Origin of the sequence: Escherichia sp. MOD1-EC4550 (assembly GCF_963876935.1) — a bacterium.
Lineage (GTDB): Bacteria > Pseudomonadota > Gammaproteobacteria > Enterobacterales > Enterobacteriaceae > Escherichia > Escherichia coli_F.
Genome location: NZ_CAWNSE010000016.1, coordinates 1 through 115,343, shown reverse-complemented (window position 1 = coordinate 115,343; position 115,343 = coordinate 1). Strand labels below are relative to the sequence as shown.

Genomic DNA, 115,343 nt, shown 5'->3' with positions numbered 1-115,343 from the left:
CCAGGCGTCTTCAAAAACGTGCCATTTGGCGAAGGCGTAGTGGATTTCGAACGTTGCTTTGAAACGCTCAAACAGAGTGGCTATTGCGGGCCGTACCTGATTGAGATGTGGAGCGAAACGGCGGAAGACCCGGCGGCAGAAGTGGCGAAAGCGCGTGATTGGGTGAAAGCGCGCATGGCTAAAGCAGGCATGGTGGAGGCGGCATAATGCAAAAGCTGAAACAGCAGGTATTTGAAGCCAACATGGATCTGCCGCGTTACGGGCTGGTGACCTTTACCTGGGGTAACGTCAGCGCCATTGACCGCGAACGCGGGCTGGTGGTGATCAAGCCCAGCGGTGTCGCCTACGAAACCATGAAAGCAGACGATATGGTGGTGGTTGATATTAGCGGCAAGGTGGTGGAAGGGGAGTATCGTCCGTCTTCCGACACTGCGACGCATCTTGAACTCTACCGCCGTTATCCGTCGCTTGGCGGCATTGTCCATACCCACTCCACGCATGCCACCGCATGGGCGCAGGCGGGGCTGGCGATCCCGGCATTAGGCACCACGCACGCTGACTACTTCTTTGGCGATATCCCGTGTACGCGTGGGTTAAGTGAAGAAGAAGTGCAGGGGGAATACGAGCTAAACACTGGCAAAGTGATTATCGAAACGCTGGGTGACGCCGAGCCGCTGCATACGCCGGGAATTGTGGTGTATCAGCACGGGCCATTCGCCTGGGGGCAAGATGCTCACGATGCGGTGCATAACGCGGTGGTGATGGAAGAAGTGGCGAAAATGGCGTGGATTGCCCGCGGCATTAACCCACAACTGAATCACATCGACAGCTATCTCATGAATAAACATTTCATGCGGAAGCACGGTCCTAACGCCTATTACGGGCAGAAGTAAAACACGCGCTGCGGAAATTTCCTTCTTCGGGAGATAACTGGTCTAAGTCCGCAGCCGTTTTTCAAAAAAAGCCCCCTGAGAAGGGGGCAAAGCAAACTATGGCAATGTTTCGTTGGTTATACCTGGTGCTAGCGATAAATATCCGCGCTGGCGTGCATGTTGCCGTTACTCCCCGGTTCCCGCATCAGAATCACGTGGTAGTACGTTGCGCCCTGCGCATTTGTCTCTTCATTTAATGCCTGACGCGCTTCGCTTTCAGTGGCGAAATTATGATTGATATAAATCACGCCTAAGCTTTGCACATCGTCCATATTTCTGGCCTGGTGGTTATTAATTTCAATGGCTGCCCATGTATTTGCACTTAGCAAAAGCACAGCCAGAAGTGCTAAAACACGGCTGAACATAGATACCTCCTCGACGGCTGACTTTGTGTGCTCTCCTCTTGTGGTGATCTTCTGATTTAATTTTAATCAATGATAAAGAAGTTGATGGTGACCATTTCTGATGCAGTTGTTCAAAAAAACACCATGATGAAGTGTGATGAACTTCAAATCAGCGTGTTAGTACGATTTGGTGAAAGATGAGATTTATTTGTCGGCTGGCCTTGAGTTTAACGGGGTATGTCAGTACTATAACGCGTCATTTTTCAGCCGACCTTTAACACGTTCCTTGCCTCCCCGGGATTCGGCTGACCCAGACAGGAGGCTGAATAATCCGTAAGGAGCAATTCGATGCGTCATTACGAAATCGTTTTTATGGTCCATCCTGACCAGAGCGAACAGGTTCCGGGCATGATCGAGCGCTACACTGCTGCCATCACTGGTGCAGAAGGCAAGATCCACCGTCTGGAAGACTGGGGCCGCCGTCAGCTGGCTTACCCGATCAACAAACTGCACAAAGCACACTACGTTCTGATGAACGTTGAAGCTCCGCAGGAAGTGATCGATGAGCTGGAAACTACCTTCCGCTTCAACGATGCCGTTATCCGCAGCATGGTTATGCGTACCAAGCACGCTGTTACCGAAGCATCTCCGATGGTTAAAGCGAAAGACGAGCGCCGTGAGCGTCGCGATGATTTCGCAAACGAAACCGCTGATGATGCTGAAGCTGGGGATTCTGAAGAGTAATTTCTGATGACCAACCGTCTGGTGTTGTCCGGCACCGTGTGCAGGACTCCCCTTCGAAAGGTCAGTCCATCAGGAATTCCTCACTGCCAGTTCGTGCTTGAGCATCGTTCTGTGCAGGAGGAAGCCGGCTTTCACCGGCAGGCGTGGTGTCAAATGCCCGTTATTGTTAGCGGACACGAAAACCAGGCCATTACTCACAGTATAACGGTCGGCAGTCGCATAACCGTTCAGGGGTTCATTTCATGCCACAAGGCAAAGAACGGTCTGAGCAAAATGGTTTTGCATGCCGAGCAGATTGAATTGATAGATTCTGGAGACTAGCCATATGGCACGTTATTTCCGTCGTCGCAAGTTCTGCCGTTTCACCGCGGAAGGCGTTCAAGAGATCGACTATAAAGATATCGCTACGCTGAAAAACTACATCACCGAAAGCGGTAAGATTGTCCCAAGCCGTATCACCGGTACCCGTGCAAAATACCAGCGTCAGCTGGCTCGCGCTATCAAACGCGCTCGCTACCTGTCCCTGCTGCCGTACACTGATCGCCATCAGTAATCGGTCACGGTCCATTAATACGACTTTGAGAGGATAAGGTAATGCAAGTTATTCTGCTTGATAAAGTAGCAAACCTGGGTAGCCTGGGTGATCAGGTAAACGTTAAAGCGGGCTATGCTCGTAACTTCCTGGTACCGCAGGGTAAAGCTGTTCCAGCTACCAAGAAAAACATTGAATTCTTCGAAGCACGTCGCGCTGAACTGGAAGCTAAACTGGCTGAAGTTCTGGCAGCTGCTAATGCTCGTGCTGAGAAAATCAATGCACTGGAAACTGTTACCATCGCGTCTAAAGCTGGCGACGAAGGTAAACTGTTCGGTTCCATCGGTACTCGCGACATCGCTGACGCTGTAACTGCAGCTGGCGTTGAAGTGGCTAAGAGCGAAGTTCGTCTGCCGAACGGCGTTCTGCGTACCACTGGCGAACACGAAGTGAGCTTCCAGGTTCACAGCGAAGTATTCGCGAAAGTGATCGTAAACGTAGTAGCTGAATAATTCGTTATTCAACGAGACGTAAAAACGCCGACCTTGTGTCGGCGTTTTGCTTTTATAGCGAGCGCTTGTAGATATTGCTAAGGGCCACAATAAGCAGCCCTATTAAGATAATTACTTAGTCTCCTGAATATCAGTTAGCATTGGGGCGAGAGCAGGGTTTTCCTTAGCAAAGGCTGCATACATCGGCTGCACTTTCTCGATAAACGGTGCTTTATCAACCTTGTAGACTTTCACGCCCATTTGATCCAGTTTAGCGAATTCTTTTTTCTCTTCCTCGCTCCACAAGTCTTTCATGTAGCTCATTGATTCTTTAGCTGCTTTTAATATAGCTGCCTGATTTTCCGGGCTAAGCTTATCAAACGAAGCATTGCTCATTAGAACCACATCAGGAACCATAGTGTGTTCGTCAAGGCTGAAGGATTTTGCTACTTCACCGTGGCGCATGGTGGTCAGCGCCATCACACTGTTTTCCGCCATATCAACCACACCTTGCTGCAATGCTGTGTACAACTCTCCATAATCCAGCGGTGTTGGGTTACCTCCCATGACTTTGATCATCTCAACTGCCCCTGGGCTTGGCTGGACACGAACTTTCATTCCTTTGAGATCGTCTGGTTTCAGCACCGGTTTATTGCCGTAGAAGCTGCGGGCGCCTCCATCATAGAAAGTCAGACCGAAATAACCTTTGTTTTTCGTTGAGTCGAGGATTTTCCTTCCGATATCGCCTTGCATGACCTGATAATAATGATCACGATCGCGGAACAAATAAGGCAGGCTAAATATTTTATACGAACTCTCGAAGGCTTCCATCTCCGCCGCATTGGTTTTTACCAGCGGAATAGCACCAGAACGAATCAGCTCCATTGTTTCTCGTTGAGTACCCAATGTTCCATTTGGATAAATACGAATAGTAATATCACCGTTAGAGTACTCTTTACTTTTTTTTGCAAAGAACTCCATCGCTTTATGAACAGGATGCGACTTATCCTGATTATGGCTAAGTTTTAATGTTACTGCCCAGGACTGGCCTGCAGATAACATAAGAACAGCACCGATAATGCCAGCGGATACTTTTATTTTCATAGATGTTCCTTTTCTAATAAATATGGCGGCAGGAGCCGCCAGTGAATGCGCATCAGTAGCCCAGTGCTCTTGGCAATGCCATACTGATTTGCGGAATATAGGTCACCATAGCCAGCACCAATACCATCACGGCATAGAAGGGCAGCATAGGTTTGATAATTTTATTAATCGGTAATTTAGATACACTACAACCGACAAATAACACACTGCCTACAGGCGGAGTACAAATACCGATACACATGTTCAGTACCATGACAATACCAAAGTGAATCGGGTCCATGCCCAGTTCGGTGACAACGGGTAAAAATATCGGCGTAAAAATCAGTACTGCCGGTGTCATATCCATAAATGTGCCGATAATCAACAGAATAATATTGATAATAAGCAGGATTATTATTGGATTATCAGAAATAGTGTTAAGCAAATCGAGAATCAGGAAGGGAACGTCAGCGTTTGACATTGCCCATGACATTCCCATTGAAGAACCAATTAACAACAAAACAATTGCTGTGGTAATGACGGATTCCAGAAATATCTTAGGCAAATCTTTAACTGATATTTCACGATAAAGAACCAGTGCAAGGAAAAGGGTATAAATTACCGCAATTGCAGATGCTTCTGTCGGGGTAAAAATACCGCTTAGTACACCACCCATAATTAATACAATCAGGAAAATACTGGGGATCGCCATCCATATTGCCACTCCAGCCTGGCGCAAAGTCGGACGTTCTGGTTTTGGATAACCCCGGCGTACCGCGATAATACCAGCCACAGTCATCAGCGCCAGGCCCAATAAAATTCCCGGGACATATCCTGCCAGGAACAGTGCGGCAATAGAAGTACCACCACTGACCAGTGAAAAGACAATTAACGTATTACTGGGTGGAATAAGTAAACCTGTCGGTGCAGAGGCAACGTTAACAGCGGTACTGAATGCCGGGTCGTAACCCTCTTTAACCTGCTGTGGATGCATGACGCCGCCCATCGCAGCCGCCGAAGCAACAGCTGAACCAGAAATTGCCCCGAACAGCATATTGGCAAGAATATTACAGTGAGCAAGTGAGCCTGGCAGACGACCGCCGAGAATACGGGCAAAGTTGATTAATCGTCGCGCTATTCCTCCATGATTCATAATGTTGCCAGACAAGATAAAAAATGGGATTGCCAACAACGTAAAACTATCTAACCCGGAGGCTAACTTTTGTGAAACCACACTCAATGCTGAGTTGAAATCGAGTTGTGTAGTAATTGATGCCAGTGTTGATAAACCAATAGCATAGACAATAGGAACACCTAATGCCAACATAAAAAAGAAAGAACCAAATAACACAATGATCGGTAACCAGTAATCCATGTTTTCTCCATCCCTACTTATTTTAGAGTGGTTGTTTAAGTTCGGTTAAAACTGTATCTATGGTGTATATAATAATAAGGATGCCACTTATTGGAATGCTCATGTAAATATATCCCATCTGCCAGCCTAAAGCCGGAGAAGTTTGCCCTGAATCAAATGTGTCCAGTGTTAATAACCCGCCACCATAAACCATAATGATAGAGGCAAAAAGAATAACAATGGCCTGAATACATAAGAATAAATAACGTCGGGATTTTCCTTTTAGCATCATTGGCAGAAGATCAATGGCCAGATGTCGGTTTTGTCCGGCAGTATAAGCACCACCAAAAAGTCCAAGGCAAATAAATAGTAAACGACTAAGTTCATCTGTAAAAATGCTGGGACTTTTAAAGATAAATCGTGCTACTACTTGCCATGTAACGCACATCACAATAATTGCCAAAATGGTAATGTTCAACGTGGAAAGCAATGAATTAATAGATCTGATTATATTTCGCATAGTGATTAACCTTTGCAATATTATTCATGCCGTGTCTGATAAATTGTTCCGTTAAGAAAATCAGGCCAATTCTTCTCAAAGTAAATACCTTTAATATGCGGTAAGTTTCTCAAGAACTTAATTTCATTAATAAATAAACCTTGTGAAAAGGAGAGAGTTAGTCTGTGATTTTTATCTTCAGCTTGTTCAGAGCGAAAACGCCAATCTTCGATTGCGCCGCGACGAGTTTGTGGAAGATATTCTCCTTGTGGATCAATAATCATCCGCGCTCCACGACTACCACCGCCAGCATCAATATAATGTGATAGCTGGCTTAACACCGCAGCGGATGTTAATGCCATATGCCGCCACATAAATAGCTCGGCAATTTCACCGGCGTGGTTGATAGTTAGACCATGTTGCTGCGCAAATTCATTTAACAGCATGGCGTCACGGGCGGCGTGACGAACTTTATCAGCATGGCAAATAAATCCCGCGTAATCAGACATTCGCGCCTGGATTTTTTCTTTCACCGTTGCCAGCGTCATTCCGTTCTCGTTTGCCAGTGCCTGAGCGATAACTTCTCTGATTGTATGCAGAGGTGAGGCTACCAGCTGCGCGATATCATCCTCAACGGACCGCTTTTGCGTGCAACCAATAAAACGTGCCAGACGAACAGCAAAAACCTGCCCGGCATTCAATGCCGCACCACCAGGGCGAGTGACGCCGTGTGTGCCAGCAACTTCCCCCACGGCGAAACAGCCGGACAGGGAGGTTTGCCCCCAGATATCCACTTCAATGCCGCCATTCATATGCTGATTATTCATGGCAAACTGCAATGGCTGCGTGGTGAGATCGTAACCGAGCATCTTATACAGCGAGATAGACAGCGGATTCATTCGTTGCAGTCGTTCGATGGGCGATGGTGCCAGAGCGTCGTTATTTTCCAGATACGCGCGAACGTCGTCGTCCAGTCGATCTAATGAGAACGGCAGGTCACCCGGCACAGGTTCAGGATTGCGATTGAAATCCATAAATACCTGACGCCCTGATTGCTGCTCTTGCGCTACTGCCATATCTAACAAGCTGGAGCCAAAATCCATCACTCGTGTGGCGTGAAACGGCCACTGATAGCCTTTACGGAAGATGTTTGAAGCCAGTTCCTGGGTAGTTCGATAGTAATCCGTGAGGAAGTTATACTCGTTGCCCTCAGCATCTACGGAATAGATATATGGGATCACCTGTACATAGGTGCCGGACAAATTCCACGGAAAGGTGTTGCGTGGCGTGCCAATACCAAACTGGCTTTCTGTCAGATTGGTTAGCGTCAAACCTTCTTCCAGTGCCAGTCCCAGCGAGCCGAAGCATTTATGTGGATAAACACTGTCGCGATAAAGCTCGCCCGGTCCGCCCGTTGCCAGTACCACATTGGGCGCCGTCACAATAGCCAGCCCCCAAGGGTTATGGGCGCGATGACCGGTCGCGAGGATTGCTCCCGCCACGCGGTCTTCGCCGTTTTCGTCACGCTGATGCAGCAGTTTAATCACTGTTGCACTGGTCAACACTGGAATGGCGAGGCGCTGTACTTCTTCCAGCAGCACTTTCACCATTAACCTTGAGGTACGCGGCCCACACGAGGTTGCACGCCCGGCTTCGTCATGGTCGGTTTGATAACGAAGAATCGCGCCATAGCGATCTTCCGGTAATTCCAGACCAAGATATTGCAACCCGCCAAGAGTGTGCAGAGAACCTACCGCTTCGACATAAGCGGTGTCGTGATCCATCGCTCCACCGCTCGCCAGTGCCTCTGCCAGTTTGGTGAAGTTGTCGCCATTGCCCGCGGTAGCGGCGGTAAACAGCGTCTGTTTATCGGAACCAGAACATGCCGATGTCCCCATATATAACCCGGCGGTGGCGATCAGCACATTTTGCTGGCGGCGCTTAAGTTCAACCGCTGCGCGAAGTCCTGCCGCGCCGCTACCAACAACTAGCGCATCAACTTGCCAGATCGGGTAATCGACATCTTCAACCGTGACAATTGACGCTGGCTCTGCTGACACAAAACCCTTTGGAAAAGTGACGTGTGTGAGCGCATCAAGGAGGGTGTCATCAAGCTGGCTCATGCATCCTCCATCGGCGTAAAGAGGCTACTTTCCATCAGGCGTGGCTGATTGATAATTGGACGGAAGGCCATATACGGCAGAATGTCGCGTTCAATCTCCACACCCGGCGCGATTTCAATTAATTCAACGCCTTCTGCCGTTAACTGGAATACTGCACGTTCAGTGATATACAACACTTCCTGACCGCTTTGCTGTGCGTAGGCGGCGCTAAAAGTGATTTTTTCCACCTGGGTAACCAGTTTAGGGATTTGACCTGACTGGGCGATATGCAAGCCATCTGGCGTTACATCAATCTTGCTACCTTTGGCGTCAAACGTACCGCAGAACACCACTTTACGGGCGTTTTGCGCAATTTCGAGAAATCCGCCGGGGCCAATGAGATTGCCATTGAGATGGGAGACGTTGACGTTACCGTACTGATCCATCTCTCCCATGCCGAGGAAGGTGATATCGATCCCTCCGCCACTGTAGAATTCGAATTGATCGAGTGATGGAATAATGGCATCGGCGTTACGGGCGCAGCCGAACAGAGCATCATCCAGCATCATACCGTTATGCACGCCTTGCTCGACGCTCAGCCATAAACTTTGATAAGGCACGCCTTCGCGCAGTGCAACCCCAGGAATGCCGCCGGGAATGCCAAAGCCAAAGTTGGTTGAAGCGCCAGCTACCAGTTCGCGTGCTGCCCGACGGGCAATCAGGCGGCGCACCGGATGACTAACCAGTTCAATTGCGTCGTTAGAACTTAGACGGCGATGCTGACCGCTAATGGTCAGATCGTAACCGCCAAGATAGGTTTGTGGTTGTTCGCGGTGTTCAACGATGCCATCAACCAGAATGCCCGGTAATTTGACCCGGCGTGGTTCAATGGCACCAGCTTCCAGCACATCGCGCACCTGTACGAACACTTTGCCGCCGCTGTTGTGTGCTGCCAGCGCCATGGAATAGCTATCCATATCAATCGCCTCTTCTTCGAGGCTGACGTTGCCACGCGGATCAGCATAAGTGCCACGCAAAATCGCGTAATCCACTTTGAAAGGGCGATAACGAAGTTTGGTTTCACCGTCGATTTCAATCAGTTCTACCAGATCCTCAGTGGTGCTGGCGTTCGACTTACCGCCGCCGTTGCGCGGATCAACAAACGATCCCAGTCCAACGTGGGTAAAAAGCCCTGGACGTCCGGCACCGATCTCCCGCAGCAGTGCCTGAATTACGCCACCAGGGAAGCAGTAGGCTTCAATAGCATTGTTTTTCACCAGATCCTGCATCTTGGGCGACCAGGTAAAATGTCCGGCAATGATGCGTTTGAGCATATCTGCATGAGCGAAGCGGTTAGTGCCTTTGCAGTCGCGATCGCCAATGCCCAGCGAGTGGATTAATGTCAGATCGCGCGGGTGTCCGGTTTGCAGGAAACGCGCTTCAATAGCAGCCAGAATATGGTCCGCTTCCACCATGCCGCCGCCATTACCGCTAATGGCAATGGTTGCGCCGTCCTGAATTTGCGCCGCCAGTGTCTCGGCGGTTGTTATCTTACGCATACAATTTCCTTATTGATTTTGGAAGCTCACGCTACTTTTTTCGGCAAATGCGCGCGTCGCCTGCTGGCAATCCTGAGTGGCGGACATTAATCCAGCCAGTAACTGGTGCGGGTAATCAGCATGTTTATTTTCTAGAGCCAGAATCAGTTGCTTGATATGTGCGAGCGCCACCGGACCGCATTTTTCCAGCTGCGCTAACTGATTCGCCATCCAGCTTTCCACCTGTTCTTTTTCTACCACTTCATCAATTAAATTCGCCGCCTGAGCTTCCTGCGCCGTCAGGCGTTTACCCAGCATCAGCATCTGGCGACCGACCACCGGACCGACCTGATTAAGCACGCGTTCAATGCCCATCCAGCCAGGCACCATGCCGAGCATTACTTCCGGATTAGAGAATTTCGCACTGGGGCGGGCAATACGAATATCGCAGCACAAGGCAAGTTCAATACCACCGCCGATAGTATGACCGTTGAGATTCGCAACCGTTAATTGAGGTAAATTGCGCAGGCGATTAAAAACGTCATTGCCGCGTTTAATCCATTTTCTGCCCATATCTAATGGCGAATAGGCTGACCACGATTTAATATCGCCGCCCGCACAAAAGAATTTATCGCCGGTTGCCGTTAATTCGACTAATCGTAATGTGGTGTCGTTTTCAATTTCATTTAAATAATGGTCGAGAGATTCGATCATTTCTTCATTAATAGCATGACATTTATCTTCACGGTTCAATGTCAGGCGGCAGGAAGCCGCCGCTCTGCTGAACAGAACGGGTTGGTCACTCATGATCATTCCTTAGCAATAATGCGCGATGCGATCGACGCTAATATCCAACGTGCTGTTAATATCTTGCTGCCACCAGTACGGTGAGAAAATTTCCAGTTCCACAGCACCGTTAAATCCGGCATTTTCTACCTGGCGACGAATAGACGGAATATTGATTACGCCATCTCCCGGCATTCCCCGGTCATTGACTAAATCGGTGGTTGGCACCAGCCAGTCGGAAACATGAAACGCGAGGATGCGTTTTCCGGCACGCAGGATCTGACTGGTGAGATCCGGATCCCACCAAACGTGGTAGACATCTACCGCCACGCCGAGGCCAAACTCCCCATCGGGATCGAGTTCATCACACCAGTCCAGCGCCTGACGTAACGTGCACAGGCAAGAGCGATCGGCAGCTGTCATCGGGTGCAGCGGCTCCAGCGCAATTGGCACGCCGACATCTTTCGAATGTGGCAGCAACTGGCGAATCCCTTGTTTCACCTGTTCCCGCGCTTCGTACAGATCTTTTGTTCCCATTGGCAGACCGCCAACCACCTGCATATAACAGGCGGCGTTTAGTACAGCGGCGTCGTCCAGCGCCCGGCGGTTATCATCAATCGCCAGTTTGCGTTCCGTCAGCGTCGGCGCGGTGTAATAGGTGCTACGGCACAAACCGGAAACGCTCATGTTACTGGCAGCAAGCTGGCGGGCGATTTGCTGGAGATCTTCACCCTGTAACTCCCTGCGCCAGGGGGCAATCGCGCCAATACCGCGTGCGGCGCAGGCATCAATAATGGCAGGTAGCGGCGTTTTATAGCCCAGTGTCGCAGTATTGATACTGAATAAATCCGGGCGTTGTAACAGATCTCTCATGATTCAGCCTCAGAAGCGCGGTATACTTAAGCCGCCGTCGATGGCGACCGCCTGACCACAGGTGTAAATCAGTTTGCCTTCCGCCATCGCGCGGACCGTTGAGGCAATATCAGCCGGATAACCCCAACGTCCCCACGGCACTAACCCCTTAGCAATCAGTTCGTCGTAATAAGCCGTTGCCGGAATGGTCATATCGGTTTTGATTAGGCCAGGGCGCACTTCATAAACGCCAATTTGTTCATTGCAAAGGCGAGCGGCAAACAGACGAGCTGCGGCGGAGACGGCAGTTTTTGCAATGGTATATTCGCCGCGATTCATCGCCAGCATGATGGCGTTTATGGAACTGACAAAAATAATCGAGCGGTGCGGCAGTTCTGCTTCCGGTTTCGGCTGTGCCAGTAATCGCTTACTGAATGCCTGAGCAAGGAAGAACGGCGCACGGGTGTTAATGGCAATGTTTTGGTCGAAGCTGTCTGGTTCGAGGTCGAGGAGGTCACCGCGTTTTTTCACTGAAATGCCTGCGTTGTTGAGTAGACAGTCCAGACGTCCCCACTGGTTTTGCGCCGCGTCGAGCATCTCTTCATGAAGGGAGAGATCGCCAACATCAGCAGGGAAGCAAATCACTTCCACGCCTTCCGCCAGACATTCTTGTTGTGTGGCATGTAATTTTTCTACGCTGTCGGCATCCGGACGATCATTAATCAGCAGATTAAATCCGCCACGCGCAAGTTCCAGTGCACAGCCCTTTCCAATACCACGTGCGGCTCCAGTGATGACAGCAACAGGACGTGTTGACTTCATACAATAACCCTCTTTTTGAATATTATTTCCTTAAGTGACGATTAGCTTGCAATGTGTGGCAAGAAAGATCAACCATCTAGTTGGTTGATATGCGATAATGATCACAGAGCATTTGATAACCCGATGAAATTGCGAGTTTTTAGCCATTTTAGTGGAGCTTCTAACAAATCGGGTTAAGATAGTCATCACGAAGAAGACGTGGGGAAGCGGAATGTATCTTGATACCAGCAACGTACAAAGCCTGAAGGAAAAGCTGTTGTTATGTGCGGTTAATGAATTTGCCGAATATGGTTACGAAGGGGCCAGAGTCGATAATATCGTCAAGGCCGCGGAGTGCAGTAAACAGACGGTTTATCATCACTTTGGTAATAAAGAAAATTTATTTATCGAAGTGCTGGAATATACCTGGAATGATATTCGGCAAAAAGAAAAATCCCTTGATTTCTCAGGTCTTCCGCCACAAAAAGCCATTGAGAAAATTATCGATTTCACCTGGGATTATTACATTGCTAACCCCTGGTTTTTAAAAATTGTGCATAGTGAAAACCAGAGTAAAGGGGTGCATTATGCAAAATCACAGCGCCTTTTAGAAATTAACCACGCACACTTACAGTTAATGGAGTCATTATTAGCTGAAGGCAAACGGCGCAATATTTTTAAGCCAGATATCGACCCGTTGCAGGTGAATATTAATATTGCTGCTCTTGGAGGATATTATTTGATCAACCAACATACGCTTGGCCTGGTTTATCACATCAGTATGGTTTCACCGCAGGCACTGGAAGCCAGGCGTAAGGTCATCAAAGAGACGATCCTTAGCTGGCTTCTGGTTGACCCTTCATCTACCGCGCGCGAATAAAACTGCCATCCGGCTGGCGGGTAAACAGAACCTGTTGATTATTTCCCGTATCAATGGTTAAGCCCGTCACCACGCCGCTGGCGTTCTGGCGGATTTTCACCATCTGCCCATTTTGCAAATTACTCAGTGGCTTATCCGCGCCTTCTACCTGCGCCATTGCATAGACATCGGTAGCGGGCAGTCCGTGGTCGCGGAACAGCTGCGCCATTGTTTTACCGGGTTCGACACGATAAGAGCGCCATTGATTGTCAATTCCGCTATCTGGCTGGAAAGGTTGCACTTGCGAGGTTTGCGGCTGCTCTTCCGGTTGGCCTTCCTGTATCGGTTCTGGAGCGACCGGAGCCACCTGATCAGGATCATTTTGTGGTGTGACTAATTGCGCCCGCAGCTGTTCTTCTGTCGGCGGTTGTGATTGCGACTGAATATCTAACTGTGCTTCACGCGTCACCACCGGCGCGTTTGGCGTATCATCAGACGGGAGTAGAAATCCGACCACCAATACAATAGCGGCAATAATGATCCCCCGACGATGCATCGGCGGTAGCGGGTCCATGAAGCGAAAATTGTCCGGCGCGTGCCAGACTTTCTCCAGGGTTGGTTTTAGTTCAAAGCGCCCGGGCATGGTTTCCTCCTGCTCCGCGTCTTGTTCCTCAATCATAGCCTATGAATAAGCTAACGCTATGATGTCCGTGGTAAACCCGCCTTTATTATATTCATACGGGATATTGCTATTGTTTCTTTTTCCCCGGGATTTGTCATCATTCCCGCGACAAAGTTTTACCCAAAGAAGTGTGGCTGATATGCTGCCCGCTACTTTATACCCTAAGAAAGGAAATACGATGACCACCCCAACTTTTGACACCATCGAAGCGCAAGCAAGCTACGGCATTGGTTTGCAGGTAGGGCAACAACTGAGTGAATCAGGCCTGGAAGGGCTGCTGCCAGAAGCTCTGGTCGCAGGCATTGCTGATGCGCTGGAAGGCAAACATCCGGCTGTTCCGGTTGATGTGGTGCACCGCGCGCTGCGTGAAATCCACGAACGCGCCGATGCCGTTCGTCGCCAACGTTTCCAGGCGATGGCTGCCGAAGGTGTGAAATATCTTGAAGAAAACGCCAAAAAAGAGGGCGTGAATAGCACCGAATCTGGCCTGCAATTCCGCGTGATCAATCAGGGGGAAGGCGCAATTCCGGCACGCACTGACCGCGTTCGTGTTCATTACACCGGAAAACTGATCGACGGCACCGTGTTTGACAGCTCCGTCGCTCGCGGCGAGCCAGCTGAATTCCCGGTTAACGGCGTGATCCCTGGCTGGATTGAAGCACTGACTCTGATGCCGGTAGGTTCTAAATGGGAACTGACTATCCCGCAGGAACTGGCCTATGGCGAGCGTGGCGCAGGCGCGTCCATCCCTCCGTTCAGCACCCTGGTGTTTGAAGTCGAACTGCTGGAAATCCTCTAAGCAGCGCATTCTGTTCCCCTCGAGCCAGAGGGGAGCAGGCATTCAGCAATAACCCCTTCAGTTTGCCAAATGGCGCTATTTTGTGTTGCAAAGACCACGTAAGCGTGTATTTTTGTGAGCTGTTTCGCGTTATCACCGTGATATGACACTCACTTTAAACATAAAATTAACATTAGATCTAAATCTTAGTATTCATCCCGCGTATTGTTACCTAATATCGATGAGTCCCGATACAGATTCGTCGTATCATAGACTGACTAAAGGCCGCAGAGCCTGAACAACACAGACAGGTACAGGAAGAAAAAAACATGGTAGATCAGGTAAAAGTCGTTGCCGATGATCAGGCTCCGGCTGAACAGTCGCTACGGCGCAATCTCACAAACCGACATATTCAGCTTATTGCCATTGGTGGGGCCATTGGTACGGGGTTGTTTATGGGTTCCGGTAAAACAATCAGCCTTGCCGGACCGTCGATCATCTTCGTTTATATGATCATCGGTTTTATGCTCTTTTTCGTGATGCGGGCAATGGGGGAATTGCTGCTTTCGAATCTGGAATACAAATCTTTTAGTGACTTCGCTTCCGATTTACTGGGGCCATGGGCGGGATATTTCACTGGCTGGACCTACTGGTTCTGCTGGGTGGTTACCGGTATGGCGGACGTGGTGGCCATCACTGCCTATGCTCAGTTCTGGTTCCCCGATCTCTCCGACTGGGTCGCCTCGCTGGCGGTGATAGTGCTGCTGCTGACGCTCAACCTCGCTACTGTGAAAATGTTCGGTGAGATGGAGTTCTGGTTTGCGATGATCAAAATTGTCGCCATCGTGTCGCTGATTGTCGTTGGTCTGATCATGGTCATGATGCACTTCCAGTCACCGACCGGTGTGGAAGCGTCGTTTGCGCATTTGTGGAATGACGGCGGCTGGTTCCCGAAAGGTTTAAGTGGCTTCTTTGCCGGATTCCAGATAGCGGTTTTCGCTTTCGTGGGGATTGAGCTGGTCGGTACAACCGCTGCGGAAACGAAAGATCCGGAGAAATCACTGCCACGCGCGATTAACTCCATTCCGATCCGTATCATTATGTTCTACGTCTTCGCGCTGATTGTGATTATGTCCGTGACGCCGTGGAGTTCAGTAGTCCCGGAGAAAAGCCCGTTTGTTGAATTGTTTGTGTTGGTGGGTTTGCCTGCGGCTGCCAGCGTAATCAACTTTGTGGTGCTGACCTCTGCGGCGTCTTCCGCTAACAGCGGCGTCTTCTCTACCAGCCGTATGCTGTTTGGTCTGGCCCAGGAAGGTGTTGCGCCGAAAGCGTTCGCTAAACTTTCTAAGCGCGCCGTGCCCGCGAAAGGGCTGACCTTCTCTTGTATCTGTCTGCTCGGCGGCGTGGTGATGTTGTATGTGAATCCAAGTGTAATTGGCGCGTTCACGATGATCACGACTGTTTCCGCGATTCTGTTTATGTTCGTCTGGACGATTATCCTTTGCTCATACCTGGTGTATCGCAAACAGCGTCCGCACCTGCATGAGAAGTCTATCTACAAGATGCCGCTCGGCAAGCTGATGTGCTGGGTATGTATGGCGTTCTTTGTGTTCGTGGTCGTGCTGCTGACACTGGAAGATGACACTCGCCAGGCGCTGCTGGTTACCCCGCTGTGGTTTATCGCGCTGGGGCTGGGCTGGTTGTTTATTGGTAAGAAGCGGACTGCTGAACTGCGGAAGTAACGGCTTTATCATGCTGGATGGCGCAATGCCATCCAGCTTTTAGATCACTCACCCGCCAGCGCGCGTGGGAACAGTACATTGTTTTCCAGGCTGATGTGATCCATCAGGTCATCAATCAATTCATTAATACCGTTATACATCGCTTTCCAGGTGGTGCAGGCTTCCGGCGGCGGTGTGACGTTATTGGTGGTGTGTTTAATCACTTCCAGCAGTTCGCCCGCTTCATCGTGCTCGCTTTCCATTACGCTAATTGGCCCCATCGCCTGGCTACCCATGCCTTGTTTGATCATCGGGAAGAGGATCTGCTCTTCTTTCATCATGTGGCTGGAAAGCTCTTCATGCAGCATAGTCAGGTATTTTGTCAGCCCTTTTGGCACGCTCGGTTTGTCGGCGTGAACGCGCTCGACTTTGGTCGCTTGCAGGATCAGCTCCGGCAACTGCTCGCGGTGACGATCGTGGTAGCGCACGATGATATGGTCGATGATTTCTGCCAGTGGGGCGCTACGCCAGTCTTTCTCAATCGGTTGTTCAGCAAGCTTTGCCAGTTCGGCTTCAATGACCTCAACATCCAGTTCTTTACGTGCCGCCGCGCGCGCCAGCGTTTGCTTACCGCCGCAGCAGTAATCCATATCATATTTACGAAACAGAGCCGAAGCGCGAGGAATAGAGAGCGCCAGTTCACCTAAAGGTTGGTCGCGATAAGCCATAGCTGATACCTCATTCTTAATAATATAAGATGTATTTTAAATGCATCTTTAAGGCAAATGCTATAACCCTTACGTAGCAGAGGCTTATTTAACTCACTGCCAGCGTGTCAACTTTCTGAGACAGATTCAGTTAAGGGTTTTTCCGGTTTGGCTCTGACCGCAATGACCACGCCAATCACTAACAGCGCGATACCGCTCAGCGTCATTAGCGGCGGCATTTGCTGGCGGAGTAAAAAGGTGTACAGCAAACCTGCCAGCGTTTCGAAAACAATCAACGGTCCGAGGATAACCGTCGGTAATCGCTGGCTGGCGACGTTCCAGCAGAGTGCGCCAACCCATGAGCAAAGCACGGCTATCGCAATCATCAGACTAATAAACACCAGCGGACGGGGGCCAAAAGGTAGGGAGAAGCCCGGCGTTTGCATATTCAGCCAGTAACAGGCGACGAGATAGCCGATGAGAGAAACCGGCAGCGTGACCAGCGCCTGCGCCGTCGCCCACATCATCGGATGTTTGTCTGGGTTTTCCCGCAGCCAACGGGCGTTGCGCAAGGCATACCACGCCCAGCAGACCACGGAGACTAGCGCCAGTACGATGCCTGAGGCATAACGTGCCCAGTCAAAATCGGGGAGTCCGTGGTTTAACTCAGCAATATTCACACACGCCAGGCCAATGCCAATACAAACCAGTGCCGGGGCGAGTTTTCCCCACGCGAGTTTGCCGTCGCGCTGGCTATAAAGCAGATTGGCGAAGACAGGAATCACCACCGGCAGGGTGCCGATAATCATCGTGGAAACAGGCGCGCCAGTACGTTGAATGGCACTGGCAAGGCAGAAGTAATAGATGAGGTTGCCCATCATGGTGAGCATCAAGGCGGTAAGCCAGTCGCGACGCGCCAACTGACGCAGACGCACGCGCCCCAGCCAGGCAATGGGGAGCGCAATTAACCCTAACGCCAGATAACGGCCCATCGACTGCAACATCGCCGGGTATTCCGGCACGATCAACGGCCCGACAAATATAAGCCCCCACATCAACCCTGCTAACAGGGCGTACAGCACGCCGCTAATCATTACTGGCATCCATTGGTCTGTCAGAAGAAAGTTCAGGAAGCAGACATGATTGCTCCCGGCATCCCGTCATTATCAGAGAGGATGCGGGAGGATGCCACTTTAATTAACTAGTTATTAACATTAAAAAGATGGCTTACGCTCTCGGCTAATGTTGTCGTTGGGCGGCCAATCAATTTGCTAAGCGTTTTGCTGTCATCAAACAGGCCGCCTTTCGATGCGCCAACGTCAGAATCTGCCAGCATATCCGCCAGCCCGTCAGGCAGACCGACGCTTTTCAACGCCGCGGCGAAATCGGCTTCGCTCAGGTTTTGATAGGTAACCTGTTTGCCGCTCTGTTTGGTGAGTTCCGCCGCTAACTGTGTCAGTGTCCAGGCGCTATCACCTGCCAGTTCATAAACCTTGCCTTCGTGACCTGCTTCGCTAATTACGCGCGCCGCAGCTACCGCATAATCAGCTCGCGTAGCTGAGGCAATTTTGCCATCGCCCGCGGCACCGATAAATACGCCGTGCTCCAGTGCTGCCGGGGCGCTGGCGAGATAGTTTTCGGTGTACCAGCCGTTGCGCAGCAAGGTGTAAGCGATGCCAGAAGCAGCCAGCATTTTCTCCGTCTCGATGTGCTCATCGGCGAGGCCGAGCGGGGAGGTATCAGCATGTAGCAGGCTGGTATAAGCGATAAATTTCACGCCCGCCGCCTTAGCGGCATTAATAACATTTCGATGCTGCGTGGCACGTTGACCCACTTCGCTGGAAGAGATCAGCAGCAGTTTTTCCACTCCCTGAAGCGCAGATGTCAGTGCGGCCTCATCGCCGTATTCAGCCTGACGTACAGTAATGCCTTGCGCGCTCAATGCCTGCGCTTTTGCCGGGTTACGTGCGATAGCCACTATTTGGCTGGCAGGAACGGTTTTCAGTAAGGAGTTAATAACATGGTGACCAAGTTGGCCGGTTGCGCCGGTAATTGCGATCATGGGAAGCCTCCATCGGTTTGTCTTGTGTTTAAATACGCTACCACCTAAACTTACTTTTAGTAAGTACGTACAAAAAGGTAAGTATGAATGAGCCAGGCTAGCCTGTCGCAACAACTGAAAGAGGGTAACCTCTTCGCCGAACAGTGCCCGTCGCGCGAGGTGTTGAAACACGTCACCAGCCGTTGGGGGGTATTGATTCTGGTCGCGCTTCGCGAAGGTACGCACCGTTTTAGCGACCTGCGCCGCAAGATGGGTGGGGTGAGTGAAAAGATGCTTGCGCAGTCGTTACAGGCGCTAGAGCAGGATGGTTTTCTTAACCGTATCGCGTATCCGGTGGTGCCGCCGCATGTGGAATACAGCCTCACGCCGCTGGGCGAGCAGGTGAGCGAAAAGGTTGCTGCACTGGCGGACTGGATTGAGTTGAATTTGCCTGAGGTGTTGGCAGTGCGGGATGAACGTGCAGAATAACAGCCGGATGCGCTTATCCGACCTACGGTGCATGACTTGTAGGGCGGATAAGATGCGACAGCATCGCATCCGCCAATAAATGCCGGATGCGGTTGATGATTTGTAGGTCGAAAAAGAAGTGTTTTACTTACTCAAATCCACCTGATAAATCGCAAAGCCGATATCATCGGTCGCGACTTTCTTCATCGGATATTGTCCTTTCTCTTTAATAAACGCTGCGGCTTTATCTGACGGAGAGGTTTCGAAACGGATATCCAGTTTCTTATCGCCGGGAATCGGTGCTAAACGCCAGTTGTTATCTGCCGCCGGGTGAATTTCCCCCGCACGCTTCGACTCATCTGCAACCCACGCTGCCAGCACCGAGCGGTTCTCATCCGGTGAAGCAAAAGCGATATGGCTATCGCCCGTACCTGCAAATTTGCCGCCGTAAGCGCGATAGTTATTGGTGGCAACGAGGAACATCGCGTTCGGATCAATCGGCTTGCCGTTAAAGGTCAGGTTCTTAATCCTTTCCGCATTGGCATTAACCACCTGGCACTCGCCGTCATAGCGAGCGGGCTGAGTAACATCAATCTGATAATTCACACCATCAATGACGTCAAAGTTATAGGTGCGGAAACCATCCCAGTTGATCAGTGACTGTGGTTTCGTGCTGTTGGGATCAATCTGGTTAAACTGTCCGGCGGAGCATTCCAGCCACTCTTTCACCTCTTTACCGCTGGCTTTCACCACAATCAGCGTATTGGGATAGAGGTAAAGATCGGCGGCGTTACGGAAGGTTAATTGGCCTTTTTCCACCTCCACATAGCTTGCCGGATCATTTTTGCGACCACCGACTTTAAACGGTGCGGCAGCTGAAAGCACCGGCAGTTTTGCAAGATCGGGATCGCCCTGAATGTAATGTTCGACATACGCTTTTTGTGCATTATTCACCACCTGCACGGTCGGATCGTCCTGCACCAGCGCCAAATAGCTATACATATTGTCGGCAGATTTACCGATTGGTTTGCTGACAAACTGGCGTGTGGCCTCGTGATCGGCCTTAAGTGTTTCTACCAACTTGCTGTCTTCCGCCGCGAGGGATTTTTTATTGGCGATATCGTAAATTGGCCGTGCTTCCGCTTTCGCCTGCGTCACCTGCCATTTTCCGCTGTCATTATTGAGTTGCAGATCGACCACGCCGAGATGATCGCCCCACATGCCCGGCATTACCGCCGGAACGCCGTTCAGCGTGCCTTTGGCGATATCAGCCCCTTTGATATTCGCAAAATCTTTACTCGGGAAGACGGCGTGAGCATGGCCAAACATAATGGCGTCAACGCCCGGAATTTCACTGAGATAATAAACTGAGTTTTCTGCCATCACTTTATACGGATCGGCAGACAGACCAGAATGCGCCAAAACGACAACGAGATCGGCACCTTTCTCGCGCATTTCAGGTACGTACTTGCGCACAGTTTCCGTTATATCGTTAACGGTGACTTTGCCAGATAAATTAGCTTTATCCCATCCCATAATCTGCGGCGGTACGACGCCAATATAGCCAATCTTCAGCGTCTGTTTTTTTCCGTCTTTATCGATCACTTCGGTGTCTTTAATCAAATACGGTGTAAACATGGGCTGTTTGGTTTTAGCGTCAATGACGTTGGCGTTTACATAAGGGAATTTCGCTCCTGCCAGTGCATTTTTCAGGTAATCCAAACCGTAGTTAAACTCGTGGTTGCCAAGCGTGCCGACGGTATAGTCCAGCGTATTTAATGCTTTATAGACAGGGTGAATATCACCTGCTTTTAAGCCTTTCGCCGACATGTAATCGGCCAGCGGACTCCCCTGAATCAAATCGCCATTATCGACCAGTACGCTGTTTTTCACTTCATTGCGGGCATCGTTAATCAGGCTTGCCGTACGTACCAGTCCGAATTTTTCCGTGGCGGTGTCTTTGTAATAATCGAAATCCATCATGTTGCTATGCAAATCAGTGGTTTCCATGATACGCAGATCGACCGTCGCTGCATTCACACTGGCGGCAATCAGCGTGGCCAGGAGCGTTGCGCTAAACTTAATCATCAGGGACATCCTTTTATCATCGGGAATTCGAAAGAAAAGGGAGAATAAACCTCTTACTTTTAGAACAGTGAAGAATGCCACAACTTAACGCTTTGAAAATGATGACACTATCACAGTTGGCGCATTCTTTAACGATAGGGTATAAGTAAAACAACAAGTTAACACCGCTCACAGAGACGAGGTGGAGAAATGTTAGATCAAGTATGCCAGCTTGCACGGAATGCAGGCGATGCCATTATGCAGGTCTACGACGGGACGAAACCGATGGACGTCGTCAGCAAAGCGGACAATTCTCCGGTAACGGCAGCGGATATTGCCGCACACACCGTTATCATGGACGGTTTACGTACGCTGACACCGGATATTCCGGTCCTTTCTGAAGAAGATCCTCCCGGTTGGGAAGTCCGTCAACACTGGCAGCGTTACTGGCTGGTAGACCCGCTGGATGGTACTAAAGAGTTTATTAAACGTAATGGTGAATTCACCGTTAATATTGCGCTCATCGACCACGGCAAACCGATTTTAGGTGTGGTGTATGCGCCGGTAATGAACGTAATGTACAGCGCGGCAGACGGCAAAGCCTGGAAAGAAGAGTGCGGTGTACGCAAGCAGATTCAGGTCCGCGATGCGCGCCCGCCGCTGGTGGTGATCAGCCGTTCCCATGCGGATGCGGAGCTGAAAGAGTATCTGCAACAGCTTGGCGAACATCAAACCACGTCTATCGGCTCTTCGCTGAAATTCTGCCTGGTGGCGGAAGGGCAGGCGCAGCTTTACCCGCGTTTCGGGCCAACCAATATTTGGGACACCGCCGCCGGTCATGCCGTGGCTGCCGCTGCCGGAGCACATGTTCACGACTGGCAGGGTAAACCGCTGGATTACACCCCGCGCGAATCGTTCCTGAATCCTGGGTTCAGAGTGTCTATTTATTAAATACAGATGGCAGAAACAGTGTATTTCCTGATTCTGCCATCCTGATTTGCTCCCAACCTAAAAAATTATAGATATAAAGGGATTGTATTTAAAGTGTAAATATTCCAACGCTAATAAGTTATGTTTTAATAATGAGCGTTTTTTGATAGTTTATTTCTTTAACAAGATATTTAATGGCGACATAGAATAACCAAATATAATAAGGTTGTCATATGTTACCCAAGATCAGACACAATAATTTTTTTGGTGCAGTGGAGTTATTTGTAAAGTCATCGCATACAAAAATACATTCAAATAATTTCTTTAATAATATTCAGCATGCATTTAAGAAAAGGGATTGGATTTCGAATTATGATAGTCTGTTAATTTTAAGGGAGTTCTTTCTTAGAGCAACACAGATCGATAAAAATAGTTATCAGGTGCTTTCATTAAAAGATGAAACCGTTCACTCCATGGATAATTTTCTTATCAGCTTCCGCCTTAAAGATAACGGTGCCGAATATACAATGACATTGCGAGGCACTGGATTTGAATACGAAGAAATCCCTATAACAATAAATGAGTATAACTCATTTATAGACTTTAAAAACCGTGAATTTCCACTAGCACAAAATAGAAGATTGTATGCCTATGATATTTTGCAGAAAAAACAGTCTGACATACCTGAAAGGATTAACGGTTATTTTCGGAAGGCGGCGGGTAACTTATCTTACGATTCTGCTTATTTGGAGAATGTAGTAAGCAAATTAAAACGGGGTAAATTTGAACTTGAAGGGCCAGAAGGTAGCATTAAAGAATGTGAAGGATGGTATTTTTGCGAGGAAATAAATAATAGAAATTATGCCATGGTCATAGAATCTTTGGGCTTTGCTCTTAAAATCTATGGAGGGGATGAGGAACTTCGAACTGGCTCTTATATTTTTTTGCAGGGTGAAGATTACTCTCTTATTTATAATTTTCTGGTTAATGCAGGTTACCAACAAGTGGAAATAACCGAGCAAGTGGAAGCGATTGTAAGTGCAAATCTGGCCGCAAACGGTAATTATACCGCAGAAAAGATTCACAAGAAATATAAATCTACCATTGAAGCGTTTAAAAAAGAGGTAAAACCGTTAAACGCGAATAAGGGTTATTGATACTAGTATGAGTTCGGCGTAAAAACTCAGAGACTTAATTCCCCTATCCCATATATATCGATAGGGGAAATTTATTTTCCAGAATTTATGTTATTAACATTATTTGAGCAACTTTTGCAGCAGGTTCATCACTTGCTGCACCTCTTCCTGAGTGAGCGCACCGTCTTTGGCCCATTGCACTCGACCGTCTTTATCCAGCACCGCTACAGCGGAACTTTCTTCATCTAGCTGCCAGGCACCGCGCGCGATGCCATTGCTATCGACAATAAACTGCGACCAGGGATAAAGCTTTTTATTACTCTCCAGACTGCTGCGCACAAACATGCCAGAACCCGGAATCGCGTCGTCGGTGTTCACAATGGTGGTGGTCTGGTAACGATCGTGCGGTAACTTTGCTGATTTAATCGCTTCAATCAGCGTCGCGTTTTTCTCTTTTGCAGAGGTGCGACCAGCAATATGTTGCAGTACTCGCACTTTTCCCACTAACTGCGCGCTGTTCCAGGTTTTGTAGCTAAACTGATCTTTATCAAGCACCAACTCGCCCCGATCGGTAATGCCTATCGGTGGCACTCGTTGACCGGTTTCAAACTGATGTGCGGAAGCCATCATCGGCAACAGCAGGCAGGTGAGTGCCAGAATCTTACGTAGGGTCATGGTGTATCCTTCTTATGATATGCAGGTGATCCGACCACTTGGGGTCTGACTTTTAATCATATGTGCTATTTATCGAATTTCCCGCAAGTGTGATGCCAGTTTGCGGTCAAGCGCACAAATCATATGAAAAATGAATGCTTATACTGAAGACCGCGCTTCGGTAAAAAGATAATTCTGAATAATTGTAACCTTTAGGTAAAAAAAGTTATACGCGGTGGAAACATTACCCGGATAGTCTATAGTCACTAAGCATTAAAATTTGCGCCTCATAATAGTTGGGCCGATTGTGGCACCGCAAAGGCGTAATACTCAGCAGGAGATAACAATGAAAATTTTCCAACGGTACAACCCACTGCAGGTGGCGAAGTACGTAAAGATCCTGTTCCGTGGACGGTTATACATCAAGGACGTTGGCGCTTTTGAATTTGATAAGGGTAAGATTCTTATCCCAAAAGTGAAGGATAAGCTGCATTTGTCAGTGATGTCCGAAGTTAACCGTCAGGTTATGCGTCTGCAAACAGAGATGGCTTAACCAAAGTGCTATGCAGTAAATAAGACGGCTCCTGATTCAGGAGCCGTTGATGTTTCTTGGGGTTACGCGACGTTTTCTTCTTTATCTTTAACGTCAGGCAGTTTGGGCGAAAGGGCGGTGGCCTTGCTGTCGATCCGCGTTACCAGCAACTGGTCGATGCGGTAGTTATCGATATCCACCACTTCAAATTTGTAGCCGGCGAATTTCACCGAGTCGGTGCGTTTCGGGATTTTACGCAGCATAAACATCATAAAGCCGCCGATGGTTTCGTAGTTGCCTGACTGCGGGAACTCATCAATATCCAGCACACGCATTACGTCGTCAATCGGGGTGCCGCCATCAATCAACCATGAGTTCTCATCACGGGCGACAATCTGCTCTTCCAGTCCCTGACCGACCAGATCGCCCATTAGTGTGGTCATTACGTCGTTGAGGGTGATGATCCCAACGACCAGCGCGTACTCGTTCATGATCACCGCGAAGTCTTCACCTGCAGTTTTAAAACTTTCCAATGCCTCTGAAAGGGTTAATGTATCCGGCACAATCAGTGTGTTGCGAATTTGTACGCCGCTGTTCAGTGCCAGGCTTTGGTTAGCCAGCACGCGGTTCAGCAGGTCTTTAGAATCGACATAGCCGATGATGTGGTCAATATCTTCATTACAGACGAGAAATTTCGAGTGCGGATGTTCCGCCACCTTATTCTTCAGACTTTGCTCATCTTCGTGGAGATCAAACCAAATCACGTTTTCACGCGGTGTCATTGACGACGGAACGGTACGGGATTCCAGCTCAAAGACGTTTTCTATCAGCTCGTGTTCCTGTTTACGTAACACGCCCGCCAGTGCACCTGCTTCCACAACTGCATAGATGTCATCAGAAGTGATGTCATCTTTACGTACCATTGGCAGTTTAAAGATACGGAAGATCATGTTCGCCAGGCCGTTGAAGAACCACACCAACGGGGTGCAAACGTACAGGCAGAAGCGCATCGGGTTGATGATACGCAAAGCCACCGCTTCTGGCGCAATCATACCGATGCGTTTCGGAGTTAAATCCGCAAACAGGATAAACATGCCAGTTACTAACGAGAAAGAGAGAATAAAGCTCAGTTGCTCAGAGAGTTCCGCCGACATATAGCGGGAGAACAGGCTGTGAAAAGCTGGAGAAAACGCCGCATCACCGACAATACCGCCGAGAATCGCCACTGCGTTAAGACCGATTTGTACCACGGTAAAGAACATGCCAGGATTTTCTTGCATATTCAGAACGCGTTGGGCATTTATATTGCCTTCATCAGCCAGCAGTTTTAGTTTGATTTTGCGTGAAGCGGCAAGTGAGATCTCGGACATCGAGAAGAACGCACTTACAGCGATCAAGCAGAGTATGACAAAAATACTGTTTAACATATCTTATCCGACCTTTCAGGCCAGATCCTCGGAAGGGGAAGTTGATTAATTTGTGTGAAATACACATTGAAAGCCGATTCGAAGAAAGTGAACCGGCATTTTCAGTGGCTAGTATAGCGTAAGGTACTGTAAAGTCGCCAGAGGGTTAAAATTCAGACGACTGATAAATGCAAAACTGCCTGATGCGCTATGCTGTTCAGGCCTACGAAGTCTCTGCAATGCATTGAATTTTGAGGGTTTTGTAGGCCTGGCAAGGCGTTTACGCCGCATCCGGCATAAACAAAGCTCACTTTATCAACAATCTGAGTTTGTAACCGTAACGCTATGCTTCCGGCGGCAGACAGACGCCAATTCCGCCAATTCCACAGTAACCATATGGGTTTTTATGCAGATATTGCTGGTGGTCATCTTCGGCATAATAAAATGGTGAGGCGTTAGCGATTTCCGTGGTGATGTGACGATCGTCATCGGCGGCAAGCATCGCCGCCTGAAAACGCTTCAGACTGGCACGAGCGGCGGCATCCTGTTCTGGGGTCAGCGGATAAATCGCTGAACGATACTGCGTGCCGTGGTCATTGCCCTGACGCATTCCCTGGGCGGGATCGTGATTCTCCCAAAATACTTGTAGCAACTGCTCATAGCTGATGACGGAAGGATCGTAAACAATGCGCACCGCTTCGGCATGACCAGTATCACCGGAGCACACTTCCCGATAAGTGGGGTTTGGCGTATATCCGCCGGTGTAACCTGCGGCGGTGCTGTAAACGCCGGGTAACTGCCAGAACAGACGCTCCACACCCCAGAAACAACCCATCGCAAAAATGGCAATCTCCATTCCGTCAGGTACATTGGTCATTGAGTGACCATTGACCGCATGCAGCGTGGCTACGGGCATCGGGGTGTTACGTCCAGGCAGGGCATCGGCGGGGGAAACCAGATGCTTTTTATCAAATAAACTCATGGTGTCGCTCTCCCGAAAATCGGTCATTGGGGTTAAGGTTGTAACAAGAGACGTATTTGCACACAATAACCACCGTGAATAGGTCTAAAGTAAAACATAAGAAATATTTGGGGTTTAGTCTGCTTTTTAATCCATATTACTGGATTTTTGTTAAGCCGTTTAACGGCGTTCCAGGGGCAGGAATAAAGGATATTCAGGAGAAAATGTGCGCTATATCCGACAGTTATGCTGTGTAAGCTTACTCTGCTTAAGCGGATCTGCCGTCGCCGCGAACGTCCGTCTACAGGTCGAAGGGTTATCGGGACAACTGGAAAAGAACGTTCGTGCACAGCTTTCAACAATTGAAAGTGATGAAGTGACGCCAGACCGTCGCTTTCGCGCACGCGTCGATGATGCCATCCGCGAAGGTCTGAAAGCGCTGGGTTATTACCAGCCGACCATTGAATTTGATCTCCGTCCACCGCCAAAGAAAGGGCGGCAGGTATTGATCGCCAAAGTCACGCCAGGCGTGCCGGTGTTAATTGGCGGCACCGATGTGGTATTGCGCGGCGGCGCGCGGACCGATAAAGACTATTTGAAATTGCTCGATACTCGCCCGGCGATTGGCACTGTGCTGAACCAGGGCGATTATGAAAATTTCAAAAAGTCCTTAACCAGCATTGCGTTGCGTAAAGGTTATTTCGATAGCGAATTTACCAAAGCGCAGCTGGGCATTGCGCTTGGCCTGCATAAAGCCTTCTGGGATATTGATTATAACAGTGGCGAACGTTATCGCTTTGGGCATGTGACCTTTGAAGGATCACAAATCCGCGATGAATACTTGCAAAATCTGGTGCCGTTTAAAGAGGGCGATGAGTACGAGTCGAAAGATCTCGCGGAACTGAACCGCCGACTTTCTGCTACCGGCTGGTTTAACTCGGTGGTGGTGGCACCACAATTTGATAAAGCGCGCGAAACGAAAGTATTACCGTTGACGGGCGTGGTTTCGCCGCGCACAGAAAACACCATCGAAACCGGTGTCGGTTACTCTACGGACGTGGGACCGCGCGTGAAAGCGACGTGGAAAAAGCCGTGGATGAACTCATACGGTCACAGTTTGACCACCAGTACCAGTATTTCCGCGCCGGAACAGATCCTCGACTTCAGCTATAAAATGCCGCTGCTGAAGAACCCGCTGGAACAATATTATTTGGTGCAGGGCGGTTTTAAGCGCACTGACCTGAACGATACCGAGTCTGACTCCACGACGCTGGTGGCTTCTCGCTACTGGGATCTTTCCAGCGGCTGGCAGCGTGCCATTAACCTGCGCTGGAGTCTCGACCACTTTACCCAGGGTGAAATTACCAACACCACGATGCTGTTTTATCCGGGGGTGATGATTAGCCGCACGCGTTCTCGTGGTGGCCTGATGCCAACCTGGGGCGACTCGCAACGCTACTCTATCGACTACTCCAACACGGCCTGGGGCTCAGATGTCGATTTCTCCGTTTTCCAGGCGCAAAACGTCTGGATCCGTACACTGTACGATCGCCATCGTTTTGTTACGCGCGGTACGTTGGGCTGGATTGAAACGGGTGACTTCGACAAAGTACCGCCGGATCTGCGTTTCTTCGCCGGGGGCGACCGCAGTATTCGTGGCTATAAATACAAATCTATCGCCCCGAAATACCCGGACGGCGACCTGAAAGGGGCCTCGAAGTTGATAACCGGCTCGCTGGAGTACCAGTACAACGTCACCGGAAAATGGTGGGGCGCGGTGTTTGTCGATAGCGGCGAAGCGGTGAGCGATATCCGTCGTAGTAACTTTAAAACTGGCACCGGGGTTGGCGTGCGCTGGGAATCGCCAGTCGGGCCAATCAAACTCGATTTTGCCGTACCGGTCGCGGATAAAGACGAACACGGGTTACAGTTTTACATCGGTCTGGGGCCAGAATTATGAGTTTATGGAAAAAAATCAGCCTCGGCGTGGTTATCGTTATCTTACTGTTGCTGGGATCGGTGGCGTTTCTGGTGGGCACCACCAGCGGCCTGCATCTGGTATTTAAAGCGGCAGATCGCTGGGTGCCGGGGCTGGATATTGGCAAGGTCAGCGGCGGCTGGCGCGATCTCACCTTGTCTGATGTTCGTTATGAGCAGCCAGGCGTGGCGGTAAAAGCGGGCAATCTCCATCTGGCGGTCGGGCTTGAGTGCCTGTGGAACAGTAGCGTTTGTATTAATGACCTGGCGCTGAAAGACATTCAGGTCAACGTCGACAGTAAAAAAATGCCCCCTTCTGAACAGGTTGAAGAAGAAGACAGTGGGCCGCTGGATCTCTCCACGCCGTATCCCATCACCCTGACGCGGGTGGCGCTGGATAACGTCAACATCAAGATTGATGACACCACGGTATCGGTGATGGACTTCACCTCCGGCCTGAACTGGCAGGAGAAAACCCTGATCCTGAAACCGACGTCGCTGAAAGGCCTGTTGATTGCTTTGCCGAAAGTGGCGGAAGTGGCGCAGGAAGAAGTGGTCGAACCGAAGATTGAAAATCCGCAGCCGGATGAAAAACCGCTCGGCGAAACGCTGAAAGATCTCTTTTCTCGCCCGGTATTGCCGGAAATGACCGACGTGCATTTGCCGCTCAACCTGAATATTGAAGAGTTTAAGGGCGAGCAGCTGCGCGTGACGGGCGACACGGACATCACCGTGCGCACCATGCTGCTGAAAGTGAGCAGCATTGACGGCAATACCAAACTGGACGCCCTGGATATCGACTCCAGTCAAGGGATCGTCAACGCCAGCGGCACGGCGCAGCTATCAGACAACTGGCCGGTGGATATCACCCTCAACAGCACACTGAACGTGGAGCCGTTGAAAGGTGAAAAGGTGAAGCTGAAAGTGGGCGGCGCACTGCGCGAACAGCTGGAGATAGGCGTTAACCTTTCCGGTCCGGTGGATATGGATTTACGCGCCCAGACGCGACTGGCAGAAGCCGGATTGCCACTCAACGTGGAAGTGAACAGCAAACAGCTTTACTGGCCGTTCACTGGTGAGAAACAGTATCAGGCGGATGATCTGAAATTGAAACTCACCGGTAAAATGACCGATTACACGATCTCTATGCGTACGGTAGTGAAGGGGCAGGAGATCCCGCCCGCGACCATTACCCTTGATGCCAAAGGCAATGAACAGCAGGTCAATCTCGACAAACTCACCGTCGCGGCGCTGGAAGGGAAAACTGAACTCAAGGCGCTACTCGACTGGCAGCAGGCAATTAGCTGGCGCGGTGAGTTAACACTTAATGGCATTAACACCGCGAAAGAGTTCCCTGAGTGGCCGTCGAAACTCAATGGTTTGATTAAAACGCGCGGTAGTCTGTATGGCGGCACCTGGCAGATGGACGTGCCGGAGTTGAAGCTGACCGGTAACGTCAAACAGAACAAAGTGAACGTTGACGGCACGCTGAAAGGCAACAGTTACATGCAGTGGACAATCCCTGGGTTGCATCTGGAACTGGGGCCAAACAGTGCCGAAGTGAAAGGTGAACTGGGGGTAAAAGATCTCAATCTTGATGCCTCCATCAACGCGCCGGGGCTGGATAATGCGCTACCAGGACTGGGTGGTACAGCGAAAGGGTTGGTGAAAGTACGCGGCACGGTGGAAGCGCCACAACTACTGGCAGATATCACCGCGCGCGGTCTGCGCTGGCAGGAACTTTCCGTGGCGCAGGTTCGCGTAGAAGGTGATATCAAATCCACCGACCAGATTGCGGGTAAACTCGACGTGCGCGTTGAGCAAATCTCGCAGCCGGATGTGAATATCAACCTCGTCACCCTGAATGCGAAAGGTAGTGAAAAGCAGCATGAGTTACAGTTGCGGATTCAGGGCGAACCGGTTTCCGGGCAGCTTAATCTGGCAGGCAGTTTTGATCGCAAAGAAGAACGCTGGAAGGGAACACTTAGCAATACCCGCTTCCAGACACCAGTCGGTCCGTGGACGCTGACCCGTGATATTGCGCTGGACTACCGCAATCAGGAGCAAAAAATCAGCATCGGGCCACACTGCTGGCTTAACCCGAATGCAGAACTGTGCGTGCCGCAAACCATTGATGCCGGGGCTGAAGGGCGTGCGGTGGTGAATCTCAACCGCTTCGACCTGGCCATGCTGAAACCGTTTATGCCAGAAACCACTCAGGCCAGCGGTATCTTCACGGGTAAAGCGGATGTCGCATGGGACACCACGAAAGAAGGGCTGCCACAGGGGAGTATCACCCTTTCGGGGCGTAACGTGCAGGTAACGCAAACCGTCAACGATGCGGCGCTGCCCGTGGCGTTTCAGACGCTGAATCTGACAGCGGAGTTGCGTAACAACCGTGCCGAACTGGGCTGGACCATCCGCCTGACCAATAACGGCCAGTTTGATGGTCAGGTGCAGGTGACCGATCCGCAAGGCCGCCGTAATCTTGGTGGCAACGTTAATATCCGTAACTTCAACCTTGCGATGATAAACCCCATCTTTACCCGTGGGGAAAAAGCAGCGGGGATGGTGAGTGCTAACTTACGTCTGGGTGGTGATGTGCAAAGCCCGCAGTTGTTTGGTCAGCTCCAGGTTACGGGTGTGGATATCGACGGCAACTTTATGCCGTTTGATATGCAGCCGAGCCAGCTTGCGGTTAATTTTAACGGTATGCGCTCGACGCTTGCCGGTACTGTGCGGACCCAACAGGGAGAAATCTACCTGAGTGGTGACGCCGACTGGAGCCAGATTGAAAACTGGCGGGCGAGGGTAACCGCGAAAGGCAGTAAGGTACGGATCACCGTGCCGCCGATGGTACGAATGGATGTATCCCCAGATGTTGTATTCGAGGCTACACCAAACCTGTTTACCCTTGATGGTCGCGTGGATGTCCCGTGGGCGCGCATCGTAGTGCACGATCTGCCGGAAAGCGCGGTGGGCGTCTCCAGCGATGTGGTGATGCTTAACGATAACCTGCAACCGGAAGAGCCGAAAACGGCGTCGATTCCGATTAACAGCAACCTGATTGTCCACGTTGGCAACAATGTGCGCATTGACGCCTTTGGCCTGAAAGCGCGGCTGACGGGCGATCTTAACGTCGTACAGGATAAACAAGGGCTGGGCCTGAACGGGCAGATCAACATCCCTGAAGGGCGCTTCCATGCCTATGGTCAGGATCTGATTGTGCGTAAGGGTGAGTTACTGTTCTCTGGTCCGCCGGATCAACCGTATCTTAATATCGAAGCTATTCGTAACCCGGATGCTACAGAAGACGACGTAATCGCCGGAGTTCGCGTTACTGGTCTGGCGGACGAACCGAAAGCGGAGATCTTCTCTGACCCGGCCATGTCGCAACAGGCCGCGCTTTCCTACCTGCTACGTGGACAAGGGTTGGAGAGCGATCAGAGTGACAGTGCGGCGATGACCTCAATGCTGATTGGTCTGGGGGTTGCACAAAGTGGTCAGATTGTGGGTAAAATCGGCGAGACGTTTGGCGTAAGCAATTTAGCGCTCGACACAGAGGGAGTAGGCGACTCCTCCCAGGTGGTGGTCAGCGGCTATGTATTGCCAGGTCTGCAAGTGAAATACGGCGTGGGTATATTTGACTCAATAGCAACACTCACGTTACGTTATCGCCTGATGCCTAAGCTATATCTGGAAGCCGTGTCTGGTGTAGACCAGGCACTGGATTTGCTCTATCAGTTCGAGTTTTAGCAATGCGAATATTTGTCTACGGCAGTTTACGCCACAAACAAGGCAACAGTCACTGGATGACCAATGCCCAGTTACTGGGCGATTTCAGTATCGATAACTACCAGTTGTATAGCCTGGGCCACTATCCAGGCGCAGTTCCGGGGAACGGAACAGTACACGGTGAAGTTTATCGTATTGACAACGCCACGCTGGCCGAACTTGATGCCTTGCGCACCAGGGGCGGTGAATACGCGCGCCAGTTGATTCAGACGCCGTACGGGAGTGCATGGATGTACGTTTATCAACGACCCGTCGATGGATTAAAGCTAATTGAAAGCGGCGACTGGTTAGACAGGGATAAGTAATAATAAAAGCACGCCACCTTCGGGTGGCGTTGTTTTATGCGATGTATCTCGCGATTTTTTTTGTAACTTCCCCATCTTTAGCTTTTCTCTCCGAGCCGCTTTCCATATCCGTAAACGCATAAAAAACTCTGCTGGCGTTCACAATTATGCAGGGGTAAAACGGGTGCACGCTTTGAACGGTGAGAATGAGTGAGGTCGGCTAATTTCCAGCAAGCGGCTATGAACAGCAAAATGGTGGTCGAATTTAGTTTGTTCTTACCGTTCAAGCCTTGCAATCGCTGAGAATAATGATGGTGGAATAGAGAGTTTATATATTGCGGGCATAAAAAACCCTTACTAACCGAAGCCCGGCGTTCAGGGTTATGGCACTAGAAGAACTTATTTATTCTTGGCGCGCTCGAAGGAGGCAACGATTTCAGCTTTAGCGGCTTCTGCGTTTTCCCAGCCTTCAACTTTCACCCACTTGCCTTTTTCGAGGTCTTTGTAGTGCTCGAAGAAGTGAGCGATCTGTGCTTTCAGCAGTTCAGGCAGATCGTTAACGTCTTTAATGTGATCGTATTCTTTGCTCAGCTTGCTGTGCGGAACCGCAACCAGTTTCGCATCTTCACCGGCTTCGTCGGTCATTTTCAGAACGCCAACCGGACGGCAACGGATCACAGAACCCGGCTGCAGCGGGTACGGAGTCGGGACCAGTACGTCAACCGGGTCACCGTCCAGAGACAGGGTGTGGTTGATGTAACCGTAGTTGCACGGATAGAACATCGCGGTGGACATGAAGCGGTCAACGAACAGTGCGCCGCTCTCTTTGTCGATTTCGTATTTGATCGGATCTGCGTTAGCCGGGATCTCAATAACAACGTAGATGTCTTCCGGCAGATCTTTACCCGCAGGGACGTTGAGTAAGCTCATGTCTGTTTCCTTTAAAAATATGTGGCAAACAAGTGCCGAGTATTATAGCCAACTCGCGCCGAATGTCTTCGCTTGTTTTCGTCTTCATTTTCCTTTTTAGCCAGTTTTAAGGTGGTTTAAAGAGCAGGAAAATCCATAACCGTAGCCGCATTTTTCATAGTGAGATGAAAGCGATTACAAACTTGTGATTAACGTTTTATTTACTTTTTTGAAGTGTGATGTAACGCAATCCGTTACATAACGAATTGTCTATAGTTTTTTCGCGAACATCTTTTCACCAATAATAATTACCCCGACGAGGACAACCCTATGTGGAAACGCTTACTTGTAGTCTCTGCAGTCTCGGCAGCCATGTCGTCTATGGCGTTGGCTGCTCCATTAACCGTAGGATTTTCGCAGGTCGGATCGGAATCCGGCTGGCGTGCCGCTGAAACCAACGTGGCGAAAAGTGAGGCCGAAAAACGCGGTATCACGTTGAAAATTGCCGATGGTCAGCAAAAGCAGGAAAACCAGATTAAAGCGGTACGTTCCTTCGTTGCACAAGGGGTGGATGCGATCTTTATCGCTCCGGTGGTAGCGACGGGTTGGGAACCGGTATTAAAAGAGGCGAAAGATGCCGAAATCCCGGTCTTCTTGCTTGACCGTTCCATCGATGTGAAAGACAAATCTCTCTATATGACCACCGTCACTGCCGACAACATCCTCGAAGGCAAATTGATCGGTGACTGGCTGGTAAAAGAAGTGAATGGCAAACCATGCAACGTGGTGGAGTTGCAGGGCACCGTTGGGGCCAGCGTCGCCATTGACCGTAAGAAAGGCTTTGCCGAAGCCATTAAGAATGCGCCAAATATCAAAATTATCCGCTCGCAGTCAGGTGACTTCACCCGCAGCAAAGGCAAAGAAGTGATGGAGAGCTTTATCAAAGCGGAAAACAACGGCAAAAACATCTGCATGGTTTACGCCCATAACGATGACATGGTGATTGGTGCAATTCAGGCAATTAAAGAAGCGGGCCTGAAACCGGGCAAAGATATCCTGACAGGCTCTATCGACGGCGTGCCGGACATCTACAAAGCGATGATTGATGGCGAAGCGAACGCCAGCGTTGAACTGACGCCGAACATGGCAGGCCCCGCTTTTGATGCGCTGGAGAAATATAAAAAAGACGGCACCATGCCTGAAAAGCTGACCCTGACCAAGTCCACCCTTTACCTGCCTGATACTGCAAAAGAAGAGTTAGAGAAGAAGAAAAACATGGGGTATTGAGGGACATCAATACCTGATGCCGACTTGTGGGCCGCCGGATAAGGCATTCACGCCGCATCCGGCGGTTGTGCGAGATGCCTGATGCGACGCTGTTGTGTCTTATCTGGCGCACGCTTTACAACGGGGGAAACTATGAATACTAACCAACACCAGGAAATCCTCCGCACCGAAGGATTAAGTAAATTTTTCCCCGGCGTCAAAGCGTTAGACAACGTTGATTTCAGCCTGCGCCGTGGTGAAATCATGGCGCTGCTCGGTGAAAACGGGGCGGGAAAATCAACGCTAATCAAAGCATTAACCGGTGTCTACCACGCCGATCGTGGCACCATCTGGCTGGAAGGCCAGACTATCTCACCGAAAAATACCGCCCACGCACAACAACTCGGCATCGGCACCGTCTATCAGGAAGTCAACCTGCTACCCAATATGTCGGTTGCTGATAATCTATTCATAGGTCGCGAACCCAAACGTTTCGGCCTTCTACGCCGTAAAGAGATGGAAAAGCGCGCCACCGAACTGATGGCATCTTACGGTTTCTCCCTCGACGTGCGGGAACCGCTCAACCGCTTTTCGGTGGCGATGCAGCAAATCGTCGCCATTTGTCGGGCCATTGATCTCTCCGCCAAAGTGCTGATCCTCGATGAACCTACCGCCAGCCTCGACACTCAGGAAGTAGAGTTACTGTTTGGCCTGATGTGTCAGTTGCGTGATCGCGGCGTCAGCCTGATCTTCGTTACTCACTTTCTCGATCAGGTCTATCAGGTCAGCGATCGGATCACCGTCTTACGCAACGGCAGTTTCGTAGGCTGTCGGGAAACCCGCGAGCTACCGCAGATCGAACTGGTAAAAATGATGCTGGGGCGCGAGCTGGACACCCACGCGCTACAGCGTGCCGGACGAACATTGTTAAGCGACAAACCCGTTGCCGCGTTCAAAAATTACGGCAAAAAAGGAACGATCGCACCGTTTGATCTCGAAGTACGCCCCGGCGAGATCGTTGGCCTGGCAGGCTTGCTGGGATCAGGACGTACCGAAACCGCCGAAGTGATCTTCGGGATCAAACCTGCTGACAGCGGCACGGCGTTGATCAAAGGCAAACAGCAAACCCTGCGATCGCCACATCAGGCTTCGGTACTGGGTATCGGCTTCTGCCCGGAAGACAGGAAAACCGATGGCATCATCGCCGCCGCCTCGGTGCGGGAAAATATCATCCTCGCTCTCCAGGCCCAGCGCGGCTGGCTACGACCGATTTCCCGCAAAGAACAGCAAGAGATTGCCGAACGCTTTATCCGCCAGCTTGGCATTCGCACACCTTCCACTGAACAACCGATTGAATTTCTCTCCGGCGGCAATCAGCAAAAAGTGTTGCTTTCACGTTGGCTACTGACCCGACCGCAATTTCTGATCCTCGATGAGCCAACGCGCGGCATTGACGTTGGTGCGCATGCCGAGATCATCCGCCTGATTGAAACGCTGTGCGCTGATGGTCTGGCGCTGCTGGTGATCTCCTCTGAACTGGAAGAGCTGGTGGGCTATGCCGATCGGGTGATTATCATGCGCGATCGCAAACAGGTGGCGGAGATCCCGCTGGCAGAGCTTTCCGTTCCGGCGATCATGAACGCCATTGCGGCGTAAGGAGAACAGTGTGATGCCTCAATCTCTCCCTGACACTACGCCGCCGAAAAGGCGCTTTCGCTGGCCAACAGGAATGCCGCAGCTGGCGGCGCTATTGCTGGTGTTGCTGGTCGATAGCCTAGTGGCCCCGCATTTCTGGCAGGTGGTGCTTCAGGATGGGCGTTTGTTCGGTAGTCCTATCGACATTCTTAATCGCGCCGCCCCCGTTGCGCTACTGGCGATTGGTATGACGCTGGTGATCGCCACCGGTGGGATTGATCTCTCCGTGGGGGCGGTGATGGCTATCGCCGGAGCCACAACAGCTGCGATGACGGTCGCGGGATTCAGCCTGCCGATTGTTTTGTTAAGCACCCTGGGCACTGGCATCCTGGCGGGATTGTGGAACGGCATACTGGTAGCGATCCTCAAAATTCAGCCGTTTGTTGCCACCCTGATCCTGATGGTCGCCGGGCGCGGCGTGGCGCAACTGATCACCTCCGGACAGATCGTCACGTTTAACTCGCCGGATCTCTCATGGTTTGGCAGCGGATCGCTGGTGTTCCTGCCAACACCAGTCATTATTGCGGTACTGACGCTTCTCCTCTTCTGGCTGTTGACCCGCAAAACGGCACTGGGGATGTTTATCGAAGCTGTTGGTATCAACATTCGGGCGGCAAAAAATGCCGGAGTCAACACGCGGATCATCGTCATGCTCACCTACGTGTTGAGCGGGCTATGTGCGGCGATTGCGGGCATTATCGTGGCGGCGGATATTCGCGGTGCCGATGCCAATAACGCCGGGTTATGGCTGGAACTGGACGCCATTCTTGCGGTGGTGATTGGCGGTGGATCGCTGATGGGCGGGCGCTTTAACCTGCTGCTCTCAGTGGTAGGGGCGCTGATTATTCAGGGGATGAACACCGGGATCTTGCTTTCTGGCTTTCCGCCGGAGATGAACCAGGTGGTGAAAGCGGTGGTGGTGCTTTGCGTGCTGATTGTTCAGTCGCAACGCTTTATCAGTCTGATTAAAGGAGTGCGTAGCCGTGATAAAACGTAACTTGCCACTGATGATCACCATCGGCGTCTTTGTGTTGGGCTATCTCTACTGCCTGACGCAGTTCCCCGGTTTTGCTTCCACAAGAGTGATCTGCAATATCCTGACCGATAACGCCTTTCTGGGGATTATTGCCGTCGGCATGACCTTTGTGATCCTCTCCGGAGGGATCGATCTCTCCGTCGGTTCGGTGATCGCCTTTACCGGCGTGTTTCTGGCAAAAGTGATTGGCGATTTCGGCCTCTCGCCGCTGCTGGCGTTTCCACTGGTGCTGGTGATGGGCTGTGCCTTTGGCGCATTTATGGGGCTTTTGATCGACGCCCTGAAGATCCCGGCGTTTATCATTACTCTGGCAGGAATGTTCTTTTTGCGTGGCGTCAGCTATCTCGTTTCGGAAGAGTCGATCCCGATAAATCATCCTGTTTATGACACGCTCTCAAGCCTTGCATGGAAAATCCCTGGCGGCGGTCGCTTAAGTGCGATGGGGCTGCTGATGCTTGCGGTGGTGGTTATCGGCATATTCCTCGCGCATCGTACCCGTTTTGGTAATCAGGTATACGCCATTGGCGGCAACGCAACGTCGGCGAACCTGATGGGGGTTTCCACTCGCAGCACCACTATTCGCATTTATATGCTCTCCACCGGGCTGGCAACACTGGCGGGGATAGTCTTCTCGATTTATACCCAGGCCGGATATGCGCTGGCGGGCGTAGGTGTGGAACTGGACGCTATCGCCTCAGTAGTGATTGGCGGTACGTTGTTAAGTGGTGGGGTAGGAACGGTGCTGGGAACGCTTTTTGGCGTGGCGATTCAGGGGCTCATTCAGACTTATATCAACTTTGATGGCACGCTAAGCTCCTGGTGGACGAAAATCGCCATCGGCATTTTGCTGTTCATTTTTATTGCCTTACAGCGTGGATTAACGGTGCTGTGGGAGAATCGCCAGAGTTCGCCAGTGACAAGAGTCAATATTCCGCAGCGATAAAAACGCCTCTCCGTATGGAGAGGCGCAGGAGATTACGCGTCCGGGAACTCACGGATAAAGCGTTCGACATCTTCAACCATATGGTCATTGCCGACAAAGAACGAACGGCGCTGGTGCAGGGTTTCCGGGATGATATCCAGAATACGCTCTTTGCCATCACTCGCTTTACCGCCCGCTTGTTCCGCCAGGAATGCCATCGGGTTGCACTCATACAGCAAACGCAGTTTGCCGTCCGGGTGGCTGGCGGTGCTTGGGTAGAGATAAATCCCACCTTTCAGCAGGTTACGGTGGAAATCCGCGACCAGTGAACCGATATAACGTGAGGTATATGGACGGTTGGTGGACTTATCTTCTTCCTGGCAGAATTTAATGTACTTCTTCACCCCGTTTGGAAACTTAATGTAGTTCCCTTCGTTGATGGAGTAAGTTTTGCCTTTCTCCGGGAAGCGCATCCGTTCCTGGCACAAGCAGAAAACGCCAAGCGAAGGATCGTAAGTAAAGGCGTGAACACCGCATCCGGTGGTGTAAACCAACATGGTAGAGGAGCCGTATACCACGTAACCTGCCGCAACCTGTTTGTTACCAGGCTGGAGGAAGTCTTCTTCCGTTACCGGCGTACCGACAGGGGTAACACGGCGGTAAATGGAGAAAATGGTACCGACAGAGACGTTAACATCGATGTTGGACGAGCCATCCAGTGGGTCCATCAGCACCACGTATTTTGCGTGTTCACAGCCTTCAAAGACGACAATCTCATCTTCTTCTTCAGAGGCAATGCCCGCAACGATATCGCGTGCTTTAAGTGCGGCTTTCAGTTTTTCATTAGCGAACAAGTCGAGTTTCTGCTGAACCTCGCCCTGCACGTTCTCAGCACCGCTGGCACCCAGGATATCAACCAGTCCTGCTTTGTTGATATCGCGATGGATAATCTTGGCGCCCAGTTTTATTGCCGACAGCAAAGCAGTGAGCTCACCGGTAGCATGAGAAAACTCGTGCTGCTTTTCGACAATAAATTCACCTAACGTTTTCATAAAACTTTCCCTGCAATGTTTATGGAGTAAAGCGACCGCAACAATCTTAACAAATAATCTCAATGTCGCGCTCAGGTGAATCGCGCCAGCAAATTACGGATTATCCTGAAATGCGTTTCTCACTTGCCCGACATATGCGTAAAATGAGCGGCAGATTAAAAAAGGATAGTGACGTATGCGCATTCATATTTTAGGAATTTGTGGCACATTTATGGGCGGTCTGGCGATGCTGGCGCGCCAGTTAGGCCATGAAGTAACGGGTTCGGACGCCAATGTGTATCCGCCGATGAGCACCTTACTTGAGAAGCAAGGCATTGAACTGATTCAGGGTTACGATGCCAGCCAGCTCGACCCGCAGCCGGATCTGGTGATCATTGGCAACGCCATGACCCGTGGAAATCCGTGTGTGGAAGCGGTACTGGAAAAAAACATCCCTTATATGTCTGGCCCGCAGTGGCTGCACGATTTTGTGCTGCGTGACCGCTGGGTGTTGGCCGTTGCCGGTACACACGGCAAAACCACCACGGCGGGAATGGCGACCTGGATTCTGGAACAGTGTGGCTATAAACCGGGTTTTGTGATCGGCGGTGTTCCGGGGAACTTTGACGTTTCGGCACGTTTAGGCGAAAGCAACTTCTTTGTTATCGAAGCGGATGAGTATGACTGCGCCTTCTTCGACAAACGCTCTAAATTTCTCCATTACTGCCCGCGTACGCTGATCCTCAACAACCTTGAGTTCGATCATGCCGATATCTTTGACGACCTGAAAGCGATCCAGAAACAGTTCCACCATCTGGTGCGTATCGTTCCGGGGCAGGGGCGTATTATCTGGCCGGAAAACGACATCAACCTGAAACAAACCATGGCGATGGGCTGCTGGAGCGAGCAGGAGCTGGTGGGCGAGCAGGGGCACTGGCAGGCGAAAAAGCTAACCACTGACGTTTCCGAATGGGAAGTCTTGCTGGATGGCGAAAAAGTGGGCGAAGTGAAATGGTCGCTGGTGGGCGAACATAATATGCATAACGGCCTGATGGCGATTGCGGCGGCCCGTCATGTTGGCGTAGCGCCGGCAGATGCTGCTAACGCGCTGGGTTCGTTTATTAACGCTCGTCGTCGTCTGGAGTTGCGCGGTGAAGCAAATGGCGTGACGGTGTATGACGATTTTGCCCATCACCCGACGGCGATTCTGGCAACGCTGGCGGCGCTGCGCGGCAAAGTTGGCGGTACGGCGCGCATTATTGCCGTGCTGGAACCGCGCTCAAACACCATGAAAATGGGGATCTGCAAAGACGATTTGGCACCTTCATTAGGTCGTGCCGATGAAGTCTTCCTGCTGCAACCGGCGCATATTCCGTGGCAGGTCGCAGAAGTGGCAGAAGCCTGCGTTCAGCCTGCACACTGGAGTGGCGATGTTGATACGCTGGCAGATATGGTGGTGAAAACCGCTCAGCCTGGCGACCATATTCTGGTGATGAGCAACGGCGGTTTTGGTGGAATTCATCAGAAACTGCTGGATGGGCTAGCGAAGAAAGCGGAAGCCGCGCAGTAATTCTGCCTCAGCCTGATATAGTGTGTGTAGGCCGGATAAGGCGTTCACGCCGCATCCGGCATTTGAGCATAGTGCCTGATGCGACGCTTGATGCGTCTTATCAGGCCTACAGGTGCACCGCATCCGGCAAACCATACTCACATCAACAACGAAAATTACCCTTCGTTTTCCGCTAACTCACGCAGATACTGGAAAATCTGGCGCGCGGATTTCGGCGGCTTATTCCCTTCTTTCTCTTTCTTCGCGTTGCGGATCAGAGTACGCAGTTGCTGACGATCGGCATCGGGCCACAGATTTAATACTTCAGCGATGGCGTCATCACCCTGGTCGATCAGACGATCGCGCAGGTTTTCCAGTTTATGGAACAACACCACCTGCTGGTTGTGGCGATTTTTCAGCTTATCCAGCGCCTGACGGATCGGTTCTACGTCGCGCTGGCGCAGCATCTTACCGATGAGCTGCAACTGGCGGCGGCGACCTTCCATCTTAATACGCTGGGCGAGCTCAATAGCCGCGCGCAGATCCGCGTCTAACGGGATCTTATCCAGCGCGTTTTTCCCCAGATCAACAATTTCTGCGCCAAGGCGTTTTAGCTCCTCGGCATCACGTTTAATTTCACTTTTACTGACCCAGATAATTTCATCGTCTTCGTCTTCGATGTCATCACCGGGAACGTCGTCGAGCCAGTCTTCGGGCTGCTTAGTCATCTCAGGCTCCTTAAAAAAAGAGGCTAATGTTACCAGTTAAGATGCGCACTGAAAAACGGTTCTCTGTTAGACTTCAGAGAAACTCTCTACATTATGGCACTTGCAATGAAAGTAATCTCTCAAGTTGAAGCGCAGCGCAAGATTCTGGAAGAAGCAGTTTCCACTGCGCTGGAGTTGGCCTCAGGCAAATCGGACGGTGCGGAAGTTGCCGTCAGCAAGACCACCGGCATTAGCGTTAGCACGCGATATGGCGAAGTGGAGAATGTCGAATTCAATAGCGATGGCGCGCTGGGGATCACTGTTTATCACCAGAACCGTAAAGGTAGCGCATCGTCTACCGATTTAAGCCCGCAGGCCATTGCCCGCACCGTACAGGCAGCGCTGGATATTGCTCGTTACACTTCGCCAGATCCCTGTGCCGGCGTGGCAGACAAAGAGCTGCTGGCCTTTGATGCGCCGGATCTCGACTTGTTTCACCCTGCGGAAGTTTCCCCGGATGAAGCTATTGAACTGGCGGCTCGCGCAGAACAGGCAGCATTACAGGCGGATAAACGCATCACCAATACCGAAGGCGGCAGTTTTAACAGCCACTACGGCGTAAAAGTTTTCGGCAACAGCCACGGCATGTTGCAGGGTTACTGCTCAACGCGTCATTCGCTCTCCAGTTGTGTAATCGCCGAAGAAAATGGCGATATGGAGCGTGATTACGCCTACACCATTGGGCGTGCGATGAGCGATCTGCAGACGCCAGAGTGGGTTGGGGCCGACTGTGCGCGCCGTACTTTATCGCGCCTGTCACCGCGTAAACTTTCTACCATGAAAGCGCCGGTGATTTTTGCCAATGAAGTGGCAACAGGGTTGTTTGGTCATTTGGTGGGGGCGATAGCGGGTGGATCGGTTTACCGTAAATCCACCTTTCTGCTGGATTCGCTGGGTAAACAAATTCTGCCAGATTGGCTGACTATTGAAGAGCATCCGCATTTGCTGAAAGGGCTGGCATCGACGCCATTCGACAGCGAAGGTGTGCGCACCGAGCGCCGCGATATTATTAAAGATGGCATTCTGACCCAGTGGCTGCTGACCAGCTATTCGGCGCGGAAACTGGGGCTGAAAAGCACCGGACATGCGGGCGGTATTCACAACTGGCGGATTGCCGGGCAAGGGCTAAGCTTCGAACAAATGCTCAAAGAGATGGGCACCGGGCTGGTGGTGACGGAGCTGATGGGCCAGGGCGTGAGTGCCATTACCGGTGATTATTCCCGTGGTGCTGCGGGCTTCTGGGTAGAGAATGGCGAAATTCAGTATCCGGTTAGCGAAATCACCATCGCAGGTAATTTAAAAGATATGTGGCGCAATATTGTCACCGTCGGTAACGATATTGAAACACGCAGCAATATACAGTGTGGTTCTGTGCTGTTGCCGGAGATGAAAATCGCCGGGCAGTAAAAAAAGGCGCGACCTGCCGCGCCATAAACTAAAAAATTACACAAAATCATTCGCGCTGCATCGAGACGGAAAGTGAATGAGAGCCGGGGAGCGTACTCGTAGTACGTGACCCGGTCGAATGAGCGTAGCCGTCGATGAGGCAGTGTGAAGGATGAAGTGTAAATAAAAAAGGAAGTGAGCAATGCGTAAAAGCCTGTTAGCTATTCTTGCAGTCTCCTCGTTGGTATTCAGTTCGGCGTCGTTTGCCGCTGATCTTGAAGACAATATGGAAACCCTCAACGACAATTTAAAAGTGGTCGAAAAAGCCGATAACGCGGCGCAAGTCAAAGACGCGTTAACCAAAATGCGCGCAGCGGCGCTGGATGCGCAAAAAGCAACGCCGCCGAAGCTCGAAGGCAAATCGCCAGACAGCCCGGAAATGAAAGACTTCCGCCACGGTTTCGATATTCTGGTCGGTCAGATTGACGACGCGCTGAAGCTGGCAAATGAAGGTAAAGTAAAAGAAGCGCAGGCTGCCGCAGAGCAACTGAAAACGACCCGCAACGCCTATCACCAGAAGTATCGTTAATTCCTTATTTCCCTGTTGCCTGCACTCAGGTAACAGGGAACTTATCATCGCAAATGATGCACCACCTGATTGCTGCTGCCGCGCCAGATCAGGGAAGGGTCTTTTAGATCCTGCATAAATTTGCCGTCGACCAGCACGTTAATCAAATCAACAACCTGCATTTGCGCAGCGTTGAGTTCGTCGAGTTTATAGCCTGTCCACACCCAGATGTCTTTACCCGGACATTCGGCGCGGATGCGTTGTACCAGTTTCAGAATATCCGGCACGTTTTGCGGATGCAGCGGATCGCCGCCGGAGAGGGAAATACCCTGGCGTTTGATGCGGGTGTCATTCAGATCGTTAATGATCTGGTCTTCCATTGCTTTGGTAAATGGCTGACCGGAATTTACCCGCCAGGTGCTTTTGTTATAGCAACCGGGGCATTCATGAACACACCCGGAGACAAACAGGGTGCAGCGAGTGCCGGGGCCGTTGACGATGTCGACAGGATAGTACTGATGATAATTCATTATTTCGCCTGGCTTATCAGTCCGCGTGTAGGCGGTATCAGGCAATCAACGCCTGATGCGACGCTGTTGCGTCTTATCAGGCCTACAGCCGTTGCCAAATGTAGGCCGGATAAGGCGTTTACGCCACATCCGGCATTTGCTTAGCGCAGAGTGAAGATTAACCGATCTGCCCATTTCCCAAATGTTTAACGCGGCGCTTAACTTCTTCCTGCTTACCAGCGTTAAACGGACGCGCATCCGGGCTACCTAAATATCCGCACACGCGGCGAGTCACCGACACACGGGAGGCGTCATGGTTACCACATTTCGGGCAGGTGAAGCCTTTACTGGTGCACTCAAACTCACCGGTAAAACCACACTCGTAACACTCATCAATCGGCGTATTGGTGCCGTAATACGGTACATGCTGATAGCTGTAATCCCAGACATCTTCCAGCGCCTTCAGGTTGTGCTGAATGTTTGGATATTCGCCGTAGCAAATGAAGCCACCGTTCGCCAGCGGCGGGTAAGGCGCTTCAAAGTCGATCTTGTCGTACGGGTTCACCTTCTTCTCCACATCGAGGTGGAAACTGTTGGTGTAGTAACCTTTATCAGTCACGCCCGGCACCACGCCAAACTCCGCGGTATCGAGACGGCAGAAGCGGTCGCACAGGTTTTCACTTGGCGTGCTGTAGAGACTGAAACCGTAACCCGTTTCTTCTTTCCACTGATCCACCGCCTGACGCAGACGTTCAACAATGGCGATACCTTTCGCGCGCAGCTGCTCGTTATCATACACATGCTCGCCGCCAAACAGCGCGTTAATGGTTTCGTGGATGCCGATGTAACCCAGCGAAATAGACGCACGACCGTTTTTGAAGATTTCAGAAACGTCGTCGTCAGCATTCAGACGAACGCCACAAGCACCTTCCATATAGAGGATCGGGGCCACGCGCGCTTTAACGCCTTCGAGACGAGCGATACGGGTCATCAGCGCCTTACGTGCCAGCACCAGACGTTCATCCAGCAGCTTCCAGAAGGTGGCTTCATCGCCTTTCGCTTCCAGCGCAATGCGCGGCAGGTTCAGGCTGATCACGCCGAGGTTGTTACGACCATCGTGGATCTGTTCGCCGTTTTCATTTTCCCACACGCCGAGGAAGCTACGGCAGCCCATCGGGGTTTTAAACGAACCGGTGACTTTCACTACCTGATCGTAGTTCAGGATATCCGGATACATGCGCTTGCTTGCGCACTCCAGCGCCAGCTGTTTGATGTCGTAGTTCGGATCGCCTTTTTTATGGTTCAGGCCATCGCGAATCGCAAACACCAGTTTCGGGAACACCGCAGTTTTGCGGTTTTTACCGAGGCCCGCGATACGGTTACGCAGGATAGACTCCTGAATCAGGCGAGACTCCCAGCTGGTGCCCAGACCAAAACCAAAGGTCACAAACGGTGTTTGACCGTTGGCGGTGTGCAGGGTGTTTACTTCGTACTCCAGCGACTGGAAGGCATCGTAGCACTCTTTGATGGTACGAGAGTTAGCGTAACCTTCGGCGTCCGGGATGTTCCACTCTTCTGCGGTCTTGCGGTGTTTGTTGTAGCTGGCGGTGACAAACGGTGCCAGCACTTCATCGATACGGTTAATGGTGGTGCCGCCATAAATATGACTGGCGACCTGAGCAATAATCTGCGCTGTTACCGCGGTTGCCGTAGAGATCGACTTCGGTGGTTCAATCTCGGCGTTACCCATCTTAAAGCCCTGGGTCAGCATACCTTTCAGGTCGATCAACATGCAGTTGAACATCGGGAAGAACGGCGAGTAATCGAGATCGTGATAGTGAATATCGCCACGCTCATGCGCCTGCACCACGTCACGCGGCAGCAGGTGCTGACGCGCATAGTGTTTAGCCACAATCCCGGCCAGCAGGTCGCGCTGGGTTGGAATTACCTTGCTGTCTTTGTTGGCGTTTTCGTTGAGCAACGAGGCGTTGGTCTGCTCGACCAGACCACGGATCTCCTGATTCAGGCGACCGCGTTTTTCACGTTCAATGTCGCGATCGTGACGGTACTCGATGTAAGCACGAGCCAGTTGTTTGTATGGACCCGACATCAGCTGGTTTTCAACGGCGGTCTGGATCTCGTTGATATCCACCTGGCTGCGGCCCTGCATCTGCTCGCTGACAACCGCGGCAACAGTGGCGCAATAATCTGCATCATCGACTTCCGCTGCTTTAGCTGCACGCAGAATCGCTTCTTTGATGCGCTCTGATTTAAACGGCACTTTGCAGCCGTCTCGTTTCATCACATGCGGTGTCATGATCGCTCCATATTTTTAAGAACAGGTTATCCACAGAAATTGGGAAAGGTGTTTTCCGGTTTTTTCGTTTCGTTTTCCGGCGCTTTCCGCAATCGCCATCCGCTTATCCACAACGCCGCACCTTTTTCGTGGGGAGCTGTAGTAGCAATTATAGTCGATTAATACAACATATTGGGTCGGGACGCATTTTAAAGTCTATATATAGTGCTTTGCATCAAGGATGTTTGAACTTTTTTTGATGTAGCTCAAAGTAAAAAGCAGAGCGTACGGATGACGGGCGCTACAGCGTTATGTAAATTTTTTAATGAATTTTTTGATTATAAAATCAACAAAAACAACATACTGAAAGGCAAAACCCCGGAATGACCAGTATTACCGGGGCTTAGCGGATACTTACTTCTGTAACCACCAGACGGCCTCAAAAGGCCGTAAAGTCATGGCACAGGGTTGTGCTGAGGCTTCTTCGTAGTTATGCATCACAAGCTGCCAGTTTCCGCGCATTTGCCCTGGCTGCCAGGGTTGGATCTCACGGCTAAGGTTGGCAATGACCAGCAAGGTTTGCCCTTTCCATTCACGGCGATAGCACCACAATACAGGGCTGTCTGGCAGCAGATCCTGGTAATTGCCCCATGTCAGGACGGCTTCTTGCTTACGCAGTGCGATTAACTTTTGGTAGGTGTAAAACACCGAGGACTCATCGGCCAGCGCAGCTTCTACGTTGATTTCTTGATAGTTATCGCCCAGGCCAATCCACGGTTCACCCGTTGTAAACCCGGCATTATCGCCGTTGCTCCATTGCATTGGCGTGCGACTATTGTCACGGGATTTACTGGCGAGGATTGCCAATAACTCGTCGGCGTCACGCCCATCGTTGCGCAGTTCGGCAAACATATTGAGGCTCTCCACGTCGCGATAGTCAGTAATGCGCGTGAAATGTGGGTTAGTCATGCCAATCTCTTCGCCCTGATAGATATATGGCGTTCCCTGCATGCCATGCAGCACCATCGCCAGCATTTTTGCCGCAGGTTCGCGGTAGTCCCCTTCATCACCAAAACGAGAAACAATGCGCGGCTGATCGTGGTTACACCAGAACAAGGCATTCCATGCCACGTTGTGCATTCCTTGTTGCCAGTGGCGGAACAATGCTTTCAACGCCACAAAGTCAGGTTTAGCCAGCGTCCATTTTTCACCACCGGGATAATCGACCTTCAGGTGATGAAAATTAAAGGTCATCGACAATTCACTGCCTGTTAGTGCCGCGTATCGCTGGCAATGCTCAAGGCTGGTGGAGGACATTTCACCCACGGTCATTAACCCGCGTGGAGTAAACACATCGCGGTTCATCTCGTGCAAAAACTCGTGTGCTCGTGGCCCGTCGGTGTAGAAGCGCCGCCCGTCGCCATCCAGGTCATTAGGAAAACGCGGATCTTTAGAGATCAAATTCACTACATCCAGGCGTAACCCGTCGACCCCGCGATCGGCCCAGAACTCACAGACTTTTTTCAGCTCGGCGCGTACCGCCGAATTCTCCCAGTTGAGATCCGCCTGTTCTGGTGCAAAGAGATGCAAATAGTACTGTTCGCTTTCCGCATGCCAGCGCCACGCACTACCGCCAAATTTTGAACGCCAGTTATTCGGTGGCGTTTCTGGTTCACCATCGCGCCAGATATAAAACTGGCGGTAAGGGCTTTCTTTGCTCAGCGCCTCACGAAACCAGGCATGTTGGGTAGAAGTATGATTAAACACCATATCGAGAATGATACGAATGCCGCGTGATTTCGCCTGCGTCACCATTTCGTCAAAATCGTCCAGCGTACCGTAAGTGGGATCTATCGCCGTATAGTTCGCTACGTCGTATCCGTTATCGACCTGGGGAGAGACATAAAAGGGGGTTAGCCAGATAGCATCGACGCCCAGGTTATGCAGATAGTCCAGGCGTTGGATAACGCCACGTAAATCACCGGTGCCGCTACCCGTGGTGTCCTGAAAACTCTTGGGATAAATCTGGTAGATAACGCCGTTTTGCCACCAGTGGGGAAGATTCGTCATTACGTTATTCCTGCAAATGCGAGGGGGCGCAATTGCGCCCCGAAGAAAATTAAACAATGTCCAGCGTGCCCAGGCGGTATTTCCGCTGGTAGATAAATGAGGTGAGTACAATCGGGATGATGATGGCGATAGCCATTGCCAGCGCAAACACTTGCCAATAGCTCGGTTGAATAGAGAGAATTCCCGGCAGGCCGCCTACGCCGATGCCATTCGCCATAACGCCGTTCAGACCGCATAGCAATCCTGCCAGACCAGAACCAATCATCGCGCACAGCATCGGGAAGCGATATTTCAGGTTGATGCCGTACATTGCAGGCTCAGTGACCCCAAGCCAGGCGGAGATAGCGGCAGGCACGGAGATCTCGCGTTCATTGTTCTTGCGGCTGGAAATGATAATGCCTATCACGGCGGAGCCCTGAGCGATATTCGACAGCGCAATAAGCGGCCACACTGGCGTGCCACCCATGCTTTGAATCATCTGCAAATCTATAGCAAGCGTGGTCTGGTGTACGCCGGTGATCACCAGCGGTGCGTAAAGGAAGCCAAACAATGCCGCACCAATGGGGGCAAAGCTGCCGGTCATCAGGTGACGCACCGCAAAGGCAACGCCATCGCCAATCATGCGACCAAACGGACCAATCAGCGCATGGGCGAGGAACACCGCGAGGATCAGCGAACAGACCGGCACCACCACCAGATAGAGGTAATCCGGCACGATACGCTTAAGGCGAGTTTCTATCACGCCCAGCGCCAGCCCGGCTAACAGTGCCGGAATAACCTGTGCCTGATAGCCCACTTTGGCGATGCTGAACATGCCAAAGTTCCATACTTCCGGCAGCTGCTGCCCGAGCAGATAAGCGTTCATCAACTGTGGGGAAACCAGCGTCACGCCAAGCACGATACCGAGGATCGGCGTGCCGCCCATTTTTTTCACCGCTGACCAGCAAATTCCGACCGGCAGGTAGAAGAAGATCGCTTCACCGATCAACCATAGAAAATCGTAGATCGTTTGCAGGGAAGGGTACATTTGCGCCAGCGCTTGACCGTTGCTCATGGGCAAATCGCCGATCACATTGCGAAAACCGAGGATCAAACCACCACTAATCAACGCGGGCAGCAGCGGGAAGAAGATCTCTGCGAAATGAGAGATCAACTGCTCATGCCATTTCATATTCTGCCGGGCGGCTTTTTTCACCTGCTCTTTATCAACCTGCGCCTGTCCGGTCGTCGCTATCAGCGCTTGATAGTAATCACCCACGTTGGTGCCAATTACCACCTGAAATTGCCCGGCATTGGTGAAACAGCCTTTCACCATGGGGAGTTGCTCAATCTCTTTCGGTCTGGCATTGGCCGGTTGGTTGAGGACAAAGCGCAGGCGAGTAATACAGTGGCTCACCGTCGCAATGTTGCCGCGCCCGCCGACCAGTTCAATCAACCGATCGATATCCGTTTGGTTTATTTTGCTCATCATAAAGCCCCATGGCAGATGACATTTTTGGTTGGCTGCAGAATATAGTGCGCGGAAAAATTTAAAAACGGGAACGTTCCCGAAACGCAGCGAAGATCACAATTTATCGTTCAGGAAACGATCAGGATAGGGTGGCAGGGATGATGATTTGTTGCGGTTCGCTGCGCCCGGTTACCTGCGCAATTAACTGGCTGGCCGCCTGGCGTCCGGCTTCGGCGTAACCTGGGTCAACGGTGACGATCTCCGGATGGAGGAATTTCATTAACGGTGTATTACCGACGCTCGCCAGTTGCAAGGTGTCGATGCGTTGCTCTTGCAAGTATTTACTTGCGCCAAGTGCCAGCGTGTCGGTTGCGCACAGTAACGCGGTGGTTTCAGGGGTAATCACTTTTGCGACATTCTCATAGCCTTGCTTCATCGCAAGGCCTGGCAGGGCGGCGACGGGATGAAGTTTATGCGCTTTGCAGTACGCCAGGTAGGCTTCGTGACGTCGCTTACCGGTCGTCACGTCACTGTGCGGTACGCCGAGATAACTGATATTACGATGCCCCTGGTCATACAGCCGTTGCATCAGGATTTTGATTGCCCCTTCGTCGTCATAACAGACCGAAGCAAAGCCTTTTGCGTCACGCGCCAGCAGAACCAGCGATGACTGCCAGTGGGCTAACATGTCTTCTGTTATGCCGGTAAAACCGAACAGCACTACGCCGTCGATATTACGCCGTTTCAGCACCCCCAAATGTTCGGCAACTAATTGCGGAGAAAACTGACTTTCCATCATGATCGGGTCGTAACCTTGTTCATAGAACGCTGGCAGCATGGTTTGGACGGCGAGATTTTCTGACAACGAATCCAGACGGGTAACAATGATGGCGACCACTTTATCGCTTTGCCCACGCATAGCGCGCGCGGAGCGGGAAGGGGAAAATCCATGCTGATTCATCACTGCTTCCACGCGCTCGCGCGTGCGCTGACTCACGCCGCTTTCGTTATTCAGCACTCGGGAAACCGTAGATTTCCCCACGCCGCTTAAGCGCGCGATGTCTTTGATGGTCAGCCGATTTTGCATCCTGTTGTCCCGTAATTGCGTTTCATTATTTGAGCCTAACTTTACCCGTGCATTCAGCAATGGGTAAAGTCTGGTTTATCGTTGGTTTAGTTGCCAGTAGGTATTATATCGCCATAAATGCCACGAATATTATTGGATTCTCCTTATTATTTGCGGCGCTTTTTTCACTTACCGGAGGTTATATGGAACCTGATCCCACGCCTCTCCCTCGACGGAGATTAAAACTTTTCCGGTAAGCCCGTCTTTTCACGGCGTTACCGGATGCGTAAGGCCGTGACGTTTTAACGTCCCAGCTCAGCTTTATTACCTTCAGGTAAGGCTTCGCCACGCCTGAAGACATTTCTGCACTGTTTCAGTCAGTGCGGAGGGACTCCTTATGTTTAAAGAAATTTTTACCCGGCTCATTCGCCATTTACCTTCCCGTCTGGTTCATCGCGATCCATTGCCTGGCGCGCAGCAGACAGTGAATACGGCGGTCCCGCCGTCCTTAAGTGCGCATTGCCTGAAAATGGCAGTGATGCCAGAACAGGAATTATGGAAAACGTTCAATACCCATCCGGAAGGGTTAAATCAGGCGGAAGTGGAATCTGCCCGCGAACAACATGGTGAAAATAAATTACCCGCGCAACAACCGTCGCCGTGGTGGGTGCATTTATGGGTCTGCTATCGCAACCCCTTTAATATTTTGCTCACCATTCTCGGTGCTATTTCTTACGCCACGGAAGATTTATTTGCCGCAGGTGTTATCGCGCTAATGGTCGCTATTTCTACGTTGCTGAACTTTATTCAGGAAGCTCGTTCCACCAAAGCGGCAGATGCCCTGAAAGCGATGGTCAGCAATACCGCGACGGTGCTGCGCGTAATTAACGACAAAGGCGAAAATGGCTGGCTGGAGATCCCGATCGACCAGCTGGTGCCCGGCGATATTATAAAACTGGCGGCGGGGGATATGATCCCGGCAGATTTACGTATCTTGCAGGCGCGGGATCTGTTTGTCGCTCAGGCGTCGTTAACCGGTGAGTCTCTGCCCGTGGAAAAAGCTGCTACCACTCGCCAGCCGGAGCACAGCAATCCGCTGGAGTGCGACACCCTGTGTTTTATGGGCACCACCGTGGTGAGCGGCACGGCACAAGCAATGGTGATTGCTACAGGAGCCAACACCTGGTTTGGTCAACTGGCGGGGCGTGTTAGTGAGCAGGAAAGCGAGCCGAATGCCTTTCAGCAAGGGATTAGCCGCGTCAGTATGCTGCTGATTCGCTTTATGCTGGTGATGGCTCCGGTGGTGTTGCTGATCAACGGTTACACCAAAGGTGACTGGTGGGAAGCGGCACTGTTCGCACTTTCGGTCGCGGTAGGCTTAACGCCAGAAATGTTGCCGATGATTGTCACTTCGACGCTGGCGCGTGGTGCCGTAAAGCTGTCGAAACAGAAAGTGATCGTCAAACATCTGGATGCCATTCAGAACTTTGGCGCTATGGATATTCTGTGCACTGATAAAACCGGCACCCTGACGCAGGATAAAATTGTGCTGGAGAATCATACCGATATCTCCGGTAAAACCAGCGAACGCGTGCTGCATAGCGCGTGGTTGAACAGTCATTATCAGACCGGACTTAAAAACCTGCTTGATACAGCGGTGCTCGAAGGTACGGATGAAGAGTCAGCGCGCTCGCTGGCCAGTCGTTGGCAAAAAATTGATGAGATTCCGTTTGATTTCGAGCGTCGCCGGATGTCGGTGGTAGTGGCAGAGAATACCGAACATCATCAACTGGTTTGCAAAGGCGCATTGCAGGAAATCCTCAATGTGTGTTCGCAGGTGCGTCACAATGGTGAGATTGTGCCGCTTGATGACATCATACTGCGTAAGATTAAGCGCGTTACTGATACGCTGAATCGTCAGGGGCTGCGCGTGGTTGCGGTGGCGACGAAATACCTGCCAGCACGTGAAGGGGATTACCAGCGGGCGGATGAATCCGACCTGATCCTCGAAGGATATATTGCTTTCCTTGATCCGCCGAAAGAGACAACAGCTCCGGCACTGAAGGCATTAAAAGCGAGTGGCATTACCGTGAAAATCCTTACTGGCGACAGCGAGTTAGTGGCGGCGAAAGTGTGCCATGAAGTGGGACTGGACGCGGGAGAGGTGGTCATTGGTAGTGATATTGAAACGCTATCTGACGACGAACTGGCAAATCTTGCACAGCGCACCACGCTGTTTGCTCGCCTGACGCCGATGCATAAAGAACGCATCGTGACCTTGCTAAAGCGCGAAGGGCATGTGGTTGGCTTTATGGGCGATGGTATTAATGATGCGCCCGCCTTACGCGCTGCGGATATCGGCATTTCTGTGGACGGCGCGGTAGATATTGCCCGTGAAGCGGCTGATATCATCCTGCTGGAAAAAAGCCTGATGGTGCTGGAAGAGGGGGTTATTGAGGGACGTCGCACTTTCGCCAACATGCTGAAATACATCAAAATGACGGCGAGCTCTAACTTCGGTAATGTGTTCAGCGTGCTGGTGGCGAGTGCTTTCTTGCCCTTCCTGCCGATGTTGCCGCTACACTTGCTTATTCAAAATCTGCTGTACGATGTGTCACAGGTGGCGATCCCATTTGATAACGTCGACGACGAGCAAATTCAAAAGCCGCAGCGTTGGAATCCGGCGGATCTGGGGCGCTTTATGATCTTCTTCGGACCGATCAGTTCGATCTTCGATATTCTGACGTTTTGCCTGATGTGGTGGGTATTCCATGCCAACACGCCGGAAACGCAAACGCTGTTCCAGTCGGGCTGGTTTGTGGTGGGATTACTATCGCAAACGCTTATTGTGCATATGATCCGTACCCGTCGTGTACCGTTTATTCAGAGCTGTGCATCGTGGCCGTTAATGATCATGACCGTGATTGTGATGATAGTCGGGATCGCATTGCCGTTTTCGCCGTTGGCCAGTTATCTGCAACTGCAGGCGCTGCCGTTAAGCTATTTCCCGTGGCTGGTTGCGATTCTGGCAGGGTATATGACGTTAACCCAGTTGGTGAAAGGGTTCTATAGCCGTCGTTACGGCTGGCAGTAAGCAAGTGATGAAGCTGGCCTGAAATACTCTTTCAGGTCAGTCTGTTACGAAAACACCTGAATAAAAAAATAGATTACTGCAAAAATAAAAAAACAAATAAACGTCCAGCTCAAATTATAAAGGGCGCTATAGCTGTTATTAACAGAACGAGAGAGAAAAATGTCTTCTTTTTTTATATGTCTGGCGGAGATGTTGCGATACAGGCGGATATAATAAACACAATAGAGTAATAAAGGCGGTATTGCCCATCCACCTGTAGGTTTACCAAATATAAGCGTGAGTATAATGACGATAGCAATGAAAAGCAGAAAGACGATCTGTGCTTTAGATTCTATTTTTTTTAATTCGCTTCTGATGCCGTCAGCGTGCTGTTCTTGCCAGCGCCGCAGCGTGTTAACGCTAAATTGATAGTGTTCACAAAGCTCCTTATTAGATGCCCCCTCTTTTGACCGCTGTAAAATTTCAGCAATTTGCTTATCTGTGAAACGGGATTTAGCCATCTTCAACCCTCCGTGGTTGAATCAGATAATCCAGGCGCGAAACCTGGATTATCTTTTTGAAAGAGATTAGCGACGAACAGCGATCGCTTCGATCTCAATCTTCACGTCTTTCGGCAGACGGGCAACTTCAACGCAAGAACGTGCCGGGAAGGTGGCATTGTGCTCGGTGAAGAACGCTTCGTAGGTAGCGTTTACGGTTGCGAAGTCGTTCAGATCTTTCACAAACACGGTGGTTTTAACGATATCGCCCACTTTCAGGCCAGCGGCTTCGACGATCGCTTTTACGTTATCCAGCGACTGACGTGCCTGTGCAGCGACGTCTGCCGGTACTTCGCCGGTTTTCGGGTTTACTGGGATCTGACCGGAGGTAATGATCATATTGCCCAGATCAACGCCCTGTACGTAAGGACCGATAGCTGCCGGTGCATTTTCCGTCGCGATAGTTTTGCTCATGATTTCTCCTTTATTACAGCGGTAAAAAGTCTGGCTCATTATAGGGAGCCAGACTTTTATTACCAACCGCAATTAATTGGCCAGCACCACATTATGGGAAAACTCTTTTTCACAGTATTTGCATTTGAGCGCGATGTCATTGGCGCGTTTTCGCACGGCAAAGCTGGATGAAACCGGTTCGGCATGGCTGATACAGTTGCTGTTCGGGCAGACCAGCACATTGTCGATGCGCTCTGGCAGACTGGGGCGCGATTTACCCACCACTTCATAGTTGTCGATACGGTTAACCGTGGCTTGCGGTGCATATAACGCCAGTTGATCAACCTGATCCTCACTTAAAAAGGTATTTTCGATTTTGATCAGATCCTTGCGCCCCATCTCGCCAGAAGGCAGGTTCAGACCAATGGTGATGCGCTGATCCGTTTCGGTCAGCTTGAACAGACTCAATAGCTTAAAACCGATCTGGGCGGGGATATGGTCAATTACCGTGCCGCGTTTAATAGCTTCAACCTGCAATTTATTATCGTGTGTCATCTCTATTTCCCCTTACAGTACCAGATCGCGATTCAGAACCAGTGCCAGTAACGCCTGGCGAGCGAAAATCCCGTTGCCTGCTTGCTGGAAGTACCAGGCGTGCGGCGTTTTATCAACATCGGTGGCAATCTCATCAACGCGAGGCAGCGGATGCAGCACTTTCATATTGGCTTTGGCGTTGTGGAGATCGCTGGCGCGAAGAACAAACTGCGCTTTCACGTTGGCGTACTCGGACGGGTCCAGACGCTCTTTTTGCACGCGAGTCATGTACAGGATGTCTACTTCCGCCATCACTTCTTCAATAGAGCTGTGCAGACTCCAGGCGATCCCTTTTTCATCGAGCATATCAAGGATGTATTGCGGCATTGCCAACGCGTCCGGCGCGATGAAGTAAAAACGGTTGCCGTCGAACTTCGCTAACGCCTGAGTCAGGGAGTGAACGGTGCGGCCATATTTCAGGTCACCAACCATTGCGACGTGGAGATTGTCCAGACGCCCCTGGGTTTCCTGAATGGTGAATAAGTCCAGCAAGGTTTGCGTCGGATGTTGGTTGGAGCCATCACCGGCATTCAGTACCGGTACATTGCCGGAAAATTCGGTGGCCAGGCGCGCCGCACCTTCCTGCGGATGACGCATCACTATCGCATCGACGTAAGTGCTGATAACCGAGATGGTATCGGCCAGCGTTTCGCCCTTTTTACCCAGTGATGTATTGGCGCTGTCGGAGAAGCCCACCACGCTGGCACCCAGGCGGTGCATGGAAGTTTCGAAAGAGAGGCGGGTACGGGTAGAGGCTTCGAAGAAACAGCTGGCAATGACTTTGTGCTTCAACAGCTCTGGTTGCGGGTTTGCTTTCAGTTTCGCCGCTGTCGCCAGCACCAGATTAAGGTCATCGCGACTAAGGTCGTTTATGGAAATGATATGTTTCTGATATAGCGGATTAGCCATCTTTTATCTCCTGACGCCTGGGCAAAAAAAAGCCCCTCGATTGAGGGGCTGGGAATGGGTGATCAACGGGAAGAAAAACGGCAGGCCAGCGTCTTTTTTCAGACGCGGTAAGACAAAATGTCGAACACACTGAACCATACATCCTCCCGGCAAATTGTCCGGCATTATACTCATAGCCAGAAGCGGTGCAAGCATTTGATGCAATATTTTGTCAGCGCAAACGGTTTATTTGAATTAAAAGTCAAAGTGTGTGCATTTTTATTTTCTATGGTTCTGGAGGGGAACGGTCGTTCGGTATCAATAATTGCAGACATTTCCTGCTTTTTTCTTTTTCACTTTCACGCAATCAGATATGCATTTTATTCCATTCATCCGACTTATAGGGCGGAGTGTGAAAACTCACGGCTAAAACTATTGCTTACAGCTCAGGGATGCGCGCTATCACTTTAATTTCAAAATCAAAGCCTGCCAGCCAGGTAACGCCCACCGCCGTCCAGTTTGGATAAGGTGGGGCGCTAAATATTTCATTTTTGACTGTCATGATGTCTTCAAATTGTTTTTCCGGATCGGTATGAAAGCTCGTCACATCAATGATATCGTCAAAAGTGCATCCCGCAGCTGCCAGGGTCGCATGCAAATTATCAAATGCCAGTCTGACTTGTTGCTGAAAATCGGGTTCAGGTGTTCCGTCTTCTCGACTTCCTACTTGCCCGGAAACAAACAGCAAATCGCCGGAACGAATGGCCGCAGAATAACGATGTTCAGCATACAGTGAATGTCGGCCAGCAGGGAAAACAGCGATTCTTTCTACCATTTGGTTATCCTCAAGATTTACGACATGAACAGAAGATTTATATTTACCGGGAGCCGCTTTTAGGGGACGACGAGAGTAAACAAAACCCAGACATCATGGATAATGGCTGGGCTTAATTGAGCGTAGTCGGTTATGCGCCAAACGCGCCATCAATGGTATGCATCGCGCCGGTAACAAAACTGGCTTCTGGCCCTGCTAACCATGCGACCATACCAGCGACCTCTTCCGGTTGCCCATGTCTTTTGATAGCCATAAAACCATGCAACATATCGCGCATTGGCCCGTTGGCGGGATTCGCGTCGGTATCAATTGGCCCTGGCTGGACGACGTTGATGGTGATCCCACGCGGTCCAAAATCACGGGCCAGCCCGCGCGCCATACCTTGCAGGGCAGATTTACTGGCGGCATAAGCAGCCATGCCTGCAACAGGCATACGATCGCCATTCACGGAGCCGATGATTAAGATGCGGCCGCCTTCGGGCATCTGCCGGGCGGCTTCAACAGAGGCATGGTAAGGAGCATGAATATTGATTTTGAAAAGGCGATCAATATCGTCGGCATTTAATTCCAGGGCATCGCCAAAGACGCCAATACCTGCATTTACCACCAGGATATCCAATGCGCCGCTCTTACGAACGACATCAATGACAGCGTCTCTGTCAGCACTATCTGTGAATACTGCTGTCGCTCCCGTCTCTTGTGCCAGGCGTTCAGCGGCATCTTTCGACCCCGCATAGGTGAATCGTACATTGGCCCCATCGGTGACGAAACGACGTACGATAGCAGCACCGATTCCACGACTGCCACCGAGGATGAGAACTGTCTTACCTGTAAAAGCGCCCATAAGGACTCCTTGATTTATTATGTAACATGCATTACAAAACTGTTTTAACTTTCTGTCAACAAGTTTTGTAATGGTCACTAAAAAACAATCTCGCGTTCCAGGTCGTCCCAGACGTTTCGCTCCTGAGCAGGCAGTCTCTGCGGCAAAAGTGCTTTTTCACCAAAAAAGTTTCGATGCTGTCAGTGTTGCTGAAATCACTGATTATCTTGGTATTAACCCCCCGAGCCTCTACGCGGCTTTTGGCAGTAAGGCTGGGTTATTTAGCCGTGTACTCAATGAATATGTCGGTACGGAAGCTATTCCGCTTGCCGATATTCTTCGTGATGATCGTCCGGTAGGCGAGTGCCTGGTTGAGGTATTAAAAGAAGCGGCGCGCAGATATAGCCAAAACGGCGGCTGCGCTGGCTGTATGGTTCTTGAAGGTATTCATAGTCATGATCCACAAGCGCGTGATATTGCCGTTCAATATTATCACGCCGCAGAAACAACCATTTATGACTATATCGCCAGGCGGCATCCACAAAGCGCACAATGTGTGACTGATTTTATGAGTACCGTGATGTCAGGGCTTTCTGCGAAGGCACGGGAGGGGCACTCCATCGAACAACTCTGTGCAACAGCTGCACTGGCGGGGGAAGCGATAAAAACTATTCTCGAGGAGTGATGCTGACCTTGACCCGAAAGGCGGGAACGCGCCTGCCGATAAGTTGTGATAAGACAATAATTCACGCGTTAAGGCTAGCGGAATTGATCATCTTTTCGTATAACGATAGAAATGAAACATTGTTTTAATTAAGGAGTGAAAAAGATGATCATCGGAAATATTCATAATCTTCAGCCGTGGCTACCCCAGGAGTTACACCAGGCGATTGAGCATATCAAAGCACACGTTACGGCAGATACGCCAAAAGGTAAGCATGATATCGAAGGCAACCGTCTGTTTTATCTAATCTCGGAAGATATGACCGAGCCGTACGAAGCTCGCCGTGCGGAGTACCATGCCCGCTATCTCGACATTCAGATTGTGTTAAAAGGTCAGGAAGGCATGACCTTCAGCACGCAACCTGCAGGCACCCCGGATACCGACTGGTTAGCAGACAAAGACATCGCATTTTTGCCGGAAGGCGTTGATGAGAAAACAGTTATCCTTAATGAAGGTGATTTTGTTGTGTTTTATCCGGGGGAAGTGCATAAACCGCTGTGCGCAGTGGGCGCGCCAGCCCAGGTTCGCAAAGCAGTAGTGAAGATGCTGATGGCGTGATGACTTTTCGCCGTAAATAACTCCAGGTTTACGGCGAGTTTGTGAAAAGAGCGTTTTTTGATATTTTTTTGTGAGTAAAATTTGTAATGCTTAGACGTTCTTATTAACTCAAGGAGTTCGTCATGAGCAAAATATCAGATTTGAATTATTCTCAACACATTACATTAGCCGACAATTTTAAACAAAAAAGTGAAGTTTTAAATACCTGGCGTGTTGGAATGAATAATTTTGCCCGTAATGCCGAGGGGCAGGATAATACAAGAAATATCCTTGATCCTAAGACATTTTTGGAGTTTTTGGTAAAAATATTTACCCTGGGTTATGTGGATTTTAGCAAACGCTCCAACGAAGCGGGAAGAAATATGATGGCTCATATTGAGTCCTCATCTTATATCAAAAATAATGATGGCAGTGAGATAATGAAGTTTGTTATGAATAATCCTGAAGGGGAACGAGCGGATTTATCTAAGGTGGAAATAGAAATTACACTTTCCACTATCACTACTATGGGGACTCGTCAAGGACATACGGCTATTATATTTCAACAACCTGATGGTTCGACTAATCGTTATGAAGGAAAGTCCTTTGAAAGAAAAGATGAGAGTTCATTACACCTGATTACTAACAAGATTCTGGCGTGTTACCAAAGTGAATCTAACAAGGAAATAGCTCGTCTATTAAATAATCATCAGAAGTTAAATAATCGTCAGAAGTTAAATAATTCGCAGGAGTTAAATAATTCGCAGGAGTTAAATAATCCACAGGAGTTAAATGATTCTCAGGAGTTTAATAACTCTCAGGACTTAAATAACTTGCAGGTGAGTTGTAAAGGTTCAGTTGATTCTACGATTGCGGATTTATTAGAGAAACCATTGAATAATGCATTATTAGCAATAAGGAACGAACATCTGCTATTAATGCCTCATGTATGTAGTGAATCGATTTCATACTTACTGGGCGAAAATGGTATACTTGAAGAAATAGATAAGCTCTACGCATTAAATGATCACGGAATTGATAATGACAAAGTAGGTAACAATGAAATTAATGAAATCAAAGTTAATCTGTCTCATATTCTTATTGATTCCTTAGATGATGCAAAGGTTAACCTTACACCGGTCATCGATTCGATTCTGGAGACTTTTTCAAAATTCCCATATATTAATGATGTAAGAATACTGGATTGGTGTTTTAATAAAAGTATGCAATATTTTGGTGATTCTGAAAAGATAACGCATGCATGCTCCGTGATGAGTCATATTGATTTTGATTGCAATCAATCTAAAATAGCTGAGACCTTATTTTTCAATCTCGATAAAGAACCCTATAAAAATAGCCGTAAATTACAGGAATTGATTTGGGATAAGTTGATTGCATATGTCAATGATTTTAGCTTAAGCAATCAAGAAAAATCACGCTTAATACTAAGGTTATTTGATGATGTTAAGTTACTATTTAATGAAGTGCCTGTCAGCATTTTAGTAAATGATATTTTTTTGAAGGATTTTTTCATGAAGCAACCTGATTTTGCTAAGTGGTACTTCTATCAATTACTTAAGTGTTATGAGGGCGAACAGCTGTATCTTAATGAGTTAGGATATGTTTATGGTGATGAAGAAAAAACAAAAGAAATTGTAAATAAACTTCTGGGTTATGTCGTTAAGATTTTTGAAGAAAAGATGGTTAATGAATTAAAAATTAGAACAAGAATGATGGAAGTCCTCCGGGATGGGAAAATCAATATATATAATTATATTAATGAAAAACAGTTAGAAAAATTAAATCCTCCGGAAAATTTACGAACAGTAATAGAAAAATGGGGGTGGAAGAATAGAACTCACACTGCATAAAATAATATGATGCCGGGATATTTTTTGTATTTCCCGGCATCTTTATAGAGATGTCAATTATTTACTGAGCGTCGCGACCATCACCGCTTTGATGGTATGCATGCGGTTTTCCGCCTGATCAAATACAATGCTGGCGGCAGATTCGAAGACCTCATCAGTCACTTCCATTCCGCCATGTAGGCCAAACTCTTCCGCCATTTTTTTGCCAAGCGTCGTTTGGTCGTCATGAAACGCGGGCAGGCAGTGGAGGAATTTGACCTCCGGGTTACCGGTCAACTGCATCATCTTGCTGTTCACCTGATAATCACGCAGTAATGCAATGCGTTCAGCCCATTTTTCTTTTGCTTCACCCATCGACACCCATACATCGGTATAGATAAAGTCAGCACCTTCAACTCCTTTAGCTACATCTTCCGTCAGCGTAATATTCCCGCCATTTTGTTGTGCCAGGGCGCGGCATTCCGTAACCAGCGCAGCTTCTGGCCAGCACGCCTGTGGCGCGACCAGACGCAAATCCAGACCGGTAAGCGCTGCAGCTTCGAGCATCGAATTGCCCATGTTGTTACGTGCGTCACCTGCATAGACCAGCGTCATTTCGTTGAACGCTTTGCCGGGCAAATGCTCCTGCATGGTGAGGAGATCCGCCAGCAGCTGCGTGGGGTGAAACTCATTGGTCAGGCCGTTCCATACCGGCACGCCAGCGTATTCCGCCAGTGTTTCGACAATCTCCTGACCATAGCCGCGATACTGAATACCGTCATACATGCGACCAAGCACGCGGGCAGTGTCTTTAATCGACTCTTTATGACCAATTTGGCTGCCGCTTGGACCGAGATAAGTAACGCGAGCACCCTGGTCATATGCGGCAACTTCGAAAGAGCATCGGGTACGGGTCGAGTCTTTTTCGAAGATGAGCGCGATGTTTTTACCAGTGAGTTTGGCTTCTTCTTTACCGCTTTTCTTATCGGCTTTCAGCTTCGCGGCTAACTGCAGCAGGCTGTTAAGTTCAGCTGGCGTGAAATCGAGTAATTTCAGGAAATGCTTATGATAAAACCCGGACATAGATCCCTCCTGTGGCTAACGCCTAAATGAATTAAAATTCAATTTATATGTATGGTTATTCATTTGCAAGTCTAAAGCATAAATCTTTATCACAAAGGTGGAGGCAATGTCAGTGGTGTGTGACAATAAGAGTATCGGCAGGACATTAAGAGGAATGAGCCATGGCAAACCCGGAACAACTGGAAGAACAGCGTGAAGAAACACGTTTGATTATTGAAGAATTACTGGAAGATGGCAGCGATCCGGACGCGCTGTACACCATCGAACACCATCTTTCCGCAGACGATCTGGAAACTCTGGAAAAAGCGGCAGTTGAAGCGTTTAAACTCGGTTACGAAGTGACCGATCCAGAAGAGCTGGAAGTTGAAGATGGTGATATCGTGATTTGCTGCGACATCCTCAGCGAGTGCGCGTTGAATGCCGATCTTATCGATGCCCAGGTTGAACAACTGATGACGCTGGCAGAGAAATTTGACGTTGAGTACGACGGTTGGGGCACTTACTTTGAAGATCCTAACGGCGAAGATGGCGACGATGAAGATTTTGTCGATGAAGACGATGACGGAGTTCGCCACTAATTAAGCGTAGCGCATCAGGCCCAGGTAGTTCCTGCAACCTGGTGAATTTGTTGCCCGGATAAGGCATTCATGTCACATCCGGCATAAACAAAACGTACGTTGTTAATGTTCGAATGCCCGCGAGTTGAACACGCGGGCATTTTTTTAGAGTTCGCGCAACATCCGCACTTCACAATCGACATGGCCCGTGCAGCCAAGCGCATAGTCGATATGCTCAAAGCCCAAATGCTCATAAAGCGCAATGGCTTCCTTTAAAAAAGCTGTCGTTTCCAGATAGCAGCGTTTGAAACCCATCTCTCGCGCCTGCTCCATCGCCATTAAGGCCAGTTTTTTTGCCAGCCCTTTGCCGCGGATAGCCGGAAGAAAATACATCTTTTGCAGTTCGCAAATGTCCGACTCACTCCCGGTTAATGGCGCTATCCCACCGCCGCCGACCACTTCACCCTCGTACTCAACTACCCAATATGCATGGCCAGGCTGACTATACACTTGATACAGCTCGTCAAGATTCGGATCGGCGACGGTGTAGCCTTTATCAGCGGTAAGACCGTATTCGGCGGATACCTGACGAATGACGCGGGCGATAGCAGGATTATCCTGCAGCGTCAGGCGACGCATTACAGGTGATTGCGGCGCAATGTTATTCATAGTTTAACCCAATAAAAATAAAGTAATTATACATTTGTTTAATACCACTCTCTTCTTACGTGCGCAAGCGACTTATAAAGTAATAAAGTTTTTGCCAGCCTATTACTGATAAGAGTATTGTAACGTGGCAGAACATTTTACTGTCTGTATATATAAGTTATATCAATGGGTTTTTTAATTCAGGGATTTTTTATGGCTCAAGTTATTAATGAAATGGATGTTCCGTCCCATTCGTTTGTTTTTCATGGTACAGGTGAGAGGTATTTTCTTATTTGTGTGGTGAATGTGTTGTTAACGATTATAACGTTAGGTATCTATTTACCATGGGCATTAATGAAATGTAAGCGTTATCTTTATGCTAATATGGAAGTTAACGGACAACGATTTTCTTATGGAATTACCGGTGGGAATGTTTTTGTTAGTTGTCTTGTTTTTGTTTTTTTCTATTTCGCAATCTTAATGACAGTGTCAGCAGATATGCCGCTTGTTGGTTGTGTTTTGACTTTGTTACTGTTGGTTTTGCTTATATTTATGGCAGCAAAAGGACTGCGTCATCAGGCCTTAATGACCAGTCTCAACGGCGTAAGATTTAGTTTTAATTGCTCTATGAAAGGGTTCTGGTGGGTGACCTTTTTCTTGCCGATTTTAATGGCCGTTGGGATGGGGACTGTTTTCTTTATCTCGACAAAGATGCTACATGCCAATAGTTCAAGTAGTGTTATTATATCTATGGTTCTGATGGCAATAGTTGGTATTGTTTCCATTGGTATTTTTAATGGTACTTTATATAGTCTGGTAATGAGTTTTCTCTGGAGCAATACCAGTTTCGGTATACATCGTTTCAAGGTGAAATTAGATACTACGTATTGTATAAAATATGCCATTCTCGCATTTTTAGCTTTATTGCCTTTTCTCGCTGTTGCTGGTTATATTATCTTCGATCAAATATTAAATGCGTATGATAGTTCTGTTTATGCAAATGATGACATTGAGAATTTACAGCAATTTATGGAAATGCAACGTAAAATGATAATCGCGCAGTTAATCTATTATTTTGGGATTGCTGTTAGCACCAGTTATTTAACGGTGTCGTTGCGAAACCATTTTATGAGCAACCTGTCACTGAATGATGGGCGTATTCGTTTTCGCTCAACTTTAACGTACCACGGTATGCTTTATCGCATGTGTGCGTTGGTGGTGATATCCGGGATTACGGGCGGTCTGGCTTATCCACTGTTGAAAATATGGATGATTGACTGGCAGGCAAAAAATACGTATTTGCTGGGCGATTTGGATGACCTTCCTTTAATCAATAAAGAAGAACAACCAGATAAAGGCTTCTTAGCCAGTATTTCTCGGGGAGTTATGCCTTCTTTACCATTTCTGTAAGAGATAAAAAAGGCCGGAGCATGCTCCGGCCTTCGTTTTCATCACGGTGTTGATTACAGCGCGGCGATAACAGCCTGCTGCTCAATCAGTTTCGCTTTCGCTTCCGCATAGCCTTCCAGCTTCTCACGCTCTTTCGCGATGACCGCTTCCGGTGCGCGGGCGACAAAGCCTTCGTTCGCCAGTTTGTTCTCGATACGGCTGATTTCACCTTCAATCTTCGCCACTTCTTTCGCCAGACGCGCCAGCTCATCTTCTTTGTTGATGAGGCCAGCCATCGGGATCAGCAGCTCTGCACCGTCGATGATCTTCGTAACGGAAACCGGACCTTTGTCATCGGCAGGCAGCACGGTGATACTTTCCAGACGCGCCAGCGTTTGCAGGAAGCCACGGTTTTCATTTACGCGACGTTCTGCATCCGCGCTGCAACCACGCAGCAGCAGCTCCAGCGGTTTACCCGGTGCGATGTTCATTTCTGCACGGATGTTACGTACCGCAACGATCGCCTGCTTCAGCCACTCGGTGTCGGCCAGTGCGGCTTCATCAACCTGAGACGCATCGTACTGCGGGAACGGTTGCAGCATGATGGTGTCGGCAGTGATACCGCAAAGTACTTTCACACGCTGCCAGATGGTTTCGGTGATGAACGGAATGATCGGATGCGCGAGGCGCAGCAGACCTTCCAGTACAGTCACCAGCGTATGGCGAGTACCGCGCAGTTCTGCTTCGGTGCCACCGTTCATTACCGGCTTGGTCAGCTCGAGATACCAGTCACAGAACTGGTTCCAGGTGAACTCATACAGAATGCCTGCGGCGATATCGAAGCGGAAGCTGTCCAGCGCTTCGCGGTACGCTTTGATGGTCTGGTTGAACTCCGCCAGAATCCAGCGGTCCGCCAGCGACAGCGTCATTTCGCCGCCGTTGAAGCCGCAATCCTGACCTTCTGTGTTCATCAGCACAAAGCGGCTGGCGTTCCACAGCTTGTTACAGAAGTTACGGTAGCCTTCCAGACGCTTCATATCCCAGTTGATGTCACGACCGGTAGAAGCCAGCGCCGCCAGGGTGAAGCGCAGCGCGTCAGTACCGTGCGGCTCAATGCCGTTCGGGAACTGCTTCTCGGTGCGCTTACGGATTTTGTCCGCCAGCTGCGGCTGCATCATATTACCGGTACGTTTTTCCAGCAGTTCCGGCAGCGAAATACCGTCAACCATATCCAGCGGGTCAATCACGTTACCCTTGGATTTGGACATCTTTTGACCTTCGTCATCACGAATCAGACCGGTCATGTAAACGGTGTGGAACGGCACCTGCGGTTTGCCATTTTCATCTTTGATGAAGTGCATGGTCATCATGATCATGCGGGCAATCCAGAAGAAGATGATGTCGAAACCAGATACCATCACGCTGGTTGGGTGGAACTGGCGCAGTGCGTCGGTGTTTTCCGGCCAGCCGAGCGTGGAGAAGGTCCACAGCGCGGAGGAGAACCAGGTGTCGAGAACGTCTTCGTCCTGACGCAGGGCAACGTCGGCACCGAGGTTATTTTCTTTACGCACTTCGTCTTCGTTGCGGCCAACATAAACGTTACCCGCTTCGTCGTACCATGCCGGGATACGGTGACCCCACCACAGCTGACGAGAGATACACCAGTCCTGAATATCGCGCATCCAGGAGAAGTACATGTTTTCGTACTGCTTCGGTACGAACTGAATGTCGCCGTTCTCAACCGCTTCAACCGCCGGTTTCGCCAGCACGTCGGCACGTACGTACCACTGGTCGGTCAGCATCGGTTCGATAACCACGCCGCCACGGTCGCCGTAAGGAACGGTTAGATCGTGCGGTTTAATTTCTTCCAGCAGGCCGAGCGCGTCAACCGCAGCAACGACGGCTTTACGTGCCGCAAAACGCTCCAGTTTCTGGAATTCTGCTGGGATATCGCTGGAATAAACGTCAGATTCGTTACCTTTGGTATCGAACACCTGGGCGCTTTCACGGATATCACCGTCAAAGGTCAGGATGTTGATCATCGGCAGGGCGTGACGTTTACCGACTTCATAGTCGTTAAAGTCGTGCGCCGGGGTGATCTTCACGCAGCCAGTGCCTTTTTCCATATCGGCGTGTTCGTCGCCAACAATCGGAATACGACGGTTAACCAGCGGCAGAATGACATATTTGCCAATCAGATCTTTGTAACGCGGATCTTCCGGGTTAACGGCCACGCCGGTATCGCCCAGCAGGGTTTCCGGGCGAGTGGTCGCAACCACCAGATAATCTTTACCGTCTGCGGTTTTCGCGCCGTCAGCCAGCGGATAGCGGATGTGCCACATCGAACCTTTCGATTCGCGGTTTTCCACTTCCAGGTCAGAGATAGCGGTACGCAGTTTCGGGTCCCAGTTTACCAGGCGTTTACCACGGTAAATCAGGTCTTCTTTATACAGACGAACGAAAACTTCTTTCACCGCATTGGACAGGCCTTCGTCCATCGTGAAGCGTTCGCGCTCCCAGTCGACGGAGTTACCGAGACGACGCATCTGACGGGTAATGGTGCCGCCAGATTCCGCTTTCCATTCCCAGATTTTGTCGATGAAAGCTTCGCGGCCGTAGTCGTGACGGGTTTTACCTTCTTCTGCGGCAATCTTGCGCTCAACGACCATCTGGGTAGCGATCCCGGCGTGGTCAGTACCGACCTGCCACAGGGTATTTTTACCCTGCATACGCTGATAGCGGATCATGGTATCCATGATGGTTTGCTGGAAGGCGTGACCCATATGCAAACTGCCGGTGACGTTCGGCGGCGGGATCATGATGCAGAAACTTTCCTGGCTTTCATCGCCATTAGGCTTAAAGTAGCCCTGCTTTTCCCAGTGCTCGTAAAGCGGCTGTTCGATATCTTGTGGGTTATATGTCTTTTCCATTATTTCCAGGTTGCCGTATTCAGGTTGAAACCAGCCACGCGGTAGGCTTTATAGCGTTCGCGCGCCAGTTGTTTCAGAGAATCTTCATAAGGAACGAAGTCTACCACTTCTGTGAAAGCGGTGGCAAAATCTGCAAAGCTTGTTCGCAGACTAATCAATATATCGCGCGGGCTGCTGCTACGCTTTTGTGGCCAGGCGATCTCCACCGGCGCACCGCCGCGCGGTCCTTCTCCCGCTAAATTATGCGGAACAAAGCTTTCTGCCGGACGCGCCCACAGGGCTTCATCCAGCCGGTAAGCCTGCTTTTCATCTTCACAGGCGATGAGTACGCGCTTACCACTGCGCCAACGTTCTGCGGCAATTTCACACACCAGTTGCTCAACGGCGCTTAAGCCATCGACGGTTGTGTCATTGTCCAGAAGGTAGAACGTCGCGTTTTTCATAAATTCGCTTATTTGCAGAAAAGTTGTTGGTGCAATCACGGCTGTGAAAAGCACACGTTGGTTAGTCAGATGGCTTCAATAGAGACTGATTCGGCGATGATGTTAAAAATATCATCATAGGTTGCCAGAAAATAGTGATGGCAACTCGCTGGATCAACATCACTTCGCGGTAGAAATGATGACATCAATCGGGAATCAAATAATTCACCAAAATTTCCGGTGATGCAATTCCAGTCAAACAAATAGCCATTACCTGCCGTGCGCTCAAAACTATCAAGCTCCGCACAACAAGAAAAAAGCATTCCTTTGAAAATTAGACAGAATTTTGTGTCGTCATTTCGTTCCACGATGATTTCAAGACGTGATCCACGCTGTTTTGCTTCAACGAGAAATAAACTGTCCCGCGCAAATCCAGCCTGAAGACACTCATCATGCGCAACAAATCTAGCCATCGGATCCCTGATTTGCAGCCGGATGAACATAGCGCCATCCGGCTATACGATTACTCTTCGCCGTTAAACCCGGCGCGGTTGAGCAGGAACTGTGCCAGCAACGCCACCGGGCGGCCGGTTGCGCCTTTCGCCTTACCAGAACGCCAGGCGGTACCGGCGATATCCAGGTGCGCCCAGTTGTACTTACGGGTAAAGCGCGACAGGAAGCAACCTGCGGTAATCGCCCCGCCAGGACGACCGCCAATGTTCGCCATATCGGCAAAATTGGACTCCAGCTGTTCCTGATACTCGTCACCCAGCGGCAAACGCCATGCGCGGTCACCGGATTGTTCAGACGCGGCAATCAGCTCATGGGCCAGTGGGTTATGGTTCGCCATCAGACCGGTAATGTGATGGCCCAGCGCGATAACGCAGGCACCGGTCAGCGTCGCCACATCAATCACCGCTTCCGGCTCAAAACGCTCAACGTAAGTTAACACATCGCACAGTACCAGGCGGCCTTCGGCGTCGGTATTCAGCACTTCTACGGTTTGACCGGACATGGTGGTTAACACATCGCCCGGACGATAGGCACGTCCGCCAGGCATGTTTTCGCAGCCTGCCAGCACGCCAATAACGTTAATCGGCAGTTGCAGCTCCGCGACCATACGCATCACGCCGTAAACCGCCGCCGCACCGCACATATCGTACTTCATCTCATCCATGCCTTCTGAAGGCTTGATGGAGATACCGCCGGAGTCGAAGGTCAAACCTTTACCCACCAGCACGATTGGGCGTGCATCTTCCGACGCGTTACCTTTGTACTCAATCACCGACATCAGCGATTCGTTTTGCGAACCCTGACCAACCGCCAGATAAGAGTGCATCCCCAGCTCTTTCATCTGCTGTTCGCCGATAACGCGGGTAATGACATTCTTGCTGTAGCTGTCAGCCAGCTGGCGCGCCTGAGAGGCGAGGTAAGCGGCATTACAAATATTCGGCGGCATATTGCCGAGATCTTTCGCTGCTTTAATCCCGGCGGCAATCGCCAGACCGTGCTGGATCGCGCGCTCGCCGCTGGTCAATTCACGGCGGGTCGGCACGTTGAACACCATCTTACGCAGCGGACGACGCGGCTCGCTCTTGTTCGTTTTCAGCTGATCGAAACTGTAGAGCGTCTCTTTTGCCGTCTCGACAGCCTGACGCACTTTCCAGTAGTTGTTACGGCCTTTAACGTGCAGTTCGGTCAGGAAACAGACCGCTTCCATTGAGCCAGTATCATTCAGCGTGTTAATGGTTTTCTGAATGACTTGTTTGTACTGGCGCTCATCGAGTTCACGTTCTTTACCGCAACCGATGAGGAGAATTCGCTCGGAAAGTACATTTGGAACATGGTGCAGCAACAGTGTCTGCCCTGGTTTTCCTTCCAGTTCGCCCCGACGCAGCAGGGCGCTGATGTACCCATCGCTGATTTTATCGAGCTGTTCTGCAATCGGAGAAAGGCGACGTGGTTCGAAGACGCCCACGACGATGCAGGCACTCCGCTGTTTCTCCGGGCTACCGCTTTTTACACTAAACTCCATGCACTACGCTCCTGAATCTTAAAGACAACGGCGGTGGCTACAGATAGAATTGCAAGCTTTCGTAACTCATGTCCGCTGTTGCGATGACTTCGTGTTAATCTTAACGTTATTACGGCATTGGCACGTCAGAACAAAATCTGAGAGGTGAATCCGTTGAGTATAATTATCTTAGCGACGATTTCGACGACTCAAGAGAATAAATGACGTTTAAGCCATGAAACAAGCTAAAATCCTGCAAAAGACGAGTTTTTACGGGCGTATTTAAAGTGATAATCATAAGATATCTGGTGCGGGAGACGCTCAAAAGCCAGCTGGCGATACTCTTCATCTTGCTTTTGATCTTCTTCTGTCAAAAGTTAGTGAGGATCCTCGGCGCAGCGGTTGACGGCGATATTCCGGCGAATCTGGTGCTCTCCCTTCTCGGGTTGGGCGTGCCGGAAATGGCGCAGCTTATCCTGCCATTAAGCCTGTTCCTCGGGCTGCTGATGACGCTGGGCAAACTGTATACCGAAAGTGAAATTACGGTAATGCATGCCTGCGGCTTGAGCAAAGCGGTTCTGGTGAAAGCGGCAATGATCCTTGCGGTATTCACGGCAATCGTCGCGGCGGTTAACGTGATGTGGGCGGGACCGTGGTCATCGCGTCATCAGGATGAAGTGTTAGCAGAAGCGAAAGCGAACCCTGGCATGGCGGCGCTGGCGCAAGGGCAATTCCAGCAAGCGACTAATGGCAGCTCGGTGCTGTTCATCGAAAGCGTTGACGGCAGCGATTTCAAAGATGTGTTCCTCGCGCAAATTCGACCAAAAGGTAATGCACGTCCTTCTGTGGTGGTGGCCGATTCCGGACATTTAACCCAGCTGCGTGACGGCTCCCAGGTCGTCACTCTCAACCAGGGAACGCGCTTCGAAGGCACTGCACTGTTACGCGATTTCCGCATTACGGACTTCCAGGATTATCAGGCGATCATTGGTCACCAGGCGGTGGCGCTCGACCCGAACGATACCGACCAGATGGACATGCGCACATTGTGGAACACTGACACCGATCGTGCCCGCGCAGAACTGAACTGGCGTATCACGCTGGTATTCACCGTGTTTATGATGGCGCTTATGGTCGTTCCGCTGAGCGTGGTTAACCCGCGTCAGGGGCGCGTACTGTCGATGCTGCCAGCCATGCTGCTGTATCTGTTGTTCTTCCTGATCCAGACCTCCCTGAAATCGAACGGCGGTAAAGGTAAGCTGGACCCGACGCTGTGGATGTGGACCGTAAACCTGATTTATCTGGCTTTGGCGATTGTTCTCAACCTTTGGGACACCGTGCCGGTCCGCCGCCTGCGCGCCAGTTTTTCGCGTAAAGGAGCAGTGTGATGCAACCTTTTGGCGTACTTGACCGCTATATCGGTAAAACTATTTTCACCACCATCATGATGACGCTGTTCATGCTGGTGTCGCTGTCGGGCATTATCAAGTTTGTCGATCAGCTGAAAAAAGCCGGGCAGGGGAGTTACGACGCGTTAGGCGCAGGAATGTATACCTTGCTGAGCGTGCCGAAAGATGTGCAAATCTTCTTTCCGATGGCGGCTCTGCTTGGGGCGTTGCTTGGTCTTGGGATGTTGGCGCAGCGCAGCGAACTGGTGGTCATGCAGGCTTCTGGTTTTACCCGTATGCAGGTGGCACTGTCGGTGATGAAAACCGCCATTCCGCTGGTCTTGTTGACGATGGCGATTGGCGAATGGGTCGCACCGCAGGGCGAGCAGATGGCGCGTAACTACCGTGCGCAGGCGATGTACGGTGGCTCGTTGCTCTCTACCCAGCAAGGTTTATGGGCAAAAGATGGCAACAACTTCGTCTACATTGAGCGGGTTAAAGGTGACGAAGAGTTAGGTGGCATCAGTATCTATGCCTTTAATGAGAATCGTCGTCTGCAATCTGTACGCTATGCCGCTACCGCGAAGTTTGACCCGGAACATAAAGTCTGGCGTCTGTCGCAGGTTGATGAATCTGATCTGACCAATCCGAAACAGATCACTGGTTCACAGACGGTGAGCGGTACCTGGAAAACCAACCTCACGCCGGACAAACTGGGCGTGGTGGCGCTGGACCCGGATGCCCTCTCCATCAGTGGTTTGCACAACTACGTGAAGTATCTGAAGTCGAGCGGTCAGGATGCCGGACGTTATCAGCTCAACATGTGGAGCAAAATCTTCCAGCCGTTATCCGTGGCGGTGATGATGCTGATGGCGCTGTCGTTCATCTTCGGCCCACTGCGTAGCGTGCCGATGGGCGTGCGTGTGGTCACCGGTATCAGCTTCGGTTTTGTCTTCTACGTACTGGACCAGATCTTCGGCCCGCTGACGTTGGTTTACGGCATCCCGCCGATCATCGGCGCACTGTTGCCAAGCGCCAGCTTCTTCTTAATCAGCCTGTGGCTGTTAATGAGAAAATCGTAACTAGATGAACGTATAAAGGGAGCGAAAGCTCCCTTTATTATTGTTAGCAAAGTGTGCTTCGTTCATGCCTGAAAATTCAATATATTGCAGTAGTGTAGGCATGATAAGGCGCGCCAGCGTCGCATCAGGCAAAGACAAATCGCACCTGACTTACTTTCTTCTCCCCCCCAGCAAACTCCCCAGCACACCACGCACAATCTGATTCGTCACCTGGCGGGCGGCGCTTTTCGCCATTGTCTGCACCACTCCATCTTTCTTCCCGCCGCGCGGTCCGGTAGTGCCAAACAAAATATCCTTCAATCCACCAAGAATACCGTCATCCACCGCCACCTCTTTCCCTTTCGCGGGAGGATTATTTTGCTGCTCGGTTCTGGCCTGAAAGCCTTTTTGCAACATCTCATAGGCGGATTCCCGGTCCACGTCATCCTCGTACTTGCCATACACCGGGGAGTGATTAATCAGGCCGTTACGCTCATCTTCCGTCACCGGCCCCATTCGCGAACAAGGCGCGATAACCATCGCCCGTTCCACCACTGAAGGACTTCCTTTCGCATCGAGAAACGAGATTAACGCCTCGCCGGTCCCCAGTTCCTGGATTGCCTTTTCGGTATCAAACGCCGGATTGGCCCGCATGGTTTGCGCTGCCGCTTTTACCGCTTTCTGATCTTTGGGCGTAAAAGCCCGCAAAGCGTGTTGAACGCGATTACCGAGCTGCCCGAGCACATTATCCGGAATATCTGACGGGTTTTGCGAAACGAACCAGACGCCCACGCCTTTTGAGCGAATAAGCCTTATCACCTGCTCAATCTTATCCAGCAGTACCTGTGGCGCATCGTTAAACAGCAGATGTGCTTCGTCGAAGAAAAACACCAGTTTTGGTTTCTCCAGATCGCCTACTTCCGGCAATTGTTCATACAACTCTGAAAGCATCCACAGCAGGCTGGCGGCATACAGTTTCGGCATCTGGTAGAGCTTCTCGGCGCTGAGGATATTGATAACCCCTTTACCATTGGCATCGGTACGCATCCAGTCTTTGATATCCAGCATCGGCTCACCAAAAAAGTGTGCTGCGCCTTGCTGTTCCAGCGACAACAGCCCACGCTGGATGGCACCAACCGATGCGCTACTGATATTACCGTACTGATTCTGGAAGGATTTGGCGTTATCGCCGATGTACTGGGTAATCGCCCGCAAATCTTTAAAGTCGAGCAGTAACAGCCCCTGATCATCAGCAATGCGGAAGATAATATTCAGCACGCCAGATTGCACATCGTTGAGATTCAACAGTCGCGCCAGCAACAGCGGCCCCAGGTCTGAAACCGTCGCCCGCACCGGGTGGCCTTTCTCGCCAAAGATATCCCACACCACCACCGGATTAGCATGTGGTTGCCAGTCATTGACGCCGATATTATTAAGCCTTGCGAGCAGTTTTTCCGACGCAGTTCCTGCCTGCGCGACGCCGGTCAGATCGTCTTTTACATCAGCCATAAACACCGGTACACCGATTTCCGACAATGACTCCGCCAGTTTTTGCAGCGTAACGGTCTTACCCGTCCCCGTTGCGCCAGTAATCAGCCCGTGACGGTTAGCCATTCCCGGCAGTAAAAACAGTTCTGTGTCCGGCGTGCGGGCAATTAACAGGGGTTCGCTCATGAGATTTCCTCCAGTTTCCTGCCTGGAGTATAGGCAACGTCCGGCAAAGAGAATACGTGTAATGAAGAGAAAATAACCTAAAGCGTGTTACCGTGATAAATCTGATACCCGAGGTCAACAGTGTTGTGGTTGTGATCGTTATTTTTAATTTTGCTCAGCAACATTTGGGCGGCCATCCGACCAATATCAAAACGGGGAGTAATTACGCTGGCGAGGCTTGGGATCATTTGCCTGCCAATCTCCAGCCCATGAAAACCCGCAATGGAAATTTGTTCTGGCACGGCGAGGTTTCGCTCGCGGCACAGCAGAAGCGCACCCATCGCAATATCGTCATTGGTGCAAAATACACCGTCTAAATCCGGGTTTGCGCTAAGGGCATCACGCATTAATTGCATTCCTAAATGAATGGATGAGATGGCGCGTGGATTCATGCGTAACGGGGAAAGATTATGCAGCATCATCGCATCGCAATACCCCTGATAACGCTGTTCATCGCGGGTGTCATCTTTGGAACCGAGATACAGAATTTTGCGCCTGACTCGCTTATCCAGCATGGTACACACCATGTCAAAAGCGGCCTGCCGATTATCAAAACCGACCTCCATATCCAGCCGTTCTCCCTGTACATCCATCAATTCCACGACCGGAATGGTGGCTGAACGCAGAAATTTCACCGTCCTGATGGTGTGATATTTTTCCGAAAGAATAATCCCGTCAATGTTATAAGAGAGCAGGTTAATCACCGACTCTTCTTCGGAATCGCGATCGTAATTGTAATTAGCAATAAGGGTCTGATAATTATGCTCAGAGGTGACGGATTCTATTCCCGCGAGAATGTCAGCGAAGAGTTGATTTTGAAATGACGGAATCAAGATACCGAGGGTATAACTTTGTGCATTCAACAACATGCCGGGAGCGCGATTAGGGATATAATTGATCTCTTCCATAATTTTGGCGATGCGCTCGCCTGTTTCCTTTGCCACCTTTTTCGGCGAGCGGATATAACGACTCACGGTCATTTTTGTTACGCCAGCCAGCGTAGCGATATCCTGTAAAGAAATTCTGTGATTGCGCATAACTTCTCCCAACGTCGGGGGAATCTTCAATCTTCCCCCGAAACTACATCACAATATTTTATTCTTTCAGTGCAATACGGCGTTAATGGCTAACACGCCCAGCAAACCCATAATAGAAATAAGGGTTTCCATCACCGTCCAGGTACGCAACGTTTCACCAACCGTCAGATTAAAATACCCTTTAAATAGCCAGAAACCAGGGTCGTTTACGTGTGACGCGATCACGCTGCCCGCACCGGTTGCCAGTACCATTAAAGCGGGATCGGCATGGGTAACGTTGATAATCGGCAACACCACACCCGCGGTGGTAATGGCCGCGACGGTGGCAGAGCCCAGAGCGATACGCAACAGCGCCGCAACAGTCCAGCACATCAATAACGGCGAAAGCGTAGTTCCGGTCATTAAGTGTGAAATATACTGCCCGACACCGCTATCTACTAATACCTGCTTAAACGCGCCGCCGCCAGCGATAATAAACACAATCATCGCGATAGCGCCTATAGAATCCCCAATGATATCCATGATTTGCTCGATGGTGCGTCCATTACGTCGGCCCAGTGTGAAAATCGCAATAACAATGGCAATAAACAGCGCAACGGCAGGGTTACCGACAAATTCAAAGAAGAGGCGCACGGTGTTAGTTTTCGGTAACGTAATTTCACAAACGGCGGCGATAGCCATCAGGATGACCGGGATCACGGCAGCGAAAATACTGTTCCAGAAGGAGGGCATCTCCTCTTCGCTAAACAGATGAGGATTAAATAAGCCTTCCGGTGGTGCTTTCTCAAAGCGAGTTAGCAGTTTAGAAAACAGCGGTCCTGCGACAATAACTGTCGGAATGGTAATGATAAATCCATACAGTAGAGTCGTTCCGAGATTAGCCTCAAAGATAGTCGCGATGGCAGTAGGACCAGGATGTGGCGGCAGAAAACAGTGGGTTACAGAGAGCGCTGCTACCATTGGTACGCCAACATACAACAGGGGTAATCCTGATGATGCTACGATGGTAAATACCAACGGCAACAGCAGGACAAAGCCCACTTCAAAAAACATGGCGAGGCCCACAACCAGACCGGTGATCACTAGCGCCCATTGCACGCGTTTTTTACCAAAAGTAGCAATCAGCGTAGTGGCGATACGTTGTGCCGCGCCCGTATCAGAAATCAGCTTGCCTAACATGGCCCCGAAACCGAGGATCATTGCCAGCCCGCCGAGCGTGCTGCCGATACCATTTTGTATAGAGTGCAGGACGGCCTGTGCATCCATCCCTTCGGCAAATCCGACGACGGCAGCTACCAGAACGAGGGCAATAAAGCCGTTAACTTTAAAGCCGATCATCAGGATAAGAAGCAGCGCGACGCCTGCCGCAATAATGATTAATGGCATAGTCTTTATCTCTTATTAGTGCCAGAAAAGCAGCGCTTTCGCGCTGCACGCAGGGTAGTGGCTGTTAAACAGCCACCAACATGCCGCCATCAACAAACAACAGGTGGCCGTTTACGAAATCAGAGGCTTTTGAAGAAAGGAATACCGCAGCACCAATCAGTTCCTGCGGATCGCCCCAGCGTGCGGCGGGGGTCCGTTTGCACAACCAGGCGGTGAAGGCTTCGTCCTCAACCAGTGCTTTAGTCATTTCTGTTTTGAAATAGCCCGGCGCAATACCGTTGACCTGAATATTGTGGCGCGCCAGCTCGACGCACATGCCGCGGGTGAGCATTTTTACCGCTCCTTTCGATGCGGCATAAGGGGTGATGGTGTCACGTCCCAGTTCGCTTTGCATCGAGCAAATATTAATAACTTTACCCGCCTTGCGTTCAACCATGTGACGAGTTACCGCTTGCGACACCAGGAACACGGCGGTCTGGTTTACTGCGATCACATCATTCCACTCTTGTTCAGGGAACTCAGTAAAAGGATGACGGCGCTGGATACCGGCGTTATTCACCAGCACATCAATGGGGCCGATGTCCTTTTCGATATGTTCAACGGCGGTATCAATTTCATGTTTATGGGTAACATTAAAAGGTGCGGCAACGGCCCGAATACCCTCCTGGCGGAGTTTTTCTACAGCAAGTTCTGCGCGTTCGGCAGTAATATCATTAATAATTATTTGTGCGCCATATTTACCCAGGCCGGTTGCCAGTAAAAAGCCAATGCCCTGTGCTGAACCGGTAATCAAGATATTTTTTCCTGCCAGTGAAAATAGATCGTTCATTGTATTATTCCTTTATTTATCTCTTAGAAAACAAGCTGGACTTTTGCTGCCTGGGTTTTATCACCGGCGAAACGTAGCGCCTCTTCCAGGTCAGTGAAGGGATATTCAGCACTCAGTAAAGGCAGTGGATTGATAACGCCATTCGCCAGCCATGACACTGCGGTATTAAATTCGCTGGTAAAACGGAAAGAGCCTTTGAGTGAAATCTCCTTACCAATCAACGTCATCATTGGGAATTCTGCCATCGCGCCTCCCATACCTACCTGCACCATTACGCCGCGTGCACGAGTGACCTCCAGACAGGTATTCACTGATGAAGGATGACCGGACACTTCAAAGCTGACATCGAAATAGCCTTTTTCCGCTTTCCAGTGATCCATGTCGTCGTTTTGTGGGTTTACGAGCACATCCGCCCCCATCTCTTTGGCCAGCAAAAGGGAACGGGGACTCACATCGGCACAGACAATTTCCGAGGCCCCCAGTGTTTTCACAGCACTGACAATCAGGCAGCCAATGGGCCCAACACCGGAAATAAATACTCGCTTGCCCTGTAACTCGCCGGCCTGATGTGCGGCATGAATCGCGACGGCTAAAGGTTCGGCAAAAGCCATAACCTTTTCGTCAGCTTTGGCCGGATAAGGGACACATTGCGACGTTTCGACCATTTTATAACGGGTAAAGCCACCATCAACATGAGGGAAATACATGGCACTGCCAAAAAAACGCATCTCTGTACACTGATTCTCGTTATGTTCAATGCAGTATTTGCAGTGACCGCAAGGTTTAGACGGATTAATGGCTACCGTTTGCCCTTCATGTAATTCTGATGAGTCGCTATGAATAACTTTACCGATAACTTCATGACCTAACACCATCGGTGCCTTTATCATGAAATTACCTACTTTTCCTTCCTGATAATAATGTAAATCGGAACCGCAAATTCCACCTCGGGTTATTTGTACTAATGTTCCATTATTATTCCAATCTATCGTCTGCTCGGTAACGGCAACAGTTTTCTTGCCCGCAACAACGCAGGACTGTGTTTTCACTTGCATAAATTCCTCACTGGTCAGGTAGACACCTCGGAAGCATTTAAGCGGTTTTAATTGTCATTATTTGTGATGAAGATCACGTCAGAAAATTGTTACATTACTATGTTACGCATAACGTGATGTGCCTTGTAATTCTTATCAACAGAAATAAAAAAACGTGAAATTATTATGCCGCCAGGCGTAGTATCGCCGCAGGTAAGATGATTCAGGAGATTTTAAATGGCGGGTGAAAGCTTTATTTTGATGGGCGTATCAGGGAGTGGTAAAACATTAATTGGTAGCAAGGTTGCCGCGTTATTGTCTGCGAAATTTATTGATGGTGACGATCTTCATCCAGCCAAAAATATAGATAAAATGTCGCAAGGCATTCCATTATCTGATGAAGATCGACTTCCCTGGCTGGAACGCTTAAATGATGCTTCATACAGTCTTTATAAAAAGAATGAAACAGGATTTATTGTCTGTTCATCATTAAAAAAACAGTATCGTGATATTTTACGCAAGGGTAGCCCCCATGTTCATTTCCTCTGGTTAGATGGCGATTATGAAACTATTCTCGCGCGAATGCAGCGTCGGGCTGGGCATTTTATGCCGGTAGCGTTACTAAAAAGTCAGTTTGAGGCGCTGGAGCGACCACAAGCAGATGAACAGGATATTGTGCGCATTGATATCAACCATGATATTGCCAATGTCACCGAACAATGTCGGCAGGCTGTGCTGGCGATAAGACAAAACAGAATATGTGCGAAAGAGGGCAGCGCCTCAGATCAGCGCTGCGAATGATTTTCAAAAATCTGCTTTCAACACCACGCGGTAGCGCGCTTTACCATCGCGTACATGCTGAATGGCGTCGTTAATTTTCGACATCGGGAACAGTTCGGTAGTCGGCGCAACCTTGCTGCGGGCGGCAAAGCGCATCAGCTTACGCAGCTCATGAGGTGTACCGGTTGCTGAACCAGAGACGCTGCGGTCGCCCGCAATTAACGTAAAGGCCGGAACAGACAGCGGCGTGAGGACCGCGCCGACTGTATGGAAATTACCGCCATACGTCAGCGCCTCAAAATAAGGCTGCCAGTCGAGGCTGACGTTGACGGTGTTGATAATGAGATCAAACTGCCCCGCCAGAGCCTTCAGTGCCTGCGGATCGCGGCTATTCACCACTTTATCGGCACCCATCGCCAGCACCTCCTGCTCTTTCGCCGGATTCGAACTAAAGGCCGTCACCTCGCATCCCATTGCGTGCAGAAGTTTTATAGCGATATGCCCCAGCCCGCCAATACCAATTACCCCAACGCGGCTGGTGGCAGTGATATGGTGCATCAACAGTGGTTTAAAGACCGTGATACCGCCGCACAACAGTGGCCCGGCAGATTCAATGTCGATATTTTCTGGCAGTGGAATCACCCATTGCCAGTCCGCACGCAACTTCTCAGCAAAGCCGCCACGATTCATAATCGTCGGCACCGCACCTTGCTCACAGTTGATCTGATTACCGCTAATACAGGCGTCGCAGTGACCACAGCTACGCGCCGTCCAGCCAATCCCGACACGCTGACCGACCTGCAAACCTTTATCCTGCGCGGCGCTCCCGAGCGCCACCACGCGCCCAATCACCTCATGCCCGGCAACCAGCGGATACTGTGAAAATCCCCATTCGTTGTCGATCATCGACAGATCGGAATGGCAGATCCCGCAGTAATCCACCTGCACTTCGACATCTTGTGGTTTCAGTTCACCGGGATCGTACTCATAAACTTCCAGTTTGCCGCCAGCCTCTTTTGCGGCATAGCTTTTTATCATCGACATATTTTTGTCCTTCTCTGGTGTTGTCTGGGAAGTGTAGAGCATGGTAGGGCGGGGTGCCTGGAGTGTGACAAAGGTTACACATCACGGTATGCAATGCTGAAAATTTCAGCACTTAGCGAGGTGCGAGCAAGCTGGCGCTTGCATGGTGGCGTGCGACAGGTATAATCCACAACGTTTTCCGCATACCTCTTCAGTGCCGAAGTGGCGAAATCGGTAGACGCAGTTGATTCAAAATCAACCGTAGAAATACGTGCCGGTTCGAGTCCGGCCTTCGGCACCAAAAGTATGTAAATAGACCTCAACTGAGGTCTTTTTTTATGCCTGAAATCCGCGCCACACAAGGCTTTTCCAGCTTTTCTCCTCAACTGAAGTCAACCTGACTCAACCCACATCAACAGGCTTGTGAGTATACTAATGAGTATATTTGCCGATTCGATATTGCTTGTATACTCACGAGATACCAATGGAAGGAAGACCATTATGGCCCTAACGGATACTAAAGTTCGCTCTGCGAAACCTGAGGAGAAAGAGTATTCACTTGTTGACGGCGACGGCATGTCCTTACTTGTAAAACCTGGCGGTTCAAAGTATTGGCGATTTCGTTTCCGTTTTGGTGGTAAACAACATTTGATGGCGTTCGGCGTTTACCCGGAAGTTTCGCTGGCGGATGCCAGGAAGAAAAGGGAAGAGGCCAGAAAGCTGGTAGCTGCTGGTATCGATCCTCGTGAGCATAAGCGTGCTGTGAAAGAAGAGCAGGCGAAAGAGATTATTACTTTCGAGAAGGTTGCCAAAGAGTGGCTCGTAACCAACCAAAAATGGTCGGAAGATCATGCTAATCGTGTAAAAAAGAGCCTGGAGGACAATATCTTCCCGGCAATTGGTGCTCGCAATATTGCTGAACTGGGCACCCGCGATCTGTTAATTCCTATTAAAGCCGTGGAGAAATCCGGGCGTCTTGAAGTGGCTTCCCGCCTTCAACAGCGCACCACGGCCATCATGCGTTATGCAGTGCAAAGCGGGTTAATTGATTACAATCCGGCGCAAGAGATGGCGGGGGCGGTTGCTTCCAGTAATCGACAGCATCGTCCGGCGCTGGAGTTAAAGCGCATCCCTGAGTTACTTGAGAAAATAGACAGCTATACCGGCAGGCCGCTAACTCGCTGGGCAACGGAACTTACTCTGCTTATCTTTATTCGGTCCAGTGAGCTGCGTTTTGCTCGCTGGTCAGAGATCGATTTTGAAACATCAATGTGGACCATCCCTCCTGAGCGAGAACCGATTCCCGGCGTGAAACATTCTCAGCGAGGAACAAAGATGCGTACACCTCATCTGGTGCCGCTTTCAAAGCAGGCGCTAGCGATCCTGAAGCAGATAAAACAGTTCTGTGGCGAACATGAGCTGATTTTTATTGGCGATCACGATCCGCGTAAGCCCATGAGCGAGAACACGGTAAACAGTGCGCTACGGGTGATGGGTTATGACACTAAGGTTGAAGTTTGCGGCCACGGCTTCCGCACAATGGCCTGTAGTTCGTTAATTGAGTCAGGACTATGGTCGAAGGATGCGGTGGAAAGGCAGATGAGCCATATGGAACGCAATTCGGTGAGGGCGGCGTATATCCATAAAGCGGAACATCTGGATGAGCGCAAGCTGATGTTGCAGTGGTGGGCGGATTTTCTGGATGCGAATCGGGAGAGAGCGATTACGCCGTTTGACTATGCGAAGATCAACCGGGGGAATGGCGAGTGAGTTGAATGCTATATCGGTTTAATTAAAGTTAATCGGCTAGCCTTAATGGGATGGCTGGTTGGTCATTTTTCCCAATGGCATTATCACCAAGAGCAATACATTCATTGATTTTATCGGCAAGAGCGATCCACGAATTCTTTTAATAAGTGGATAATTAATAAGATTACTGAGCTCTACGCTCAATTAGTCATGGATGCTATTGTATAAACGGTTGAGTACAAAACACTATTGCCGCTAGTGTGAATCCCCAGGGTAGATTCAGATGTATCATCTAATGTAAACTACAAGGGTACAGGAGAAAGTACCCCTTGCTCTTTATTCATTCAACACAAAAAAAGACCTTCAATTGAGTGTTTGTCACTATTCTATTTAAGTATCATGCTTAATTTTCTTCAATCTTTTGATATAATTGATCGTTGAAAAAAACACTTTCCGAAATAAGATGGCACATCTTATTAATGTACGCACAATAAAACCACATGTTTTTAGAAGGATGAATTTAACTCTATGTTTCTCAGTTATGAGACGATTCTCTACATTACCTATTTTTGTCATTACATTGGCAATTTTCCCACCAATAAAAAAAGACATAGCAATAAACCACATCCATCTATAATGAGGGGCATTTTTACTTAAGGATAAACGAGCTTGTTCTTTTAATAAAACTTGGCGGTACCTTAATAATGATGTGGTTACACACTCATTGGCGACAGCGAAACGGTCTGACATGTCTGTTTTATATTTTCCCTCTTGAATGGCATTGCAGTAAGCTGGGGGTGGGGTCTGACACCATCGAGAAGGTGATGGCAATTGTGTTATTGTTTTGGAAAGAGATTTATTTGGGCATAGTTTTTTATTGAAGTCTTGGAATTCCTGTCTGATTTTATCTGGAGATACTTGATTGCTATAGTACTCAGGAATTCGGTAGAAGGTGTCAAGATTTTCAGGTATTACATATTCAATAACAGATGATTTTGTACTAGCAATATTTTCTAGCGTTTCTTGAATGTACGATGCCCACTGACAAGATGACATATCGGTAAGCCCGTTATTGTCACACATGCGGCTGTAGTCTTTCACCTGAAAAAGAAGGTATTTGGCTGCATCATTAATTTCCGTAATTGTTTTCTCATATGCGGTTTTACCGACAGTCACCTCTCTGTCTGATACCCAGAAAATACCGTTACCAACTGCTGTCAGTATTAGGAAAATATCTGTCCACTGTCTGAATTTCTCTCCTGTAGCAAAAATATCACTAATGATTACTGCCAAAACCCAACCACTCAATAGCCCTATGAAGCTAAGACTTCCGAGTCCAGCTGCGTTACCCGTTGCACCTGTACCTCCTATTTCATAGGTCAATGGCAACCACTGGATAGCAGGAAGAAGGTGACAGAGCGATAACAGGCCAGGGGTTATAAGAAGAACAAAACAAATGATGAGTCCCTTTTTTCTGGCAAGTATCCATGAGCTCAAGAAAACAAAGGGTAATAATAAGATAAAGAGCTCAAGAAAACATCCTCCTAAGACTACAGCAACTTTATTGGGAGACCAGTAACTGCTCAAAAGAGCACCCTGTGCGTTCATTTCTACAAAGTTGGTACTAATCACACCCATCCCATCCAGTGTTTGCAATAAAGCGTATCCAGCGCTATAGCAAAGCATTATGTAGGGATAAAAGAATAGGATCATAATTTACTCTCTTTTCTTGCTTTTTCCATCATTTTTATAGCATATTCAATTCGTTGTTTAATATTGCTAAAGTCGAATGTTGTCAATTTTTCGTCCTATTTAGAACCAATAACAACTAAATCTGCTATCGTTGTTTTCTTGATAAATAAGGCCGTACTGCCAAGTAGCTTAAGGCCTTCTTCATTAATTTTACTTACTCTAAGCCCTGGTTGAACAATAACAACTTGGAATTTAAGAGGTGTGATTCTGGAGCGCTCTTTCATAGCAGCAAGGTCTTTTATAGTGCCTTTCAGAAAGCGAGAATGACCACGCGATCGCCACTGTTCCTCGCGACGCTTAATGTGGTGGTATAAATAGGAAAGATTCAGGTGTTTCCAACGAATGCATCTCTGTGCCTGCCCACATACTTCGTAAAGGTCTTTAAGTCTGGCTCCTGCTTCTTCTGAACCTGAATATTTGCAATGGATTAAGGAGAGAACAATACAGTCATCAACTATTCTCAACCCCACTAAATCTGCTGACTCACCTTTCCCATCATCATTAATAATGACATCGTAATTATCTTTAATTTCACAGTACCAACGCCATTGGATGGATGATGGATCACGAAAATAGCCCATTGATTCCACTCGAACATCAGTTCCATTCCAATCAAAAGCTACAATTTCGTCTTTGTCATAAAGGCCAATATTTTGGCTTACATGAACTATATGAGCGTTGTAAGAAAATGAGCCATCGGAGTAATGAATCATTACTGGATCAATTTCCATATATTCTGATAGTGATACAGGTTCAGATTCACCACGCTGTACAAAGACTTCAGGGCCGGAAATCAACTGATAGACATAACCTTTTGCTGTAGTACTACCTGTAAGACATAATTTATATTCAGATGAAGTTTCATCTGTAGAAAAAATGAGCCGCACATTGCCATCGTCAAACTTTCCAGCAGTCTTCACCTCTACTAAATATAAGTGAGCTGATATAGCATCAAAATGAAAAATAACTTTATCTTCGAACGCAGTAAGCAAATGCTCACCCCATTGAGCTGATATTGGATATTCATGATAGGGTTCAAGTAATGGAACAGGGCGTAAAAAGTTACGCGTAAGATTGTTTGGATCTGGTTCCGAACTAAAAATTTTGTCCCAGGCTTTCTTAACCCAGTTGCACCAATCAGCAATGCTGCCACCTTTTTGTGGTGACCAGACTTTACCTTTGCGTTGCGAGCATCCCCAGATTACACGGTTTCCGGATTCATAACCTAATGCAGCAATATTGCTTAAGCTTGATTGAGACGCTTCAATTAATGATAGCCCCTCAGTGACATTTGGGCCAAAGTATTGGGTAAAGCTGATTGCTCCAATTTGGGATGCGCCTAAATTTCTTGCCAAAGGATATTCAATACCATTAAATACATTAAAGACTTTTTCACCACTGACAACTTCAAATTTATCATCACAAATAGCACTGACTAGATGCTCAACTCGAAATGCATTATAGTCATTTGAGAATACAAACAAGGCGGATCTGTCTTGATCCCAATGAGCAATTAGAATTTTATAATTGGTATCTTTAAGATCTTTGTAGTTTCCCCACCGGACTGAAGTTGCCTGGATAGCTAGCACAACAAGCAAATTCTCATCTTCTGCTATTGCATGCCAGGATTCATCGAATCTGGGCAGCTTTTCCTTGTATCTTTCAGGCTCCCAATTGTCACAGTATGTTTGAAATAACATGACAGAGCAGCTTGGCTCAAGATTCCAGAGCGAAATCTGATCGTGTAAATCACCTTTTCTTTTTAAGGCATCCACGACTTCTTGCAATCTAATCTCTCTCGCAATTCGTCCTTCAGAGAGTCTCCTTAATACATTATCCCAATCGGCATCTGTTGAATATAGATGCTGTAATTCACCTTCAACATTAGGGTCTGCAACATTCATGACTACACTGGCTTGACCGATTTTTTTTGCTTTATTGACACGAGTAAAACGGCCAATGAACTGCAAAGTTACTGCAAGAGACTTATGATGATCATGCAAAGCGGCAATTTTCAGGTTGGGTAGATCATAGCCTTCTCCCAACATGTCTACGCAAATAACGATTCTTGATTGTCTTGATAATAATTTATCAAGACGTTTTTTTATTTCCGTTTTAGGATAATCAGAATGAACAACGATTGGATTAAAGTTCGGTACAGTTTTCTGATAAATAGTCAGTATTTCTTCTGCTCGCTGCTTATTGCTAGTACGGGCCATAAGCAAATGATCAAGGCCATTATTTAAGTCTTTACGCAGTTGACCAATAGCTGTCTCTGCGATTGCATGATCCATAAGATCAGAGTAATACTCTTCTACAGGCAGCAAATTTACATTTGTAAAATAGTCTGCTCGTTGGGCTTCCCCCATAGTGTAATTATAGATAATTTTCCCACCAAGGGACTTCTTATCATTCCTAAAGGGGGTAGCTGTAAACTGCACAACACGTTTGTCTTTAAATCGTTCGCGAATTGTCTGCCATGATGAGGCTGAGATATGATGAGCCTCATCAACAAAAAGATGGCTACATGACTCGCAAAGTGCATTTAATGCTGTTTCGGAGCATGCAGACAAAACACTGGTCGTAGCAACCAAGACATTTGATTCACAAGTTAATTGCTCAGCTTCTTCCGCTACCTGAATTCCCTTCTTAATAATAGCGACATTAGGGAGTGCAATGTTAGGCGGAACGACTGTTAACTCTGGCAAACATCCCAACTCAATGAATTTTTTGGATATTTGTGTTCGGAGAGAGTCAGATGGGACTATGAGCAAAATTCGCTCGCATCGCTGGTATATCATGGTAGCCAGCATTGTTTCCGTTTTTCCCGTTCCAGTGGGCAGTACGACAGTAGCCGGTTCTACCTGCAAATCAGTAGCGAAATAGCCTGCAATTGCATGAAGTGCACCCAGTTGGGGTTTTCTGAGACCAGGAGAATAGCGCTCTGGATCGTCCTCTCTAAACTGAAATTGATGATGCCATTGTTCATTAATTTCATCAGATGAAGTGCTAAATACCTGCTCTGGAAATTGCTCCCAGCTTAACTCAGTATCTTCTCGCCATTTTTCGAATGTAAATGGTTCCTTAGCTTTAAGGGAAGCTACACCATCTGCGCATTTCCCCCTAGAATTTGGATCTTTCAGATAGATACAGTCTAGAGGAGGCTTTAGACCCGTAACAAGTTCAAAATATCCTTGGAAACGTGCATTTCTTACTTGAGCCGATACTGTTGTTGATCGGCAAAGTAATTTATGAACATAATTTCCCCCCACTTTTCTTAAAGGGGCAGCTTTCGCGGGCAAGGTAAATTTAATTGTTAACAGGTCAAATAAGTCCATATGTACTTACCTCTTAAGATGTCCTGAAAAAGCCTGCTGACTTAACTTAGAGAAGAGGGCGTCGCTATCAATATCGCCTGACGCCATTTTATTTAAGCTATTGTTGATTATTGATACAATCGAATGAAAATTAACCATGAGTTCGTCGGGCGGAATTAGAACTTCAAAATTTTTAAGTTCAACAGGAGAGATATGTGGCACCGTTGTTTCTGTTGGGCAGCAATGCTTTTCGAAAGCTGGCGATTTAATACAACTGTAAATATAGTTTGTGTAAGATTCGCAACGAGGTCGTAACCTAGCTACACGCTGAACTAAGTACGTTTCTCGCTGATTTTCAGGGAATATGCATACTTTTAACCCGCTTGATATCCACGGACGGTCCATAGCAAGGATAATATCACCTGCCTTAATTAAATAATTATCTAGTTTTTCCAGTTTGTTTTTTGGCCAGAATTTTGTATCAGCCCAATCTAAATATCCCGTAAGCGTATTTGCCCCTCTGCAAAGCCGTACCGCTTCAGACGAATCACTAATGTACTCATTACTTTTGAATGCAAAACCTGTAATGACATCTGCCAATTCAGTAATGGGGGATTTTTTAAATTTTTTTGGATTTTCAACAGGGTCACCAAACATCTCCAAAAATGTAGCACGCAAAAAATCATCAGCCAGTTTGATAGTTTGTTCTCGTTTTTTGCGTATGGCATCAGATAAATCAAGAACAGAAGCAATTTTCACTTGCTCATTTAAAGAGGGTAAATATATTTTTAGCTTTGCTAAGTCATCCTTATTAAACCCAGCTTGAGCGGCTCGAGTAGAAACATTTTTTATAAATTCTTGAAATACTACACTGTTTAAAAAATGCCATAAAAATCTCTTGTTTATTTTTTTTAAATCAGGGATGGCTTTAACCAAAGCAACGTTATATGCTCCTGATAACCCAGAGAGAATTTTTCCAATAGATGCTCCATATCTACCTATTAGAATATCATCGTCATTACATTTTTTCAGAGTATGCCTATCCTTAATATAAACAGTTTTATCCTCTCTTTTAAAATCTTGGATTTGTAAAAGCCTTATATATCCATCTTTTTTTTCATAAACAAACTCGTCCTTTGGAGGCTGAGTTCCTCCTTGGATATCACATACTTCAATAAAGGAATATTCTTTCCTGCTCACAGCATCCCCTCCAGCTCATCCAAATCCGCCAGAATCTCTTTTTCCAGATCCTTTAACCGTTTCAATATCACCTTAGGATCTTCATACTCCTCCGCCTGATACACCACCTCTTTATAACGATTGATAGAGAGATCGTATTTCTGCGCAGCAATATCCGCTTTCGGCACCACAAACGCCGCCTGCGTGCGATCTTTAAAATCAACGCCAGCATCAATCCCTTCTGGGTACTGCTGTTTCAGCAACGAGGCTAACTTCTCACCCATAAAGTTATCAACCGGTAGCCCGCGTAAAGTACGGTAATGCTTCCAACTTGCCAGCAGATGCGGCAGATCGTTCTCTTTTATCGGGTTACGCTTGTCATCTAGGCTGTAGCCGTCATTTTGTAGATCGTAGAACCAGACCTCATCCGTTTGACCGCCTTTGGTAAAAATCAGGATCGCCGTCGCCACGCCAGCGTAAGGTTTAAATACGCCGGAAGGCAGATTGATCACCGCTTCCAGTTGGTTATCTTCCACCAGCGTTTTGCGAAGTGACTGGTGCGCCTTACTGGAGCCAAACAGCACGCCCTGCGGCACGATAGTGGCACTGCGTCCGCCAACTTTCAGCATTTGCAGAATACGTGCCAGGAACAGCAGCTCAGTTTTCTTGGTTTTCACCATTGCCGACAGCGTGGAGTCGATATCTTCCTCGTCCAGTGAACCGGTAAACGGCGGGTTTGCCAGAATCAGGTTGAAAGCGTTTTTACTGGCCTGCGGGAAGTTTGTGCTAAAACTCTGGCTCATGGTGTCCTGATAGTGGATATCAGGCGCTTCCACACCGTGCATAATCAGGTTCATAGCGGCGATACGCAGCATGGTGGTGTCAAAGTCGTAACCGTGGAACATATTGTTATCTACATGGTTACGCCACGGTGTCAGCAGATCGCCGGTAAAGATTTTTTGTTCTTCCAGCTCGCCACGTTCGTTGGTGCCAATCTCGGTATGAATGGATTCCAGCGAGCTGTACTTCTCCAGCAGATATTCATAGCTGGTTGCCAGAAAACCACCGGTGCCACAGGCTGGATCGCAAATCGTCTCGCCGCGGGCCGGGTTCGGTTCCATCATTTCAACCATTGTGCGGATAATGTGGCGCGGCGTGCGGAACTGGCCGTTGATTCCGGCAGTGGTCAGCTTGCTTAACAGGTATTCGTAAAGGTCGCCTTTGGTATCGCCGCGATCCAATGGCAGGTTTTTGATCACCTCAACCGCTTTGGTAAGCAATGACGGCTTAACAATCTCCAGACGAGCATCTTTCATAAAGTTGCCCAGCAGCGTCACCTTCGATGCATCGGCCTGGCCGAGCTGACGAAAATGCTGGAATACGCCATCGCGCACCACTTCCATCATCTCATCCGAGCCAAGATTGCTATAGTGACTGAAACGGAACTCCTGCTGTTCTGGCGTAAAACGCGGTTTAAAATCAATACCCGCGATTTGTTTACGCTTCTCGTCGCGTTGTTCCTGAGTATCCAGCATCCGGGAATACATTAGATAGGTGATCTGTTCGATTACGGTCAGCGGGTTAGTGATACCACCCACCCAGAAATCTTCCCATAGTCCGTCGATTTTACTTTTTAAGTCACCAGTGATCATTGTTAGCGTTTATATCCTGTTTTAAATACAAAAGCCCCGCTGCCGGGGCTTGTCATGCGTGTATTATACCGTCGCTGCGTCGGTCACAACACCCAGCTCTTCGACTATCTTTTGCAAGCGGGCGATCTGCTCTATATCAGGGAACACACCGGTAACGCCTTCGTTGTGGATATGCGTAAAAGGCTGTTCAAAGAGCTGCCGCATTTCAATGGTGCCGTAATCGCGAATGTGGTTTTTCAGCAATGACAGGAAGCGCAGTTGTTGGCTGGTCAGACTGTTATCAGCGGCGAACTGGGCAAAGCGCACTTCCACCGCGTCGCTGTCCATCCCGATGATGGTACGCAAAAGTTTATCCAGGCTGGCAGTTGCCTGCGGATAGAACTCTTTCAGCGCACGAATATCAACGTTGGGGTTCTGGATCAGCACAAGCTTCGCCAGCTCATCCAGCTCGTTTTGCGTGACTGGCTCGCCGCTGCGGATTTTCTTCAGCACCGGATTTTGCTGGAACAGCGGCTCCAGTGCCCCCTGAACCTGCTGGCGATAGAGTTTGAAATCAATCGAGCGGATATTAGTTTTGCGGGTTTCTGTCTGGATGAGGTTCGCATCTTCGGTAATATCCACCTGTATCGAACCAAATTTTGGCGTCGCGTCTTTTTCCATCAGGTGCATGATCCCACGCAGATGAATGCGAATATCCTCCAGCTCTTCCAGGCTGGCTTGCTTCCACCAGCCTAGATCACGAAGCTGATTGATTCGTTGTCCCTGTTGCTGCACCTGCGCCAAATGCGGCGGCAGGCGCTCCACTTTTTCGACGATGACCGGCCAGAGCACATCCAGCTCTTCCGGGTTGGTATAACGGGCAGTTTGCGCCGCCAGAATATCCATATCGAAACGCATAGCATCGCTTTGCCCGCGCACGTCCAGCCACTGCATCAGCGGGGCCAGAATAGATAGCAGATCCTGCTGTGTTTTCGGAGAAAGCTGGCGCAGCACCTTTTCATCACTGTACTGCGCTTTTTGCTGCCACTTTTCCTGTACGGCAATCGACTTTTCATCCAGTGCGTTGATTTGCTCGCGAAGCTGGTGAGCAACTAAATCCACCGCCTGTTTGTCGAATTTACGCTGCGCAGCGGCCCCCAGCATAACCCACGCTTCGAAGCGTTTTTGCGCAAGCGATTTTGTCGCTGTGACTTCGGCCTCTTCGGTATGCAGTTCGTGATACTCAAAATTGCCCCAGTGATCGAAAATGCGGAATTTCTGTTTATCCAGCGGTTTGCCGTTATCGTCGTAACCGTACAACCCCGGACAGAGGCGCGTACCACGGCCAATCATCTGCCAGAACTTCACTTTTGATTTGACCGGTTTGGCAAAGACCAGATTCACAATTTCCGGGACATCAATACCGGTATCGAGCATGTCAACGGAGATAGCGATGGTTAGCTCTTTGTTAGTGCTTTCATCCAGCCCTTTAAAATCATCAATCAGTTGCTCGGCGCGGGGATCGTAGTTGTCGATGACCTGGCAGAAGCGTCCGGCAAACTGCGGATACATATCGTCGAACAATTCATTCAACAGCAGCGCGTGTTTGTGGTTACGGGCGAAAATGATGGTTTTACCAGGCAACTGGCCGTCCCGATCTTTCAGGCCATTTTCCATCAGGTTACGCAGGATATAGCGGTTGGTGTCTTTGTTGTAGATCGCCTCATCCAGCGCCTTACCATCAAACTCCAGCGTATTGGGATCTATGCCTTGTTCTTCCAGTTCGCGGATTTGTGCGTCGCTTAATTTCTCCCGTTTGATGCCTTCGCGCAGGAATTCTGTGGTGTGCGTGACAACCTCATAGGGAACCAGATTGTTATCGGCGATGGCATCTTCCAGGCTGTAGTTGGCGGTAGGAATACGTCCTTCACAACCAAACAGGCCGAAAGTGGTTTTACTCACCATGTCAATCGGCGTGGCCGTCAGGCCAATCTGGAGGGCATCAAAATACTTAAACAGATCGCCGTAGACGTTGTAGATAGAGCGGTGGGATTCATCGGCGATAATCAAATCGAAATAACCGACATCGAAATGGTCCATGATTTTCATCATACCGGGATAGGTGGCAATGTAGATCCTGGCGTTCTGCCTGTCTGCTTTTTTCGATTTCCCGACCACATACAGCGGCTCATTGGTGAATTGATTAAAGGCATTCGCCGCCTGTTTACGTAGTTCCTTGCGGTCGCAAAGAAACAGGACGCGTTTTACCCAGCGGGCATCAATCATCAGTTTGCTCAGTGCAATAGCCACGCGGGTTTTACCTGTACCGGTAGCCTGAACAATCAACGACTGGCGATACTTGTTGGTGAAACGTTCGCTGACGCGGGCAATGGTTTCAAGCTGATATAGACGTCCGGCAACTGCTTTGCCTTCATTGTCCTTAACGTGCGGCACGCTGTTGAGCGGCAGACGGGTTTCACGCTGCTGAATAAGATATTGCAGGCTTTCCTTGCTGTAGAAGCCAAATACCCGACGCGGCGGATAACCATGAGTTTTATGGTCATCCCACAGCCAGATATCGTAGCCGTTGGTGTAGAAGATGACCGGACGCTGACCATATTCTTTTTCCAGCCAGTCTGCATACAGCCGAGCCTGAATTCGTCCTTGCTCGGCATTGACGCTGGTTTTTTTTGCTTCCACCACCGCCAGCGGTTTGTGTGCCTCATCCCACAAGACATAGTCCGCATAACCGTCACCGGTCGCAGTAGGTTGTTCTTTAACTGGGTGTTCCTGCGTAACCTGATCGGTATTATTAAGTTCTTCGCCTACATTCCAGTCAGCAGCAAGCAGGCGAGAGTCAATCAGGCGACGGCGGGTTTCCGCTTCATCAATAGAGAGAATATCGGCAACATGCTGGTTACGCGCTCTGGCTTCATTCAGGCGTTGAGTGAGGTGTTCGGCCTTTTCCTGTTCTTGTTGTAGTGCGCGTTGTAGCGCCAGTTCGCGCTCACGGCTTTCATCCTGAGCCTTGATTGCATCTTCCAGACGTTTTTCATCTGCACGACCTGAAGATGGTGTTAATGGAGGGAGAGTGAATTTGGGGCAGTCATCAACATTACCGTGGGCGTAGCGAACATACAGCCAAATTCCCAACAAATACGCTTCTTTGAGCAGCCAGTAAGTATCTTTAGCTTTGATACGTCCGCCGTGCGCGGCACGGTTGCCATGGATACGCAGCGCATCCATTTTCATGATGATGGCTTCCGGCATCATGCTGGTAAAGACATCAGCATTCATTAAATCGTAAAGATTAGCCTTAATACCTTCCGGCAACCGCTCCTGACGATACAACCAGCGCACCATCAATTCGGTGTAGTTGCGCAGCTTGACCAGACAGCTTTCCGGATCGGAGTGAACATAGCGTTCCGCCATGCACGCGAGTTCAGCCAGTTCCGGCCACTGGCTGCGCAACATTTCAAAATTGAGAGACTGCTCCATCAATCATCGCCTTATGTTGTGGATACAACAGAAATTCTGAAAAGAATATCACACTAATTTGGCCGACGAAGTGAGTCGGATGGCATATGGTGGTGATGTGTTTAACGACATAATAGCTCTAACGGCCAGAACCTTGGTTTTCGCCCATCAATGGGCGTCTTCAGCCATGGCTACTCAAGGGATACCTTGCTTACTAACGAGGGTATGGCTGATCATCTATGGGATATGTTTTTTGAGCCAATAAAACACCGGGCTCGTTAACATAGCCTGGGCGTTACTCCGTAATACTTGTCTATTTATTGGCTTATAAATATTTTCAGCACTAAATCATTTTAGTAAGTAGCAGATATCTTTTCCCGGCTAACACAAAATACGACAGGTCGTGTCGTATTTTGATGGCGCTTTTACCAAAGATTGTGATTAGTTCATTTTATTTCAATGAATTAATCAACGCTTCGCTTCTTCGCCATTTTTTCTATCCACTCCCCTTTGGTACGACATAATGTGTCGTACCTGTACGGCATAATCTCCCGTATCAATACCATGATATTTGGGAGAACAGGACTGTCCCCACTATGAAAACACAGCATGATCATTATGACCGTCTGTCGGTCAGGCTATCAGTCATTATTACCCGCTTACTGGCTGGCGAATCTCTGGAGCTTAAAGCGTTAGCTGATGAATTTGGTGTCTCAGAACGCACCCTACAGAGGGATTTTCAGCAACGCCTGATCCATCTGGATCTCGAACATTCCAGCGGAAGCTACCGACTTACCCGCCGAACGGGCCGGGAGCACTCACCCAACACATTTGCGTTCATCCGTAATTCCGGGATTTCAGGGATTATTCCGGCTCAGAATCGCAGGTTAATTCGACTGATTACCAGTAACTCCGGAAGCTCACCGTGCCTTATAGGGCATGGAGGGCTGCCATCTCCAGTTACACAAACCGCCTGTTTTCTGAAACTGGCGGAAGCTATCCGCGACTACCGCGCCGTTACATTATTGGTTAACGGTAAAAGCTACGAAGCAGTAGCTCCCCGCCGTCTGATATTTCAGTCCAAAAACTGGTTTCTTGTCGCTACCCGCACCAGAAATTTACAGGTATTTCGGATGGAAGACGTTAACGCCGTAACCGTTCTGGATACCTCTTTTCGCAGAAAGCCTGAACTTGACGCTCTGACTGCCAGTGAAGAGTTTATTTCAGCCCTCCCTCACTTTCGTTTCATAAGTGACGTAATTCAGACCTTCAGAGAGTAACAGACAACGTTCATTTCAAATTAAAAAGGAGACATCGTATGGATGACCCGGTAAAGGGCGAAGGCCGGATGATTACTGATGCCAGTGGCGTCACCAGAAGGGAAGGCGGGATTTTTGGAATGTGGGGCAATATATTTCCAGAACGTAATGGTGACAACGAGCAAAAAGGTGATAGCAAACCGCATATACCCGACATCAGGGATATTCTTGATATTTTCCCTCAGCCACTGCGGGAAAAGCTGTTGAACAAAATCAGTGAAGCCATCGACTATGAACCCGTGATTGGTGTCATGGGAAAAACTGGCGCGGGGAAAAGCAGCGTATGTAATGCGCTGTTTAAAGGGGAGGTTTGTGCAGTTAGCGACGTTGAGGCATGTACTCGCGAAGTTCAGGAATTGCGTATACGCTTCGGCAAACATTCGCTAAAGATCATTGATATACCTGGTGTCGGTGAGAATGCCCGGCGGGATAAGGAGTATGAAGATTTATACCGCAATTTGCTTCCCTCCCTGGATCTTATCCTGTGGGTAATAAAAGGAGACGATCGGGCCTTTTCTGCGGATGAGCATTTCTACAACAATGTTCTGCTCCCTGCTGGTGGGGGTGAGCGCGTTTTATTCGTCCTTAACCAGGTTGATAAAATTGAGCCATTCCGCGAGTGGGATACTCATCTGCATCAGCCATCTCCTGCACAGCGCATCAACATCGAAAAGAAAGAAGCCTACATTACTGAACGATTTGGTTTTACGCACTATCCGGTGACACCTGTCTCCGCCGATGAGGGCTACAACATCCTTCGTCTGGTAGAGACTATTATTCGGGCTTTGCCTGATCGGGCTAAAAGTAGCACGGCTTCGCAGTTTAAGGATGAGTTCAAAACCGAAGAGGTAAAGACGGAAGCAAAAAACGGCTTCGGCAGCGTAATCTCCGGAATACTCGATGACGTGATTGATTCTTTTCCGTTACCAAAGCCTGTCAAAGAGCTTACCCGTAAGGGGAAAGACAAACTTATCGAGTGGGCTGGTAATGCCTGGGACCATTTTTTTGGATAGGGAAGTGCTTAATGAAACTAATCATTATACCTGCATTGTTTGTATCTTTATTTGCATTCCACCCTGCTTATGCAGTCGGGGCCTATGACCTGCAATGTCTGCTGGATAACGGCGAGCAAATGACACTCAGCCACGTCAGCAATACCGTTTATATCAGTTTTGAAACGCCAGGTGGTGACTCCGAAGAAGGAGGTTCCGTTATCAAACTGGATATTCCTTCCGGCGAAGCGAAACAGACTCTGGCGGCTAATCCGGGAGCAGGAACCGCTTCTTTCACATTACGTGGAGAAAATGAAGATATCGAAGGCGCGGTTGCAGTCAATTATTCAGAATATGACGGTACAGGTGATGCTTATTACACTGCCATGAATGCAACGGGGCAGGAAACCAGCACAGTATCATGCAAGCCGGGTACCATTAAGGTTTCCAGGAGCCTCCTTCAGAATGGCATTAATAGCGTTGGTAGCCAGCAGGTTAATAAACCTGCTCCCTCTCAACAACAGCAGGCACAGCAATCTACGACACCACCGTTTAAAGTTCAGTTCGGCAGCTCCGTCAGCAATGAAGGCTGGAATACCAAATATGGTGTTATTCAGCTCACTATCACTGATGACAACGTGGTGCTGAAATCCATTCGGGTAAACAGAGGGAACTGTAAAATGGAGAGCGTCGGTAACAGAACCCTGCCAGCCAAATATAAATTCGGTGATGTGGCTACGTTCAAATATATGAAGTGTGACCGTATCATTGAAGCTGATATTGTGACCGATACGGGTAGCTGGACATTTAATTCCTAATTTTACCTGTAGCAGCATCCGGGGAATTCCTGCTAAATAAGCAGGCTATTCCCCGGTTAATTATTTTTCGACGACGTTAAACGAAACGTATTTCATCCGGGCATAGTGTAGTTACGCGTCGCTAGATGCACCGCAACGGTCCTGTCAGGCGCTCACTGATATAGTGTTATGGGTAAAGCGTGTAGAGATAGTGTCAGGGGGATTAATAGCGGGATTCTGCAATACGTTCCGTCAGCCAGCGTTTAACTTCACTTTCCCGCCAGCGGGAACTACGCCCCAGTTTGATAGGCTTTGGAAACTTGCCTTCACTAATCAGTTTATAGAACCATTTGTCGGTCAGGCCAGTAAACGTGGTAATAAATGCCATCGTCACCAGTTTGTCATTCATCAGGTCAGTATCGGTATTCGGTTGATTGTTCATGACGATTATCCTTCTGTCTTTACGTTGATAAAAGACAGGAGCAGCAACACTAACCCGTTGATTTAAGATGATGTTGCATACTCCGCCATTACAATCACTTCTCCGGTAATAAATTACTTATCCCTGACTACAACCAAAGTTACGTTCACCGTCATCGTGGTTTTTTGTGTACTCCTTCGCCAGATAACTGATGTGGTATATGTAGCTGCGGAAAAAGTCCGTATTTGTGCCATTTCTGCGATCAAGTTCATAAGAGACGCCCGGTAAATGAAAGGGGACTTTATTTGCCATATCTCCGGTACGCCTAAGCGCCACAGCCCATGCACGCGCCACCATTCCCACCAGCAATCCGCGAGGTTGCGCTGAATTCTCCGTATTCAGCATGGTGTTTCTGAATACTTCCCGATTAACCAGCAACAGCATGTGATAATGCTTGTTGCCATTCAGTTCACCAAATTCTCTTACCCATGCATATCGCAGCTTACAGGGATAAACACGTTTACCGTCTCTCCTGCGCCGTTGTAAATATGCGGCTATCTGCGCTTTCAGTGAGGCTATAAAACGGGTAATAACCGCTGAGTCATACCCTTTATGGCTATTATCCACTGGCAGTAATAAATCCACTCTGAAAGCCAGTATTCTGGCGTAATCATCCATCGCATAACGGGTAATCTCTTCCAGACGTTTCATATAGTGTGCATTAGGCTTGCCATATCGTTCATTCAGTTTCATGCTTCAGTTCCTTGTGGTTGGTTACATATCCATAAGTGCTGTAGTAACTTTTCACTGAGCTATGCCGATCTGGATTACTTTTCCCTGTCTCTGGTGTCATCCCTCTATATGCTGAATCTAATGAATGAGTGATAAACATAATATTAATACCGGCAATGTTGATTCATAAAGAAAGGGTGATAAAAAGAGTAGAGGCCCGGTATTTACTGGTGTTCGTAGTTAATTATCTGTTCTTGAAGACAAAGAGATTTACTCTTAAGTTATAATTAATACATTGACCTAATCTATGGTTTGCGGTCATGAATGACATCTTCCAGATGTCAACTCGTTATCCTGGGAGGTTTCACCCGTAAAGCCACCAGGGCTATACGTGGAAAAATTTAAGACTATCCAGCCGTTTTCTACAGGCGGGATCTGTGAGTATGGTAATAAATAAAAAACTACGTTAATGGTACTCTATTACTATGGAATAACACGATATTACTACGTGTTTTCCACTTTTATTGATTTATTGCTACGGTTTTACTTCGAAAACACGTCATAATTACGCTATTGATTTCGACTGATTTAACAAGGATGACGAGGTAGAACAATGGCCGTTAATGTGCGCTCATCAATAGCAGTGAAGGACATCCGAACCAGCAGGTTTCTCTTCTGGTACATCAGGAAAAACATTCAGGGAGCAAATCAATTCGCGTTTGACGGGAACAATCCAGATACATCTCTTTCGGAGAGAATTATTAATACAGCCCTCGAGGCCGGGTATCCCGATCCCATTCAGCGAAGTGATTTTATTCGCTCACTGGAGCTGTCGATTAATACGACGCTTCTGCCGGAGAAATATTTTAGTTGGTTAAAAGAAAATGAAAGAGCGACGTTCTGGCTATGGGGCGTGATGTGTCTTGATTACCGCTGTATGGAGTCAATTAACGAAAAGCTGGGCACAAATTTAAACACTAACTGGTATCAGAAAGCTGGAATAACAGATTCTCCTGCAAGCCATAACGAAAGATACTCAATCATCGTTGCATTACTGGACTATATCAATATTGAGACTAATCAGGCACCGTTGATGAGACAGTGGCTATATGAGAGGCTTGTATTCTGGAGGAGAAATGAACATCAGAGAATAAAATTACGCTGGCTTAATGAGGATAATAACGATGTCTATACATGGGCTTATAATTATATTAATAAATTCCAGAAAGAGCACGGTGGTAATACAGGAAACCATTTAGACCCCTTTCAGATTCCGGAACCACTGAATAGTGTAGAAACCTATCATGCCATTTATGCCATGCTGGATTTATGGTCAGCGGATGATGACCTCCAGCAGAAAGCGGTAAAGAAAATAAATAAAGCGTTTTACCAAAAAAACTTCAGACGTAAACTTTCTGAAAAACGGGAACAGGAGTCTATCAGTGATACGCATAAAGAACGTCTGGATTTTCTGGTTAAATTTTACAAGTCAGATAAAATATCTGTTATTGAAAGGCTAATAGACGAAAGGGTTCAGGGAATAGAAACAAGATTATCCCGTGGTTGAGGTGTTATTTCAAACTTAAATTCTCCCGGTGATAATCACCGGGAGAATTCAGATATGTATTATTTCAGCACTATATCACGCTCATATATGTACTGCCGGAATGTAATTTAATATCTGCTTGCACCTGTTATTTTATCCCACCTATACTACCGTCCGTTTTAATCACGCATTAAATTAGCCGCAATTTTTCAGAAGATGCGGCCTGTTTTTTATATTCTTTATTAAGGAATTTACTATGAAATTAGCCAGCCGCTTTGGTCGCGTAAATCAAATCCGTCGCGATCGCCCATTAACGCATGACGAACTGATGCAGTATGTCCCCAGCGTATTCGGGGAAAATAAGCACGAATCACGCAGCGAACGCTATACCTACATTCCCACCATTACCCTGCTCGATAACCTCCAGCGTGAAGGATTTCATCCTTTCTTTGCCTGCCAGACCCGCGTTCGTGATGTGGGTAAACGTGAGCATACAAAACACATGCTGCGTCTGCGCCGGGAAGACCAGATCAATCACAACCAGGTGCCGGAAATTATTCTGCTCAACAGCCATGACGGTTCCAGTTCTTATCAGATGCTGCCAGGGCTGTTCCGTTCTGTTTGTTGTAACGGGCTGGTCTGCGGCGAGTCGTTTGGTGAAGTACGGGTACCGCATAAAGGCAATGTTGTGGAGAAAGTGATTGAAGGCGCTTATGAAGTCCTCAGTGTTTTTGACCAGGTTGAAGAGAAACGCGATGCCATGCAGTCGCTGATGCTGCCTCCCCCTGCGCAACAGGCGCTGGCAAAGGCGGCGCTGACTTACCGCTTTGGCGAAGAGCACCAGCCGGTGACGGAATCCCAGTTGCTGGCTCCCCGCCGCTGGCAGGATGAATCCGGCGATCTGTGGACGACCTACCAGCGTATTCAGGAGAACCTGATCAAAGGTGGTTTAAACGGGCGCACGGCAAAAGGTGGTCGCACGCACACCCGCGCCATTAAAGGCATCGACGGCGATGTCAGGCTCAACCGCGCCCTGTGGGTGATGGCTGAAAACATGTTGCAACTGGCCTCATAAATAACGCTATTAATGGTAAAGGAAACACGATGTCTGAACTGATGCTAACACCGGTATTTTCGGTGAGTGAACAACGCATTATCCGCCGTGCGATGCGTCTGCTGGAGAAATATCAACGCAATCCTGGCGAATCTTTTCTTTCCTCTGACGCCACAAAAACCTGGCTGCAGCTGCATCTGGCACGACAGGAGCGGGAAATGTTTGTTGTGCTTTACCTCGATAACCAGAACCGACTGCTGGAACACGAAACGCTATTTCTCGGCACGATTAACAGTACAGAAGTACATCCCCGTGAGATTGTGAAATCTGCGCTACGGCACAATGCCGCAGCAGTAATCCTTGCGCATAACCATCCCTCCGGCGTGGCGGAACCCAGTCGGGCCGACAGACTTATTACAACGAATATTGTTAAGACACTGGATTTGGTGAAAGTGAGGGTGCTGGATCATTTCATTATTGGGGCGGGGGATGTCCTCTCTTTTGCCGAACGGGGCTGGCTGTAATGCTGCAAAAGGACAAGGTCATGCAACAAGAATGGGGGCTTCCCTGTACCGTAACACCACGCTTCACTGCTCGACTGGTACAGGAAAGACATAACCTGCATTACCTGGCTGATCGGGCCGCAATCACCGGGAAATTCAGCTCCCCGGATCTGCTGCATATCGACCAGGCTTTTCCGGTGTTGATGAAACAACTGGAGCTGAAACTGGCTGACGGTGAACTCTCCCCCTGCCAACAACGTACCGTCACGCTATACGCCAAAGGACTAACCTGCGAAGCCGATACGCTGGGTTCCTGTGGTTACGTCTATATCGCTATTTATCCCACTCAACGCTGAGTTTTAACCTCCTTAATACGGAACATCGTTATGAAAATTATTCCTGCAACGACGCTGCGGGCGACGACGTCATATCTGTCGCCCGTCGTGGTCTGGCAAACATTACTGGCCCGCCTGCTGGAGCAGCACTACGGACTGAACCTTAATGACACACCATTCAACAATGAAAAGGTGATTCAGGAACACATAGACGCCGGGATCACTCTGGTTGATGCCATCAATTTTCTGGTGGAGAAGTACGAATTGATCCGTATCGACAGGAAAGGATTTAGCTGGCAGGAACAGACGCCTTATCTTCGTGCGGTCGATATTTTGCGGGCGCGGCAGGCTACAGGTCTGCTGCGTCGCTGCCATAACACCACGGCACGGTGAATCTGCGAGTCTCCTTCCCGATTTACATCGCCAAAATTACTTCCCTCATAACTCCCTGCATAATGCGCCTGCTGTTCATGGCTGGCGCATTTGCTTTTATACGGACAAAAGATTATGCAAACAGAAGCTGAAGTCTTAACCGATCATAACGAGCTAATTTGCTCGACCAGTGTTGAGCGTATCGTCACAGGACGTGATAGTGCACTGAACCAGATAGCGACGTTAATCCAAAAACTTCATGATATCTCCAGCCTGACATCCAGTATTGGCGGTGATGTGGCTGGAACCTGGGCAATGCGTAATGGATATGCCTTTGACTGCTGGCTAATGCAACCAACCGACAAAGCGATGCCGGTGATCACCCGCAATATCGATCGCAGCATCTGGCGCGATCTCATGCTGAAGTCCGGGATGTTGACTCTGATGGATGCCGAAGCCCGCAGTCAGTGGGCAAAGAACCTGGAGGAGGGCGATCTCCCGGCGATTAGCGAAGCCAACATCCTGAGTACCTTTGAACAACTCCACCACAATAAGCAGGACGTTTTCGAACGTGGGATTATCAATGTATTTAAGGGATTGAGCTGGGATTACAAAACCAATAATCCCTGTTATTTCGGTAAGAAGATTATCGTTAACAATCTGGTGAAGCATGACAGATGGGGCTACAGCCTGAACTGGGGCTGGCGGAGAGATCAGCTTGCCGATCTGGAACGGATGTTCTACCTGCTGGATGGGAAGACCATTCCCGATAACCGGCATGATGTCTCCATCCGGTTTATGGGTTTTGTGCGCGATAATCCGCATCAGCAGATTTTCGAAGATGATTTGTTCATTATTCGCTACTTTCAGAAGGGCAGTGGGCATATCACTTTCAAACGCCTGGATTTGGTGGAGAAGATGAATGATATCGTGGCGAAGCACTTTCCGTCAGCGTTATCAGCAAAATGAATGTCGTATGTTTGCTATCTAAAATGTCGTATTTTTGCTACTCTTTATGCAATGACTCAGGAGGCGAATATGACGATAAAAGCACGCATTCAGTCACGACTGAAACGTTCTAAACGTTACGTATTCACTCGTGACGACTTTAAAGATATTGCAGGCTACGATCAGGTTGGTCGGGTATTGCGCGATCTTGTCAGGGAAGGGCAACTGTTGAAGGTTGGTTATGGCGTGTATACCAAAGCACGGCGGAACGGTATTACAGGCAAGGTAATGCCAGCGGCTCCCGGAGGCTCTTCAGCGGTGATTGTCGAAACGCTGGAACGCCTGAAAGTACGCTATCGTTTTGCTGGCGCAACGCAGGCATACAATAGCGGTACTTCTACGCAGATCCCAGCTTCACCCGAGATAAAAACCCCCCGGCGTTTTAAACGCGTATTATCTGTAGGGAACAGCAGATTAAATGGATGATTTAACCACTCTTTTTTCTGAAGTGGCTGACGCGCTTGGTATTGAGTCTGTCGCAATTGTGGAAAAAGATCACTATATCGTTGAGCTTTTGCAATTGCTTAAACCTCTGGTGTTCGATACTCATCAGTTGGTGTTTGCCGGAGGAACCGCTCTGGCAAAATCAGGTGTCGCACTTAATCGCATGTCGGAAGATGTGGATATCAAACTGGTGCCTAAGGATGCATTTCAGGCACTTTCCCGCACTCAGCGAAAAAATACCCGTAAAGAAATTGTTCAGGCAGTTTCCAGTGCAATAGCTTCATCGGGTGTGTTCAATTTTGATGATGATTATCCAAAAGTGACGCGGGATGAATATCGTTATAATGACATACCTGTTCGTTATCCACAGCGAGTGGTGCAGGCACCTTGTTTGCGTCCTTTTATCCGACTGGAACTGATGGAAGCGAAGTTACTGGAGCCCTCTGAATTACGGGATATTCATTCACTGGTAACAGGGATCACGGGAAAAGCGGCTATTGTTTCAGCGTTTCCATGCGCAACTATCATTAGCACACAGGCTGAAAAGCTGGTGGCGATGTTACGTCGTACTGCGGCAGTTGTGCGAGATGTTGAGCGATTTGATGATGCATCGCTGGTACGTCATATCTACGATACAAACTGTATTGTTGAGACGAGTCATGTTGATATGAGTCTGCTCGTTGATTTTGTTCAACAAACTATTGAGCAAGACATTCAGCGTTACGGCAACCAGTACCCGCAGTTTTGCGCGTCTCCAGTTGATGAGCTAAAAATGGGACTGGATGAGTTGGCGAACAATCCTCTCTACCAGATGCGCTATCAGCAGTTTGTTTCTCCAATGGTGTATGGAGAGCGGAAGATCACATGGGATGAGGCTTACTCCAGGTTTAGGAGCTTAGCGTTATCCATCCTGAATGCTTGATATGCAGCATTTGTCTTTACTTGAAATTCCGATAAACATTGTGAAGCGTTAAAGTACCGACTGATTATTCAGGTTGTTGATTTCTCAGAGAATCGCGCTGAGTATACATGTGAGTATACAAAGTGATTTTTGGGTTAATAAATCACATTAATTTCAATGAATTATGTTTGAAAGAGCGGTGCGGCCTTCGCACCAAAAGTATGTAAATAGACCTCAATTGAGGTCTTTTTTTATGCCTGAAATCCGCGCCACACAAATCTTTTCCACTGTTTTTTTCAACTAACGTCAACCTGGTTCAATCCATATTAAATCCCTTAAGAATACCGAACCAAGTATGTACGCGTTTATCTATTAAGGATTTAGCTCTTTCAGAAAATCTAATCCATCCTCCAGGCACAATATTTATTGCGATCGCGCTCGCATCGTGGACAATGTTTAATCATAAGTAATATTTACATCAATGAAATCAATGATTTCTATTATGTCACGGAATGAGAAATGGACAGCAATACATTGGGATTCACTTCATACTGGCGCAACTCCTTAGCTGACGCCGAATCTGGCAAAGGAACGTTTTCACGTAAAGATACAGAATCATTCATTCGGTGGATAAATATCACCGCAGGGCAGTTGGATGACGAAACTATTCGGGCATTTTTTGACGGTGAAGGGGAGTCTGTAAAAAACGTTGAAGTCGTGTTACGGCCCCAGGTATGGAACCGCATTGTAAAGCATGGCAAAGAGCAAACGGCAGGTGCACCCGCAATTATTACGCCACTGGTTACCTCCGCTCTTCTTAATAGGGAAGGTTTTTTGTTTCCTGCCGCTTCAGCCACTATTCCCCGCGATCTGCTTGAACCTCTCCCTTCCGGTCATTTTTCTATTGGTGAGTTGGTGCAATATGACAAATACAAAACTACGCATAACACAGCCACCATTAATGAAGGTCAACCAGAACATTACGAAGAAACTGACGAAGAGAAAGCGGAACGCCATGCCAGGTATCGTCAGCATTGGCAAAATTATCTTCAACAGTCAGATAACCTTTTAAGAAACGTCGCTGGAAATTGGGTCGCTACATCTGAGCCATACGAACGGGCTGGATACGGTTATATTGTTAAAGCTAGCCAGCATGTAGGGGCCAGTGTTCATATCCTGCCTTTGTATGACCATCTGCTGATGAGCCAGGTTAAGGTTCCTCTATTAACGCGTTTTGCCTCAAATGAAATGGTTCCACTAGAGCCACTTCTCGCTAAGAATGCTATGTTCTGCGAACGTCTGGGGCATTCCGGCGATAAGTTTCCGCTGGCAGTGGCGCAGCGCGATGCCCTGAGCCATTATCTGACTCAACAGCAGGGGGATATGCTCGCTGTTAACGGTCCTCCGGGAACGGGTAAAACTACGCTGGTGCTTTCTATTATCGCCACCGAATGGACTAGAGCCGCACTTAATCAAGCTGAACCTCCTGTAATTATTGCCACATCAACTAACAATCAGGCCGTCACCAATATTATTGAAGCCTTTGGAAAAGATTTCTCTACTGGTTTTGGCGTAATGGCTGGTCGTTGGTTGCCGGAGGTAATAAGCTATGGCGCTTATTTTCCGTCTAAAAGCCGTCAGGTTGAGGCTGCGAAGAAATACCAGACTGAAGATTTTTTTAACCACGTTGAATCCCAGGAATATCTGGAAAAAGCCCGGGCATTTTACCTTGAAAAAGCGGAGGTGGCGTTTGGAGCTGGAGAGTGCAATTCACCAGAGCATGTAGTGACGCTTTTGCATGAACGTTTAACTTCACAGTTTATTCAACTTCAGCAAATCGAACCCGCATGGCGCAGGCTTAATGATATCCGCCATGAACAGCGAGCCATCAGTGAGAATCTCGACCAGTATCTTCAGGACGAAAACACACGTCTTCTCAATATTGGCAATGAAATTTCACTTTTAACCAGAGGTAAAAAGCAGTGGCAGCAATACCGTGCTGATGAGTCGCTAGTGTATGCGGTTTTGTCATGGCTTCCTGCTGTTCGTACTAAACGCCATTACCAGATTAACCTCTTCCTGGACTCTACGTTTGGCACAAGAATGACATCGTTCCAGGGAAATTATCCCGAAGATATTGATGAATTTATTGATAGTTTGATTGCTAAAACGCAAAAGGAGCAGGATGAGTGCCAACAGAACATCAACTATGCGAAGGATATAGCCCGACGCGAAATAGAAGCTGCAAAACAATGGCGTGAGTTGACTTATGCTTTGGGTTACAGAGGTGACGATGAATTGAATCTTTCAGGAGCGGATGAACTTGCCGATACTCAGATTCGTTTTCCAGCGTTCTTGGTAGCGACCCATTATTGGGAGGGGCGTTGGCTGATTGATATGGCAGCTATAGATAATTTGCAAAAAGAAAAAGGAATTACCGGGATAACTATCGCCGAGGCTCGTTGGCTAAGAAGAATGAAACTTACTCCTTGTGTGGTGATGACCTGCTACATGTTGCCTTACCATATGAACAGAAGAAAATCTTTTGGTGGCGATAGAACATCGGATAATAATTATTTATATAACTTTGCTGATTTACTGATTGTCGATGAAGCCGGGCAGGTACTCCCGGAGGTTGCTGCAGCTTCCTTTGCATTGGCGAAGAAAGCGCTGGTGATTGGCGATACGGAGCAAATAGCTCCAATCTGGAATTGTCTACCCGTCACTGATATGGGCAATATGCTTGAGGAGAATATTATTTCTGGTGGCACTCAGGAAGAGTTAATAAATACATATACTCACGTGTGTGGGTCTGGAAAAAGTGCAGCATCTGGCAGCGTAATGCAGGTAGCCCAGTTTAACTCTCACTACCAGTATGATCCCAAGTTCGAGCGCGGAATGTATCTGTATGAGCATCGTCGCTGTTTCAATAACATCATCGGCTACTGTAACTCACTTTGCTATCACGGTAAGTTGCAGCCTAAAAGAGGGATGGAAAAAGGGACGATTTTCCCCGCAATGGGATATTTACATATTGATGGTAGAGGCATGAAGCCAAATGGGGGGAGCCGTTATAACCCTCTTGAAGCTGAAACAATAGCAGCATGGCTGGTGGCACATAAGGATGATATAGAGCGCCATTACGGGGAACCACTGTACAAAGTTGTTGGTGTTGTGACGCCATTTTCGGCGCAGGTTAATGCTATCAAAACGTCATTGCGTAAGCTGGAAATTAATGGCAAAGACGAGGAGGGTTCACTGACAGTGGGGACTGTGCACTCCTTGCAGGGGGCAGAAAGGGCGATTGTTCTCTTTTCTCCAGTCTACTCAAAACATGAAGATGGCAGGTTTCTTGATAGCAACAGCAGTATCCTCAATGTTGCTGTCTCACGCGCTAAAGATAGTTTTCTGGTATTTGGCGATATGGACCTTATCGAGATGCAGCCCGCATTTTCGCCGCGAGGGTTATTGGCAAAATATCTCTTTTCTTCAGATAATAATGCGTTGCAATTTGAGTTTCATAAACGACAGGATTTAATTTCCGCACATACACAAATTTCAACGCTGCATGGCGTGGAGCAGCATGATGAATTTTTGAACAAGACTCTTGCCGGAGCTCAAAAGAAAATAACGATTATTTCCCCTTGGTTATCCTGGCAAAAAATGGAGCAAACGGGATTTCTGGCATCAATGGCTTTGGCCCGTTCCCGGGGCATTGATATTACTGTGGTGACGGATAAAAACTGCAATATAGCGCATGTCGATGATGATAAGCGTCAGGAGAAAAAACATCTGCTGAATGATGCTGTTGAAAAGCTCAATAAGATGGGTATCGCTACGAAATTGGTTAATCGTGTCCACAGCAAAATTGTGATTGAGGATGAAGAACTGCTGTGTGTCGGATCTTTTAACTGGTTCAGTGCTGCACGGGAAGATAAGTATCAACGATACGATACGTCTTTGGTGTACCGTGGCGAAAGCGTAAAAAATGAAATAAAGGCAATATATAGCAGTCTGGATCAACGTCAGCTTTAAATGTGATGAGCCGTTCATGATACAGGAGTAGTAAAGGGCATATTTTACCAATGTTAAGGCGACTTTGCGTTTTATTGCGAGTCGCCTTTCCTGATTATAAATCTTATTGTTTACCTAATCATTTTCCTTTGCATAATGCGCCTGGGATTAATGGCGGGTGCTTTTGGGAATGAAAGAAAATGCAAGCAATAATATAATGATGGCCTAATTTCTTTGAACATCATTAAGCATATTATCATCGTCTATTTGCCAGAATCCGTCGCCTTATAATCGCCAGAACGGCATATCAGGTCGGTACTGTGAACGCTGTGGTCCAAAACGTTCCAGTAAACTGTGCAGAGATTCGTAGATTTCCGAGCCATAATCGAAAAGGCGCGGATGTCTATTAAGGCATCCGGCTAATCTGTAAGCAATAACAACGGTTTATGCGGTGCGCGTTTTTCACCCTTGTGCCAGATTATTATATTGGCAATTGCCTGCTGTTCGAGCCTGCAAGTGAAGAGATATTACCTTGATCTCATTTGTTTTTTGTTGCCTGTTTTGGGAACGGACAAGGACATCCCCCATGAATAAACTCCCCGCTCACCTTTCGCGCCAAAACTGCAAAATTGCTTCTACAAATCTGTCAGAAATAATCCCCCGACGGGCTGCTGAGCTGAAATGACTGCTTCGCAGTGACGTCGTCCAGTTCTCCGCTGACCGGTACGCTGAACCGAAATATCCCGTGCTTAAATCGTCTGGATCTTCATCAGGCGCGTTCGTCAGTCCTCTTTCACCTTGTTGCTGGAAGTCGACGAAAATAATATTGGCTAAAACATTATTTTGATAATTGCCATAAATAGCTTCATACGCATGAGGGAAATTTTCTTTCCAGTACCAGGTGGTATCGCCGCAAAACCACGGCGCGTCAGTAATTTTATTAAGCTGAGAATGGTATTGTTTTAGATCCCTACGAAAGGCTTCAACCATATGATTAAAGTGTTGAGGGTGTGACGCGTAGTCACTGGTCATTAGGTCAAATTCGCCTTGCATCCAGCATACGCCGAGGAATTTGTTCTGCGGATTTTTTGCCAGTGCGGCTCGCGTTCGGCTGACTAAATCCTGATACAGCGGAGTATCCGTTCCCCAACGACAAGCATCATGGCTGGCTCCGTGCTGTTCTGAATATGTCCCTTCGCTGCCCGCAGTAAAAGCCGATCCGCCACGGCAACACGGAACGATGAGAACCCCTGCATTATCAGGAATAAAGGGCAGTAATTTCCGTGCAATATGCAGTGCCTGGCCAACGGTGCCGTACTGTGTTTGATGATTCGTTGCCAGAGGATGGTGATAACCCTGCATATCCTGAACATCGTGTGGGCAGTGAGTCAGTGGAATAATGTCGTTAAAGTGACATGACGGGCCTCCGGGATGCGTATGCGCAAATCTCGCTAATTGTTTAATTCTGGGATGAGGCGCATCTTCCCTGTCCGGTAATGGCAGTCCTTCGCCATACGCCATGGCATTAGACTGACCAGCAACGGTAAGAACATAGTAATAATCGGGCGATATTATTGCGTTCATATAATTTTCGCGTAATTGAAATGATAAATTGATAGCAGGGCCCCTTTACTGGGGCCCTGAAGCATTAGTTTTGTACTGTGACTTTATTATCCTTCACAGAGATCAAAACTGAATCCGTCACCGCTTTGCCGCCTGCAGTTTCACCGCCAATAATTAATAAACTATTATTCCAGGGCAATGATACTCCGTAGGCCCGACCTTGCGATAATTCGCCAGATTTATCCCATTTCCCGTTATGCCAAAGATGAATATCAGCGCTATATGATTTTTTCAGGCCTTCATGCGCATAGTTCTTACCGTTCTGGTAATTTTCTCGTGAACCTTTGAATCCGGCCCCTCCGGCAAATATAAGTGAGTCATTGCTCATGCCTGCAAAACCGCCAGCGACGCCATCTGGTGATGAGACGGGAGCAAGTTTATTCCATTTTAAATTATTACCGGTGAAATCAAGTTCAAATACGGCATCCGTTCGTAGTCCTGGTTTGGCTTCACCATTAATAAGCCAGGTTTTATCGCCTTTATTCACAACCGCTGCACCAGCCGTCCCGTACCAGGGAGATTCGCCAGCGTAACTCCATTGCTGTGTTGAGGGATCAAAAGACAACAGAAACTTATTGAAGAAATAATCTTCTGCTTTTTTGTCAAAATAGTGGGCGTTGATTTTATCTATAGCGGTTGAATCTTTTCCAGCTTCGTTGAGATCTTCAAAATAGCCATTGAAGATATTCTGGTTAACACCGCCAGTAACATAAGCCTTGCCGTTGTGTACAAAAGTCACATGGCCCGCCATGCCCATCGGCGCGTGCGACATCAATTTAACCCAGCTATTGGTTTTGGGGTTGTATTTGTGTACGTCATTAAATACCTGAGTCAAGCCTTCGCTGTTTTTGCCAATGCCGCCAAATACGTACAGATTGCCATCAATAAATGCAGAGGTTGCTTGATCTCTCGCCCCACCAGGGAATGCAGCTAACGCTATCCATTTTTTATCTTTGGCCTGTGTATCCAGCTTGTACCATGCCGTACCTGCGCTACCTAAACCAATGTAGACAGTGTCGTTATCAATTGCTCCGGTACCACTTTTAAATGGCACAGGAGTTTCCGGTAATACAGACGCGTTTGCGGCAAATGAAGCCATTATGATAGTAAGCGCCGTTATTGTTTTATTCATTGTGACTGTCTCCTGTCTACTACAGTTTAAATGACACACCAATGCGATAACTGTTTTCCGATAAATTATCTCTGCCGTTATAAACACCCTGACGGTCAAGGTAGTCATATTCTATGTATGGCGTAATATCGGGCGTCATATGGTATTGTAGAACAAATGCATTTTCTGTCGCCCATTTCTTGTGGTTTGCGTAGCGATAATCGTTTTGTTTGCTGTATAGCGTCGTTTGCCATGCGAAGGTGAAATCACTATTAATATGGTAAGTGACATATCCATCCCAACGATGAACGTTATCACGAGACATATCACCGGATAAGTCTTGTTGTCGGTAAGCTTTCCAGTCGTAACGATAGCGAATGCCAAAATTAAGATCTTTTGTCGCGTCCCAGGACAATTTTACGTAGGGTCCGTAGCGTGTGCCGTTACTGCTAAAATGCGTTAACATTCCCGGGCGCACCGTCCATTGATCATCAAGTTTAATCGCGTAATTAACTTCAACCTGAACATCATTGAGTGCGGCATTTTCCTTTTTATTATCATGAATGGTATTCCAGGTATTACTTTCCATACTTGCCCACCATCCATTTTGCCATCCCTCACTGACTTTGAGTCGAGTCTCATAGGCGTGGCTTCCACTACGATATCCACCACGTACGTCCAGTGTCGCAGCCTGGGAAATTAGTGGTGACGAAAAGCACAGTAATAATACGCCAGAAAGTATTTTAGCCTTTTTCATATATTTCACTCATTTGTAGGATACAGAAAGCAATACAAAGCCCGCATAAACAATTAGCATTTATGTTGTGTAATATTTTTTGCCAGGCTTATAGTGTCTTTGGCAACGAGTAGCTGTATTTTATATTTTTTGTATAAGGTCTCCTGTGAAAATTCTCTTTCCACATTATTTAAATAAACAGAGAACCAGATTAAATACCTGAGTATAAAATCTCTTCTGATGTTTAATTGATTTGAATGTTCGTAAGCTATATCACTTACTCAATCCATTTTATCCAGAGTCATAAAATAGAGTGTCTGTTGATCTCATTTTCATATTCCTTTCAGACTGAAGTGATGTTTGTCATAGATTGCGAGATGCTCAGTCTCATTGACTACTGCGGTACACCTTTATACCTGTTATACCAGATCAAAAATCACTCAATCCATATAACAAAACCAGATTTGCAATTCGCGTCACAAAATATGTCTATATTTTTCTATGAAGAAGATGCCATTTGAAGTCAGACGAACACTTACGATGGCCTTCACAAATCAAAGATATTTGATTAACTATTTGTTTTGTATGTTATTTATTTGCACTCTAAACAAGGGGAGCTTTGCTGGCTAACTCAGTGAGCGTGGTGAAAATAAGTGTTTACCCGCCATCAGGCTGATCATAATTCTCATCATGAAATATGTTTCCTGATTTGTGGCTTGTAACTGGTCACTTCTGAAGTCGATCAGGAGAGGCTTGTTGATGTTCAGTACGCATTGGTGTTTTCAGGATGATGCTTCACTTAGTTTGTTTGCCGTATCGCCCGGCGAATAGCTGTGATTGAAGAAGGTTTAAGACGTAGTGACCAAAGCTATATTTACCAATGAATGTAGATGAAAAAGCGTCGCCTGCGTTCCCCCATATCTCCAGGATAAAAAGGAATGTAGCAATCTCATGGCGTAAGCTGACGAACCAGGCAGGAATAATCGCTAGGGACCTAAGAATTAGCATGATAATAGACGCTAAGAAATTACTGCGTTCCATGAAATAGCCATTTTGTGGCAAATGCAGTTGACTAATAATGTCATATGTGAGACGGCTAGTTGAACGAATATTAAATTTTGCTGAATTTTTTATGTTGATTTTACTTGTTACAGAACATATCACATGATATATAGATAAGATTAGTTGCATTAATGATGCGGGTTATTATTAGATTCGTATCAGATTGATAAATATATAAAGGTACATAGCATGCAAGAGCATGGCGTTTGTATGGCAAAGTTATTATAAGTAACTATCGCTACTCCATTTAAGTTCACTCAGAAGAACTGGTCCACTTACGTTAGTTATTAAGCAAACGTTCGCTTTTATAAACATAATCAGGATTAAAATGTTGGATTATTGCTAACCCAGCACAGCTAGTGCGCGTCTGTAATTATAAGGGAAAACGATGAAGAATAAGGCTGATAACAAAAAAAGGAACTTCCTGACCCATAGTGAAATCGAGTCACTCCTTAAAGCAGCAAATACCGGGCCTCATGCAGCACGTAATTATTGTCTGACTTTGCTTTGTTTTATTCATGGTTTCCGGGCGAGTGAAATTTGTCGATTGAGGATTTCGGATATTGATCTTAAGGCAAAGTGTATCTATATCCATCGATTAAAAAAAGGCTTTTCAACAACGCACCCGCTATTGAACAAAGAAGTTCAGGCTTTAAAAAACTGGTTGAGTAAACGAACTTCTTATCCGCATGCTGAGAGCGAGTGGGTATTTTTATCACGTAAGGGGAACCCGCTTTCTCGGCAACAGTTTTACCATATTATCTCGACTTCTGGTGGTAATGCTGGGTTATCACTGGAGATTCATCCGCATATGTTACGCCATTCGTGTGGTTTTGCTTTGGCGAATATGGGAATAGATACACGACTTATCCAGGATTATCTTGGGCATCGCAATATTCGTCATACTGTCTGGTATACCGCCAGCAATGCAGGGCGTTTTTACGGCATCTGGGATAGAGCCAGAGGACGACAGCATCACGCAGTTTTATAGAGATAGATGAGATACCAGGGATGGTGTTAAAAAATACATTATTCTTACGATATATCAAAAATGATTAACCATTTATTAATTGATGTTATTGTAAGTGTGATTCTTAATTATCATAATAAACATTAAGTTAACCATATCCATACAAAATACAATGGTTTATGTTCTTCAAAATAAATAAACAAAATCATTCATAAATTTACACATCACTCAAGTTCTCCTGTTTTTGCACTTTTTTCTTTATTTTTTAAGCAACTGGAAGTTAATCCGCTGCAATCTATTGTTATATTGAATCAAATCAATGAAAATAGATGTTGTCACATCAGTGATATTTTATTTTTGTATGATATTTAATGTAATTGACTGATAGCCACATAACTTCCTGTGTGGTTATCTTTTTATCTATTGGGCTAATTTTAACCGATCGAGGTTTCCTATAGGTATTCATTCAAATATATCTCAGTCAGGAGTACTACTATTGTGAGTAAACGTCGTTATCTTACCGGTAAAGAAGTTCAGGACATGATGCAGGCGGTTTGTTACGGGGCAACGGGAGCCAGAGATTATTGCCTAATTTTGTTGGCATATCGGCATGGGATGCGTATTAGTGAACTGCTTGATCTGCATTATCAGGATCTTGACCTTAACGAAGGTCGAATAAATATCCGCCGACTGAAGAACGGATTTTCTACCGTTCACCCGTTACGTTTTGATGAGCGTGAAGCTGTGGAGCGCTGGACCCAGGAACGTACTAACTGGAAAGGCGCTGACCAGACCGACGCCATATTTATTTCTCGCCGCGGGAGTCGACTTTCTCGCCAGCAGGCCTATCGCATTATTCGCGATGCCGGTATTGAAGCTGGAACCGTGACGCAGACTCATCCTCATATGTTAAGGCATGCTTGCGGTTATGAACTGGCGGAGCGTGGTGCAGATACCCGTTTAATTCAGGATTATCTCGGGCATCGAAATATTCGCCATACTGTGCGTTATACCGCCAGTAATGCTGCACGTTTTGCCGGATTATGGGAAAGAAATAATCTCATAAACGAAAAATTAAAAAGAGAAGATGCCTGATGTAACTTATTGATAATAATATGAAAAGATAAGGAAATATAAGACAATTGGGGCCA

The 115,343-nt window shown here is 48.6% G+C and carries 103 protein-coding genes, 1 tRNA gene and 2 pseudogenes (1 of these 106 running past the window's edge); 51 read left to right on the top strand and 55 right to left on the bottom strand.

Features of this window, described 5'->3' with window-relative positions:
• Positions 1-207, top strand: partial view of an L-ribulose-5-phosphate 3-epimerase UlaE gene (gene ulaE, locus AACU19_RS13710; protein WP_000949498.1) — the final stretch only. 648 nt of this gene lie to the left of the window's left edge; the window shows 207 of its 855 coding nt (coding positions 649-855); its start codon lies beyond the left edge, outside the window; it ends in the stop codon at positions 205-207.
• Positions 207-893 carry an L-ribulose-5-phosphate 4-epimerase UlaF gene (ulaF, locus tag AACU19_RS13705; RefSeq protein WP_088541521.1) on the top strand — a complete coding sequence of 229 codons (687 nt, stop codon included), beginning with the start codon at positions 207-209 and terminating at the stop codon, positions 891-893. The genes ulaE and ulaF overlap by 1 nt, the downstream gene beginning before the upstream one ends.
• Positions 894-1,021: 128 nt before the next feature.
• Here the strand turns inward: ulaF and yjfY are convergent, their stop codons facing one another.
• Entirely contained in the window at positions 1,022-1,297 is a 276-nt protein-coding gene (gene yjfY / locus AACU19_RS13700) for a DUF1471 family protein YjfY (protein ID WP_000492917.1), read from the bottom strand.
• Between the two features lie 327 nt (positions 1,298-1,624).
• Between yjfY and rpsF the strand changes: the two genes are divergently transcribed.
• From rpsF to rplI, 4 genes are read left to right on the top strand one after another with little or no spacing between them, the layout of a single operon-like run.
• Positions 1,625-2,020 (top strand): 30S ribosomal protein S6, encoded by a 396-nt coding sequence (rpsF, locus tag AACU19_RS13695; protein ID WP_001216676.1) that lies wholly within the window; start codon positions 1,625-1,627, stop codon positions 2,018-2,020.
• Positions 2,021-2,026: 6 nt separating this feature from the next.
• A complete protein-coding gene (priB, locus tag AACU19_RS13690) occupies positions 2,027-2,341 on the top strand; it encodes a primosomal replication protein N (protein WP_001296681.1) in 315 nt (104 codons plus the stop codon).
• A gap of 4 nt (positions 2,342-2,345) precedes the next feature.
• Positions 2,346-2,573, top strand: coding sequence for a 30S ribosomal protein S18 (gene rpsR, locus AACU19_RS13685; RefSeq protein WP_000135199.1), 228 nt, complete (start codon positions 2,346-2,348; stop codon positions 2,571-2,573).
• Between the two features lie 41 nt (positions 2,574-2,614).
• Positions 2,615-3,064 carry a 50S ribosomal protein L9 gene (gene rplI, locus AACU19_RS13680; RefSeq protein ID WP_001196062.1) on the top strand — a complete coding sequence of 150 codons (450 nt, stop codon included), beginning with the start codon at positions 2,615-2,617 and terminating at the stop codon, positions 3,062-3,064.
• A gap of 111 nt (positions 3,065-3,175) precedes the next feature.
• Here rplI and AACU19_RS13675 read toward each other — a convergent pair whose 3' ends face one another.
• From AACU19_RS13675 to AACU19_RS13640, 8 genes are read right to left on the bottom strand one after another with little or no spacing between them, the layout of a single operon-like run.
• A complete protein-coding gene (locus AACU19_RS13675) occupies positions 3,176-4,147 on the bottom strand; it encodes a TRAP transporter substrate-binding protein (RefSeq protein ID WP_105279045.1) in 972 nt (323 codons plus the stop codon).
• A gap of 52 nt (positions 4,148-4,199) precedes the next feature.
• Positions 4,200-5,501 carry a TRAP transporter large permease gene (locus AACU19_RS13670; RefSeq protein WP_000386862.1) on the bottom strand — a complete coding sequence of 434 codons (1,302 nt, stop codon included), beginning with the start codon at positions 5,499-5,501 and terminating at the stop codon, positions 4,200-4,202.
• A gap of 22 nt (positions 5,502-5,523) precedes the next feature.
• A complete protein-coding gene (locus tag AACU19_RS13665; RefSeq protein WP_001244360.1) occupies positions 5,524-6,000 on the bottom strand; it encodes a TRAP transporter small permease in 477 nt (158 codons plus the stop codon).
• A gap of 20 nt (positions 6,001-6,020) precedes the next feature.
• Positions 6,021-8,102 (bottom strand): FAD-dependent oxidoreductase, encoded by a 2,082-nt coding sequence (locus AACU19_RS13660; protein ID WP_105279044.1) that lies wholly within the window; start codon positions 8,100-8,102, stop codon positions 6,021-6,023.
• Complete coding sequence (locus AACU19_RS13655) at positions 8,099-9,640, bottom strand: acyl CoA:acetate/3-ketoacid CoA transferase (RefSeq protein WP_105279043.1); 1,542 nt, start codon at positions 9,638-9,640, stop codon at positions 8,099-8,101. The genes AACU19_RS13660 and AACU19_RS13655 overlap by 4 nt, the downstream gene beginning before the upstream one ends.
• A gap of 9 nt (positions 9,641-9,649) precedes the next feature.
• Positions 9,650-10,426 (bottom strand): enoyl-CoA hydratase/isomerase family protein, encoded by a 777-nt coding sequence (locus tag AACU19_RS13650; RefSeq protein ID WP_001283556.1) that lies wholly within the window; start codon positions 10,424-10,426, stop codon positions 9,650-9,652.
• 9 nt (positions 10,427-10,435) lie between these two features.
• A complete protein-coding gene (locus tag AACU19_RS13645) occupies positions 10,436-11,278 on the bottom strand; it encodes a sugar phosphate isomerase/epimerase family protein (RefSeq protein WP_105279042.1) in 843 nt (280 codons plus the stop codon).
• Between the two features lie 9 nt (positions 11,279-11,287).
• Positions 11,288-12,079, bottom strand: a complete 792-nt coding sequence (locus AACU19_RS13640) for a 3-ketoacyl-ACP reductase (RefSeq protein WP_105279041.1) — start codon at positions 12,077-12,079, stop codon at positions 11,288-11,290.
• Positions 12,080-12,290: 211 nt separating this feature from the next.
• On the opposite strand from AACU19_RS13640, the gene AACU19_RS13635 reads away from it, so the two are divergent.
• Positions 12,291-12,938 carry a TetR/AcrR family transcriptional regulator gene (locus tag AACU19_RS13635; protein WP_001355101.1) on the top strand — a complete coding sequence of 216 codons (648 nt, stop codon included), beginning with the start codon at positions 12,291-12,293 and terminating at the stop codon, positions 12,936-12,938.
• Here the strand turns inward: AACU19_RS13635 and ytfB are convergent.
• A complete protein-coding gene (gene ytfB / locus AACU19_RS13630) occupies positions 12,922-13,560 on the bottom strand; it encodes a cell division protein YtfB (RefSeq protein WP_001119472.1) in 639 nt (212 codons plus the stop codon). The two genes, AACU19_RS13635 and ytfB, sit on opposite strands and share 17 nt — an antisense overlap.
• A gap of 217 nt (positions 13,561-13,777) precedes the next feature.
• On the opposite strand from ytfB, the gene fklB reads away from it, so the two are divergent.
• Together fklB and cycA are read left to right on the top strand one after the other, a co-directional pair.
• Positions 13,778-14,398 carry an FKBP-type peptidyl-prolyl cis-trans isomerase gene (gene fklB, locus AACU19_RS13625; protein ID WP_000211225.1) on the top strand — a complete coding sequence of 207 codons (621 nt, stop codon included), beginning with the start codon at positions 13,778-13,780 and terminating at the stop codon, positions 14,396-14,398.
• Positions 14,399-14,706: 308 nt separating this feature from the next.
• Positions 14,707-16,119, top strand: coding sequence for a D-serine/D-alanine/glycine transporter (cycA, locus tag AACU19_RS13620; protein WP_000228335.1), 1,413 nt, complete (start codon positions 14,707-14,709; stop codon positions 16,117-16,119).
• Between the two features lie 44 nt (positions 16,120-16,163).
• Here the strand turns inward: cycA and ytfE are convergent, their stop codons facing one another.
• The 3 genes from ytfE to qorB all read right to left on the bottom strand — a co-directional run bounded on the left by ytfE (position 16,164) and on the right by qorB (position 18,867).
• A complete protein-coding gene (ytfE, locus tag AACU19_RS13615; RefSeq protein WP_000331456.1) occupies positions 16,164-16,826 on the bottom strand; it encodes an iron-sulfur cluster repair protein YtfE in 663 nt (220 codons plus the stop codon).
• Between the two features lie 107 nt (positions 16,827-16,933).
• The gene (locus AACU19_RS13610; protein ID WP_105279040.1) at positions 16,934-17,899 is read right to left on the bottom strand and encodes a DMT family transporter; all 966 of its coding nucleotides are present in this window, start codon (positions 17,897-17,899) and stop codon (positions 16,934-16,936) included.
• 107 nt (positions 17,900-18,006) lie between these two features.
• Complete coding sequence (gene qorB / locus AACU19_RS13605; RefSeq protein ID WP_105279039.1) at positions 18,007-18,867, bottom strand: NAD(P)H:quinone oxidoreductase; 861 nt, start codon at positions 18,865-18,867, stop codon at positions 18,007-18,009.
• Between the two features lie 87 nt (positions 18,868-18,954).
• Between qorB and AACU19_RS13600 the strand changes: the two genes are divergently transcribed.
• On the top strand, positions 18,955-19,335 hold the full coding sequence (locus AACU19_RS13600; RefSeq protein ID WP_000075979.1) for a winged helix-turn-helix transcriptional regulator: 381 nt from the start codon (positions 18,955-18,957) through the stop codon (positions 19,333-19,335).
• A 123-nt stretch (positions 19,336-19,458) separates the two neighbouring features.
• Here the strand turns inward: AACU19_RS13600 and cpdB are convergent, their stop codons facing one another.
• A complete protein-coding gene (cpdB, locus tag AACU19_RS13595) occupies positions 19,459-21,402 on the bottom strand; it encodes a 2',3'-cyclic-nucleotide 2'-phosphodiesterase (RefSeq protein ID WP_105279038.1) in 1,944 nt (647 codons plus the stop codon).
• A gap of 189 nt (positions 21,403-21,591) precedes the next feature.
• Between cpdB and cysQ the strand changes: the two genes are divergently transcribed.
• Both cysQ and AACU19_RS13585 read left to right on the top strand, forming a co-directional pair.
• Complete coding sequence (cysQ, locus tag AACU19_RS13590; protein ID WP_000886904.1) at positions 21,592-22,332, top strand: 3'(2'),5'-bisphosphate nucleotidase CysQ; 741 nt, start codon at positions 21,592-21,594, stop codon at positions 22,330-22,332.
• A 212-nt stretch (positions 22,333-22,544) separates the two neighbouring features.
• Entirely contained in the window at positions 22,545-23,468 is a 924-nt protein-coding gene (locus AACU19_RS13585) for a hypothetical protein (protein ID WP_105279037.1), read from the top strand.
• A 99-nt stretch (positions 23,469-23,567) separates the two neighbouring features.
• On the opposite strand, the gene AACU19_RS13580 is transcribed toward AACU19_RS13585, so the two are convergent.
• Positions 23,568-24,122 carry a YtfJ family protein gene (locus AACU19_RS13580; RefSeq protein ID WP_000175278.1) on the bottom strand — a complete coding sequence of 185 codons (555 nt, stop codon included), beginning with the start codon at positions 24,120-24,122 and terminating at the stop codon, positions 23,568-23,570.
• 325 nt (positions 24,123-24,447) lie between these two features.
• Between AACU19_RS13580 and AACU19_RS13575 the strand changes: the two genes are divergently transcribed.
• A complete protein-coding gene (locus AACU19_RS13575; protein ID WP_000689228.1) occupies positions 24,448-24,654 on the top strand; it encodes a DUF1107 domain-containing protein in 207 nt (68 codons plus the stop codon).
• A gap of 62 nt (positions 24,655-24,716) precedes the next feature.
• Here the strand turns inward: AACU19_RS13575 and AACU19_RS13570 are convergent, their stop codons facing one another.
• Together AACU19_RS13570 and msrA are read right to left on the bottom strand one after the other, a co-directional pair.
• The gene (locus AACU19_RS13570; RefSeq protein WP_000934983.1) at positions 24,717-26,060 is read right to left on the bottom strand and encodes a hemolysin family protein; all 1,344 of its coding nucleotides are present in this window, start codon (positions 26,058-26,060) and stop codon (positions 24,717-24,719) included.
• Between the two features lie 322 nt (positions 26,061-26,382).
• Positions 26,383-27,021 (bottom strand): peptide-methionine (S)-S-oxide reductase MsrA, encoded by a 639-nt coding sequence (gene msrA / locus AACU19_RS13565; RefSeq protein WP_024212012.1) that lies wholly within the window; start codon positions 27,019-27,021, stop codon positions 26,383-26,385.
• Positions 27,022-27,226: 205 nt separating this feature from the next.
• Here msrA and tamA point away from each other — a divergent pair, with 205 nt between their 5' ends.
• From tamA to AACU19_RS13550, 3 genes are read left to right on the top strand one after another with little or no spacing between them, the layout of a single operon-like run.
• Complete coding sequence (gene tamA, locus AACU19_RS13560; protein ID WP_105279036.1) at positions 27,227-28,960, top strand: autotransporter assembly complex protein TamA; 1,734 nt, start codon at positions 27,227-27,229, stop codon at positions 28,958-28,960.
• Entirely contained in the window at positions 28,957-32,733 is a 3,777-nt protein-coding gene (gene tamB / locus AACU19_RS13555; RefSeq protein ID WP_105279035.1) for an autotransporter assembly complex protein TamB, read from the top strand. The genes tamA and tamB overlap by 4 nt, the downstream gene beginning before the upstream one ends.
• A 2-nt stretch (positions 32,734-32,735) precedes the next feature.
• Positions 32,736-33,077 carry a gamma-glutamylcyclotransferase family protein gene (locus AACU19_RS13550; RefSeq protein ID WP_001219160.1) on the top strand — a complete coding sequence of 114 codons (342 nt, stop codon included), beginning with the start codon at positions 32,736-32,738 and terminating at the stop codon, positions 33,075-33,077.
• 378 nt (positions 33,078-33,455) lie between these two features.
• Here the strand turns inward: AACU19_RS13550 and ppa are convergent, their stop codons facing one another.
• Entirely contained in the window at positions 33,456-33,986 is a 531-nt protein-coding gene (gene ppa, locus AACU19_RS13545; protein WP_000055075.1) for an inorganic diphosphatase, read from the bottom strand.
• Positions 33,987-34,295: 309 nt separating this feature from the next.
• On the opposite strand from ppa, the gene ytfQ reads away from it, so the two are divergent.
• The 4 genes from ytfQ to yjfF all read left to right on the top strand — a co-directional run bounded on the left by ytfQ (position 34,296) and on the right by yjfF (position 38,905).
• Positions 34,296-35,252 (top strand): galactofuranose ABC transporter substrate-binding protein YtfQ, encoded by a 957-nt coding sequence (gene ytfQ / locus AACU19_RS13540; protein WP_000265933.1) that lies wholly within the window; start codon positions 34,296-34,298, stop codon positions 35,250-35,252.
• Between the two features lie 132 nt (positions 35,253-35,384).
• Entirely contained in the window at positions 35,385-36,887 is a 1,503-nt protein-coding gene (gene ytfR / locus AACU19_RS13535) for a galactofuranose ABC transporter, ATP-binding protein YtfR (protein WP_105279034.1), read from the top strand.
• A gap of 13 nt (positions 36,888-36,900) precedes the next feature.
• Positions 36,901-37,923, top strand: a complete 1,023-nt coding sequence (gene ytfT, locus AACU19_RS13530; RefSeq protein WP_123057663.1) for a galactofuranose ABC transporter, ATP-binding protein YtfT — start codon at positions 36,901-36,903, stop codon at positions 37,921-37,923.
• The gene (yjfF, locus tag AACU19_RS13525) at positions 37,910-38,905 is read left to right on the top strand and encodes a galactofuranose ABC transporter, permease protein YjfF (RefSeq protein WP_105279033.1); all 996 of its coding nucleotides are present in this window, start codon (positions 37,910-37,912) and stop codon (positions 38,903-38,905) included. The genes ytfT and yjfF overlap by 14 nt, the downstream gene beginning before the upstream one ends.
• Positions 38,906-38,937: 32 nt before the next feature.
• Here yjfF and fbp read toward each other — a convergent pair whose 3' ends face one another.
• A complete protein-coding gene (gene fbp, locus AACU19_RS13520) occupies positions 38,938-39,936 on the bottom strand; it encodes a class 1 fructose-bisphosphatase (protein ID WP_000853753.1) in 999 nt (332 codons plus the stop codon).
• Between the two features lie 175 nt (positions 39,937-40,111).
• On the opposite strand from fbp, the gene mpl reads away from it, so the two are divergent.
• Positions 40,112-41,485, top strand: a complete 1,374-nt coding sequence (gene mpl, locus AACU19_RS13515; protein ID WP_105279032.1) for a UDP-N-acetylmuramate:L-alanyl-gamma-D-glutamyl-meso-diaminopimelate ligase — start codon at positions 40,112-40,114, stop codon at positions 41,483-41,485.
• Positions 41,486-41,640: 155 nt separating this feature from the next.
• Here mpl and yjgA read toward each other — a convergent pair whose 3' ends face one another.
• Positions 41,641-42,192 (bottom strand): ribosome biogenesis factor YjgA, encoded by a 552-nt coding sequence (yjgA, locus tag AACU19_RS13510; RefSeq protein WP_000166270.1) that lies wholly within the window; start codon positions 42,190-42,192, stop codon positions 41,641-41,643.
• Positions 42,193-42,285: 93 nt separating this feature from the next.
• Between yjgA and pmbA the strand changes: the two genes are divergently transcribed.
• Both pmbA and cybC read left to right on the top strand, forming a co-directional pair.
• Positions 42,286-43,638 carry a metalloprotease PmbA gene (gene pmbA / locus AACU19_RS13505; RefSeq protein ID WP_001162171.1) on the top strand — a complete coding sequence of 451 codons (1,353 nt, stop codon included), beginning with the start codon at positions 42,286-42,288 and terminating at the stop codon, positions 43,636-43,638.
• Positions 43,639-43,819: 181 nt separating this feature from the next.
• On the top strand, positions 43,820-44,206 hold the full coding sequence (cybC, locus tag AACU19_RS13500) for a cytochrome b562 (protein ID WP_001232246.1): 387 nt from the start codon (positions 43,820-43,822) through the stop codon (positions 44,204-44,206).
• Positions 44,207-44,250: 44 nt separating this feature from the next.
• Here cybC and nrdG read toward each other — a convergent pair whose 3' ends face one another.
• From nrdG to treR, 5 genes are all read right to left on the bottom strand, one after another.
• Positions 44,251-44,715, bottom strand: coding sequence for an anaerobic ribonucleoside-triphosphate reductase-activating protein (nrdG, locus tag AACU19_RS13495; protein WP_001106232.1), 465 nt, complete (start codon positions 44,713-44,715; stop codon positions 44,251-44,253).
• Positions 44,716-44,872: 157 nt separating this feature from the next.
• Complete coding sequence (gene nrdD / locus AACU19_RS13490) at positions 44,873-47,011, bottom strand: anaerobic ribonucleoside-triphosphate reductase (RefSeq protein ID WP_000187805.1); 2,139 nt, start codon at positions 47,009-47,011, stop codon at positions 44,873-44,875.
• A 393-nt stretch (positions 47,012-47,404) separates the two neighbouring features.
• Complete coding sequence (treC, locus tag AACU19_RS13485; protein ID WP_105279031.1) at positions 47,405-49,060, bottom strand: alpha,alpha-phosphotrehalase; 1,656 nt, start codon at positions 49,058-49,060, stop codon at positions 47,405-47,407.
• A gap of 49 nt (positions 49,061-49,109) precedes the next feature.
• Entirely contained in the window at positions 49,110-50,531 is a 1,422-nt protein-coding gene (gene treB / locus AACU19_RS13480; RefSeq protein WP_105279030.1) for a PTS trehalose transporter subunit IIBC, read from the bottom strand.
• A 118-nt stretch (positions 50,532-50,649) separates the two neighbouring features.
• Complete coding sequence (treR, locus tag AACU19_RS13475) at positions 50,650-51,654, bottom strand: trehalose operon repressor TreR (protein ID WP_255757230.1); 1,005 nt, start codon at positions 51,652-51,654, stop codon at positions 50,650-50,652.
• Between the two features lie 125 nt (positions 51,655-51,779).
• Here treR and mgtL point away from each other — a divergent pair, with 125 nt between their 5' ends.
• Both mgtL and mgtA read left to right on the top strand, forming a co-directional pair.
• On the top strand, positions 51,780-51,833 hold the full coding sequence (gene mgtL, locus AACU19_RS13470; protein WP_001387276.1) for a mgtA regulatory leader peptide MgtL: 54 nt from the start codon (positions 51,780-51,782) through the stop codon (positions 51,831-51,833).
• A gap of 140 nt (positions 51,834-51,973) precedes the next feature.
• Positions 51,974-54,670, top strand: a complete 2,697-nt coding sequence (gene mgtA / locus AACU19_RS13465) for a magnesium-translocating P-type ATPase (RefSeq protein ID WP_000471876.1) — start codon at positions 51,974-51,976, stop codon at positions 54,668-54,670.
• Between the two features lie 44 nt (positions 54,671-54,714).
• Here mgtA and AACU19_RS13460 read toward each other — a convergent pair whose 3' ends face one another.
• From AACU19_RS13460 to bdcA, 7 genes are all read right to left on the bottom strand, one after another.
• The gene (locus AACU19_RS13460; protein WP_001130089.1) at positions 54,715-55,170 is read right to left on the bottom strand and encodes a transposase; all 456 of its coding nucleotides are present in this window, start codon (positions 55,168-55,170) and stop codon (positions 54,715-54,717) included.
• A 66-nt stretch (positions 55,171-55,236) separates the two neighbouring features.
• Positions 55,237-55,623 (bottom strand): 2-iminobutanoate/2-iminopropanoate deaminase, encoded by a 387-nt coding sequence (gene ridA / locus AACU19_RS13455; RefSeq protein ID WP_000047539.1) that lies wholly within the window; start codon positions 55,621-55,623, stop codon positions 55,237-55,239.
• A 72-nt stretch (positions 55,624-55,695) separates the two neighbouring features.
• Positions 55,696-56,157: an aspartate carbamoyltransferase regulatory subunit gene (gene pyrI, locus AACU19_RS13450; protein WP_000148581.1), complete on the bottom strand. Its 462-nt coding sequence runs from the start codon at positions 56,155-56,157 to the stop codon at positions 55,696-55,698.
• Between the two features lie 12 nt (positions 56,158-56,169).
• Positions 56,170-57,105, bottom strand: a complete 936-nt coding sequence (gene pyrB / locus AACU19_RS13445) for an aspartate carbamoyltransferase (protein WP_000013046.1) — start codon at positions 57,103-57,105, stop codon at positions 56,170-56,172.
• A gap of 3 nt (positions 57,106-57,108) precedes the next feature.
• Positions 57,109-57,243, bottom strand: coding sequence for a pyr operon leader peptide (gene pyrL / locus AACU19_RS13440; protein WP_001296693.1), 135 nt, complete (start codon positions 57,241-57,243; stop codon positions 57,109-57,111).
• 280 nt (positions 57,244-57,523) lie between these two features.
• Positions 57,524-57,919 (bottom strand): RidA family protein, encoded by a 396-nt coding sequence (locus tag AACU19_RS13435; RefSeq protein ID WP_039021195.1) that lies wholly within the window; start codon positions 57,917-57,919, stop codon positions 57,524-57,526.
• 130 nt (positions 57,920-58,049) lie between these two features.
• Complete coding sequence (gene bdcA / locus AACU19_RS13430; RefSeq protein ID WP_000500711.1) at positions 58,050-58,763, bottom strand: SDR family oxidoreductase; 714 nt, start codon at positions 58,761-58,763, stop codon at positions 58,050-58,052.
• Positions 58,764-58,833: 70 nt separating this feature from the next.
• Here bdcA and AACU19_RS13425 point away from each other — a divergent pair, with 70 nt between their 5' ends.
• From AACU19_RS13425 to AACU19_RS13415, 3 genes are all read left to right on the top strand, one after another.
• Positions 58,834-59,427, top strand: coding sequence for a TetR/AcrR family transcriptional regulator (locus tag AACU19_RS13425; RefSeq protein ID WP_105279029.1), 594 nt, complete (start codon positions 58,834-58,836; stop codon positions 59,425-59,427).
• Between the two features lie 144 nt (positions 59,428-59,571).
• Positions 59,572-60,024 (top strand): toxin-antitoxin biofilm protein TabA, encoded by a 453-nt coding sequence (gene tabA / locus AACU19_RS13420; protein ID WP_105279028.1) that lies wholly within the window; start codon positions 59,572-59,574, stop codon positions 60,022-60,024.
• Positions 60,025-60,146: 122 nt separating this feature from the next.
• Positions 60,147-61,874 (top strand): hypothetical protein, encoded by a 1,728-nt coding sequence (locus tag AACU19_RS13415; protein WP_105279027.1) that lies wholly within the window; start codon positions 60,147-60,149, stop codon positions 61,872-61,874.
• A 57-nt stretch (positions 61,875-61,931) separates the two neighbouring features.
• On the opposite strand, the gene argF is transcribed toward AACU19_RS13415, so the two are convergent.
• Complete coding sequence (argF, locus tag AACU19_RS13410) at positions 61,932-62,936, bottom strand: ornithine carbamoyltransferase (protein WP_000012907.1); 1,005 nt, start codon at positions 62,934-62,936, stop codon at positions 61,932-61,934.
• 161 nt (positions 62,937-63,097) lie between these two features.
• Here argF and rraB point away from each other — a divergent pair, with 161 nt between their 5' ends.
• Positions 63,098-63,514: a ribonuclease E inhibitor RraB gene (rraB, locus tag AACU19_RS13405; RefSeq protein ID WP_000002953.1), complete on the top strand. Its 417-nt coding sequence runs from the start codon at positions 63,098-63,100 to the stop codon at positions 63,512-63,514.
• Between the two features lie 144 nt (positions 63,515-63,658).
• Here rraB and AACU19_RS13400 read toward each other — a convergent pair whose 3' ends face one another.
• The gene (locus AACU19_RS13400; protein WP_001059402.1) at positions 63,659-64,162 is read right to left on the bottom strand and encodes a GNAT family N-acetyltransferase; all 504 of its coding nucleotides are present in this window, start codon (positions 64,160-64,162) and stop codon (positions 63,659-63,661) included.
• Positions 64,163-64,354: 192 nt separating this feature from the next.
• Between AACU19_RS13400 and AACU19_RS13395 the strand changes: the two genes are divergently transcribed.
• A complete protein-coding gene (locus AACU19_RS13395; protein WP_000079650.1) occupies positions 64,355-65,551 on the top strand; it encodes a YjgN family protein in 1,197 nt (398 codons plus the stop codon).
• 53 nt (positions 65,552-65,604) lie between these two features.
• On the opposite strand, the gene valS is transcribed toward AACU19_RS13395, so the two are convergent.
• The 4 genes from valS to pepA form a co-directional block, all read right to left on the bottom strand.
• The gene (gene valS, locus AACU19_RS13390) at positions 65,605-68,460 is read right to left on the bottom strand and encodes a valine--tRNA ligase (protein WP_105279026.1); all 2,856 of its coding nucleotides are present in this window, start codon (positions 68,458-68,460) and stop codon (positions 65,605-65,607) included.
• The gene (gene holC, locus AACU19_RS13385) at positions 68,460-68,903 is read right to left on the bottom strand and encodes a DNA polymerase III subunit chi (protein WP_000786399.1); all 444 of its coding nucleotides are present in this window, start codon (positions 68,901-68,903) and stop codon (positions 68,460-68,462) included. The genes valS and holC overlap by 1 nt, the downstream gene beginning before the upstream one ends.
• A 65-nt stretch (positions 68,904-68,968) precedes the next feature.
• Positions 68,969-69,355: a hypothetical protein gene (locus AACU19_RS13380; RefSeq protein WP_134895601.1), complete on the bottom strand. Its 387-nt coding sequence runs from the start codon at positions 69,353-69,355 to the stop codon at positions 68,969-68,971.
• Between the two features lie 50 nt (positions 69,356-69,405).
• A complete protein-coding gene (gene pepA / locus AACU19_RS13375) occupies positions 69,406-70,917 on the bottom strand; it encodes a leucyl aminopeptidase (protein WP_000397144.1) in 1,512 nt (503 codons plus the stop codon).
• 153 nt (positions 70,918-71,070) lie between these two features.
• Between pepA and ytgA the strand changes: the two genes are divergently transcribed.
• From ytgA to lptG, 3 genes are all read left to right on the top strand, one after another.
• Positions 71,071-71,121 carry a protein YtgA gene (gene ytgA / locus AACU19_RS13370; protein WP_211180521.1) on the top strand — a complete coding sequence of 17 codons (51 nt, stop codon included), beginning with the start codon at positions 71,071-71,073 and terminating at the stop codon, positions 71,119-71,121.
• 62 nt (positions 71,122-71,183) lie between these two features.
• On the top strand, positions 71,184-72,284 hold the full coding sequence (lptF, locus tag AACU19_RS13365) for an LPS export ABC transporter permease LptF (protein WP_000584114.1): 1,101 nt from the start codon (positions 71,184-71,186) through the stop codon (positions 72,282-72,284).
• Positions 72,284-73,366, top strand: a complete 1,083-nt coding sequence (lptG, locus tag AACU19_RS13360) for an LPS export ABC transporter permease LptG (RefSeq protein ID WP_001295681.1) — start codon at positions 72,284-72,286, stop codon at positions 73,364-73,366. Before lptF ends, lptG begins: the two co-directional genes overlap by 1 nt.
• Positions 73,367-73,516: 150 nt before the next feature.
• Here the strand turns inward: lptG and AACU19_RS13355 are convergent, their stop codons facing one another.
• The 5 genes from AACU19_RS13355 to idnD all read right to left on the bottom strand — a co-directional run bounded on the left by AACU19_RS13355 (position 73,517) and on the right by idnD (position 79,365).
• The gene (locus tag AACU19_RS13355; RefSeq protein WP_105279025.1) at positions 73,517-75,019 is read right to left on the bottom strand and encodes a helicase HerA-like C-terminal domain-containing protein; all 1,503 of its coding nucleotides are present in this window, start codon (positions 75,017-75,019) and stop codon (positions 73,517-73,519) included.
• A gap of 77 nt (positions 75,020-75,096) precedes the next feature.
• Positions 75,097-76,095, bottom strand: coding sequence for a DNA-binding transcriptional regulator IdnR (gene idnR / locus AACU19_RS13350; protein ID WP_001422765.1), 999 nt, complete (start codon positions 76,093-76,095; stop codon positions 75,097-75,099).
• 66 nt (positions 76,096-76,161) lie between these two features.
• Complete coding sequence (gene idnT, locus AACU19_RS13345; RefSeq protein ID WP_001128336.1) at positions 76,162-77,481, bottom strand: gnt-II system L-idonate transporter; 1,320 nt, start codon at positions 77,479-77,481, stop codon at positions 76,162-76,164.
• Positions 77,482-77,545: 64 nt separating this feature from the next.
• Complete coding sequence (idnO, locus tag AACU19_RS13340; RefSeq protein ID WP_000998700.1) at positions 77,546-78,310, bottom strand: gluconate 5-dehydrogenase; 765 nt, start codon at positions 78,308-78,310, stop codon at positions 77,546-77,548.
• 23 nt (positions 78,311-78,333) lie between these two features.
• Positions 78,334-79,365 (bottom strand): L-idonate 5-dehydrogenase, encoded by a 1,032-nt coding sequence (gene idnD, locus AACU19_RS13335; protein ID WP_001197418.1) that lies wholly within the window; start codon positions 79,363-79,365, stop codon positions 78,334-78,336.
• Positions 79,366-79,581: 216 nt separating this feature from the next.
• On the opposite strand from idnD, the gene idnK reads away from it, so the two are divergent.
• On the top strand, positions 79,582-80,145 hold the full coding sequence (gene idnK, locus AACU19_RS13330) for a gluconokinase (RefSeq protein WP_000896738.1): 564 nt from the start codon (positions 79,582-79,584) through the stop codon (positions 80,143-80,145).
• 3 nt (positions 80,146-80,148) lie between these two features.
• Here idnK and ahr read toward each other — a convergent pair whose 3' ends face one another.
• Positions 80,149-81,168 (bottom strand): NADPH-dependent aldehyde reductase Ahr, encoded by a 1,020-nt coding sequence (gene ahr / locus AACU19_RS13325; protein ID WP_015364387.1) that lies wholly within the window; start codon positions 81,166-81,168, stop codon positions 80,149-80,151.
• Between the two features lie 195 nt (positions 81,169-81,363).
• Here ahr and AACU19_RS13320 point away from each other — a divergent pair.
• Both AACU19_RS13320 and AACU19_RS13315 read left to right on the top strand, forming a co-directional pair.
• Positions 81,364-81,448: transfer RNA gene (locus tag AACU19_RS13320), tRNA-Leu, on the top strand.
• A gap of 200 nt (positions 81,449-81,648) precedes the next feature.
• The gene (locus AACU19_RS13315; RefSeq protein WP_105279024.1) at positions 81,649-82,917 is read left to right on the top strand and encodes a tyrosine-type recombinase/integrase; all 1,269 of its coding nucleotides are present in this window, start codon (positions 81,649-81,651) and stop codon (positions 82,915-82,917) included.
• Positions 82,918-83,286: 369 nt separating this feature from the next.
• Here AACU19_RS13315 and AACU19_RS13310 read toward each other — a convergent pair whose 3' ends face one another.
• The 5 genes from AACU19_RS13310 to AACU19_RS13290 all read right to left on the bottom strand — a co-directional run bounded on the left by AACU19_RS13310 (position 83,287) and on the right by AACU19_RS13290 (position 94,273).
• The gene (locus AACU19_RS13310) at positions 83,287-84,552 is read right to left on the bottom strand and encodes a hypothetical protein (RefSeq protein ID WP_233991484.1); all 1,266 of its coding nucleotides are present in this window, start codon (positions 84,550-84,552) and stop codon (positions 83,287-83,289) included.
• A 152-nt stretch (positions 84,553-84,704) separates the two neighbouring features.
• Complete coding sequence (locus AACU19_RS13305; RefSeq protein WP_105279023.1) at positions 84,705-87,986, bottom strand: DEAD/DEAH box helicase; 3,282 nt, start codon at positions 87,984-87,986, stop codon at positions 84,705-84,707.
• A 6-nt stretch (positions 87,987-87,992) separates the two neighbouring features.
• The gene (locus tag AACU19_RS13300) at positions 87,993-89,165 is read right to left on the bottom strand and encodes a restriction endonuclease subunit S (RefSeq protein WP_105275530.1); all 1,173 of its coding nucleotides are present in this window, start codon (positions 89,163-89,165) and stop codon (positions 87,993-87,995) included.
• The gene (locus AACU19_RS13295) at positions 89,162-90,796 is read right to left on the bottom strand and encodes a type I restriction-modification system subunit M (RefSeq protein WP_105279022.1); all 1,635 of its coding nucleotides are present in this window, start codon (positions 90,794-90,796) and stop codon (positions 89,162-89,164) included. Before AACU19_RS13295 ends, AACU19_RS13300 begins: the two co-directional genes overlap by 4 nt.
• 63 nt (positions 90,797-90,859) lie before the next feature.
• Complete coding sequence (locus tag AACU19_RS13290; protein ID WP_105279021.1) at positions 90,860-94,273, bottom strand: DEAD/DEAH box helicase family protein; 3,414 nt, start codon at positions 94,271-94,273, stop codon at positions 90,860-90,862.
• Between the two features lie 575 nt (positions 94,274-94,848).
• Between AACU19_RS13290 and AACU19_RS13285 the strand changes: the two genes are divergently transcribed.
• From AACU19_RS13285 to AACU19_RS13275, 3 genes are read left to right on the top strand one after another with little or no spacing between them, the layout of a single operon-like run.
• Positions 94,849-95,532, top strand: a complete 684-nt coding sequence (locus tag AACU19_RS13285) for a WYL domain-containing protein (RefSeq protein WP_105279020.1) — start codon at positions 94,849-94,851, stop codon at positions 95,530-95,532.
• 38 nt (positions 95,533-95,570) lie between these two features.
• A complete protein-coding gene (locus AACU19_RS13280; RefSeq protein WP_105279019.1) occupies positions 95,571-96,584 on the top strand; it encodes a GTPase family protein in 1,014 nt (337 codons plus the stop codon).
• A gap of 11 nt (positions 96,585-96,595) precedes the next feature.
• A complete protein-coding gene (locus AACU19_RS13275) occupies positions 96,596-97,381 on the top strand; it encodes a hypothetical protein (RefSeq protein ID WP_105279018.1) in 786 nt (261 codons plus the stop codon).
• A gap of 202 nt (positions 97,382-97,583) precedes the next feature.
• Here AACU19_RS13275 and AACU19_RS13270 read toward each other — a convergent pair whose 3' ends face one another.
• On the bottom strand, positions 97,584-97,802 hold the full coding sequence (locus AACU19_RS13270) for a helix-turn-helix transcriptional regulator (protein ID WP_001064742.1): 219 nt from the start codon (positions 97,800-97,802) through the stop codon (positions 97,584-97,586).
• A gap of 117 nt (positions 97,803-97,919) precedes the next feature.
• Positions 97,920-98,534: an inovirus Gp2 family protein gene (locus AACU19_RS13265; RefSeq protein ID WP_000772910.1), complete on the bottom strand. Its 615-nt coding sequence runs from the start codon at positions 98,532-98,534 to the stop codon at positions 97,920-97,922.
• A gap of 592 nt (positions 98,535-99,126) precedes the next feature.
• Between AACU19_RS13265 and AACU19_RS13260 the strand changes: the two genes are divergently transcribed.
• From AACU19_RS13260 to yjhR, 9 genes are all read left to right on the top strand, one after another.
• Positions 99,127-100,080: a hypothetical protein gene (locus AACU19_RS13260; RefSeq protein ID WP_105279017.1), complete on the top strand. Its 954-nt coding sequence runs from the start codon at positions 99,127-99,129 to the stop codon at positions 100,078-100,080.
• 235 nt (positions 100,081-100,315) lie between these two features.
• On the top strand, positions 100,316-101,134 hold the full coding sequence (locus tag AACU19_RS13255; RefSeq protein ID WP_105279016.1) for a DUF932 domain-containing protein: 819 nt from the start codon (positions 100,316-100,318) through the stop codon (positions 101,132-101,134).
• A 29-nt stretch (positions 101,135-101,163) separates the two neighbouring features.
• Complete coding sequence (gene radC / locus AACU19_RS13250; RefSeq protein WP_105279015.1) at positions 101,164-101,637, top strand: RadC family protein; 474 nt, start codon at positions 101,164-101,166, stop codon at positions 101,635-101,637.
• Entirely contained in the window at positions 101,637-101,972 is a 336-nt protein-coding gene (locus AACU19_RS13245; RefSeq protein WP_000939437.1) for a type IV toxin-antitoxin system YeeU family antitoxin, read from the top strand. Before radC ends, AACU19_RS13245 begins: the two co-directional genes overlap by 1 nt.
• A 30-nt stretch (positions 101,973-102,002) precedes the next feature.
• Entirely contained in the window at positions 102,003-102,344 is a 342-nt protein-coding gene (locus AACU19_RS13240) for a TA system toxin CbtA family protein (protein WP_086629380.1), read from the top strand.
• 114 nt (positions 102,345-102,458) lie between these two features.
• Entirely contained in the window at positions 102,459-103,292 is an 834-nt protein-coding gene (locus AACU19_RS13235; RefSeq protein ID WP_105279014.1) for a DUF4942 domain-containing protein, read from the top strand.
• Positions 103,293-103,361: 69 nt separating this feature from the next.
• Complete coding sequence (locus tag AACU19_RS13230) at positions 103,362-103,757, top strand: DUF6088 family protein (RefSeq protein WP_000152739.1); 396 nt, start codon at positions 103,362-103,364, stop codon at positions 103,755-103,757.
• The gene (locus AACU19_RS13225; RefSeq protein ID WP_059327950.1) at positions 103,750-104,697 is read left to right on the top strand and encodes a nucleotidyl transferase AbiEii/AbiGii toxin family protein; all 948 of its coding nucleotides are present in this window, start codon (positions 103,750-103,752) and stop codon (positions 104,695-104,697) included. The genes AACU19_RS13230 and AACU19_RS13225 overlap by 8 nt, the downstream gene beginning before the upstream one ends.
• Before the next feature lie 498 nt (positions 104,698-105,195).
• On the top strand, positions 105,196-108,711 hold the full coding sequence (gene yjhR / locus AACU19_RS13220) for a helicase YjhR (protein ID WP_105279013.1): 3,516 nt from the start codon (positions 105,196-105,198) through the stop codon (positions 108,709-108,711).
• Positions 108,712-108,978: 267 nt separating this feature from the next.
• Here the strand turns inward: yjhR and AACU19_RS13215 are convergent.
• Positions 108,979-109,184, bottom strand: a pseudogene (locus tag AACU19_RS13215) (phosphorothioated DNA-binding restriction endonuclease); the annotation flags it as partial.
• 92 nt (positions 109,185-109,276) lie between these two features.
• On the opposite strand from AACU19_RS13215, the gene AACU19_RS23750 reads away from it, so the two are divergent.
• Positions 109,277-109,375: a hypothetical protein gene (locus tag AACU19_RS23750; protein WP_420106935.1), complete on the top strand. Its 99-nt coding sequence runs from the start codon at positions 109,277-109,279 to the stop codon at positions 109,373-109,375.
• Positions 109,376-109,707: 332 nt separating this feature from the next.
• Here the strand turns inward: AACU19_RS23750 and AACU19_RS23745 are convergent.
• The 3 genes and pseudogenes from AACU19_RS23745 to nanC all read right to left on the bottom strand — a co-directional run.
• Positions 109,708-110,052, bottom strand: a pseudogene (locus AACU19_RS23745) (sialate O-acetylesterase); the annotation flags it as partial.
• A gap of 286 nt (positions 110,053-110,338) precedes the next feature.
• Complete coding sequence (gene nanM, locus AACU19_RS13205; protein ID WP_105279011.1) at positions 110,339-111,445, bottom strand: N-acetylneuraminate epimerase; 1,107 nt, start codon at positions 111,443-111,445, stop codon at positions 110,339-110,341.
• Positions 111,446-111,464: 19 nt separating this feature from the next.
• On the bottom strand, positions 111,465-112,181 hold the full coding sequence (gene nanC / locus AACU19_RS13200) for an N-acetylneuraminic acid outer membrane channel NanC (protein WP_001295734.1): 717 nt from the start codon (positions 112,179-112,181) through the stop codon (positions 111,465-111,467).
• A gap of 1,429 nt (positions 112,182-113,610) precedes the next feature.
• On the opposite strand from nanC, the gene fimB reads away from it, so the two are divergent.
• Positions 113,611-114,213, top strand: a complete 603-nt coding sequence (fimB, locus tag AACU19_RS13195; protein ID WP_105279010.1) for a type 1 fimbria switch DNA invertase FimB — start codon at positions 113,611-113,613, stop codon at positions 114,211-114,213.
• Between the two features lie 477 nt (positions 114,214-114,690).
• Positions 114,691-115,287, top strand: coding sequence for a type 1 fimbria switch DNA invertase FimE (gene fimE, locus AACU19_RS13190; RefSeq protein WP_000044721.1), 597 nt, complete (start codon positions 114,691-114,693; stop codon positions 115,285-115,287).
• Positions 115,288-115,343 lie beyond the last annotated feature (56 nt).

Coding starts and splice junctions, on each gene's coding strand:
- ulaF (WP_088541521.1), top strand. CDS start 207: ATGCAAAAGCTGAAACAGCAGGTATTTGAAGCCAACATGGATCTGCCG.
- yjfY (WP_000492917.1), bottom strand. CDS start 1,297: ATGTTCAGCCGTGTTTTAGCACTTCTGGCTGTGCTTTTGCTAAGTGCA.
- rpsF (WP_001216676.1), top strand. CDS start 1,625: ATGCGTCATTACGAAATCGTTTTTATGGTCCATCCTGACCAGAGCGAA.
- priB (WP_001296681.1), top strand. CDS start 2,027: ATGACCAACCGTCTGGTGTTGTCCGGCACCGTGTGCAGGACTCCCCTT.
- rpsR (WP_000135199.1), top strand. CDS start 2,346: ATGGCACGTTATTTCCGTCGTCGCAAGTTCTGCCGTTTCACCGCGGAA.
- rplI (WP_001196062.1), top strand. CDS start 2,615: ATGCAAGTTATTCTGCTTGATAAAGTAGCAAACCTGGGTAGCCTGGGT.
- AACU19_RS13675 (WP_105279045.1), bottom strand. CDS start 4,147: ATGAAAATAAAAGTATCCGCTGGCATTATCGGTGCTGTTCTTATGTTA.
- AACU19_RS13670 (WP_000386862.1), bottom strand. CDS start 5,501: ATGGATTACTGGTTACCGATCATTGTGTTATTTGGTTCTTTCTTTTTT.
- AACU19_RS13665 (WP_001244360.1), bottom strand. CDS start 6,000: ATGCGAAATATAATCAGATCTATTAATTCATTGCTTTCCACGTTGAAC.
- AACU19_RS13660 (WP_105279044.1), bottom strand. CDS start 8,102: ATGAGCCAGCTTGATGACACCCTCCTTGATGCGCTCACACACGTCACT.
- AACU19_RS13655 (WP_105279043.1), bottom strand. CDS start 9,640: ATGCGTAAGATAACAACCGCCGAGACACTGGCGGCGCAAATTCAGGAC.
- AACU19_RS13650 (WP_001283556.1), bottom strand. CDS start 10,426: ATGAGTGACCAACCCGTTCTGTTCAGCAGAGCGGCGGCTTCCTGCCGC.
- AACU19_RS13645 (WP_105279042.1), bottom strand. CDS start 11,278: ATGAGAGATCTGTTACAACGCCCGGATTTATTCAGTATCAATACTGCG.
- AACU19_RS13640 (WP_105279041.1), bottom strand. CDS start 12,079: ATGAAGTCAACACGTCCTGTTGCTGTCATCACTGGAGCCGCACGTGGT.
- AACU19_RS13635 (WP_001355101.1), top strand. CDS start 12,291: ATGTATCTTGATACCAGCAACGTACAAAGCCTGAAGGAAAAGCTGTTG.
- ytfB (WP_001119472.1), bottom strand. CDS start 13,560: ATGCCCGGGCGCTTTGAACTAAAACCAACCCTGGAGAAAGTCTGGCAC.
- fklB (WP_000211225.1), top strand. CDS start 13,778: ATGACCACCCCAACTTTTGACACCATCGAAGCGCAAGCAAGCTACGGC.
- cycA (WP_000228335.1), top strand. CDS start 14,707: ATGGTAGATCAGGTAAAAGTCGTTGCCGATGATCAGGCTCCGGCTGAA.
- ytfE (WP_000331456.1), bottom strand. CDS start 16,826: ATGGCTTATCGCGACCAACCTTTAGGTGAACTGGCGCTCTCTATTCCT.
- AACU19_RS13610 (WP_105279040.1), bottom strand. CDS start 17,899: ATGATTAGCGGCGTGCTGTACGCCCTGTTAGCAGGGTTGATGTGGGGG.
- qorB (WP_105279039.1), bottom strand. CDS start 18,867: ATGATCGCAATTACCGGCGCAACCGGCCAACTTGGTCACCATGTTATT.
- AACU19_RS13600 (WP_000075979.1), top strand. CDS start 18,955: ATGAGCCAGGCTAGCCTGTCGCAACAACTGAAAGAGGGTAACCTCTTC.
- cpdB (WP_105279038.1), bottom strand. CDS start 21,402: ATGATTAAGTTTAGCGCAACGCTCCTGGCCACGCTGATTGCCGCCAGT.
- cysQ (WP_000886904.1), top strand. CDS start 21,592: ATGTTAGATCAAGTATGCCAGCTTGCACGGAATGCAGGCGATGCCATT.
- AACU19_RS13585 (WP_105279037.1), top strand. CDS start 22,545: ATGTTACCCAAGATCAGACACAATAATTTTTTTGGTGCAGTGGAGTTA.
- AACU19_RS13580 (WP_000175278.1), bottom strand. CDS start 24,122: ATGACCCTACGTAAGATTCTGGCACTCACCTGCCTGCTGTTGCCGATG.
- AACU19_RS13575 (WP_000689228.1), top strand. CDS start 24,448: ATGAAAATTTTCCAACGGTACAACCCACTGCAGGTGGCGAAGTACGTA.
- AACU19_RS13570 (WP_000934983.1), bottom strand. CDS start 26,060: ATGTTAAACAGTATTTTTGTCATACTCTGCTTGATCGCTGTAAGTGCG.
- msrA (WP_024212012.1), bottom strand. CDS start 27,021: ATGAGTTTATTTGATAAAAAGCATCTGGTTTCCCCCGCCGATGCCCTG.
- tamB (WP_105279035.1), top strand. CDS start 28,957: ATGAGTTTATGGAAAAAAATCAGCCTCGGCGTGGTTATCGTTATCTTA.
- AACU19_RS13550 (WP_001219160.1), top strand. CDS start 32,736: ATGCGAATATTTGTCTACGGCAGTTTACGCCACAAACAAGGCAACAGT.
- ppa (WP_000055075.1), bottom strand. CDS start 33,986: ATGAGCTTACTCAACGTCCCTGCGGGTAAAGATCTGCCGGAAGACATC.
- ytfQ (WP_000265933.1), top strand. CDS start 34,296: ATGTGGAAACGCTTACTTGTAGTCTCTGCAGTCTCGGCAGCCATGTCG.
- ytfR (WP_105279034.1), top strand. CDS start 35,385: ATGAATACTAACCAACACCAGGAAATCCTCCGCACCGAAGGATTAAGT.
- ytfT (WP_123057663.1), top strand. CDS start 36,901: ATGCCTCAATCTCTCCCTGACACTACGCCGCCGAAAAGGCGCTTTCGC.
- fbp (WP_000853753.1), bottom strand. CDS start 39,936: ATGAAAACGTTAGGTGAATTTATTGTCGAAAAGCAGCACGAGTTTTCT.
- mpl (WP_105279032.1), top strand. CDS start 40,112: ATGCGCATTCATATTTTAGGAATTTGTGGCACATTTATGGGCGGTCTG.
- yjgA (WP_000166270.1), bottom strand. CDS start 42,192: ATGACTAAGCAGCCCGAAGACTGGCTCGACGACGTTCCCGGTGATGAC.
- pmbA (WP_001162171.1), top strand. CDS start 42,286: ATGGCACTTGCAATGAAAGTAATCTCTCAAGTTGAAGCGCAGCGCAAG.
- cybC (WP_001232246.1), top strand. CDS start 43,820: ATGCGTAAAAGCCTGTTAGCTATTCTTGCAGTCTCCTCGTTGGTATTC.
- nrdG (WP_001106232.1), bottom strand. CDS start 44,715: ATGAATTATCATCAGTACTATCCTGTCGACATCGTCAACGGCCCCGGC.
- nrdD (WP_000187805.1), bottom strand. CDS start 47,011: ATGACACCGCATGTGATGAAACGAGACGGCTGCAAAGTGCCGTTTAAA.
- treC (WP_105279031.1), bottom strand. CDS start 49,060: ATGACGAATCTTCCCCACTGGTGGCAAAACGGCGTTATCTACCAGATT.
- treB (WP_105279030.1), bottom strand. CDS start 50,531: ATGATGAGCAAAATAAACCAAACGGATATCGATCGGTTGATTGAACTG.
- mgtA (WP_000471876.1), top strand. CDS start 51,974: ATGTTTAAAGAAATTTTTACCCGGCTCATTCGCCATTTACCTTCCCGT.
- AACU19_RS13460 (WP_001130089.1), bottom strand. CDS start 55,170: ATGGCTAAATCCCGTTTCACAGATAAGCAAATTGCTGAAATTTTACAG.
- ridA (WP_000047539.1), bottom strand. CDS start 55,623: ATGAGCAAAACTATCGCGACGGAAAATGCACCGGCAGCTATCGGTCCT.
- pyrI (WP_000148581.1), bottom strand. CDS start 56,157: ATGACACACGATAATAAATTGCAGGTTGAAGCTATTAAACGCGGCACG.
- pyrB (WP_000013046.1), bottom strand. CDS start 57,105: ATGGCTAATCCGCTATATCAGAAACATATCATTTCCATAAACGACCTT.
- pyrL (WP_001296693.1), bottom strand. CDS start 57,243: ATGGTTCAGTGTGTTCGACATTTTGTCTTACCGCGTCTGAAAAAAGAC.
- AACU19_RS13435 (WP_039021195.1), bottom strand. CDS start 57,919: ATGGTAGAAAGAATCGCTGTTTTCCCTGCTGGCCGACATTCACTGTAT.
- bdcA (WP_000500711.1), bottom strand. CDS start 58,763: ATGGGCGCTTTTACAGGTAAGACAGTTCTCATCCTCGGTGGCAGTCGT.
- AACU19_RS13425 (WP_105279029.1), top strand. CDS start 58,834: ATGGTCACTAAAAAACAATCTCGCGTTCCAGGTCGTCCCAGACGTTTC.
- tabA (WP_105279028.1), top strand. CDS start 59,572: ATGATCATCGGAAATATTCATAATCTTCAGCCGTGGCTACCCCAGGAG.
- AACU19_RS13415 (WP_105279027.1), top strand. CDS start 60,147: ATGAGCAAAATATCAGATTTGAATTATTCTCAACACATTACATTAGCC.
- argF (WP_000012907.1), bottom strand. CDS start 62,936: ATGTCCGGGTTTTATCATAAGCATTTCCTGAAATTACTCGATTTCACG.
- rraB (WP_000002953.1), top strand. CDS start 63,098: ATGGCAAACCCGGAACAACTGGAAGAACAGCGTGAAGAAACACGTTTG.
- AACU19_RS13400 (WP_001059402.1), bottom strand. CDS start 64,162: ATGAATAACATTGCGCCGCAATCACCTGTAATGCGTCGCCTGACGCTG.
- AACU19_RS13395 (WP_000079650.1), top strand. CDS start 64,355: ATGGCTCAAGTTATTAATGAAATGGATGTTCCGTCCCATTCGTTTGTT.
- valS (WP_105279026.1), bottom strand. CDS start 68,460: ATGGAAAAGACATATAACCCACAAGATATCGAACAGCCGCTTTACGAG.
- holC (WP_000786399.1), bottom strand. CDS start 68,903: ATGAAAAACGCGACGTTCTACCTTCTGGACAATGACACAACCGTCGAT.
- AACU19_RS13380 (WP_134895601.1), bottom strand. CDS start 69,355: ATGGCTAGATTTGTTGCGCATGATGAGTGTCTTCAGGCTGGATTTGCG.
- pepA (WP_000397144.1), bottom strand. CDS start 70,917: ATGGAGTTTAGTGTAAAAAGCGGTAGCCCGGAGAAACAGCGGAGTGCC.
- lptG (WP_001295681.1), top strand. CDS start 72,284: ATGCAACCTTTTGGCGTACTTGACCGCTATATCGGTAAAACTATTTTC.
- AACU19_RS13355 (WP_105279025.1), bottom strand. CDS start 75,019: ATGAGCGAACCCCTGTTAATTGCCCGCACGCCGGACACAGAACTGTTT.
- idnR (WP_001422765.1), bottom strand. CDS start 76,095: ATGCGCAATCACAGAATTTCTTTACAGGATATCGCTACGCTGGCTGGC.
- idnT (WP_001128336.1), bottom strand. CDS start 77,481: ATGCCATTAATCATTATTGCGGCAGGCGTCGCGCTGCTTCTTATCCTG.
- idnO (WP_000998700.1), bottom strand. CDS start 78,310: ATGAACGATCTATTTTCACTGGCAGGAAAAAATATCTTGATTACCGGT.
- idnD (WP_001197418.1), bottom strand. CDS start 79,365: ATGCAAGTGAAAACACAGTCCTGCGTTGTTGCGGGCAAGAAAACTGTT.
- idnK (WP_000896738.1), top strand. CDS start 79,582: ATGGCGGGTGAAAGCTTTATTTTGATGGGCGTATCAGGGAGTGGTAAA.
- ahr (WP_015364387.1), bottom strand. CDS start 81,168: ATGTCGATGATAAAAAGCTATGCCGCAAAAGAGGCTGGCGGCAAACTG.
- AACU19_RS13315 (WP_105279024.1), top strand. CDS start 81,649: ATGGCCCTAACGGATACTAAAGTTCGCTCTGCGAAACCTGAGGAGAAA.
- AACU19_RS13305 (WP_105279023.1), bottom strand. CDS start 87,986: ATGGACTTATTTGACCTGTTAACAATTAAATTTACCTTGCCCGCGAAA.
- AACU19_RS13295 (WP_105279022.1), bottom strand. CDS start 90,796: ATGATCACTGGTGACTTAAAAAGTAAAATCGACGGACTATGGGAAGAT.
- AACU19_RS13290 (WP_105279021.1), bottom strand. CDS start 94,273: ATGGAGCAGTCTCTCAATTTTGAAATGTTGCGCAGCCAGTGGCCGGAA.
- AACU19_RS13285 (WP_105279020.1), top strand. CDS start 94,849: ATGAAAACACAGCATGATCATTATGACCGTCTGTCGGTCAGGCTATCA.
- AACU19_RS13280 (WP_105279019.1), top strand. CDS start 95,571: ATGGATGACCCGGTAAAGGGCGAAGGCCGGATGATTACTGATGCCAGT.
- AACU19_RS13275 (WP_105279018.1), top strand. CDS start 96,596: ATGAAACTAATCATTATACCTGCATTGTTTGTATCTTTATTTGCATTC.
- AACU19_RS13270 (WP_001064742.1), bottom strand. CDS start 97,802: ATGAACAATCAACCGAATACCGATACTGACCTGATGAATGACAAACTG.
- AACU19_RS13265 (WP_000772910.1), bottom strand. CDS start 98,534: ATGAAACTGAATGAACGATATGGCAAGCCTAATGCACACTATATGAAA.
- AACU19_RS13260 (WP_105279017.1), top strand. CDS start 99,127: ATGGCCGTTAATGTGCGCTCATCAATAGCAGTGAAGGACATCCGAACC.
- AACU19_RS13255 (WP_105279016.1), top strand. CDS start 100,316: ATGAAATTAGCCAGCCGCTTTGGTCGCGTAAATCAAATCCGTCGCGAT.
- radC (WP_105279015.1), top strand. CDS start 101,164: ATGTCTGAACTGATGCTAACACCGGTATTTTCGGTGAGTGAACAACGC.
- AACU19_RS13245 (WP_000939437.1), top strand. CDS start 101,637: ATGCTGCAAAAGGACAAGGTCATGCAACAAGAATGGGGGCTTCCCTGT.
- AACU19_RS13240 (WP_086629380.1), top strand. CDS start 102,003: ATGAAAATTATTCCTGCAACGACGCTGCGGGCGACGACGTCATATCTG.
- AACU19_RS13235 (WP_105279014.1), top strand. CDS start 102,459: ATGCAAACAGAAGCTGAAGTCTTAACCGATCATAACGAGCTAATTTGC.
- AACU19_RS13230 (WP_000152739.1), top strand. CDS start 103,362: ATGACGATAAAAGCACGCATTCAGTCACGACTGAAACGTTCTAAACGT.
- AACU19_RS13225 (WP_059327950.1), top strand. CDS start 103,750: ATGGATGATTTAACCACTCTTTTTTCTGAAGTGGCTGACGCGCTTGGT.
- yjhR (WP_105279013.1), top strand. CDS start 105,196: ATGGACAGCAATACATTGGGATTCACTTCATACTGGCGCAACTCCTTA.
- AACU19_RS23750 (WP_420106935.1), top strand. CDS start 109,277: ATGAATAAACTCCCCGCTCACCTTTCGCGCCAAAACTGCAAAATTGCT.
- nanM (WP_105279011.1), bottom strand. CDS start 111,445: ATGAATAAAACAATAACGGCGCTTACTATCATAATGGCTTCATTTGCC.
- nanC (WP_001295734.1), bottom strand. CDS start 112,181: ATGAAAAAGGCTAAAATACTTTCTGGCGTATTATTACTGTGCTTTTCG.
- fimB (WP_105279010.1), top strand. CDS start 113,611: ATGAAGAATAAGGCTGATAACAAAAAAAGGAACTTCCTGACCCATAGT.